80 protein-coding genes and 3 pseudogenes are annotated in these 87,052 nt (G+C 41.0%); 60 read left to right on the top strand and 23 right to left on the bottom strand.

Annotated features, from left to right (window positions below; translation table 11 throughout):
• Positions 1-77: 77 nt before the first annotated feature.
• Positions 78-1,928 (bottom strand): annotated as a pseudogene (locus HUS62_RS15220) (TonB-dependent receptor plug domain-containing protein); the annotation flags it as partial.
• A gap of 310 nt (positions 1,929-2,238) precedes the next feature.
• Here HUS62_RS15220 and HUS62_RS15215 point away from each other — a divergent pair.
• Positions 2,239-2,625, top strand: coding sequence for a cytochrome b562 (locus HUS62_RS15215; RefSeq protein ID WP_062565726.1), 387 nt, complete (start codon positions 2,239-2,241; stop codon positions 2,623-2,625).
• Between the two features lie 57 nt (positions 2,626-2,682).
• On the opposite strand, the gene ykgO is transcribed toward HUS62_RS15215, so the two are convergent.
• Complete coding sequence (ykgO, locus tag HUS62_RS15210) at positions 2,683-2,820, bottom strand: type B 50S ribosomal protein L36 (RefSeq protein WP_058584105.1); 138 nt, start codon at positions 2,818-2,820, stop codon at positions 2,683-2,685.
• 33 nt (positions 2,821-2,853) lie between these two features.
• A pseudogene (locus tag HUS62_RS15205) lies at positions 2,854-2,946 on the bottom strand (50S ribosomal protein L31); the annotation flags it as partial.
• Positions 2,947-3,195: 249 nt separating this feature from the next.
• Here HUS62_RS15205 and HUS62_RS15200 point away from each other — a divergent pair.
• The gene (locus HUS62_RS15200; protein ID WP_220095044.1) at positions 3,196-3,423 is read left to right on the top strand and encodes a hypothetical protein; all 228 of its coding nucleotides are present in this window, start codon (positions 3,196-3,198) and stop codon (positions 3,421-3,423) included.
• Positions 3,424-3,492: 69 nt separating this feature from the next.
• Here the strand turns inward: HUS62_RS15200 and HUS62_RS15195 are convergent, their stop codons facing one another.
• Entirely contained in the window at positions 3,493-7,269 is a 3,777-nt protein-coding gene (locus HUS62_RS15195; RefSeq protein WP_175080193.1) for a S8 family serine peptidase, read from the bottom strand.
• Positions 7,270-7,504: 235 nt separating this feature from the next.
• Positions 7,505-8,158, bottom strand: a complete 654-nt coding sequence (locus tag HUS62_RS15190; protein WP_063527485.1) for a DUF6058 family natural product biosynthesis protein — start codon at positions 8,156-8,158, stop codon at positions 7,505-7,507.
• A 160-nt stretch (positions 8,159-8,318) separates the two neighbouring features.
• Between HUS62_RS15190 and dapA the strand changes: the two genes are divergently transcribed.
• The 24 genes and pseudogenes from dapA (at position 8,319) to HUS62_RS15070 (ending at position 30,438) form a co-directional block, all read left to right on the top strand.
• Complete coding sequence (gene dapA / locus HUS62_RS15185; RefSeq protein ID WP_175080192.1) at positions 8,319-9,233, top strand: 4-hydroxy-tetrahydrodipicolinate synthase; 915 nt, start codon at positions 8,319-8,321, stop codon at positions 9,231-9,233.
• A 106-nt stretch (positions 9,234-9,339) separates the two neighbouring features.
• Positions 9,340-10,050, top strand: coding sequence for a beta-ketoacyl synthase chain length factor (locus HUS62_RS15180; protein ID WP_175080191.1), 711 nt, complete (start codon positions 9,340-9,342; stop codon positions 10,048-10,050).
• Positions 10,040-10,825 (top strand): annotated as a pseudogene (locus HUS62_RS15175) (lysophospholipid acyltransferase family protein). The gene HUS62_RS15180 and the pseudogene HUS62_RS15175 overlap by 11 nt, the downstream one beginning before the upstream one ends.
• Positions 10,822-11,079 carry a phosphopantetheine-binding protein gene (locus HUS62_RS15170; protein WP_054554555.1) on the top strand — a complete coding sequence of 86 codons (258 nt, stop codon included), beginning with the start codon at positions 10,822-10,824 and terminating at the stop codon, positions 11,077-11,079. The pseudogene HUS62_RS15175 and the gene HUS62_RS15170 overlap by 4 nt, the downstream one beginning before the upstream one ends.
• Positions 11,080-11,104: 25 nt before the next feature.
• Positions 11,105-11,350 (top strand): acyl carrier protein, encoded by a 246-nt coding sequence (locus tag HUS62_RS15165; RefSeq protein ID WP_175080190.1) that lies wholly within the window; start codon positions 11,105-11,107, stop codon positions 11,348-11,350.
• A gap of 8 nt (positions 11,351-11,358) precedes the next feature.
• Positions 11,359-11,925 carry a hypothetical protein gene (locus HUS62_RS15160; RefSeq protein WP_175080189.1) on the top strand — a complete coding sequence of 189 codons (567 nt, stop codon included), beginning with the start codon at positions 11,359-11,361 and terminating at the stop codon, positions 11,923-11,925.
• Complete coding sequence (locus HUS62_RS15155) at positions 11,912-13,270, top strand: class I adenylate-forming enzyme family protein (RefSeq protein WP_175080188.1); 1,359 nt, start codon at positions 11,912-11,914, stop codon at positions 13,268-13,270. The genes HUS62_RS15160 and HUS62_RS15155 overlap by 14 nt, the downstream gene beginning before the upstream one ends.
• Positions 13,254-13,607, top strand: a complete 354-nt coding sequence (locus HUS62_RS15150) for a thioester dehydrase (RefSeq protein ID WP_175080187.1) — start codon at positions 13,254-13,256, stop codon at positions 13,605-13,607. The genes HUS62_RS15155 and HUS62_RS15150 overlap by 17 nt, the downstream gene beginning before the upstream one ends.
• 3 nt (positions 13,608-13,610) lie before the next feature.
• Positions 13,611-14,348 carry a glycosyltransferase family 2 protein gene (locus tag HUS62_RS15145; protein WP_175080186.1) on the top strand — a complete coding sequence of 246 codons (738 nt, stop codon included), beginning with the start codon at positions 13,611-13,613 and terminating at the stop codon, positions 14,346-14,348.
• On the top strand, positions 14,348-15,316 hold the full coding sequence (locus HUS62_RS15140; RefSeq protein ID WP_175080185.1) for an acyltransferase: 969 nt from the start codon (positions 14,348-14,350) through the stop codon (positions 15,314-15,316). Before HUS62_RS15145 ends, HUS62_RS15140 begins: the two co-directional genes overlap by 1 nt.
• Before the next feature lies 1 nt (position 15,317).
• A complete protein-coding gene (gene hutH / locus HUS62_RS15135) occupies positions 15,318-16,862 on the top strand; it encodes a histidine ammonia-lyase (protein ID WP_175080184.1) in 1,545 nt (514 codons plus the stop codon).
• On the top strand, positions 16,855-17,280 hold the full coding sequence (locus HUS62_RS15130; protein ID WP_054554548.1) for a thioesterase family protein: 426 nt from the start codon (positions 16,855-16,857) through the stop codon (positions 17,278-17,280). The genes hutH and HUS62_RS15130 overlap by 8 nt, the downstream gene beginning before the upstream one ends.
• Positions 17,280-17,798 (top strand): outer membrane lipoprotein carrier protein LolA, encoded by a 519-nt coding sequence (locus HUS62_RS15125; RefSeq protein ID WP_175080183.1) that lies wholly within the window; start codon positions 17,280-17,282, stop codon positions 17,796-17,798. The genes HUS62_RS15130 and HUS62_RS15125 overlap by 1 nt, the downstream gene beginning before the upstream one ends.
• Entirely contained in the window at positions 17,795-20,014 is a 2,220-nt protein-coding gene (locus HUS62_RS15120) for an MMPL family transporter (RefSeq protein ID WP_175080182.1), read from the top strand. The genes HUS62_RS15125 and HUS62_RS15120 overlap by 4 nt, the downstream gene beginning before the upstream one ends.
• A gap of 3 nt (positions 20,015-20,017) precedes the next feature.
• Positions 20,018-21,259, top strand: a complete 1,242-nt coding sequence (locus HUS62_RS15115) for an NAD(P)/FAD-dependent oxidoreductase (protein WP_175080181.1) — start codon at positions 20,018-20,020, stop codon at positions 21,257-21,259.
• The gene (locus HUS62_RS15110; protein WP_175080180.1) at positions 21,247-21,798 is read left to right on the top strand and encodes a DUF3261 domain-containing protein; all 552 of its coding nucleotides are present in this window, start codon (positions 21,247-21,249) and stop codon (positions 21,796-21,798) included. Before HUS62_RS15115 ends, HUS62_RS15110 begins: the two co-directional genes overlap by 13 nt.
• Positions 21,799-21,800: 2 nt before the next feature.
• Positions 21,801-22,964, top strand: coding sequence for a beta-ketoacyl-ACP synthase (locus HUS62_RS15105; RefSeq protein WP_175080179.1), 1,164 nt, complete (start codon positions 21,801-21,803; stop codon positions 22,962-22,964).
• Positions 22,951-23,406: a hotdog family protein gene (locus HUS62_RS15100; RefSeq protein ID WP_175080178.1), complete on the top strand. Its 456-nt coding sequence runs from the start codon at positions 22,951-22,953 to the stop codon at positions 23,404-23,406. Before HUS62_RS15105 ends, HUS62_RS15100 begins: the two co-directional genes overlap by 14 nt.
• Entirely contained in the window at positions 23,403-24,128 is a 726-nt protein-coding gene (gene fabG, locus HUS62_RS15095) for a 3-oxoacyl-ACP reductase FabG (protein WP_054562409.1), read from the top strand. The genes HUS62_RS15100 and fabG overlap by 4 nt, the downstream gene beginning before the upstream one ends.
• Positions 24,128-25,354 (top strand): beta-ketoacyl-ACP synthase, encoded by a 1,227-nt coding sequence (locus HUS62_RS15090; protein ID WP_175080177.1) that lies wholly within the window; start codon positions 24,128-24,130, stop codon positions 25,352-25,354. The genes fabG and HUS62_RS15090 overlap by 1 nt, the downstream gene beginning before the upstream one ends.
• Complete coding sequence (locus HUS62_RS15085; RefSeq protein ID WP_062565711.1) at positions 25,351-26,181, top strand: MipA/OmpV family protein; 831 nt, start codon at positions 25,351-25,353, stop codon at positions 26,179-26,181. The genes HUS62_RS15090 and HUS62_RS15085 overlap by 4 nt, the downstream gene beginning before the upstream one ends.
• Positions 26,182-26,613, top strand: a complete 432-nt coding sequence (locus HUS62_RS15080) for an excinuclease ABC subunit A (RefSeq protein WP_175080176.1) — start codon at positions 26,182-26,184, stop codon at positions 26,611-26,613.
• Between the two features lie 67 nt (positions 26,614-26,680).
• Positions 26,681-27,982, top strand: a complete 1,302-nt coding sequence (locus tag HUS62_RS15075) for a DEAD/DEAH box helicase (protein WP_175080175.1) — start codon at positions 26,681-26,683, stop codon at positions 27,980-27,982.
• A gap of 209 nt (positions 27,983-28,191) precedes the next feature.
• Positions 28,192-30,438, top strand: a complete 2,247-nt coding sequence (locus tag HUS62_RS15070) for a carbohydrate binding family 9 domain-containing protein (RefSeq protein ID WP_175080174.1) — start codon at positions 28,192-28,194, stop codon at positions 30,436-30,438.
• Between the two features lie 31 nt (positions 30,439-30,469).
• On the opposite strand, the gene HUS62_RS15065 is transcribed toward HUS62_RS15070, so the two are convergent.
• The 6 genes from HUS62_RS15065 to HUS62_RS15040 form a co-directional block, all read right to left on the bottom strand.
• Complete coding sequence (locus HUS62_RS15065) at positions 30,470-30,988, bottom strand: protein tyrosine phosphatase family protein (RefSeq protein ID WP_175080173.1); 519 nt, start codon at positions 30,986-30,988, stop codon at positions 30,470-30,472.
• Between the two features lie 19 nt (positions 30,989-31,007).
• Positions 31,008-32,744, bottom strand: coding sequence for an amidohydrolase (locus tag HUS62_RS15060; protein ID WP_175080172.1), 1,737 nt, complete (start codon positions 32,742-32,744; stop codon positions 31,008-31,010).
• A gap of 73 nt (positions 32,745-32,817) precedes the next feature.
• Positions 32,818-33,783, bottom strand: a complete 966-nt coding sequence (locus tag HUS62_RS15055; RefSeq protein WP_220095043.1) for a Solitary outer membrane autotransporter beta-barrel domain — start codon at positions 33,781-33,783, stop codon at positions 32,818-32,820.
• Positions 33,784-33,895: 112 nt separating this feature from the next.
• Positions 33,896-35,491, bottom strand: coding sequence for an AbgT family transporter (locus tag HUS62_RS15050; RefSeq protein ID WP_054562399.1), 1,596 nt, complete (start codon positions 35,489-35,491; stop codon positions 33,896-33,898).
• A 77-nt stretch (positions 35,492-35,568) separates the two neighbouring features.
• Complete coding sequence (locus HUS62_RS15045; RefSeq protein ID WP_175080170.1) at positions 35,569-35,868, bottom strand: hypothetical protein; 300 nt, start codon at positions 35,866-35,868, stop codon at positions 35,569-35,571.
• 7 nt (positions 35,869-35,875) lie between these two features.
• Positions 35,876-36,136 carry a DUF3081 domain-containing protein gene (locus HUS62_RS15040; RefSeq protein WP_054554528.1) on the bottom strand — a complete coding sequence of 87 codons (261 nt, stop codon included), beginning with the start codon at positions 36,134-36,136 and terminating at the stop codon, positions 35,876-35,878.
• A gap of 201 nt (positions 36,137-36,337) precedes the next feature.
• Here HUS62_RS15040 and HUS62_RS15035 point away from each other — a divergent pair, with 201 nt between their 5' ends.
• Both HUS62_RS15035 and HUS62_RS15030 read left to right on the top strand, forming a co-directional pair.
• On the top strand, positions 36,338-37,204 hold the full coding sequence (locus tag HUS62_RS15035; RefSeq protein WP_175080169.1) for a thioredoxin family protein: 867 nt from the start codon (positions 36,338-36,340) through the stop codon (positions 37,202-37,204).
• 79 nt (positions 37,205-37,283) lie between these two features.
• Positions 37,284-38,564: a flavohemoglobin expression-modulating QEGLA motif protein gene (locus tag HUS62_RS15030; protein ID WP_058584118.1), complete on the top strand. Its 1,281-nt coding sequence runs from the start codon at positions 37,284-37,286 to the stop codon at positions 38,562-38,564.
• Between the two features lie 90 nt (positions 38,565-38,654).
• Here the strand turns inward: HUS62_RS15030 and HUS62_RS15025 are convergent, their stop codons facing one another.
• The 6 genes from HUS62_RS15025 to HUS62_RS15000 form a co-directional block, all read right to left on the bottom strand.
• Positions 38,655-39,872: a type III PLP-dependent enzyme gene (locus HUS62_RS15025; protein WP_175080168.1), complete on the bottom strand. Its 1,218-nt coding sequence runs from the start codon at positions 39,870-39,872 to the stop codon at positions 38,655-38,657.
• Between the two features lie 259 nt (positions 39,873-40,131).
• Complete coding sequence (locus HUS62_RS15020) at positions 40,132-41,022, bottom strand: transporter substrate-binding domain-containing protein (protein WP_175080167.1); 891 nt, start codon at positions 41,020-41,022, stop codon at positions 40,132-40,134.
• 29 nt (positions 41,023-41,051) lie between these two features.
• A complete protein-coding gene (locus HUS62_RS15015; protein WP_055021080.1) occupies positions 41,052-41,855 on the bottom strand; it encodes a DUF1338 domain-containing protein in 804 nt (267 codons plus the stop codon).
• A 40-nt stretch (positions 41,856-41,895) separates the two neighbouring features.
• On the bottom strand, positions 41,896-43,368 hold the full coding sequence (gene astD, locus HUS62_RS15010) for a succinylglutamate-semialdehyde dehydrogenase (RefSeq protein WP_175080166.1): 1,473 nt from the start codon (positions 43,366-43,368) through the stop codon (positions 41,896-41,898).
• Between the two features lie 18 nt (positions 43,369-43,386).
• On the bottom strand, positions 43,387-44,421 hold the full coding sequence (gene astA, locus HUS62_RS15005) for an arginine N-succinyltransferase (RefSeq protein ID WP_175080165.1): 1,035 nt from the start codon (positions 44,419-44,421) through the stop codon (positions 43,387-43,389).
• 45 nt (positions 44,422-44,466) lie between these two features.
• Entirely contained in the window at positions 44,467-45,672 is a 1,206-nt protein-coding gene (locus HUS62_RS15000; RefSeq protein WP_175080164.1) for an aspartate aminotransferase family protein, read from the bottom strand.
• Between the two features lie 204 nt (positions 45,673-45,876).
• Between HUS62_RS15000 and HUS62_RS14995 the strand changes: the two genes are divergently transcribed.
• Together HUS62_RS14995 and HUS62_RS14990 are read left to right on the top strand one after the other, a co-directional pair.
• Positions 45,877-46,305 (top strand): Lrp/AsnC family transcriptional regulator, encoded by a 429-nt coding sequence (locus HUS62_RS14995; protein ID WP_054554593.1) that lies wholly within the window; start codon positions 45,877-45,879, stop codon positions 46,303-46,305.
• Between the two features lie 71 nt (positions 46,306-46,376).
• The gene (locus HUS62_RS14990) at positions 46,377-46,820 is read left to right on the top strand and encodes a hypothetical protein (protein ID WP_175080163.1); all 444 of its coding nucleotides are present in this window, start codon (positions 46,377-46,379) and stop codon (positions 46,818-46,820) included.
• On the opposite strand, the gene HUS62_RS14985 is transcribed toward HUS62_RS14990, so the two are convergent.
• Entirely contained in the window at positions 46,814-47,737 is a 924-nt protein-coding gene (locus HUS62_RS14985) for a hypothetical protein (RefSeq protein WP_175080162.1), read from the bottom strand. The two genes, HUS62_RS14990 and HUS62_RS14985, sit on opposite strands and share 7 nt — an antisense overlap.
• Before the next feature lie 39 nt (positions 47,738-47,776).
• Positions 47,777-49,579, bottom strand: coding sequence for a putative bifunctional diguanylate cyclase/phosphodiesterase (locus tag HUS62_RS14980; protein WP_404936075.1), 1,803 nt, complete (start codon positions 49,577-49,579; stop codon positions 47,777-47,779).
• 1,277 nt (positions 49,580-50,856) lie between these two features.
• Here HUS62_RS14980 and HUS62_RS14975 point away from each other — a divergent pair.
• From HUS62_RS14975 to HUS62_RS14920, 12 genes are all read left to right on the top strand, one after another.
• Positions 50,857-51,156, top strand: a complete 300-nt coding sequence (locus HUS62_RS14975) for an isoamylase early set domain-containing protein (protein WP_175080160.1) — start codon at positions 50,857-50,859, stop codon at positions 51,154-51,156.
• 8 nt (positions 51,157-51,164) lie between these two features.
• Positions 51,165-53,141 (top strand): 4-alpha-glucanotransferase, encoded by a 1,977-nt coding sequence (gene malQ, locus HUS62_RS14970; RefSeq protein WP_175080159.1) that lies wholly within the window; start codon positions 51,165-51,167, stop codon positions 53,139-53,141.
• Positions 53,141-55,378 carry a 1,4-alpha-glucan branching protein GlgB gene (gene glgB, locus HUS62_RS14965; RefSeq protein WP_175080158.1) on the top strand — a complete coding sequence of 746 codons (2,238 nt, stop codon included), beginning with the start codon at positions 53,141-53,143 and terminating at the stop codon, positions 55,376-55,378. Before malQ ends, glgB begins: the two co-directional genes overlap by 1 nt.
• Positions 55,368-57,425 carry a glycogen debranching protein GlgX gene (gene glgX / locus HUS62_RS14960; protein WP_058584128.1) on the top strand — a complete coding sequence of 686 codons (2,058 nt, stop codon included), beginning with the start codon at positions 55,368-55,370 and terminating at the stop codon, positions 57,423-57,425. The genes glgB and glgX overlap by 11 nt, the downstream gene beginning before the upstream one ends.
• Positions 57,418-59,940, top strand: a complete 2,523-nt coding sequence (locus HUS62_RS14955; RefSeq protein WP_054562382.1) for a glycogen/starch/alpha-glucan phosphorylase — start codon at positions 57,418-57,420, stop codon at positions 59,938-59,940. Before glgX ends, HUS62_RS14955 begins: the two co-directional genes overlap by 8 nt.
• Before the next feature lie 18 nt (positions 59,941-59,958).
• Positions 59,959-61,260: a glucose-1-phosphate adenylyltransferase gene (glgC, locus tag HUS62_RS14950; RefSeq protein WP_175080157.1), complete on the top strand. Its 1,302-nt coding sequence runs from the start codon at positions 59,959-59,961 to the stop codon at positions 61,258-61,260.
• A gap of 123 nt (positions 61,261-61,383) precedes the next feature.
• A complete protein-coding gene (locus tag HUS62_RS14945; RefSeq protein ID WP_175080156.1) occupies positions 61,384-62,922 on the top strand; it encodes a glycogen synthase in 1,539 nt (512 codons plus the stop codon).
• Positions 62,923-63,013: 91 nt separating this feature from the next.
• Positions 63,014-64,228 carry an EAL and HDOD domain-containing protein gene (locus tag HUS62_RS14940; RefSeq protein ID WP_054562379.1) on the top strand — a complete coding sequence of 405 codons (1,215 nt, stop codon included), beginning with the start codon at positions 63,014-63,016 and terminating at the stop codon, positions 64,226-64,228.
• 7 nt (positions 64,229-64,235) lie between these two features.
• On the top strand, positions 64,236-65,318 hold the full coding sequence (locus HUS62_RS14935) for a DUF418 domain-containing protein (RefSeq protein ID WP_175080155.1): 1,083 nt from the start codon (positions 64,236-64,238) through the stop codon (positions 65,316-65,318).
• A gap of 43 nt (positions 65,319-65,361) precedes the next feature.
• The gene (locus tag HUS62_RS14930; protein ID WP_175080154.1) at positions 65,362-66,453 is read left to right on the top strand and encodes an ABC transporter substrate-binding protein; all 1,092 of its coding nucleotides are present in this window, start codon (positions 65,362-65,364) and stop codon (positions 66,451-66,453) included.
• Positions 66,454-66,542: 89 nt separating this feature from the next.
• Positions 66,543-67,487, top strand: a complete 945-nt coding sequence (gene rluF / locus HUS62_RS14925; protein ID WP_175080153.1) for a 23S rRNA pseudouridine(2604) synthase RluF — start codon at positions 66,543-66,545, stop codon at positions 67,485-67,487.
• A gap of 73 nt (positions 67,488-67,560) precedes the next feature.
• Positions 67,561-68,196, top strand: coding sequence for an ERCC4 domain-containing protein (locus HUS62_RS14920; protein WP_175080152.1), 636 nt, complete (start codon positions 67,561-67,563; stop codon positions 68,194-68,196).
• A 19-nt stretch (positions 68,197-68,215) separates the two neighbouring features.
• Here HUS62_RS14920 and HUS62_RS14915 read toward each other — a convergent pair whose 3' ends face one another.
• A complete protein-coding gene (locus HUS62_RS14915; RefSeq protein ID WP_175080151.1) occupies positions 68,216-68,797 on the bottom strand; it encodes a hypothetical protein in 582 nt (193 codons plus the stop codon).
• 283 nt (positions 68,798-69,080) lie between these two features.
• Here HUS62_RS14915 and HUS62_RS22910 point away from each other — a divergent pair, with 283 nt between their 5' ends.
• Positions 69,081-69,299 (top strand): hypothetical protein, encoded by a 219-nt coding sequence (locus HUS62_RS22910; RefSeq protein WP_220095042.1) that lies wholly within the window; start codon positions 69,081-69,083, stop codon positions 69,297-69,299.
• 64 nt (positions 69,300-69,363) lie between these two features.
• Here HUS62_RS22910 and HUS62_RS14910 read toward each other — a convergent pair whose 3' ends face one another.
• Both HUS62_RS14910 and HUS62_RS14905 read right to left on the bottom strand, forming a co-directional pair.
• The gene (locus tag HUS62_RS14910; RefSeq protein ID WP_175080150.1) at positions 69,364-72,435 is read right to left on the bottom strand and encodes an efflux RND transporter permease subunit; all 3,072 of its coding nucleotides are present in this window, start codon (positions 72,433-72,435) and stop codon (positions 69,364-69,366) included.
• Positions 72,435-73,520: an efflux RND transporter periplasmic adaptor subunit gene (locus HUS62_RS14905; protein ID WP_175080149.1), complete on the bottom strand. Its 1,086-nt coding sequence runs from the start codon at positions 73,518-73,520 to the stop codon at positions 72,435-72,437. The genes HUS62_RS14910 and HUS62_RS14905 overlap by 1 nt, the downstream gene beginning before the upstream one ends.
• A gap of 117 nt (positions 73,521-73,637) precedes the next feature.
• Here HUS62_RS14905 and HUS62_RS14900 point away from each other — a divergent pair, with 117 nt between their 5' ends.
• The gene (locus HUS62_RS14900) at positions 73,638-74,549 is read left to right on the top strand and encodes a LysR family transcriptional regulator (RefSeq protein WP_175080148.1); all 912 of its coding nucleotides are present in this window, start codon (positions 73,638-73,640) and stop codon (positions 74,547-74,549) included.
• Positions 74,533-74,841 (top strand): MGMT family protein, encoded by a 309-nt coding sequence (locus HUS62_RS14895; protein WP_054562368.1) that lies wholly within the window; start codon positions 74,533-74,535, stop codon positions 74,839-74,841. Before HUS62_RS14900 ends, HUS62_RS14895 begins: the two co-directional genes overlap by 17 nt.
• On the opposite strand, the gene HUS62_RS14890 is transcribed toward HUS62_RS14895, so the two are convergent.
• The gene (locus HUS62_RS14890) at positions 74,838-75,467 is read right to left on the bottom strand and encodes a hemolysin III family protein (RefSeq protein ID WP_175080146.1); all 630 of its coding nucleotides are present in this window, start codon (positions 75,465-75,467) and stop codon (positions 74,838-74,840) included. The genes HUS62_RS14895 and HUS62_RS14890 overlap by 4 nt on opposite strands.
• Positions 75,468-75,725: 258 nt before the next feature.
• Between HUS62_RS14890 and HUS62_RS14885 the strand changes: the two genes are divergently transcribed.
• From HUS62_RS14885 to HUS62_RS14815, 15 genes are all read left to right on the top strand, one after another.
• Complete coding sequence (locus HUS62_RS14885; RefSeq protein WP_175080145.1) at positions 75,726-76,001, top strand: hypothetical protein; 276 nt, start codon at positions 75,726-75,728, stop codon at positions 75,999-76,001.
• A 220-nt stretch (positions 76,002-76,221) separates the two neighbouring features.
• On the top strand, positions 76,222-76,800 hold the full coding sequence (locus HUS62_RS14880; RefSeq protein WP_175080144.1) for an LON peptidase substrate-binding domain-containing protein: 579 nt from the start codon (positions 76,222-76,224) through the stop codon (positions 76,798-76,800).
• 62 nt (positions 76,801-76,862) lie between these two features.
• Positions 76,863-77,486, top strand: a complete 624-nt coding sequence (locus tag HUS62_RS14875; protein WP_063707542.1) for a sigma-70 family RNA polymerase sigma factor — start codon at positions 76,863-76,865, stop codon at positions 77,484-77,486.
• A complete protein-coding gene (locus HUS62_RS14870; RefSeq protein ID WP_175080143.1) occupies positions 77,479-78,129 on the top strand; it encodes a ChrR family anti-sigma-E factor in 651 nt (216 codons plus the stop codon). Before HUS62_RS14875 ends, HUS62_RS14870 begins: the two co-directional genes overlap by 8 nt.
• Positions 78,130-78,139: 10 nt before the next feature.
• On the top strand, positions 78,140-79,093 hold the full coding sequence (locus tag HUS62_RS14865) for a DUF523 and DUF1722 domain-containing protein (protein ID WP_058584142.1): 954 nt from the start codon (positions 78,140-78,142) through the stop codon (positions 79,091-79,093).
• Positions 79,093-80,484: a deoxyribodipyrimidine photo-lyase gene (phrB, locus tag HUS62_RS14860; RefSeq protein WP_175080142.1), complete on the top strand. Its 1,392-nt coding sequence runs from the start codon at positions 79,093-79,095 to the stop codon at positions 80,482-80,484. Before HUS62_RS14865 ends, phrB begins: the two co-directional genes overlap by 1 nt.
• Position 80,485: 1 nt before the next feature.
• Complete coding sequence (locus HUS62_RS14855) at positions 80,486-80,932, top strand: nuclear transport factor 2 family protein (RefSeq protein WP_175080141.1); 447 nt, start codon at positions 80,486-80,488, stop codon at positions 80,930-80,932.
• A complete protein-coding gene (locus tag HUS62_RS14850; protein ID WP_175080140.1) occupies positions 80,932-81,642 on the top strand; it encodes an SDR family NAD(P)-dependent oxidoreductase in 711 nt (236 codons plus the stop codon). The genes HUS62_RS14855 and HUS62_RS14850 overlap by 1 nt, the downstream gene beginning before the upstream one ends.
• Positions 81,639-82,895, top strand: a complete 1,257-nt coding sequence (locus HUS62_RS14845) for an NAD(P)/FAD-dependent oxidoreductase (protein WP_175080139.1) — start codon at positions 81,639-81,641, stop codon at positions 82,893-82,895. Before HUS62_RS14850 ends, HUS62_RS14845 begins: the two co-directional genes overlap by 4 nt.
• Complete coding sequence (locus tag HUS62_RS14840) at positions 82,888-83,637, top strand: DUF1365 domain-containing protein (protein WP_175080138.1); 750 nt, start codon at positions 82,888-82,890, stop codon at positions 83,635-83,637. The genes HUS62_RS14845 and HUS62_RS14840 overlap by 8 nt, the downstream gene beginning before the upstream one ends.
• 4 nt (positions 83,638-83,641) lie before the next feature.
• Positions 83,642-84,904, top strand: coding sequence for a cyclopropane-fatty-acyl-phospholipid synthase family protein (locus HUS62_RS14835; protein ID WP_175080137.1), 1,263 nt, complete (start codon positions 83,642-83,644; stop codon positions 84,902-84,904).
• On the top strand, positions 84,882-85,376 hold the full coding sequence (locus HUS62_RS14830; RefSeq protein ID WP_175080136.1) for a DUF2878 family protein: 495 nt from the start codon (positions 84,882-84,884) through the stop codon (positions 85,374-85,376). Before HUS62_RS14835 ends, HUS62_RS14830 begins: the two co-directional genes overlap by 23 nt.
• Positions 85,377-85,431: 55 nt before the next feature.
• Positions 85,432-85,929, top strand: coding sequence for a chalcone isomerase family protein (locus HUS62_RS14825; protein WP_175080135.1), 498 nt, complete (start codon positions 85,432-85,434; stop codon positions 85,927-85,929).
• A complete protein-coding gene (locus HUS62_RS14820; RefSeq protein WP_054562353.1) occupies positions 85,922-86,455 on the top strand; it encodes a DUF3833 domain-containing protein in 534 nt (177 codons plus the stop codon). Before HUS62_RS14825 ends, HUS62_RS14820 begins: the two co-directional genes overlap by 8 nt.
• A 204-nt stretch (positions 86,456-86,659) precedes the next feature.
• Positions 86,660-86,935 carry an HU family DNA-binding protein gene (locus tag HUS62_RS14815; protein WP_004586404.1) on the top strand — a complete coding sequence of 92 codons (276 nt, stop codon included), beginning with the start codon at positions 86,660-86,662 and terminating at the stop codon, positions 86,933-86,935.
• The last annotated feature ends 117 nt before the right edge of the window (positions 86,936-87,052 follow it).

Below are 87,052 nucleotides of genomic sequence, written 5' to 3'. Positions count from 1 at the left end.
TAGACTCTGAATACATTAGCGCAAACCATCTCCGTTATTTTTAGTTATTAACTTGCAAAACGGGGCGTACCATACATAACTGTCCAATCTAAACCAAGTTTCCAGCTTGTTGCATCACCAATTGTGCTGTAGTCAGCGTAACGTACCGCTGTATCTAGTACTAGGTCTTGAACAAGAGGTAAGTCAGCAAGAAGTGGGATTGATGCTTCGAAGTAAATTTCATTTACATCAAACTCACCTTTATCTTCACCAAGCGCGTTAAAGAAAGTACCGGCTGCGTTGTCTGGCTCTTCAGTTTCGCTTTCTTCTTTACGGTATTCAACACCTGCTGCAAAACCAATGTAACCTGCTGGTAATTCATAAATTGCTGAATTTGCAAGTGAAGCAGACACAACTGTTTGAGTAATCTTTGAAGTACCTACTGAAACAGTATTGATGTAATCAATCGCTTCTTGGCTCGGTGCACCAAAGCCCATGATATTAACAGGTACACACCCTTCAGCACGTGCTTCTTCGCTGCGACAAACAACATTGCCTGAACCATCATCAATAGCATCTAGGGCATTGTAGTAGTTTGCCATGATCATGTTAGCGCCATTAACACGCTCTAAATCAGTTTGGCCATATACAACTGACGCATCCAATTCCCAGTCATTGAATACCGTGCCTTTTAAGCCTGCAACAAAACGGGTTGTTTCACGTGTATTGTCTTCAACACGACGACCTAAGTCAGTCATCATGCGGTTAACCATGATTGAGCTAACACCTTCTTGTTCCATTAGATCTTTAACGCTTGAGTCAAGATAAGGGTTGTCAATCTTGATGCTGTTATTTGGGTTAAAGAAGAAGAATGCTGGCTGACCAATGCTTTGGCCTTCGCTGTTAACATACTTTGCTTCAAGATACGCATTCATGCCCTCTGCGATATCGTAGTTCGTTTTGAAGTTAATGTTGTAGCGTTCAAACTCAGGTTGAATTTGGTTAAACTGTGCTAGGTTAAATGAATCACAGTTAGCACATGCAAGGCCATCTACTTGGTCACCAATGTTAAGTTCACGGTAAGTACCATCTGGGTTAAATGAATTTACATAGCCATTACTTAGCGCGAATACACCTGCGTTATTAATCGCATAGTAACCTGCATTTGGCGTATAAATGTAGTCAGGAAAAGCTGGATCATCTTTGTTTTCAGCTGTTTGAGCTGTATTACGCATATTGCGGTAAGAGCCATCAGTCCATGGGTGGTCTAACGCATTTAAAGTATCTTGACCCGAATACTCAACAGAGAATGCAACATTACCGCGATCATTATCGAAGTTTGTGCCGTAAGAGAATGTTGCTTTTTCGTTGCTGTAATCGCTTAGGTCTGATTCGCCTCGAGTTACACTTGCGCTAAAGCCTTCAATATTCTTTTTAAGAATGAAGTTAACTACACCCGTTACAGCATCGGCACCGTATACAGCTGACGCCCCACCGGTGATAATTTCAACACGCTCAACCCATGTGCTTGGAATTGTATTTGTATCAACTGATTGAGAGCCTGCAGAGCTAGAAACGTGACGCTTACCATTAACAAGTACTAGCGTACGGTCAGTACCCATATTACGTAAGTCAAGAATACTTAAACCCGCAGTACCGATGTAACGGCCAGAGTTTGAAAGTGAAAAAGTATTACCAAGAGCTGGTAATTTATTAAGTGCCTCACCGATATTAACCGCGCCTGTGTTAACTAAGTCATCACCAGTGATAACTGTCACTGGCGCAGGGGCAATAGCACCTTCACGTAAAATACGAGAACCTGTTACTTCGATACGGTCGATTGTTTGTACACCTTCTTCATCAGCAGCAAATGACTGACCTGAAATTGCAAGTGCAGATGTGCACAGGGCAAGCTTAATACTTGCACCTAAGATGTTATGTTTTTTCATTGTTTCACCTGTTAGTTTTTATTTTATCCCTTAAAGGGTTGTTAACAGTTGTTCTTAAAATGTTAACGAGGTGCACTTTGTCATTGTCCCTATTATTTGCAAACAAAAACTACGTATCAATTTGTACACATCTAATTTCAATTTAAACAGTATGTTAGATTTTTTGTGGGATTCAGGTGTTTTTTGTTTGTTGTGAAAAGGTGATTACAGAATATTTACTTTGTTTCTGTATTTGGTATTTTAATGGCATTAGGTTTACGTAGCGTTTCGCTTTATAATGGGTGCATAATTTGTATTTGGTTGAGAGTGTATGAAAGCCATTTTTATTAGTTTTTTAATCGTTTTTTCCAGTCTGAGTGCGGCCAACAATATTGACCTTGAGGCCAATATGAAAAACATGGGGCTTGCTTATAAAAACTCAGTGCGAGCAACTGATTTAGCCACCTTTAATACCGCTATCGATGAATTTATTGAGTTGTTAGAGACTGCCAAAACAGCTGATTTTAAACAGCATAAAACAGCGTCTTTAGAAGGGCTTGATAAAGTCATAAATCAAGCAAAGCAAGCTAAGCAACTTGCAACGACCCGTGGCCTTGAAGCTGCAAAAGCGCCGCTTAAATCTATTGATGAGCTACGTAAGAAATACCATGAGCTACATGAGCCGCCAGGTTTTTGGGAGTTGTTATTTGGCAAATAAAAATAAACTAACGAGTTAGATTTACTTTAATTTAAAAAAGGTGCCTCGGCACCTTTTTTAACGCTTTTTCTTTTTACCCTGAACTGCCTTCAAGCGCGGATTGTCTTTATTAATAACATAGACACGACCTTTACGCTTTACGATTTGGCAGCCCGGGCGGTTCTTCGCGCTTTTTAATGAACTTAACACTTTCATGTTCTTTCCTTAATAGCAACTACTTGCTCGCTAAGTTTTAATTGTCGAACCAATAATAAAGTAGCTGTCTGCCGCTGTATCATGAAACGCGACTTGCTGGTAATCAGGGTGGATATTTGGCTTCATAATGGAGCTCTTTGTTATGTGATAATGTAGCGATTATAGGGTGGTTGACTATTTAGATCAAGATAAAAATGATTCTTATTTATATTGTTTTGTCTTAATTTTGTACAAGCTGAACAATCAATAAGCAGTTAGATTTAAAAAGCTGGATATTGTCGATAAGGCTGTTATAACTAGGTATGCGTGCTTATTTTAAAGAAGGATAAGGAAGTGAATGATAAAACTAGCCGTGAAGAACTAGATCAAAATGTAATGAACACGCTTCGCGATAAAGACCATTCTGTTTTAGCTAATCATGTAGACACCTTGTCGTGTACTCACAACGATATTATTGAGTTGTTGGCACAGTATTTAGCTCTGAGTGAACAAGATGATGATGAGCGTTTTGATACCTGGTTTGATAATCTAAGTAAAGAGCAACACACCGTTGTGAAGACTTTCGAAGTGTATCGTGGTCAGTACGAGCATTTAGATTCTTAATACTTGATCATGTTGTTTTTACATGAAAAAAGCCACCCGAAGGCGGCTTTGCTGATTAGCGCTAACTAATTAATCTAACATGTAAGCTCGCATGGTAATTTGCTCAGCTTGGCTTGAACCATAATCTGAAACAATCGTTCGAATATGGACAAAGTCACCGACGTTGCCAGTATTAGGGATCGTAGCTACCCATTCACCGTCAATGTGTTCAACCTGTGCATCTAACCAGTTTTCGCTTGAGAACTTGGTTGATACAGGGCAATAGATATAAGCAGGCACGTTAGCAATTGTGCATTCTTGGCCGTACGCATATTGGAACTGTACATCTGCCAGCGCCACTTCACCTACACCGTCCAGTAAACCCGTTAACTTAACGTGAGCCGCTTCACCCGCTTTCATGCTGTTGTTAATATCAACCGGTAAATCAACCATAGGCATTAAAATTGGCTGAACACCTTGTTGCTGCTCGTCAGCCGTAAATGTATAGAAACCTTGGTAAAGAGAACCTAGCTTATCATTTATTGGAGAGCGCTCACCGACACCGCGAGCATAAGAACGCATTTCTAAGGTAATTTGATGAGAGCCCGGTTCAAGCGTTAACGTGCCTTGATACGGAGATGCTGGCTCACCATTTACTTTTAAACCAAAGGCTGAGCTACCCATATAACCAAAAATACCATCATGGTTTGCGGCATCGCCAAACGAAGCAAGATTAAAGTAAAGGACATTGGTATCGCGGCTAATAATCGCCGAGCCACTGCTGCCTAAGCTACCAGCACGTGGACCTTTAAACCAAGTAGTGCTTTGCTCAGCACCTTCAGTCATAGCGCGTGGACCATCAAAATAAGCGCCACCACTTTGAATTTGATAGTTTGGCATAACGACATTCGTCCATGCATTTTTTGTACTTGCTGTGTAATATTCATCACGCTGATGAGGCAACATAATTAACTGTGAGCTACCTGTTGAGTAGAACTCTCCGGTACTGTTGGTCATTGCCATAACATCAGTCCATGCAGGGCGCTCATCATTTTGCGAGTGATAAGACGCACTCATTTTATGCATTTTATGTTCAGCAATATTGATTTGCCCATATTGAATTCGGCCATCAGTAATATGGTTGATTGAATAAGCATAAGGTGAGCGTTCAGCCGCAATACCAGACCAGCTAACGATATTGTTGCCAGCCTCTATTTCTGCCATTAAGGCTTCACCTTGTTCGGTACTAATACCAATCACGGGGACTTTTGGTGTGCCTGTGATTGCCCCTTTATATCGGCCGCCACGACCAGGACGATAAAAAATCACACCGCTGGCGCCATTTTTCATCGCATTACCGACCATGTAAGACGTGAGGTAATTAGGGTTAGCAATAAGCGCAATTTTTCCGTCTAACTCAAATTGGCTCCAGTCAGTGCTGTAACCAGCATCACCTACTGGCACTACTTCTGCAGAGCCTTCACCATGAAAAGACAGTGCTAAACCTTGTTTGATGTAATCAAGTTCAACCCCATTTTGCATCGTGACGGTTGTTTCTGGAGCTACCGCGCGGGTGGTGATAAATGAGCGAAAACGATCGTCATGACCTTGTGACCATGCATACATATCATTTACGTAATCAGGTGCCATTTCGATAGCTGCAAGTTTGGCTGCTTTTTGGTCATCAAGTGCATAAGTAAAACCGAATGAATAACCTTGAGGATCAAGAGGTTGATCTGCTTTGAACGTGACTTTTTGTGCACTACGTGCATCAAAGTTAATTTCTGTTGCTTTGTCAATCTTACGATTTAATACAGCCATTTGTGCCGCTGATTCAACTAAACCAGAGCTGGTTTGCTGATTATCGTAAGTCATAATGTTAGCAATCAACGTATAGTAACCAGCAGGTACATCGATATTGGCTTTACCGCCAGTGAGCCTAACAAGACTGCCCCAATCATCTTCTTCATTAATTAAGTAAAGCTTTGATGGCGAGCCTGCTTGATTACCCCAGCGATCTGTCAGGTTTACCGTTAAATTAACGTGAGGTTGGTCAATCCAAAATGACACTGGCACTGTCACTTGCTGATCAGTATTGCCAACAGTTGTTCCTGTGATACGACCTGTAATTGCACCATAAGCACTGTTATTAAGTGCCGCACTTGGGTCAATCCACATAGGGACTTGAGCAACACCTTTGGCTGGGATTGTCACAGATTTAATATCTAATCCTGCCAAGGTCGCTGGTAATTGAGTTTTGCCATCTTCACCGATTAAATCTAATTTCAATTTTAATTTAATACTTTCATCAGACGTGTTTGTTAGCGTGATCTGTGTTTCTGTAAATGCACTATTGGCATTATCAAAGTAGCCAAGTTCACGGTTTGCAGGGGCCACAATAGCTTGGTCAATGGCACGGTCGATATTCATGGCACCGGCACCTTGCTCAAGGACGTGAGAATCACTACTAAATACAGATGATGTAAGCACGTCTTTAATTTCTTTTGGCGTAAGGTCTTGGCGAGCTTGCATTACAATTGCAGCACCACCGGCAACATGAGGAGCAGCCATTGATGTACCTGAATACACGCGGTAGGCCGTATCACCTAAGCCACCAGAAGCCGCGGCAACCACAGAGACACCTTGCGAGGCAATATCTGGTTTTGCTGAGTGGCCATCTGGCGATGGACCGCGTGAAGAGAACGACGCCGTATTGCCATCACGATCAATAGCACCCACGGTTAATGCACTTGGCGCGCAGCCCGGTGAACCAATCGTTTCGCGGGTAAAGCTATTGCCTGCAGAGATAACAAATAAAGCCTTATCACTCAGCGCTTCAACCATCTCAACCAATGGGCCACTACAGGTTGTTGCTGTGCCACCCAATGACATATTTACAATGTCAGCTTGTTCTGAAAGCACCGCCCATTGCATGCCATTTAAAATACCGTAGGTTGATCCTCCTCCTGTATTACCAAGTACTTTACCGATAATTAAATCGGCGGCTGGTGCCACACCGGCCCATTTGCCTGCTGACTCATGACCATTGCCTGCAACGGTTGAGGCTGTATGAGTTCCATGACCATTTAAGTCATCTACACCGTTGCTCGAATACGTAAAATCACGGGATGCAATGACACGACCTAGTAAGTCTGGGTGCTCGGTATCGTAGCCTGTATCAAGTACGGCAACTTTAATACCTGCGCCATTATAGTTAATCGCTGACTCACCATATGCGCCGGTTAGTGGGACTGTTGGAGTCAGTGTTTCTGACTGGATAACCTTGTGAGCATGAACGACAGCATCAAGCCAAATACCTTCAACGTCAGCTTGTGCAACCAGGGTTTGCCAAGTTTGCGCTGCTTTGTCTTTGTTGATTGCAAATGCGGCGCTGTCGATTAGCTCAATTTCACCGGTTAATGACATACCAGCAAGCGTTGCTGGGACTGCCGGTCCTGCAAGGCTGCCGTCGCGGTATTCAACAATGACGGGGAGCGCGTCGGTTGATGCATCATCGTAACCCGATTCATATAACTTATTAATGTTAAATAACTCTAAATCGATCGCATTTGAATCAACTAAGGCTTGAGCATGGTTTGGAACAACATAGGTGTTGTTACCACGTTTAAAGATACTGGTGAATGTATCTGAACCATCTGCATTCACTAATCGAATGCCGCCTAGCTTGCCGTCTTTATTGACAACAGCCGATACTTTGTCCCCAGTGATCAAAGTGAATGTAAGGGCATCCGCTTTACTTTGTTGTGTAACAAATGATTCTTCTGCGGTTGCTGGTTGGGCAATCGATAAGCCGAGCATGGCTAAGTAGCTCGCCTTTAAGCGACCAAGTCTTGGAAAAGGTTTCATCTTTTCATCCTGTATTTTGATTTAATTAGTTTGGAAGAAAGGAGTTATTGCTAGGTGTCAAAACAACAAATATGACAAGAGCAATAACTCAACCAGACCAATCTATCGATCAAGCAGATGAAAACCTACAAAATAAAGGTAGCAAATTGTATTAACCTATTTGTAACAAAATAAACACTGTTGTAACTTTGTACGGTCGTTCAGTTGCGCTTCATTTAAAGCGCAAAATGAGCAGTTATTTTACCGATAGGTCGTATTTTGCCACTACGTCATCAATATAACGATGGCGCAAGGTGTTTTTACCTTCGTTGCCCGTACCATGACTTAACGCGCGGTTCATTAATTTGAGCGCTTTATGTAAGCTTTGGCGCTCTTCCACGCTTAAACCTGTTTTAGTGCGTAATTCCGTAATATCATCAATTAATAATTTAGCTACGTCGAGCTGCACGGCTTCTTCAACTAAGCCATTTTGTGTTAGCACACCGTATTTACTGCATAAAAACTGCTGCCAAACTTGCTGTAAGTGCTCGTCAATTTCACTGCCAAATAATTCTTCATCGATAGCAAAGCCTTGCTCAGCAAGCTTACTGAGTTGATTTGAATATTGCTGAGCAAAATAATTAAACGCTTGGCAGGATGAGCTTATGTCATGTTTGATAATTAATTGCCCCCAACTAGCGGCACCACGAGGGTAATAGTCTTGATATTCTTCGCATTGATAAATGCCCGAATACGAACTGCATTCTAATTGACTCTGCAAACAATAACTCGGCTTTGGAAATAAACTACTTTGTTGCCATGCCGATAGCGTTTCCTCATCAATTGAGAGGGTATGGCACAGCTCTTCGGTGGTATAAAAGTAGGTTGCCAAAAATTTTGAAAGTTGCATTATCAAATACTCACAATAAACACTGTTAATTTATACAGTGTTTGATTTTGGCTTAACTTTGATTTTTTCTCAAGTATTTTTATTTATTGCAGCACACTACTCGGAAAATGCCTGTGTTTATGATACAACTAGCGCAAATTTTCCAAACATTAAAAAAGTTATGCGCAACCTAGAAACAATTAAACGAGCAAGTTTGATCACCGCTATAAAAACACCTTATTTAACCAATGGTGAAATTGATCTTGCATGTTATGACGACCTTGTTGAACAGCAAATTGCAGCTGGTGTTGATGGCATTATTGTCGGTGGTACCACAGGTGAAGGGCAATTAATGAATTGGGAAGAACACTTAATGCTAATTGCTCACAGTGTTAGCAAATTCTCTGACCGTTTATTAATTGTCGGTAATACAGGTAGCAACAATACACGCGAAGCGATTAAAGCAACCGAGTATGGTTTTGCCACCGGTATGGATGCAGCGCTACAAATTAACCCATATTATGGGCGCACGTCGCTGGCGGGTGTGAAAGAGCACTTTAACCGTTTACTAGATATTGGTCCTGCGTTTATCTACAACGTAGCAGGTCGCACAGGCCAAGACTTAACACCCGATATCATTGAGCCACTCGCTAAGCACAAAAACTTTATCGGTGTAAAAGAGTGCGGTGGCAATGAGCGTATTGCTCATTATGAACAGCAAGGTATTGCTTGTTGGTCAGGTAATGACGATGAAGCGCATGATGCAAGACACATTCATAAAGCCCACGGTGTTATCTCGGTTACATCTAATATTATTCCAGGCTTATTCCGTCAGTTAATGGATGAGCAAAATGATGCACTTAATGCAAAACTACAGCCACTTATGGGCTGGTTATTCTGCGAGCCTAATCCAATTGCAATCAATACGGCACTGATGATGACAGGCGCGGTAAATCCTGTGTTCCGTCTTCCTTATGTGCCACTAACGAGTGCGCAGCAAGAAATCGGTTTAGGTTACATTAACGAACTTGATGTTGCTGATATAGTAGGTGAAAAAGCACAACTTTTAACCGAAAAAGACGTTATTTTACGATAAAAATGAATGAGTGCTTAATTGCGGCTGTAATTAAGCACCATTGTTTTACTTTTTTGTAGCTAATAGGTAAAATTAGCAATCGTTTGGCGTTATAAGAATAATATTTGTGAAATTTGTTGTTGAGAATTTGAGTTTATGGGTGGCACCTGAGCAACAAATAGCAGAATTAAGCCATCTCAATCTTGCTGACCTTGATTTTAGCTGGGTTGCACCGATGCAGCGCCGCCGCTTAAGCCCGTTTATGAAAATGGCGCTTCATACTATGCATCAAGCGCAAGGTGAGCATCAGCAGTTAGCTGTTAATTTTTCATCGCGTCATGGCGACTTACCAAAAACAGCGCAACTTTTACATTCACTTGTTGAACAAGAACCTCTTTCTCCGACCGCATTTGGTTTGAGTGTACATAATGCTGCAACTGGATTGTTCTCTATTATTGCAAAAAATAAAGCCCCAATGAATGCTATCGCTGGTGGCCAAGACAGCATTATTTCAGCCATGATAGATGGTTTTGCTCGTGTTCATAGTGGTGTAGAGCAGCAAATTTTAATTGCCCATGCCGAAAGTGTATTACCTGATGAATACTTACCATTTAGTGACGAGCAACAAATTGCTCATAGTGTATCGTTCGTATTATCAACAGCGCAGACCGGTAAGCCGTATTTTGAATTAACAAAACTTTCTGAATCAGAACATACTCAAAGTGACTCGTGTTTACCACTGAGTCTGCAATTAGCAGCTGCTTTAACAAGCAAAGGATCACAATGGCTGCTTTCACATCAACAATCAGCTTGGATGCTACAGTACCATGGCGACTAACGTTTACATTAAGTTGAATAAAATTTGGCGGGTACTGGCAACCGGGTTTTGTTTTGCTGTATTTGGTTTTGGCGGTATTGTACTCACCTTGTTGGTTTTGCCTTTACAACGTTTATTTGAACCTTGCCAAGCGAAACGGAAGCAAAAAGCCCGTTTAACGGTTCACTATAGTTTTAAATTCTTTGTTGCCTTAATGCATTACACCGGTGCTATCCATTTCTCTGTGCAAGATAAACAGAAATTTCATGATCTTAAAGGGCAGTTAGTACTTGCCAATCATCCTTCATTAATTGATGTTGTGGTGCTGATATCTGTGATTAAAAATGCTGACTGCGTGGTCAAAGCACACCTATTTAAAAATCCATTTATGCGCGGTGTCATTAAAGGCACAGGTTATATTAGTAATGAAGACCCGCAAGAGTTACTTAATGATTGTGAAGCATCACTCGCTGCTGGAAATAACCTGATTATCTTTCCTGAAGGCACCCGCACAACCCCAGGTGAACAGTTAAAATTTAAGCGTGGAGCTGCGAATATTGCTGCGCGTTGTAAAGCCCCAATTACCTCAGTGCTGATTAGTATGAAACCCAGCACTTAGACCAAAGGCACACCATGGTATTGCGTTGCCGCAACAAAAGCGCATTTTGAGATGCGCTTTGCCACTGACCCATTTACGTTTAACGACACATTTAATAATGAACAACCCGCCATGCAAGCACGACAATTAACCCGTGATTTGCAACATTACTTTTCAGAGGAACTCAGGCACCTATGACTGAACTAAAGAACAAAATAAAACAATTAATCATTAGCAGCTTAGATCTTGAAGATATTACCGTGGATGATATTGAAAATGACCAACCTTTGTTTGTTGATGGTTTAGGCCTAGATAGCATCGATGCGCTTGAGCTTGGCTTAGCCATTAAAAAAGAGTTTAACGTTAAGATTGACGCAAACTCAGAACAAACAAAAGCCCATTTTGCATCGGTAGATGCATTGGCAGAATTTATTAACCAACACCAATCATAATACAGACTTAGAAGTAGGAATAAGCATGAAAACCGCTGCTGACATTTACAACGTTTTACAGGGCATTTTAGTAGATGAATTTGAGATCGATGCTGATGATATCAGCCTAGATGCGCACCTGTATCAAGACCTAGATCTTGATAGCATTGATGCTGTTGATTTAGTTGTAAAACTACGCGAAATCACTGGTAAGAAAATTGAGCCAGATGCATTTAAGCAAGTGCGTACTGTGCAAGATGTTGTAAACGAAGTAGGAAAACTCGTTTCATAAACATTACTATGCTCAAAGCGATAACCACAACACTGCTCTTAGTATGCTTATCTTTATACCCATTTATTGTGTATTTTGGATTACAGCATATCTCATTAAGGCAAGTGAGCTTGGTATTGATGGTATTGTTAGGTTTAAGGCTTTTACTTAGCAAGAAGTTACTGAAATCTATGCCATGGATAAAGCCAGCCTCTATTTTGGCTATTATCGCTTTAGCAACAACGCAGTTTTTTAACAGTGATCTGGGCTTAAAGCTTTACCCAGTCATTATAAATACAGTGATGGCCATAACCTTTGCTTATTCGTTGAAAAGTGGCCCAACAGTCATTGAAAGTTTTGCTCGAATTAAAGAGCCTGATCTTGATGAAAAAGGGGTTAATTACACGCGCCAAGTTACTAAAGTATGGTGCGCGTTTTTTATTATTAATGGCAGTATTGCGTTATACACTAGCCTATTTACTTCGTTACAGACATGGACTCTGTACAACGGATTAATAGCCTATATTTTGATAGCTCTCTTAGGCCTTGTGGAATGGCTTGTAAGACAAAAGGTTAAAAGTAATGGTAGCGAGTAACCTGAAATTTCACCCAGACGCTGCATTTGTTGTTGCAGGGCAGCCAATAACACAAACACAGTTTTTTGCTGATATTGCGGCTTATCAAAGTAAGCTCACAGCGCTTAAAGCTGGCAGCCATGTGGTGTTATTCCATCCTGATACCTACCAATTTGCAGTGCGCTTATTTGCTTTAGCGTGTAGTGGTTATAATGTTATTTTGCCACCTAATGGTCAGCACGAAACCTTAAGTTTATTGCTAGCACAGTCTGCTTTTTTTGCCGGCGATGCGACCAATATCAATGATGATGTGCTATTTACTAACCTTGAGCAAAGTCTTGGTCACACGCCTTTGCAAACTAACCGTTTACAATGGCCAACAAACACAGCGGTTATATTTTATACGTCAGGCTCATCAGGACAATCTAAACCGATAGTGAAACCGTGGCGGGTATTAAATCGAGAGCTTGCAGTACTTTCAATGTCATTTGACTTGCCTAGCCAATTTACGTTTTTAGCAACTGTTTCGCATCAGCATATTTACGGCTTATTATTTCGTTTACTTTGGCCGTTGGCGAAAGGCCATATAATTGATAGTGAACAAATTCAGTACCCTGAACATATTGCGCAAAGGCTAAAAAATATTCGTTATGCAGCGCTCGTCTCAAGCCCTGCGCAACTTGGCCGTTTATGTGCTGATAATGTGTTAATTCCTGAGCGCGACAAAATTAAGTGGTTATTCTCCTCTGGCGGACCTCTCAACAACGAACATGCCGAAACTTTATTTAACCAGTTAGCTCGCCCTGCTACCCAAGTATTTGGTAGTACCGAAACCGGCGGTATTGCTTATCGACAAGTTACACAGGCAGCGGTTGATGTACCATGGCAGCCGTTTAATGGTAATTTTTTATCGCTGAATCATGAAGGGCGCTTGATGCTAGATTCTGCGATTTTAGAGCAATCGAATTTCCCTTTAGATGATAGAGCACTTATTCATAAAAATGGTCAATTTAAACTGTTGGGCCGTATAGACAGAACGATAAAAATTGAAGAAAAACGTTTAAACCTTGATGAGCTTGAGAGTTATCTGCAAAGTCACGACTGGGTAAAAGAAGTTAAAGTAGTGGTTATTCCAGCTAAGCGCGTGCAAATTGGTGCGGTGGTTGTACTCAGTGATGAGGCTAATAAAGAGCTTGAACAGCAGGGTAAACTGGCAGTTAACCGCGCTTTACAAGCGCACCTCTCAAACCGCTTTGAACGTATTTGCTTACCACGTAAATGGCGCTACATCGATGCACTTCCTTTTAACAGCCAAGCTAAATTAAGTTTAAAAACATTGGAGCAGTATTTTGCCAAGCCTGAATAACGTGACCCCAGAGGTGGCCGTTTTAACACAAACAGAAACTAGTGTGAGTTTAGCGTTAACCATTGCGGCTGATTTAGATTATTTTCGCGGCCACTTTCCAGATGCGCCAATTTTAGCAGGCGTAGTACAGCTGGATTGGGCAGTAAAATATGCTCAGCAATATTTGGGTTTTGGCAAACTAGTTCAAGATTTAGAAGTGTTAAAGTTTCAGGTAGTAACAACCCCCGATATGACGGTAAACCTAACCCTTGAGCGCAATGCAAAAGGCAAATGTTTATTTAGCTATCAATCAGAAAAAGGCCAGCATGCATCTGGTCGAATTGTATTTTGTGATTAAGCCATGAACCAGTTTTGTATTGTTATTCCTAATTACAATCACACCCATGCTATCGCTGCAGTACTCGATGAGCTAAAAGAGCTACAGCTGCCGATAATCATGGTCGATGATGGCAGTGACGCTGATGCCAAGCATGTATTTACACAGCTTGACGCACAGTACGATTTTTTAACCTTGATAAGCCATGCTCAAAATCAAGGTAAGGGTGGGGCAGTTCAAACAGGCTTGATGGCTGCCTATCAGCAAGGGTTTAGCCATGCTATTCAGGTTGATGCCGACGGCCAGCATTCGTTAGCAGATATTAGTAAGTTGATTGAATTAAGTAATGCATCACCTAACAAGGTGATCAGTGGTTGCCCAATTTATGACAGCTCCGTGCCTAAGCACCGTTATTTAAGTCGTTACATCACCCATTTTTGGGTTTGGGTAGAAACGCTCAGCTTTGATATTGTTGATTCAATGTGTGGTTTTCGGGTTTATCCCTTAGCAGCCGTTGAACAATTAATGACTAAGCAAACGCTTGGCAAGCGCATGGACTTTGATATTGAAATTTTAGTCAGGCTTTATTGGCAAGGTGTTAAAGTCACGTTTTTGCCAACCCAGGTCATTTACCCTGAAAATGGCGTATCTCATTTTCGAGCCTTACACGATAACGTGGGAATTTCGTGGCTGCATACGCGTTTATTCTTTGGCATGTTGCTACGCTCACCTAAGCTACTTTGGCGTAAGGTGACTGGCTAATGGCTGTAAAACATTGGTCAAAAATGCAAGAACGTGGCAATCGCTTAGGCATGCAAATATTGCTCGTATGTTATCGCGTATTTGGTCGAAAAGGCTTGTGGTTGGTGTTGTTTCCGGTGGTATTTTATTTGTTTTTAACAGGCAAAACTGCCCGCCAAGCGTCTCATGCATTCTTAACCCAAGCGCGTAAAGTGAATGGCAATAGCAAAGGGGTTACTTGGCGCGATAGCTTTCGTCACTTTCGCTGCTTTGCTGACAGCGCTTTTGACAAAATTGATGCCTGGCTTGGACGAATTCAGCAACATAATATTCTTTACACCAACGAAGCGCTGTTTAAACAGCTTGATGAGCAACAGCAAGGGGCTATTTTTATCGGCTCACACCTTGGTAACTTAGAGGTATGTAGAGCTCTTAGCCAACACCGAAACAGTAAAACGATTAATGTGTTGGTGTTTACACATCATGCTGTTGAATTTAATAAATTACTGAAAAGTATTAATCCGGATGTTGCGGTAAACCTCATTCAAGTAACCGATCTTGGCCCTGATATGGCAATTATGCTCAAAGAAAAAGTCGAGCAGGGTGAAATTGTGGTGATTGTCGGTGATAGAACCAGTACCACCACTGCAGGAAGAGTTATCGAAGCTGACTTTTTAGGTAAGCCAGCCCCTTTTTCACAAGGGCCATTTATTTTAGCTGCGCTGTTAGATTGCCCGGTGTTTCATCTGTTTTGTTTAAAAGATAAAAAGCCCAATGGCGAAACATTTTACCGCGTGATTTTTGAAAAATACGCCGACAAACTCGTTTTACCGCGTAAAACGAGGCAACAAACATTACAACAAATTGTTAGCGATTATGCGCAAAGGCTCAGTTTTTATGCTGCGGCCTATCCGTATCAATGGTTTAATTTTTATGATTTTTGGCAAAATGACGAGCAAGTGTCTCGTAGTCAAAACAAGGAGAACTAAGGTGTCAGAGCACTCGACTACCGTTTTTGGCCAACAGCGTTTATCAATCGAAGATATTGTTCATATTGCATTAGAGCAAGGTGCTGTTGCGTTAACATCAGACCGTCAATTTGCTAATAAAATAGACAGCGCCGTGGCCTTTTTAGATAAGTTGCTTGAAGATGATGGCGTGATATATGGCGTTACCACAGGTTATGGCGACTCAGTAACCGTAAAAGTGCCACTTGATTTAGTCAATGAGTTACCACTGCATCTTACTCGTTTTCATGGTTGTGGCCTTGGCGATGTTTTTAATCAAGCCCAAGGGCGCGCTATTTTAGCAACCCGCTTAACTTCGCTTTCACAAGGTTATTCTGGCGTTAGCTGGGAGATGTTGAATTTATTACGTGACTTTTTAAATCACAATATCGTACCGGTGATCCCGCAAGAAGGATCAGTGGGAGCCAGTGGTGATTTAACGCCGCTTTCGTATGTAGCCGGTGCTATGGTTGGTGAGCGAGATGTGTATTACAAAGGCGAAATTAAAAACAGCCTAGAGGTGATGCAAGAACTTGGCTTACAGCCATTAAAGCTGCGCCCGAAAGAAGGGTTGGCAGTCATGAATGGCACTGCCGTGATGACAGCTTTGGCATGTCTTGCTTATGATAGAGCTGATTATCTAGTTAAATTGACCAGCCGTATAACAGCCCTTGCAAGCCTTGCATTAAAAGGTAACAGTCATCACTTTGATGATATTTTGTTTTCGGTGAAGCCACATCCAGGGCAACAGCAAGTAGCTGCATGGATCCGTGGAGACTTAAACCATGTAGAACACCCGCGTAATGCTGACCGCTTACAAGATAGGTATTCAATTCGCTGTGCTCCACATGTGATTGGTGTGCTGCAAGATAGTTTGCCATGGTTTAGGCAAATGATTGAAAATGAATTAAATTCGGCAAATGATAATCCAATCATCGATGGCGAAGGTGAACACGTATTGCATGGTGGTCACTTCTATGGCGGTCATATTGCAATGGTTATGGATAGCATGAAAACCGCTGTTGCTAATTTAGCCGACTTAGCCGATAGACAAATCGCATCTTTAGTTGATACGCGCTATAACAATGGTTTACCTTCTAATCTATCGGCGAGTAATGATGAGCGTCGTTATATTAACCATGGTTTTAAAGCGGTCCAAATTGGCGCCAGTGCATACACGGCCGAAGCATTAAAACTGACCATGCCAGCAAGTGTGTTTTCTCGTTCAACCGAGTGTCACAACCAAGATAAAGTGAGCATGGGAACCATCGCTGCACGAGATTGTTTACGTATATTGCAGCTAACTGAGCAAGTGGTTGCAAGTACTTTGCTTGCGAGTATTCAAGGTTTGCGTTTACGTATTAATAGCGGTGAGCTTGAATTCGCTAGTTTAACTAGTGATGTACAAAGTATGTATCAAGACATTAGCGAGTTTTTCCCGCTGCTTGATGAAGACCGTCCTCTAGAGGCTGTTCTTCGCTTTACGGTTGACGCTATTCAAACAAAACGTTGGAGTTTATATGCATAGTAGAGGCTCGTTGCTGAGCACTCATGTTGAGATTGAAATTCCTTTTCATGATTGCGATCCAATGAATGTGGTATGGCATGGTAATTACCCGCGCTATTTAGAAGTCGCGCGCTGCGAATTACTGCGTTTGTTTGATTATGATTATGTGCAAATGCAAGAGTCTGGCTATGCGTGGCCGATTATTGATATGCATATTAAGTACGTCGGCTCAGCATTGTTTACACAAAAAATCCGCGTCGATGCGTACTTAAAAGAATATGAAACACGATTACGTATCGATTACGTAATCACTGATTGCGCTACAGGTAAAAAGTTAACCAAAGCAACGACTATCCAAGTTGCGGTTGATATAGAGAAAAAAGAAATGCAGTTTGTTTCGCCGCCTGTGCTACATGAAAAACTTCAAAAGGTGATTTAATGCGATTAAGCGTGTTGTTACTGAGTGTGCTAGTTTTTTTTCCTGTGTTTGCATCGAGCGCAGTGACAGAGCAAGGCACATTTAGCCAAGAGAAGCATTTTAAAGGATTTAGTAAACCTTTTATTTCAACAGGTTCGTTTGAACTTGCTGAAGATGGCCTCACTTGGCAGGTTGAATCTCCGGTTAAAAGCACGCTATTAATCAAGCAAGGGCAAGTATATACCCTTAACGATCAAGGTGAGCCGCAGCTACAAAAAGGAGCTGAGCCTTACGTTAATTTACTGCAAGCGATTTTAAAGCATGATGAAGTGGCACTTGCTGAGCAATTTTCGATGACAGGTCATGCAGAGTCCGGTTGTCAGACTTTATTGCCTAAAGATGACTTGCTAAAGCAGCTATTTAGTCAGTTCGAATTATGTGTAGCAGCAGAGCAAGTGAGCCGTGTGCGTCTTCAAGAAGCAAATGGTAACTTTACTGTATTACGCTTTGCTTATCCTCACAATGAGCAAAAACAGTGAAAGCATGGGGCCTAACGCTTGCTTGGCTGAGCCTATTAGTTAGCGCCTTAGTGGTTGTTTTTATTCTAAAACAGCCGACGTTGAATAATGATATTTTGGCTTTGTTGCCAAAGTCAGAACCGCGTTTACAGCAAGTCGAAGAACACTTTTTTTCAGCTAATAAACAGCAGTTAAGCTTTTCTTTTCGTGGTGAAAATGCAGTAAAAGCTTATGATGATTTACATCAATGGCTGGCGACTAAACATATTGAGCCTCGTTTTAAGTTACCCGAAATATCCCAGTTGGCAGCATTTTACGGTCAGTACGCAGGGCATTTAGTTTCCGAGGAATATAAGCAAGCAATTGGCGATGCTAATCGCTTTCAACGGTATTACTTTAGTCAGTTGAGTAAAGTCGCAGATCCTTTTGTTTCAAGTACTATCAACCAAGACCCTACGCTTGCCACAGCGGGGTTCTTATCTGAAGCAATGGCGCACATGCAGCAATTTGAGCTGCAAGATGGCCGAATTAACATTAGCTATCAAGGTGATGAGTATTTAATGTTATTCGTGCAAAGTGCTGACAATGCCTTTTCAATAAATCAATCAATAGCTTTAAGCAATGAGATAGTTGCCTATATCGCTGAGCTTGAAGGCCGCTATCCAGATACACAAATTCGCTATGCTGGTGCTTTATTTCACACCGCAGCAAATGCACAGCAAGCCAAATTTGAAATGACCTTGTTTGGTTCGGTGAGCTTGCTAGCTCTTATTGTGATGGTGGTGTGGGTGTTTCGCTCGATAAATGCATTGTGGCTGGCCTCTGTAACCGTGATAAGCGCCGCTATTGGCGGCACCATTGCGCTGATCAGTATTTTTAGTCAGGTGCATGTATTAACCATGGTGTTTGCCGTGACACTGATTGGTATTGCCATTGATTATGCTTTTCATGGCATGCTTGATTTAACCGAGCAGCCGCAAGGTTTTAGTCAAGGGCTTAAGCTGGCACTGTTGTTGTCGTTACTAACCACCACACTCGGTTACGCGAGCTTGTTTTTCTCACCGGTGCAGTTACTCAGTCAAGTGGGAGTATTTGTTGTTGCAGGGCTAGTTACAGCTTGGCTCTGCACACGAATCTTATTGCCTTATTGGCAAACTGGTTTAACCATTAACACTGCTGCACATCGATTAGCTAACTGCTTAAGTGGTTATTTAAAACGATTAACGCATTATCGCGTCGCACTCAGTATGCTGATGCTAGTGTTATTGAGTGCTTTTGCTTTACTAAAACCCCCTGTGATTAATGATGATGTAAAGCTGTTAAATGCAAGTCCTGCGGATTTAATGCAAAACGAAGCGCTGCATATGTCTTTATTAGGTAAAGATAATGGCCAAATCATGATTTTATTTGCCGATAATGCGCAGCAGTTATTAGTACAACAAGAAGCATTAAAAGCAACTATTCGCGGCCTTAATGGCAGTGCAGTGATGCTTAGTGACTTAGTGCCTAGTAAACAATTACAACAGCAAAACTATGAGCAGTTGCATTCAGCCCAGCAAGCTATGAGCGTGGTTAGCCAAATGACAGGGACGCCCGTTGAGCTTTCAACATCAATGCTTGATTTAAACGCGGCACTTAATTCACCGTTAGCGCCGTTAATCGCTAACCAAGTGATCTCAAACAATACACTAACCGCAAGCTGGTTTATGGTAACCGGTGTAAATAAATCCGAGCTGATGGATTTAACCAACGCTTACCCAGATTTAATTGTTTACGATAAAGTCGCGATGATAAGTGAAGGTTTAAGTCATTACTCAAATTCGTTACTGATAACATTGGCCATTGCGATGACCTTTGCGTTACTACTATTTAGCGTCAAATTTGGTTTTAAAACGGCGTGTAAACAAACGCTAGTGCTTGTACTAACAACCGCGGCTGTACTGCTACTTTGCAGTGCACTGCAATCTCAGTTATCGATTTTTAATTTGCTAGGCTGTTTATTGATATTAGCGTTGGCAATCGATTACTTAGTGTTTTATCAGGTCAATAATTTAAGCCCGAGCAATGTACTTGCAATTAGTTTGTCAGCGGCATCATCGATGTGGGTATTTGGCATGTTGGCCGTTTCGAAAACCCCGGCCATTTTCAGTTTCGGATTAACGGTATTAGTGGGGCTAGTTTGTATCTATATCCTGGCGCCGCTCAGTATTGCATTACCTAAAAATAAGGAAAAATAATAGGTGAATAATCAAGTTCAACAGGCTGATGTTGTTATTATTGGTGCTGGCCCTTCAGGTGCTGTGGCTGCCAGTTTACTAGTAAAAAAAGGTTGGCATGTAGTGGTGTTAGAGCAGCAAACCTTTCCGCGCTTTTCGATTGGTGAAAGTTTATTACCCCAGTGCATGAGCTTTTTAGCAGAAGCAGGTCTTGAGCAAGCGGTGCAAACAAAGGCACAATCGCTTGGTTTTCAGTTTAAAAATGGTGCGGCGTTTCAGCGTCGGGGCGACCACACAGCAATCGATTTTACTGAGAAATTTAGCGAAGGCCCTGGCACGACTTTTCAGGTAAAACGCGCTGACTTTGATAAATGCTTAGCCGATGGTGCCATGCAGCAAGGGGCTGAAATACGATACCAACATAGCGTGTTAGCGTTTACCAATTGTGAGGATGGCGCTTTACTTGATGTTACGGATGAAAACCAGCAAGGCTATCAAATTAAAGGGGGTTTTGTCCTTGATGCCAGTGGTTTTGGTAGGGTATTACCTCGCTTACTTGATTTAGAGTCAGCATCAAATTTCCCTGTACGTTGGGCTTTTTTCAGCCATTTTAAAGATAATATTAGCGATACACAGTTTGACCGCGAAAAAATCTTAATTAATGTTCATCCAGAGCATAAAGATATTTGGTATTGGTTGATCCCATTTAGTGATGGTACGGCAAGCATTGGTGTTGTTGGTAAACCAGAGCAGCTTGAGGATAAACAACCACTCGCTGGTTTAAATGAATTTATTGAACAAGATAGCTATTTAAGTGAGTTATTAGCCAACCGTGAAGTAATTGGTGAAGCGCACGCTATCAAAGGCTATTCGGCTAATGTGTCGAGCTTGTATGGTGAGCATTTTGCACTACTTGGTAATGCTGGTGAGTTTTTAGATCCGGTATTTTCATCTGGGGTGACGATTGCATTAAAATCAGCCTCATTGGTCGCTCCTTTAGTTGATAGCTACTTACGTGGTGAGCAAGTTGATTTCAAAAACGATTACAGTGAGCCTTTGCAACAAGGGGTTAATTGCTTTAGAACCTACGTCAGTGCTTGGTATGATGGCTCTTTTCAAGACGTGATTTTTTACAGTGAGAAAAACCAACAAGTGCGCGAGATGATCAGTGCTATTCTTGCGGGTTATGCATGGGACTTACAAAACCCATTTGTAAAACAAAGCAACAAACGCTTAAATACGTTGGTTGAATTATGTCGCGACTAACACGCTCTTTGCTTTTAACCTTGAGCATATTAGTGGCAAGTTGTGCCAGTGAATTTGCAGTAAAAAAGGGTGTTGATTTAGCGCCAAATGCAGGGATTTATTTGCTTGATCCACCGCCGTCATTAGTTGCCGATAATTGGCAGCAAGTACTTGAAGTACACCATGGCGATGAGCAGCATACATTACTAGCGCAGCTTAGTTTAAACAGTGAAACGGGTATTAACTTGGCTGTTATGACGGCTCAAGGTATGCCGATATTTCAGTTAGAAAAAGCGCCACTAGGGCCGATTAAAAGCGAAAAAATGCTCCCTATCAACGCGGTTGATCCTCGCTATATTCTTGCTGATATCATGCTAGTACACTGGCCGGTTACTGTGCTGAACTCGCAACTTTATGGTTTGAACTTGGTTGAACAAGGCTCGACACGGCGTTTATATCAAGGTGAACAGTTAATTAGTGAAATTCGCTATTTAGACGGTGCAACAGAACTTGTAAACTTTCAGCGAGATTACAAAATTAAATTTCAAAGGGTTAATTGATTATGCCATTTTGGCTTAACGACTTAGGTATTGTTAGTGCATTGGGGGTTGGTCATCAACAAACAATGCAAAGTATCAGCTTACAACCTAAACAAACACTCACAGAGGTGACGTCGCTTGCATTTGAGCAGCGCCCAACTTTTGTGGGGTTGGTTAATGAACTGCCATTAACAGCATCAATGCGATTTTATCAGCTAATCGATTTAGCGCTGGCGCAAATTGCTGACACTTTAGCAAGCATAAACATTCCGAGCAGCCGTATTGCTGTGGTGATTGGTACTAGTACTGCTGCAATTCAAGAAGGTGAGAGAGGCCGAAAAGCGCATGCAGCTAAGGGAAAGTGGCCAGAGGAGTTTGATTATTACGACCAAGCGCTCGTCGCACCCGCCAATTATATTGCCAAAAAACTCGCTGCGAAGGGGCCAAGTTACAGTATTTCAACTGCGTGTAGTTCAAGTGCCAAGGCGCTTATTAGTGCGCGCGCCTTACTCAGTGCCGATTTAGCCGATGTGGTAATTTGTGGTGGGGTAGATAGCTTGTGCCAACTCACTATCAATGGCTTTGATTCGTTATCTTCTATTAGCGATGAAATTTGTAAGCCGTTTAGTGGCGACAGAGCAGGCATTAATATTGGTGAAGCCGCAGCATTATTTGTTATGAGTAAAGAGCAGCATACAAAACAAAGTATTGCCTTTTTAGGTGGTGGTGAAAGCTCCGACGCCCACCATATTTCAGCACCGATTGCAGACGGTTCTGGCGCAATTGCTGCTATGACAACGGCGTTGCAAGACGCGAATTTAACGCCTTCAGATATCGACTACATTAATGCTCATGGAACAGCCACACCGCAAAATGATGCCATGGAATCTCTGGCAATCAGTGAAGTATTTGGCAAAGATACTAAAGTGAGCTCTTCTAAACATTTGACCGGCCATACCCTAGGCGCAGCAGGGGCTTTAGAAGCGGGATTATGTTGGCTCTATTTGGCTTACCCAGATTTTAATCAATTAGTATGTAATAAGGTCGAAACAGACGACTCTTTGGCTGAGATTGGTTTAATAACACAACCAGAAACGGCAGAAATTAACACTTGTTTATCAAATTCGTTTGCCTTTGGTGGCAATAATGTCAGTGTAGTACTAGGACATCTAAATGAATCACTATAAAATTGAGCAAGTAGTCCCTCATAGCGAACCAATGATATTGCTCAATCGCCTATCCAATTACAGCGAAGAGTCAGGTTGTTGTGAAGTGGATATACGTTCACACAGCCCGTTTTATGACGAGAGCTTAAATGGCGTTGCCAGTTATATTGGCTGTGAATATATGGCGCAAACTATCGCAGCGTATGCTGGTGCGCTGGCAAAAGACAAAGGAAATGAAGTACAAATCGGTTTTTTAATTGGTACGCGCAAATATAGAACCTATGCGCCGGTATTTAAAAACGAGCAAACGCTTAAAGTATCGGTGACAAAATTATATCAAGAAGAATCAGGGTTAAGTGTATTTGAGTGTCAAATACATAGCGATGAAACATGCTTAGCTGAAGCAAAAATTAATGTTTTTCAACCACAAGACCCAATGCAGTTTATAAGAGAAAATCAATGACAAAACGTATTTTAGTCACCGGCTCAAGCCGTGGTATTGGCAAAGCAATCGCACTTAGATTAGCTAACGATGGCTTTGATATTGCTGTTCATTGTCGCAGTGGTGTGGCTGAAGCAGAGCAAACCTGTGAAGAAATCAGTGCGCTTGGTCGTCATGCTAGCTTATTGCAATTTGATGTTTGCGATAGAGAGCTTGCAAAACAACAAATTGAAGCTGATATTGCCGAGCACGGTGCGTATTATGGGGTGATCTGTAATGCAGGTATCACAAATGATATGGCGTTCCCTGCGATGCAAGGTGATGACTGGGATAAAGTGATCCGTACTGGCCTCGACGGTTTTTATAATGTGGTGCATCCAACGGTGATGCCAATGGTGCAAGGTCGTAAAGGTGGCCGTATTGTCACTATGGCGTCAGTGTCAGGGATTGCCGGTAATCGCGGACAAGTTAACTACAGTGCCGCTAAAGCGGGCATTATTGGTGCGACCAAAGCGCTTTCGCTTGAGCTTGCAAAACGTAAGATCACCGTTAACTGCGTAGCTCCAGGGTTAATCGAAACTGAAATGACAGACGATTTACCGGTTGATGAAATGCTAAAAATGATCCCATTAAAACGTATGGGTTCGGTTAGTGAAGTCGCGGGTACTGTGTCGTTCTTGTGTTCCGATGACGCCGCGTATATCACCCGCCAAGTTATTTCTGTGAATGGCGGTATGGTGTAATGAAGCGTGTTGTTGTTACAGGCATGTCTGCCATTACTGCATTAGGTGATACCTGGGGTGAATTTAAAACCGCTTTGCAAAAAGGTGAAAATGCCGTTCAGTACATGACTGACTGGGATGTGGCGCCAGAATTAAACACTCGACTAGCAGCACCTGTTACTCATTTTAGTAAACCAAGCCACTATAAGCGTAAACAAGTTCGCTCAATGGGGCGTGTTGCTATGATGTCGACCCGTACTACAGAGCTTGCTTTAGAAGAAGCTGGGCTATTAGAGCACTCAAGTCTAACCGACGGCTCTACAGGTATTGCTTTTGGCTCATCAACGGGGTCAACGCCACCATTATTGGCTTTTGCAAAAATGATGGAAACCGGCGAAATGACAGGCGTAACGGCCACCAGTTACATCCAGATGATGGCGCATACAGCGCCTGTGAATGTGGGTGTCTTTTTTGGCTTAAAAGGTCGGGTGATCACTACCAGCTCTGCGTGTACATCAGGCTCGCAAGGTATTGGTTATGCTTATGAAGCGATTAAGTATGGTCGACAAAAAGCCATGGTGGCTGGTGGCGCAGAAGAGTTATGCATTACAGAAGCTGCGGTATTTGACACCTTATACGCGACCAGCACAAAAAATGATGCTGCCAAAAGCACGCCACGACCATTTGATCAAAATCGTGATGGTCTGGTTATTGGTGAAGGTGCAGGCACACTCATTTTAGAAGAGTATGAGCATGCCCTAGCCCGCGGAGCGACCATTTATGCGGAGCTCGTCGGTTTTGGTTGTAACTCAGATGGTCAACATGTGACGCAACCTACCGCAGAAACTATGCAAGTGGCTATCGAAATGGCACTTAATGATGCACAGCTTACTGCCGACCAAATTGGCTATGTGAATGCTCATGGTACGTCAACAGATCGGGGTGATATTGCGGAGTCTCAGGCGACTTTCAATGCCCTTGGCAAGAAACCTATTAGCTCATTAAAGAGTTATTTAGGTCATACCTTAGGAGCGTGTGGCGCCATTGAGGCATGGGCAAGTATCAATATGATGAATGATGGTTGGTTTGCACCTACTATCAATTTAACGGATGTCGATCCTGAGTGTGCTGATTTAGATTATATCAAGGGCAATGGCCGTGAAATGCAAACAGATTACATTATGAGTAATAATTTTGCGTTTGGTGGCATCAATACCTCGTTAATTTTTAAAAAGTGGCAAGCATGATCAAGCGCTGCATCATAAGTATTTTATTTATTCTAACTTTTAATGCTTATGCTGCAGAAGACAGTGTAGAAAAGGGCACTGCAAAAATGGAGTTCGGTGCAGGCCTTTTTTATGCAGATATCCCGCATTATTTAGGTTCAGATGAAAGTGAGCAATACCTATTGCCTGTGCCTTATTTTCGTTATCAAAGCGATAAAATGGCCATCGACCGTAATAACTTCACTGGCTTTTTGTGGCAACAAGAAAATCTCCATTTAGATTTATCTGCCAACGTAGGTCTTGCAGTTGACAGTGAAGACAACAAAGCCCGAGAAGGTATGGATGATCTAGATTGGGTGTTTGAATTAGGGCCTTCACTTAATTACTACCTAATAGGTGAACCAAACGCTAAACAGCATTTGTATTTAAGCCTGTTTGCACGCAAAGCCATTGCGACAGATTTCTCTGGTATTGATGATATTGGCTGGCGTTATGGGCCAAGTGTGTATTATCGAGTGCCGATCATCGAAAAGGCGGATTCACAATTTTCATTAGCGTTTCGTGGCAATATCAACTTTGCTAGCGATAAATACCTTGATTATTACTATGGAGTGAGTGACTTACATAGCAATGAAACTCGCCAAGCATACTCAAGTCGTTCAGGTTTTTCTGGCGCTGATGTATCAATTGGGGTACATTTTGACACACCAAAGTATTGGTTAGGTGGTTTTGTTAAATATCATCACCTTGCTAACAGTCAACAAGATGCAAGCCCACTCGTTAAGCAAGATTATAATGTTTCGGTTGGTTTTGGTGTTGCATGGAAATTTTATAGAAGGAATTTTTAAATGAAGTTATTGACCCTTGCATGTGTTTTAGCAGCTTGTTTGTTTTCAACAAACAGTTTTGCACGTGATGATTTACAAACGCTACCTGTACAAGCATTACTTGAAACTACCAAAGCTAAACAAGCGCTGTTAGATATTCCGCTGTATTTTGCTGATCAAAGTCATAACAGCATTAAAACCAATTATGGTGAAGTGATCACCAACAAGAAAACCAACGCATTTAATAAAACTGACCGAGAAGCGTGTGAGTGGGTAATGCTTAGTGCTTTAAAAGCATTACAAGAGCGTGCTGTTCGTGAAGGCATGAATGCAGTTGTAAATATTCAGTCGTACTACAAAAAACGTGAGTTCGTTAGCCAAACAGAATATCAATGTGGTGCGGGCACATTTGTTGCTGGCGTGGCATTAAAAGGCACTTTAGTTAAGTTATAACTAACTAAAGTCATTTTTTTTCTGTATAATTTGCGACCCTTGATATGATGGCCGCAGGTTATACAGCATGAATTTTAAATCATTTAGTTTTTCTTCTGAGCTTTTACAGGCATTAGAAGAGCTTAATTTCGAAACGCTTACTCCCGTTCAACGTAGTGCAATTCCTGCGGTAAGAAAAGGCAAAGACGTACTTGTTAGTGCGCAAACAGGCACGGGTAAAACCGCTGCATTTGCTTTACCACTTATCCAAAAATTATCAGAATCAGCGGTTAGTGAAAATAATGCACCAAGTGCTTTAGTGCTTGCACCTACCCGCGAATTAGCTGAGCAAATTGCTAATAATTTTAAAGCGTTTGCAAAATACACCGAACTCAAAACAGTGTGCTTGTTTGGTGGTATTAATCTAGCGGGTCAAGCTAACGATTTGAAAGCAGGTGTCGACATCGTGGTTGCAACGCCAGGGCGCTTACTTGATCATCTACGTTTAGGTAACATCAGCCTAGCTAATGTTAAGCATTTAGTGCTTGATGAAGCTGACCGTATGCTAGACATGGGCTTTATCAACGATATGCAAACTGTTATTAATGGTTGTGATGAAGCGCGTCAAATCTTATTGTTCTCTGCCACTTTCCCGGCGGCAATTAAACAATTTGCGAGTAAAGTACTAAAGCAGCCTGAAATCATTCGTGTAGATCAAACAAACAGTACTGCAGAAACAGTGCAACATGTTGTTTATCCAGTTGAAGAGCGCCGTAAGCAAGAGCTTTTATCTGAATTGATTGGTAAGAAAAACTGGCAGCAGGTACTTGTTTTCGTAAACATGAAAGAAACCGCTGATGAGCTTGTAAAAGAGCTTAATCTTGACGGGATTCCTGCTGTTGTTTGTCATGGTGATAAAACCCAAGGTAACCGCCGCCGCGCTTTACGCGAGTTTAAAGAAGGTAAAGTTCGCGTACTAGTCGCTACCGAAGTAGCTGCTCGTGGTATTGATATTGAAGGGTTGCCACGTGTGATCAACATCGATCTACCTTGGCTTGCAGAAGACTACGTGCATCGTATCGGCCGTACAGGTCGTGCTGGTAAGCCGGGTCAAGCAATTTCGTTTGTGAGCCGTGAAGAAGAAAACACTTTATTCGATATCGAAAAGCTAATCGGACAGCGCATCAAGCGTGTTGTTTTACCAGGTTACGAAGTAAGCAGCCGTGAAGTACTGATTGATAAAATTAGTAAAAAGCCGTCGCATTTACGTCGTAGCCGTACAAATAAGGCTTCGGGTCAGGCAACGGGTGAAGCGCGTGCAAAGAACCGTTCACGAATCGCAAATGTTCGCAAATCTTTGAAGGGCAATAAATTAAGCCTTAAAAAGTAATAGATTTCGATAACAAACGTATGAAAAAGCCCCATTGCTGTTTGGCAATGGGGCTTTTTTGGCTCTTTTATTAGTACAAATGGAGTATTTTGTTAAATTTTATGACATAAAGCTGAAAATTAGATTAACAAATGTACCTTACTGAATTACAATCGCTTTGAAATCAGTCAAGTAGCGTTTCTAGCGCGTCAGTGTCTAAATGGATGTTTATGCAGTACTTAAAAAGAATAATAAATAAAATAATCGCCCCTACTTTTTTACTTAGTGTTGCTAGTGTGCCTTTTTCTGCCAATGCATTTGATAAAGCAGAGTTCTCCCTTGCCCATATTAAAGAGTCTATTAGCGTTGATGGTGTGATGGATGAGTCGCATTGGCAATACGCCACAAAAGTACCATTAAAATATCAGAATGAGCCAACCGAAAAAGGCACGCCGCTCGTACAAACCGATGCTTACATGTATGAAGATGGTAAATACTTGTATGTTGGTTTTATTGCAAAAGATAATGACCCTTCGCAAATTCGTGCCGCCCTTCGAGATCGTGATACGCTTTGGCAAGACGACAATGTTGCCTTGATGATTGATACCTTCAATGATGAACGAACCGGCTATGAGTTTTATGTAAACCCTCTTGGTGCGCAAGGCGATATGCGCATGACTGATATTGATGATTGGGTGGAAGATCCATCATGGGATGCCATTTGGGACAGTGCAGGGCAAATTACCGACGACGGTTATGTGGTTGAAATGCGTATTCCATTCACTGCACTTCGTTTTCCAAAAGGTCAAACAGAGTTAACGTGGAGTTTTGCAGTTTGGCGAAATTATCCGCGTGATGTGTATTATCAAATGTCGAATGTTGGTTTTGACCGAGATGTGAAATGTAGCTTTTGCCAGTTTGATAAACTCACAGGCTTTGCCAACATGACAGAAAGCCAAAACATTCAGCTTACGCCAACTTTAACTGCGCTTCGCCATGATACCAAAGACACAGTGCCGGGTGATTGGCAAAATGGTGATATTGATACTGAAGCGGGCATGGACTTACGTTGGGGGGTGACGCAAGATGCGGTTATTAATGCCACCATTAATCCTGACTTTTCGCAGGTCGAGGCAGATTCACTTGAACTTGATGTAAATACTACTTACTCAATTTATTATGCTGAAAAGCGTCCATTCTTTTTAGATGGCGCCTCTTATTTTGATACCAGCCAACTAGAGCTTTTATATACGCGAATGATTGCTGAACCTGATGTGGGTTTAAAGTTAACAGGTAAAACCGGCGCGCACAGCTATGGTTTTATGTACGCTGACGATCAGAATACCAGTGTCTTACTTCCGACGAATCAAGGTTCTGGCTTTGCTAATCTAGCAGATAAAACGCAAGCCGTAGCAGGGCGCTATCAGTTTGATATTGGCCAAAAAGGCACAATTGGTGTGATGAGCACTCACCGTGAAAATGATGATTATCATAATACGGTGTTATCTTTAGATGGTAGTTACTGGTTTAATCAATCAGATAGTTTGCAGTATCAAGTAGCAAGCACAGATACTACTAACTCAGAATTTTTAGTTGATTATTATGGCATTGATAAAAATCAATCAGATCAAGCTTATGCCATTGAATTTACAAGAACTAAGCGTGATTACGAAGTCTATGCTAATTACGAAAATATAGGTAAAGAATACCGCTCAGATTTGGGTTATCAAGCTAAAGTTGATTACGAGCAAGTACAACTAGGCGGTGGACAAACTTGGTATCTTGATGCTGATGATGCAATCACAGAGTACAGCTACAATGTTGAGTGGGATAAAACATGGGCGCAAAATGGCGAGCTACTCGAAGAAGAATACGATGGCTTTTTTACCTTTAAAGGTAAGATGCAGTCGCAAACAGAAATTGGCTTTATTCATCGTAATGAGTTTTATGCCGGCGAGTTTTTTAATCAAAACATAGGTTATATCTACGGCGGTTTTAGACCCATTCGTGACATTAGCTTTTTATTGTATGCTCAATATGGCAGTAAAATTGATTACAGTAATGCAGCTTTAGGTACTATGGTTCGCATTGAACCTGAGATGACATGGGATATAAACGATCATTGGCAGGTGCAACTAGAGCACAGCTACAGCTATCTAGATAACCAGCAAAATGAACGTGTTTATACTGCAAACTTAACGGATCTACGCGTATATTATAAATTTAATATGCGCTCAATGCTGAAACTCGTTTTGCAGTTTGAAGATGTCGATCGGAACAACGAAGCTTATCGATTTGATGTAAGCCGTACTAACCGCGATTATGGTAGTCAGCTAGTGTACTCGTACAAGATTAACTCACAGACACTGTTTTATTTAGGTTATTCTGATAAAGGCTACCAAGATGATTCGTTGAAGAATCTTGAGCGTGATCAGCGTACCTTCTTCACTAAGCTAAGCTATGCATGGCAGCTTTAGCTTAAGCAAAAATAATACATAGTTGGTCAGCTTATAGCTGACCAACTTCTTCGTTTACTTTACTTCTTACCACGCCTTCAAGGCTTTTTAAGCCCCATTGCTTACCAATCTCGACAGCTTCATCAATTGGCTTTTTCAAGGTTATAGCATTGTATAGCGCAACAAGAGCGCCAACACGGTTGCTGCTCGCGCAGTGAAGTAAGGTGGTTTGCTGTTGGTGCTCATTGAGCAAAGCCTGAAGTTTCGTAGCATTTTCAATGGTAATATCAGCTTTAGATTGCACAGGGATATGGTAATAGTTCATACCAAGCTCAGTGACTAACTCTTGCTCAGACCAATTTGTTTCGTTATCACCGCGAAGGTTGATGATGTTCTCAACACCAAGTTGTTTTAGCTTGGCAAAATCGGTTTGACTTGGCTGACCTGAAGTTAGCACATGCTTAGATTGGGCCTTAAGATTCAAAATATCCAGTTGCGTAGCAGCTGTTTGTGCTGCTAATGCTGAAAATGACAGCAGCGCAGCACAGGCTAATTGTATAAACTTATTCATGTTACTCCTTGAAAAGTGTTTAATTTTTGCTGTAGACGGTTTCACCACGGCTAATGGTTTCTAGCACTTGTAAGTTATGTAGCTCTGCAGGCTTGATTTTCAACGGGTTGTTATCAAGGATAATTAAATCTGCTTGCATCCCTTGTTTTAATTGCCCTTTTGAGCTTTCTTCAAAGTGTTGATACGCAGGCCATGTCGTCATTGCTTGTAATGCAGTATACACAGAAACGCGTTGATCTGGGCCTAGTACCTGATCTGTACGAGTCGTACGGTTAACCGTTGCATCTAATACACGTAGTGCGTTTGGCAAGGCCACTGGTGCATCATGATGGGTGCTAAACATTAATCCTTGTTCGAGAACCGCATGAGTGGGCGAAATAAAATCGGCACGGGGGTGACCAAGCACCGAATTTACATGCCAGTCGCCCCAATAAAAGGTATGCATTGGGAAGAGCGATGGAAATATGCCTAATTCTTTAAGACGGTTTACCTGATCTTGACGAATTGTTTGCCCATGAATAAGTACGGGACGGCGGTCTTTTTTACCAAGCTTGTTATTAGCATTTTCAACAGCATTTAAAAATTGCTCAATAGCGGCATCACCATTTGCATGAGTCATCACTTGCCAGTCATTGGCAAAGGCAGTATCAATATACTGATAGGCTTGTTCATCATTAAAAGTAGGGTAGCCTGCATAGCCTTGCTCTTGGCCTTCAGGTGCTTTTAAGTATGGGTGAGATAACCAGGCGGTTTTTCCTTGTGGTGAGCCATCAAAGTTAAGTTTTACACCACCAATACGAAAATGATTCGTGTAGTTTTTAGTGTTATAGGGTGAGTCCATAAAACTGCTGCTGGTGGCCATATCGGCATAGGCAACCACATCAATGACAAATTTATCCGCTTTGGATGCCCTTACCATTGAATCATAGGCTTCTTGAGTTGCTCGGCCTTCTTGTGCTGTGGTGTAGCCGTATTTTGTGTAGAGTTTTTGCCCTTCTTGCAGCATTAAATCTTGTAAGTCAGGATCAAACGACTGCATGAGTTTAAACAGTAAACCAAAGTGCGCGTTTTCTTCGAGCACCCCATTGGGTTCTTGTGAGTTCGCCATACGACGAATTAGCCCGCCTTTAGGGTTACCGGTGTTTTCGTCGATGCCGGCCATGGCTAAGGCTTTACTGTTAGCAACACTTAAGTGTCCTGAGGTATGAATGATGATGACTGGCTTTTCTATACTAACACGGTCTAGGTCCATTTTAGTCGGGTACCTATCAAGCTCAGCATCATCGTAACCAAAGCCTAAAATAGCACCCGTTTTTTCAATAAATGTAGTGTAGTCAGGGTTATTTTGTGCGGCTGTGAGAATATTAACGATTTGCTCAACGGTATTGGCATCACCATCTGGACTAGGTAATACATTGGCTACCATGGCTTGCAAACCAACACCATAGACATGGCTATGGCCATCAACAAAGCCTGGCATTAAGGTTTTTCCTTGCAAATTAATCAGCTTTGTTTTGCCAAACTTATGCTCCAGTGCTTGGTTTTTATCACCAACAAAAATGATTTTTTCACCTTGCGTTGCAATTGCTTGTGCATATTCTGGTTCATCGCCAGCCATCGTAAGAATATCGCCACCATAATAAATAGCATCTGCAGCACTCACTTGCAGAGGTAGGGTTTTAGCTGTTTGTTCAGGGGGATTATCACAAGCCGTTAAGGCAAATAATGAACAAGCAATTGCGAGGTGATGTTTCATATAAATCTTCCATGAATTTTAACTATGTCTAAGAATATAGTCTGTTTAAAATTTTTGTCTTTAAAAAATAGTATTAAATTTCGTTAAAGTACAAGACAATAGCAGCGCCATCGAGGCTACTACCGTTGTGAATGTTGATACCAATGCCAAAGTTGTCAAACCATGACGTCCACTTTCTACTGTCCCATAATAAGCCGATACCATATTCATAAAAGTGATCGGTCCCAAATGCTACGCGACTATCGCCGCCTAAATCGATACGCTGGCCTTTAATGTAGAAAGCTTGCTCAAAAACCCCGATTTTGAACATGTTAAATTTAGCTTTAATACCATTAAGTGTGCGCCATGTTTCAGGTGCTGCATTATTTATTCCATCAGGGTGAGAGAGTGCCCATCCATAGTAGTAATTGAAGTTAAGCTTGTACTCGTAATAGCCCCAATGCCTAGGTAAGCGATAGATCATGGTCGCATTTGGGTTTAACACCAGCGCATTACTGTTGAGGTTGGTGTAAAGATTTTCAGCTAAAGGCTTAAAGTTACGCCTAGACTCGGGAGAGTTATACTCATAGTCATTGTTGTAATGTAAGTAGTGAGTATTAAAGCCAAATTGATATGACCATTTCGAGCCAAGTGCTTTTTCGGCATTAAAGCCGATCATGCCGTTATATACAGTTTCTGAAATATAGTCGTCAGTCACATTATCAAATAGCGAAATGAAATCTGATTGATTTAAATAGCTTACCCTGCTGGCCAAACTTAGTTTGTGTTGATAAATTGGCTCATCAAGCTGCCAAGTATAAGGAATACTGTAGAGTCTGAGTTTTTTTCTAAGCGCGATACTGTCTTCATCTTTGTTGGCATGTTGCGGGTCAAACAGTGTTTGCGGATCAAAATCACCAAACCCCAAAGTAATACTGTCCCCATCCGTTAAAACTAACGACGTTGCAAATGCAGTTTCAAGTTGCTTAGTTGGATTGGCATATAAATTAAATACACTTAATGCGTGCAATAGAAACCACAGCTTAAATAGCTTTTTCATATAAAATAACAATAAAAATTAATGTCTTAATAATAGTCGTAAAGTTAGCTTTCAACAATCTCAGGTACAAAAAAGCCAAGCTAATGCTTGGCTTTTTACCTCTCTAAGAAGATTAAGGCTGATAGTAAATCGGTGATTCAGGGCCAACTGGGAAGCCCAGAACAAATACCCATAAGTAGAATAATGCAACCCAACCAACAAAGAAGATCATGCTGTATGGAAGCATGGTCGCAACCAATGTACCAATACCCATGTCTTTCTTATACTTAGTGGCAACAGCCAGTATCAAGCCAAAGTAACTCATCATTGGGGTGATAAGGTTAGTTACCGAGTCACCAATTCGGTACGCCGCTTGAATAGTCTCTGGCGCATAGCCGATGAGCATTAACATTGGCACGAAGATAGGCGCCGTTACAGCCCATTGTGCAGATGAAGAGCCCAAGCTTAAGTTTACTAAAGCACACATTAAAATGAAGAGCACAAATACTTCTGGGCCAGTAAGGTTTAATGCTTGTAACAGAGCGGCGCCGTTAATAGCTAAAATTGTGCCTAGGTTGGTCCATTTAAAGAAAGCAACGAACTGTGCTGCAAAGAAAACCAGCACAATATACATCCCCATCGAGCTCATGCTTTTACTCATGGCATCGATGACATCTTTATCGTTTTTCATGGTGCCAACAACGCGGCCGTAAACAAAACCTGGAATACCAAAAGTTACAAAGATAAAGACCACAATGCCTTTTAAAAATGGTGAATGTGCAACAAGGCCTGTTTCTGGGTTACGCAAAATGCCGTCTTCAGGAACAATTGTCCAAGCAAGTAATAATGAAACCACTAACAGAGAAACACCTGCCCACTTAAGACCTGACTTTTCTTTATCAGTAAGCCCTGCAATGTCGTTCTTTGGCAAATCATTGCTTGCTTCATCTGGGTTGTACTTGCCAAGACGAGGTTCAACGATTTTCTCTGTAACTAACGTACCTAGAGTCGCGATTAGAAATACTGAAATCATCATGAAATACCAGTTTGCTTCAGCGCCAACTTGGTAATTTGGATCAATCATTTGTGCTGCAGGTGTGGTGATACCAGCAAGTAGCGGGTCAATGGTGCCGAGCAATAAGTTTGCACTGTAACCACCTGAAACACCAGCAAATGCCGCAGCAAGACCGGCAAGAGGGTGACGACCAAGACTGTGGAATATCATTGCTGCTAATGGGATTAGTACGACGTAGCCAAGTTCTGATGCCGTATTTGATAAAATCGCAGCAAACACCACCATAAAAGTAACTAAACGCTTTGATGCGCCCATTACCATGCCGCGCATAGCAGCAGAGAGTAAACCAGAGTGCTCTGCAACACTAACACCTAATAGAGCAACCAGTACTGTACCAAGTGGTGCAAAACTGGTGAAGTTCGTAACAAGGCCAGTAACGATGCGCTGAAGGCCTTCGGCGCTAAGTAGGCTGACAACTTCAATAACCCCATCAGGGTCTCGACCTGCAGCGCCTTCAGGGCGTGGGTCAATAGCACTTAAACCATACCAATCGGCAATGCCGCTAAAAACTATAATGGCAACGCAGAACATTGCAAATAAAGTGATAGGGTGGGGGAGCATATTACCCAAAAATTCAACAGTGGCTAAAAATCGGTTAAACAACCCATTATTACCACCCTCATGGGTGTTGTGAGAGTTTATAGTTTTTGACATGTCCAGTTCTCATTATTTCAAAATGGCGCTAACCTAGCATTTTTTACCGGACAGATCATGTTTTAGCGGTGGGATATCTAATAGGTACGTTCCAATACGCCCTTATATAGCAAGGGGTAGCGGCGCAAACGTTTGCCAATGTAATCATCGGCTAAAATTTGCGCACAGATATGATCTACATCGTTACTTGCTTCAAATACCCAATCAAAACGCTCAATAGCAAGCAAAAAGCCACGCTTGAGGAACTGTTGTTCGCGATAGTAGCTAAGGTTTTCGCGAATAATATCTAACTTACCTGGGTTAGATTTTAGTTCATTAATAACTTGGTTGATAAATGCCTGCTGTTGATTTGATTCAGCTTTCACCCGTCGTTTCATTACTTCTCTACAGTTCCTGTTCTGCGATATAAAGCACTTTCTTTAAAAAGTCTTCTTTGTTCTTTTCATGTTGATAGTCAAGGTGATAGGTATTATGAAAGCCAAAGCGCAGTAACACACCACTGCCTTTTAGATATACCGTATAACCATCGATATCCGAAAAAGCGCAAATACCCTCATAAAGCTTTCCATCTTCATGATCTTCGCCGTGTTGAATGATTTTTTCATACACAGATAGAATTAATTTACCGTCTAGCTCATTTTTCATGATGACTCCTTTTTGAAGTAATACGTTTCAGATCTATAAAAAGTTTAGTGCTATTTTATGCAGGTATTAAACGTGCTGTGTGTTTTTAAAACCTTACTTTGCGATAAATCACTAAAATCACATTTAGATAGCAGATGTCGGAAATTTACAATATTTTCTCTTACCTTAAACTTAAGATAGATTTTATTTGAGGGACACACAATGAAATATAAGTTTATACCCCTGATACTACTAACAGGCTTGTTGCTTGTAAGCAAAAGCATATCAGCAAATACAGCTCCCCTGATGTTAGAAAATGAAGCGGGGCAAATAGTTAAACTTGACAGTTACTTAGGCAAGAAACCTGTTTACTTAAAGTTTTGGGCTACTTGGTGCAAGCCATGTATGGAGCAAATGCCGCATTTTCAGCATGCTTATGAGCAGTATGGCGATAAAATTCAATTTTTGGCTATTAATATTGACCTTAATGATGATGCACACGCTGTTGCTAAGGTTAAAGAGCGCTTTTCGCTCACTATGCCACTATTTACTGATCACACAGCCCAGGTTGCTAAACATTATGAATTTATGGGCACCCCGTTTCATGTGTTGATCGATAGTGATAAAAAGGTGATTTTTCAAGGCCACGAAGCTGATAAACCGCTTGATAACACATTACGTTTGTTATCACACAATGGCAAAGTTGATAAAGCGCGCTTACTAGGCGAAAAGCACGGCCAAGCGACTCCTTTGGTAATTCCGAACAAAGGTAAAAAAGCCGTGCTGTTCACCGCTACGTGGTGCGACTGGTACTTAGCCGACACGCGCCCTGCAATGGCAAAACAGTGTGTACTAGCGCAGCAACACGTTAATACGCTGGCAGAGCAAGGAGTTAATGTCGAGGTTAAAGTGAGTCAGCTGTGGACTGATCAAAGTGCAGTGCAAGAATATGTAGATAAATTCGCTGTAACCATGCCGGTTTCAATCGATTATGGTAATGATTTATTTATCGAAAATAGTATTAATTCGGTACCCAGTTTACTTCTCTACAACGATGGAAAATTAGTTTCTAAGCACGCTGAATTTTAGCTCAAAACCGCTTAATTTTACTTTGTTATTATGCAAATTTAGCCTATGCTCAAGGCTCATTTTACAGTGAGCCTAGAGCATGATAGATAAGGCATTATTAGCAAAAACACGCGAGTTATCTGACCGTTTAATCGCATTGCAAACACCCATTCGTATTCTTGATGCGATCAACTGGGATAAACAAATCAAAGAAGAGTTTTTTAAGCATAAATGCCAAAAGAACCCAACGGTTGATCAAGCCTATTACCAACAGCGTGATCTTGGTTTTGTACCAAGCGAGTTGCGCCGCGCGTTTTCTGATTTAAATCGCGATATCATCAGCCAGTTAGGGCAGCTAAATCCTATTGCGCAATACATGAGCAAGATGTGTACTGAATATAAAACCGTACTTAGTATGATTGAATATCGTGGTACCCCAGAGTTTCATGATTTGTCAGTTGAGTTGTTCGGTCATCCCAAGGATTTATTCCATGCAGGAGAGCCTTCACTTTCTGAGCTTGCAACCATGCTTGAGCAGCCGCTAAAGAGTATGCTTGATGCGGATATTTTACCGGATGATCCAAAAAACATAGATGCACAAGATGCCGTGAAAATTCTAGCATCACAAGTGGCTCAAACGATGCCGGGTATCGATGTTGAGGTTATTCTGAGCGACGGTATTGTGAGTGATGCTGCGGCAGGTGCAAATAATATTAAACTTAATCAAGATGTTAAATTCTCTCAAAGAGAGCTAGATATTCTAGAGGTGCATGAAGGCTGGATCCATGTGGGGACGACGCAAAACGGTCTTGCTCAGCCCTATTTAACCTGTTTAAGTAAAGGCACACCGAGCTCTACAGTGACCCAAGAGGGCCTTGCTGTCTTAACCGAAATTATTACTTTAAAGTCGACGCCACGACGTTTAGCAAAATTAGTGAACCGTATTCAAGGTATTACTAAGGTTATTGATGGCGCGGAGTTCGTTGATATTTATCGTGATTATGTAGCGCAAGGTTTGAGTAAAGACGACAGTTATACGCTTACTCAGCGGGTGTTTAGAGGCAGTACAGCAACAGGCTTACCTTTTACCAAAGATATCGCCTACATCAAAGGTTTCGTGTTGGTGTATAACCTTATACGAGTTGCCATTCAGTTAGGTCGAATTGATCAATTGCACTTGTTATTGGTCGGTAAAATCTCAATTGATGATTTTAGACTGATATCGCAATTACATGATTTAGGTGTGATTGAAGACCCTAAATTTATTCCACCACACTTTAAAGACTTACGAGGCCTAGCAACCTGGCTAAGCTTTGGTCGTTTTATTGGTAACTTGTCGTTTGAACAATTAGAAAACGATTACAAACCACTCTTTCTTTAAACAAAGAAATAAAAAAATGCAGCTGGAATGAGCAGCTGCATTTTAAGAGTTAAAGCATGTTGCCTTACATGCTTTTAGTCGAGGAAACGATTAACCGGTGAGTGCGTCAACCTGAACTACATCATTCAGTACGATAACTTCTGCACGTTTGAAGAAGTTAAAATCTGTTGCGGTTGCTAATGTGTAAGCACCCATCATACGGCTGATGATTAAATCACCATTGTTTAATTTTGGTAGCATGATTGACTCACTTACTACGTCGATGCTATCGCAAGTCGGGCCTGCTAACACTGACTCAACACGTTCGTTTGATTGTTTGAACGAGTCGATAGGGTACGAGGCTTCATCGAACAATAAACCACTGAATGAGCCGTAAATTCCATCATCTAAATAGTACCAAGGCTTGCCATCACGTACCACTTGACCCATTACTGATGCAACACTGGTTACAGCACTAGCTACAATAAAGCGACCTGGTTCAGCAATTACGCGAACTGTCTCTGGTAACTGTGCTAAGGCATCATTAATAGGCGCACAAAATTCATCAATTGGCAGCACATCTTTGTTGTAAGGCACTGGGAAACCACCGCCAATATCAAGCGTACTAAGCGCAGGTAATCCTAATGTGGCTACGTCGTTAATCACTTGGTTACATGCAGCAATGGCAGTGACATATTTAGCTGGGCTTGCTGTTTGCGAGCCAACATGGAACGACAACCCTTTGATACGAATACCTAATTGTTGCGCATAGCTAATGATTTCAATGGCCATTGCTGGGCTACAACCAAATTTTTTCGATAAATCAGCGAATGCTTCCGCATTACGAAAACTTAAGCGAACAAGTAACTCAACCTGGTCTTTATATGCAATGAACTTTTCTAATTCGTTGATGTTATCAACCACAAACACATTGCAACCGTATTCAAGTGCATCACGGATATCACGATCACGTTTGATTGGGTGCGTGTGAATCGTACGGTCACTTGGTACGCCTTGGCTGGCGACTAAGTCAACTTCGCCGCTGGTTGCTAAATCAAAGCTAGCACCTTCTTCTAAAAGCGTACGAACAACCGCAGGATGAGGAAGTGGCTTTAATGCAAAGTGTAAAACAACACCTGGTAACGCACGGCTTAATGCACGGTATTGATGACGAACTGATTCACAATCAAGCACCATTAATGGCGCACCATGTTGTGCAACGAGCTGTTCAATAAATTGGTTTGATGGTTGTGCTACTGGTTCGTTTGCAGCAACCGACGCTGCAGGTACTTTGATTGTTAAGTCTTGTGTAATTGTTGAAATAGCCATTTTACTCTCCGGCAATTAAGCAACTGCTCGGAAAAAATGGAAGTCCGAGTCAGTTGAGTGTTATTAAGCGCACAGTATGTTCTGTGCAATCAAATACACTCTTGGATAGTTGCTCTATCGCCTTGCTACAAACAGTGTTTGTAATGTACTCGGATTGGCTATCATCAAGAAGCGGCGAGATAATAGATCTGCTTTTTTATTTGCGCAAGTATTTTTTTATAATATTTCGAGTTATTTTTGTGCAGCAAATCGAGTTGGCTTAGTCACTGTTTTCGAAGCGTATTCCATATCTTTGCGTATAAATGTTGAGCATGGCTTTTGCGTCATCTGGGTGATTACTTTGGTTGTGTAATTGCTGAATATAGGCAGCCATTTCTGCACTTTTCATATATTCATCGATAAGTGCAATGGCACGATAACCCGCCGTGGTTTTACTGCAGGTAAAAAAGCCATTAATAAATTGAGGGTATTCTTTTATCGTTCGTGAGCTGATCAACTTTAATTGCTTCGCGTCTAGGTGCGAATATAAAGACTCTCGATACGCAACGATATAATCAATACGACGATTTAGTAGTAACTTACTTAATTGTAGAAACGGGTTTTCACCATAGATATGAGCTATTTTCGTATTATGCTTTTCAAAAATAGGGTCCAGTTGTTGGTAGCTTGTAGAGCCTATAACACCAAAAATTTGTTTATTTGCTAAAAGGCTTTCAACGGATGCAGAAGATGGAATGTTGTCGATATTCGGCTTTAAAGCGAACAGTTGTCTTTGCATGTGCATATAAGTAGGCACGTTTGAAAACAACATGTTTTTAGCTCGTTCGGGTGTCTTAATCGCATTGTAAGTACAACTCGTTTTTTCGCTTGCTAGGCGTTTCATTACCCGAGCGTGATTAGTGAATTGGACACTTAGCTGAAATTCATCACTTAACGCAGGTTCAATCACTTTATAAAAGTGTTGATTTATGTTCTTTTCGTCATACTCATTTGCAAAATAGGAAGGAGTTAGAATAGTTAAAGCACTCTTTTCATTGGCTTTAACAGTTATACTAATAAATGTTACAACAAGTACTAAAGGAAGGTTAAATACCCAAGCCATTTGATAAAAAAAACGATTTTTTTGATAGTTAAACGCTAGTTTTTTCATAATGACCTGAGTATTAAAATATAACTTACTTATCGAGCATTGGTGCTCTCAAAAATTTTGTCAGCTGATGCTGCCACAAAACCTGTGTATAGCTCGCCATCTGGTTTTGCGTAACGCAGAGCGAACTCATAAAAACAACTCGGAACGGCAACAACACCATCGCTAAATTCAACTTCGCTGTCATCAGCAAGAGTCGAAGATTGCTCGAGTAATACTTCTGGTGAACCTTTGATCTCGCCGCCAGATGTATTTAGCGCAAAACCTGCATCTTTAAGTGCTTGGTTTACACTTTCGATATCATCGAATTTAGCCAATTCATTGATGCTCACGGTAAAGTGATTAGCACGGTAACCCCATGCTGACATCCATGCAGCATATTCGCTTTCTGCTAGCAGCTTTTTGTAAGTGTCTGAACTTACTTGCCAGTGTGTACCTGAATATAGGAAATTATCCGCTGTTACAGCGTCTTCGTCAATCTGTTCAACCATGTCGTTAACGATAGCTTGTAATTCTTCTGAGCATTGCTCAACAAGTAATTCAGAAATGAAAACTTTAGGTTGCTTAGGATCTGAATGTTCGAAGTGCTTTGCGTATAGTTTTTTCGCTTCGAAATGGTACTCGCCGCATTCTTTGTAGCCAACAGCTAAAAAGTGCGCAGCTAGTTTTTCTAAACCGATTTTTTCATGGTTAAAAGTACGCAGTGCGATGTGATCGTTAATCACGTCATCTTTTTGTGTTGAGCCAAGTAACTCATGTACTTTTACTGCCGATGGCGTAACTGATAAATAGTTGTCCCATAGGTTTTCAAATAGGGCGTTTACATCTGTGTGCATGTTTAATTCCTTCAATTAAGGCGGCGAGGCCGCCAAACAATTATTCAATAATTAAGCCCGGCGCAAGGGACTGTGGTAAGTTAACTTTATCGGCTTCAACAGAAGCAACAGGGTAAGCACAGTAGTCAGCAGCGTAATAAGCGCTCGCTCTGTGGTTACCACTGGCACCAATACCACCAAACGGTGCAGCGCTTGATGCGCCTGTAATTGGTCGGTTCCAGTTAACAATACCGGCACGAATACGTTTTAAGAAATGCTGGTAGTCATCGCTATCATCACTTAATAAACCAGCAGATAAACCAAATGAGGTGTTATTTGCTTCATTAATCGCGCTATCGAAATCTGTGTAGCGATAAACCTTGATAAGAGGACCAAAGTGCTCTTCATCAGGCATATCTTTAACGGCCGTTACATCAATAATACCAGGGCTTACAAAACCAGTACCCGGTTCAAGATGCTTAAGTTCGACAAGAGAGGTTGCTCCCATATCAAGTAACTGCTGCTGAGCTGCAACCATACCTAAAGCCGCTTTTTCGCTGATCATTGCACCCATGAACGGTTGATCTTCGCTGAAGCTGTCGGCTACTTTAATATTTTTTGTTGAAGCAATTAATTTTTCTAAAATTGCATCGCCATTTGCCGAGTTCTCAATGAATAAACGACGAGAACAGGTACAACGTTGGCCAGACGTAATGAAACCAGACTGGATAATGTCGTGAACAGCCGCACTTACATCTGCGACATCTTTTACGATCAGTGGGTTATTACCACCCATCTCCAGCGCTAAGATTTTACCTGGGTGACCTGCAAATTGCTTATGCAATAGGTGACCTGTATTTGAGCTACCCGTAAAGAATAAGCCATCAATATCTTGGTGAGATGCAAGAGCAATACCTGTGTCTACTTCACCTTGAACAAGGTTGATGACACCGGCTGGTAAGCCTGCTTTTAGCCAAAGTTTTAAGGTGAACTCAGCAACATGAGGCGTTAGTTCTGATGGCTTAAATACAACTGTATTACCCGCTAAAATAGCTGGCACAATATGGCCATTTGGTAAGTGACCCGGGAAGTTGTATGGGCCAAACACCGCAACAACACCATGTGGCTTATGACGAATAAACGCTTTAGCGCCAGGCATTGGGTTTTCTGTGGTCCCAGTACGTTCGTTATAGGCTCTGATTGAAATGGCGATTTTACCCGTCATTGCACCTACTTCAGTACGTGTTTCCCAAAGCGGTTTACCTGTTTCACGGGCGATGATCGTTGCAAACTCTTCGCTGTGCTCTTTAAGCTCTGCAGCAAAGTTTTCAAGAATAACGATACGCTCTTCAAGAGTCATATCAGCCCAGCCCAGCTGCGCACTACGAGCTGCTTTTATTGCATCAGCGACTTGTTCAGCCGTAGCTGTTTTACCTTGCCAAACAACCTCGCCATTACTTGGGTTGATTGAACTAAAATCATGACCAAGGCCAGCTTGCCATTGGTTATCGATAAGTTGAGTTGTGACACTCATTTTAAACTCCTTAAGTGGTTACAAACGGAAGAACCGTGCTGCATCCCCTTGTTTTAATTTAAGTGCATCTGCCACTTCTTGGCTGATGATTAAGGTGTGCTTGGCGTGGTTATAATGAGCATGTTTGGTAAATGTGGCTCTAAAGTCATTCACACCATGGTTGCAGATAGCTAATGTATCTGAGCTTTGCTCATTGATATGCGCAAGCTCACCAATCGTGATAGGGCACACTTGTGACTCACGAACACTACGAATATTGCCAAGCTTTGCTTCAACAGTTGGCCCTGCATCGAATAGGTCAACATAACCACGGTGCTCAAACCCTTCTTTTTCTAGAAGTTTTAGTGCAGGCTTGGTTTTTTCATGAACCTTACCAATCACAGCTTGTGCTTTTTTGCTCAGTAAGTTGGCATAGATAGGGTACTTAGGCATTAACTCGCTGATAAAAACTTTATCGCCTAAACCCACTAAGTGATCAGCTTGCGGGAACTCAATGCTAAAAAAGTGTTCTTGTAACCACTGCCAAAAAGGTGAATGACCGTCTTCATCACTTACACCGCGCATTTCTGCAATAATGGTGTCAGCAAAACGTTCGCTGTGCTGGGCCATAAATAAAAAGCGAGAACGTGATAAAAAGCGACCCGTTAAGCCTTTGCGGTTTTGCTCACGTAAGAACAAGGTACAAATTTCAGAGCAACCCGTATAGTCATTACACATACTCAGAATATCAACAGTGTTATATACGTTGAGAGTAGGTGAATGGTGAACAGTTTTACCTTGGTGGTAATGATACAAAGGAACCGACATTCCTACAGCAGCTTCGATAGCCGTTGTGCCGATAACGTCACCCGTTTCACTGTCTTCTAATACAAATAAATAGGTTTCGTCTTGTGGTTTATTAATATCTTTTGCAAAACTGCGTTCAGCGCGTTCAATTTTTTCTTGTAGTAAATTGTCGTCAACCGGTAAAGAGGTAAAACCATGACCAGATTCAATAGCAATTTGTTTTAACGCAGCAAAATCATTTGCTGTTATAGGACGTAATACTTGCATTAAGTGCACTCCAATGGCGCATGCTAAAGCATGCGCCAACTAGGATTAACCGTTTACAACGTCTGCAACCGCTTTTTCAAAGCGAGCTAAACCTTCTTTGATATCCTCTAATGGAATCACTAAAGATGGCGTAAAGCGCACAACGTTTGTACCAGCAACAAGGCTCATTAACCCGTGTTTAGTGCTTGCTACTAGGAAGTCACGTGCACGGCCTTCGAATTTGCTGTTAAGAACCGCACCTAATAATAGACCTTTACCACGTACTTCACTAAATACGTCGTATTTTTCGTTGATTGCTGCAAAGCCATCGCGTAAAAGTTGTTCACGCTCTTTAACACCAGCAAGTACTTCTTCGCTATTCACAGTATCAAAAGCCGCTTCTGCTACAGCACATGCAAGTGGGTTACCACCGTAAGTTGAACCATGTGTGCCTACTTTTAAATGCTCTGCAATGCTAGTTGTTGTGATCATCGCACCAATTGGGAAACCACCGCCTAACGCTTTTGCTGTAGTTAGGATGTCTGGCGTTACATCTAAACCTTGGTATGCGTATAAATCACCTGTACGGCCAACGCCTGTTTGTACTTCATCAAAAATAAGTAAAGCATTGTGTTTATCACATAATGCGCGAACACCTTTGATAAAATCGCTCGTTGGCGAAATGATGCCGCCTTCACCTTGTAGTGGCTCCATCATCACGGCACATGTGTTGTCGCTGATAAGCGCTTCAAACGCAGCTAAATCGTTATAATCACAGTGATCTACAGCAGCAGGCTTAGGGCCGAAACCATCTGAGTAAGCAGCTTGACCACCTACGGTAACAGTGAAGAATGTACGACCGTGGAAACCTTTGTTAAACGCGATGATTTGGTTCTTTTGCTCGCCGTGTACATCTAATGCCCAACGACGCGCTAATTTTAATGCCGCTTCGTTAGCTTCTGCACCTGAGTTTGCAAAATACACTTTATCTGCAAATGTAGCGTCAGTTAACTTTTTAGCTAAGCGAAGTGCAGGCTCGTTAGTCATTACGTTTGATAAGTGCCAAATTTTTTCGCCTTGCTCTTTTAGGGCATTGACAAGAGCTGGGTGACAATGGCCTAAACAATTAACGGCAATACCACCTGCAAAATCGATAAATTCTTTACCGTTTTGATCCCACACACGTGAGCCTTCACCGCGAACAGGAATCACCTCTGATGGGTTGTAGTTTGGTACCATTACGTCGTTAAAAAGTTCTCTTGTTACTTGCATTTGTTGCACCTAAATCTGGCTTAGTATGAAAAAAGTTAAATTGCAAAAAATAGGTCAGTTAAGCCGTTCCTGCCTAATTAAGCACGATTAGATTATTTTTCTTATCTATTTTTCTTATTATCTGGGTTAGGGACTTAAATTTGCAGTGCTATTTTGTGAAAAATGACTAAAATAAAAAGCAAATTAACGAAAAGAGTAGTCAAAGTGATAACTTCACAAGATGAAAAACTATTAGCTATCTTAAGAACCAACGCGCGTGCGAGTATTTCTGACCTAGCGAGAGCGCTTAATTTATCGCGCTCAACTGTTCAAAGCAGAATGTTGAAATTAGAAGAAACAGGGGTGATCAAAGGCTACAGCGTAGACTATGGTGACGCCTATTTGAGCCAAATGGTATCGGCCCACGTTTCGATTAAAGTGAAACAAAAACTGACCACCAAAACGAACCTTGAACTAAAGCAGATTGATGCTATTTCACAGCTCTACGCAATTAGTGGTGAATTTGATTTGATTGCTGTTGTGCAAGCACAAAACCTTGAAAAGCTGAGCCACTTATTAGATGACATTGGTAATTTAGATGGCGTAGAGCGAACAACGTCGTCGGTGATTTTAGAAACGAAGTTTAAGCGTTAACCCTTAATCAGGTAAAACCGCTTCTTTTGTCTATAATAACTGTTACTCGTTAGTTATTTAGGCTTGTATTGATGCTTGCTTCATTATTGCTGTCACTCACTGTAGCTCAGCCTTTTCAGTTAGGTACTAACTTACCAATTAACGCACCACACAACGCAATTACGCATGTTGAATGTATTTTCAAGCAAATTAATGTGTCATTTCACTTGCAGAATTTACCTTGGTTAAGGGCTAAAAGGGAAGTGCAGCTAAATCGGCTCGATGGTTACTTTACCGCAAACCTGTTATCACAAATGCAAGAGTATGGTGAGCTTTCTGCCCCGATGTTTTTAGAAAACTGGTACTGGTTTACCCATGTAGATTCGGCTTCAATAGCCGAACACGAGCTTCGTTATGGCGTCGTAAGAGGGAGTCATCAGGCTGATTGGTATCAATTAACAAATCGGAAAATTGAAGTCGAAGTTAACACCACACAAGAGCTTAAAAAAGTGTTTAAAAATGCGCTGGCTTATTGATTGGTTTTGGGCGCTTTGCGGATGACCTTCTTTTCGACTTCATCGAGCTTTATAACATAGGCATTACCGCCAATGCCTTTAAATTCCTCATCCGTAAAGACAATCGTATTGTCATCGTAAAAAGTGATTGCTTCTTTTTGCGTAACAATGCCTAAGTCAATACGTGATACATCACCAGAAAAAAACTTATCACCTTGATAGTTTTCAAATAACCAAATGCTAGTGGAATCAAGTAAAACTAATTTGGTTCTATCAGGGCTAAGAGCCGCAGATGTGATCCAACAAAGTTTTTCCATTGTAGTGCAAGTTTGGAACGAGTCTATTAATTGTGCATCAAAGTTAGCTGCATGATCGCCAACTTTATACACTTTTGTGATTCCATCAAATGGTTCAGTACGATTTTTGGTAAATAAATAAAGGTGTCGGCCAAGGGCAACAAAGGCTTCTAAATCAAAATTACGTTGATCGGGTTGAATTGGGCTGCCGTCCATTTCAGGATAAGTAAACTTGATTATCTCTGCTTCTGTGGTGTCGGTTTTGATATCGATAGGGTTTTCTATTTTATAAATGGTTAACCATTTTCTATCGTTTTTATTATTGCCAAAGTCCCCTAAGAAGAAGTGACCAAATTTGTTTTGTGTCATGTCTTCCCAGTCAATGTTTTTAGCATTGGTTACCAAAATTTCTTTTGCTATAGAGCCATCTTCATTAAGACGGTATAGTTTTGGCTGGTCACCGCTGTCATTAATAGCCCAAAGCCGATTAAATTTATCAAATTCAATACCGGAGATTTCTCTCAGTTTTGGGTCTACAGTTAAACGTTTTTTGCTGTAAAGGGTATAAATAGAAGAGCCAACCAGTACTCCAATAATGGTGACTGACAAGATAAAAACCGTAAGTAAGCTTTTTTTTAACATTAACAAGGAAGTGGCTTTGAATAATGTGATTATTATAACTTACTTAAGCGGCTGCTGTATATTCCAAACCCCTGTTCCGGTAACAGACATAAAGTTAATGTTATCTTGCAATACTTTATGGCCAACATTAACTGAAGACTCTGGATGGCTGACTAAATAGCCTTGGATACAATTTATACCCATTGATTTTACTAATTCAAATTGGGCTATCTCTTCAACTCCTTCGGCCACTACTTTCAGACCAAGTTTACTGCCAAGTTCGCTGATTGAATGCATGATTTCATTGTATTTAAGGTTGTCGTTTGCCTGTGAGACAAACAGTTTATCAAGTTTAATGACATCAATAGGTAAGTCTGCAAGAGTACTTAATGAGCTGAAGCCTGTGCCAAAATCATCAATCGCAATGGTTATACCTTCTCCCCTAAGTTTTTCTAATGATTGAATAATTTTATTGCTGGCCTTAATTAAGGTTGATTCTGTTATTTCCAGCATTAATGCTTTTGCAGGCAGCCCTGTTTTGGCAAGTTTCTCCATGACCCATTCATAAATATCGTAATGCTTTAATTGCACGCCAGATATATTCACGGAAATAGCGACTTTTTTCATTCCGGCATTGTACCAAGCCGACATCTGTCTACATGACTCAAGCATAATCCAATCACCGAGCTCTAGTATTAAGTTTGATTCTTCGGCAATGGGTATAAATTCGTCAGGCGTAATTGAGCCTTCAACTGGGTGATCCCAGCGAACTAACGCTTCAAAATAATCAATGGCACAATCGTCGACGTGTACAATCGGTTGAAAAGACATGTGAAAATTACTGCTAGCAATGGCAAGACGCATTTCCTCTAGCAAGTAATGATAGCGTCGAATCTTTTTGCCCATTTCAGGAGAATAGACTTTAAAAATGCCACGACCATCTGTTTTGGCGCGGTACATGGCAACGTCAGCCATTTGCAGTAATGCTTGCGGGGTGGAAGCGCTATCTGGGTACACAGCGATACCAATGCTGGCACTAATTTTTATTAATTTATTTCCTAATACAAAATCACGTTCAATTTCTTGTAACACATTTTGCGCAACTTCTAATCCTTTGTTTCTATCACCTTTTAAGTTAATGAAAATTGAAAATTCATCACCTCCAAGACGTGCTAAGTTTTGCTCTAACTGGCTTATTGGAGATAAATTACTAATTTTATGATGGCGTAAAACATTGCTTAAACGCGTCGCTACTTGGATTAATACGTCATCACCAAAACTGTGCCCAAATGAATCATTAACCTGTTTAAATCCATCTAAGTCAATGAATAGTAATGCGCAACTAAACTGATCCATTTCAGCAAGCCGCAGCTGTTTAGCGAGATGCTCGATATACGCATGGCGGTCAATTAAATGAGTTAACTTATCCTGATAAATACTGACTTCAGATTCACGAGTGTAATTAGTAATGTATGTATTCAGGGATTGAAAATTTGTCTGTAGTTGATCAAGTTGGCTATGTTTTGTATGAGTTGTGCTGGTTGCTACATTTAGACTAGTGAGTAACTCTTTAGCTTGACTATTGAGTACTTTAAGAGTGTATTTTTCCTGACTATTTTGAAATCTTAAATTTACTAGCCAACTGACAGCTAATACAAGTAATAGCAGCATGATAATGTTAACAGGCGCTAGTAATGTGAGTAATACAAGATCTGAAGCGCTGGCTGTTATCACAGAGTCGGCAGTGGTTTGAATTACAATATAAGCGGTTTCGTTACTGTAAATTAAGTGCTGACCACTTAAAACAATATTATACCAAGGAGCAGCAACAACATTTACTTGCTCTTGTGCAAAGATAAACATTTCAATGCCTTTAGGGGCGTATACCAAATCATTGACCTGTTTGGTCAAAAAGATATTTAAGCCATATATAAAAGCTATTAAAGTTATAATACTTATAGATAAAATTCGAAGAGCATTGGCCATAAATTACTACCGTTATGGTGTTATTGTTTTACCATAAAACCTCACCAGTGAATGAAGTTAGTATATTGCGTGTGACTGAGATAGACAAAGCCTTTCTCATACTTTGGGGTTTGGATGATAACGGAATGTGAAAATTCATAGTGTTTAGCGTTAGCTTTATAGGTAAATGTATTTATATTGAAAAAACTGATTGCTACTTTTATGTTGTTTTATTGCTTTTTCCTAAGTAATAATTTAGGAAGTTAATCCAAACAAACGATAGCTAGCTTTAGTTGATTTAATAAGTTAAATCCAAAGTTTGATTTCTGGTTAGAAAGCTAACCCTTTGTTTTTTCTTTATTAATTAGATGTTTGTAATTATATTTTATCTTTTTCGCTATTATTCTTTGAGAGTAGTAGAGCTGCGGCTTTTTAAAGAGAAAAGCTCTTTTTTCATGAATATTACTGTAAGAACAATTTGCTATCACACAGCTAAAAAGTAGCGCTTTCCCTTCTTTTGTAGGCTGGGGTTTTTATTTATATTTACGCTATTATGCTTATTGTTTTTATATTTGTATTGGGATAGTTTTTAAAAGCGTTAATTGGAGTTTTAATTGACGGTTGGTTTTAAAGGTTAAATTGTTTTTAGTTTGTATGTGAGAGTTAATAATCACTAAGAATTGAAAAGGTGTTTTATCTGGCTCTTAGTTCTATACAAAAAGAATAAAGGTATTATTTTTGTAGATTATTGGCAATGTGTTTTTGGAAAATAAAGTAGTGTCTCTTTTAGTGTGTTTACTCTAATTTATCACTTCAATTTTATTCACTTTACCCAACCTAAATTGTTATCTACTTTTTATAAGTTGCGATGATAGCTGATAAAAAAGGTACTGAAAATAAAGTATATTTTATTATCAACTTGGTTCAGTTATTGCTCGTAATAACACAGCAATATGATTGTTGTAGGTTTTGTGTGTTTTTTGCACTCCCTTGGTGCGAAAAATAAACAGTTGCACTGTCATAATGCGTAAATATAGGTTTGATTTACTAGATACGAAATTGATGTTTAGTAAACAAGTTTTGATACCTGAAACGCACAGCTTCCGCTTAATAAGTCGTTGAATGCGGTACTGTGGCAAGGATTAATTTACCAATTGGTTGAATTGGAGCCCACTATGTTAAGTAAACGTTTTTTTAAGACTAAAGACGAAACCGAAGTTACCTTTGAATTCCAACACCCTGACGCTGATGAAGTGCAATTAGTTGCTGAGTTTACAGATTGGCAGCCAGTGCCTATGAAGTTTAATAAAAAAGAACAAGTATTCAAATGCAAGCAGCGCTTACCGCTTGATCAAGAATTCCACTTCCGTTACTTAATCAATGGCGAAACATGGGACAATGACCACCAAGCTGATGGTTATATTCCTAACGGTTTTGGTACTGACAACAGCATTGTTAATACCCAACGCGCTTAGGTGTTTTGATGCAGTCACTTTCGCAGTTATATTACCTGCATGGCATAGGCTATGAATATACTAAATACACTGGTGAGCATGTTATTTTCGATGAAAGTACACGCATGCAGGCGCTTAGTTGTTGTGGTGTAGACACTCAAGATACTGATGCAATTAACCAACTTAATTTTGCATTAGATGCAGGTACATGGCTGAATTTGTTGCCTCATACAAGCATTATTGAGGCACACCACCCAATTTTGAAAGTACGCGTTGATGAGCGTTTATTATCACGTTCATGTACTCTAAGCGTGCCTTCGCTTGATATTCATTTTACTTGTGAAAACTTACAAGGTTTAGCTGTTCTTGGTGATTATGGCCTAAACGGCATTCGTTATCTTGAGCTTGCATTGCCAGTTCCTGAAATGCCAATTGGTTATCATGATGCCCTCATTACTGTGGCAGATCAGCAATCTCACAGTCAGCTATGGATCACACCTAAAGAAAGCTTCTCTATTGATGACAAAAAGCGTTTGGGCTTATCCATTCAGCTTTATAGCTTATGTAATGAAGAGGGGTTAGGAGTTGGTGACTTCGCTGACTTAACAAAGCTTATTAAAGCAGCAGCGACGAAAAACATGGATTATGTGTTGCTTAATCCGCTGCATTTACTGTTTGAACACAGCCCAGAGAGGGCGAGTCCTTATAGTCCAAATAGCCGAGCGTTATTGAACCCGCTGTATATTGCAGTGTCATTATGCGAAGACGCCAAAAATAATAATGCACTTATTAAATTGTTAGCGGATAAACCGCAAACCGATGCAACTTACATTGATTATACATCGGTTAGTGACTTTAAATATCAAGTGTTTAGCTGTTTATATCAACACTTTTGTGAATTTGGCTCAGCAGAGCGAAAACAGCAGTTCACTCGTTTTTGTGAAACCCATAAACACAGCCTGTCGACCATGTTGGTTGGGGACCGTGATTATGCTAGCTATTTACAATGGCAAGCTCACCTTCAATTAAATATCTGCCAGCAAGCTGCACGTGACAGTGGTATGGCAATTGGCCTTATTAATGACTTAGCCGTTGGCTGTGCAGGTGATGGTAGTGAGTTCAAGAGCCAAAATGAATTATTTGCCGAAAATGCACATGTTGGAGCTCCGCCAGACCCTTGGGCTGAACATGGTCAGAATTGGGGCTTACCGGCACTTAATCCACAAAAGTTAAGTAAAGACAATTTTGCTGTTTATCGCTCACTTATCCGCGCCAATATGGAAGATGTTGGTGGTCTTAGAATTGACCACGTTATGGCGATACGCCGACTTTGGTGGTGTTTTGAAAATAACTCCCAGCAAGATGGTTGTTATGTCTATTATCCCTTTGAACAACTATTAGCAATTCTAAAGATTGAATCTCACCTCAATCAATGTGTGGTGATTGGCGAAGATTTAGGTGTTGTACCTAATGAAGTGCGTGAAGCACTTAAAGCAAGTGCAATCTATTCAAACGGGTTGTTCTACTTTGAAAAGGATCACCAAGGTGAGTTTTTAGCGGCTGCGCATTTTGCTCCTCATAGTCTTTTAATGATAGCTAACCATGACGTACCACCATTCAAAGGCTGGTGGATTGGCCATGATATTACGATTAAACAACAATATGGTTTGCTTGATGATGGGCAAACTCGGGCTCAATTCGATGCGAGAAACATTGAAAAGCATCGTATGCTTAATTTTATAGCACGAGAGTCAAATCAGCATTTATCGTTAGAAACAGATGCCTTTACGGTTTATGAAGCGTTGGCATCCTCATTAGCGGCAGCACCAGCAAAGCTATTTACTATTCAAATAGATGACTTAGATCAGCAAATACTGCCTGTAAATATCCCCGGTACTGATAAAGAATACCCAAATTGGCGGCGTTTATTGTCGCGTCCAGCGGCGCAGATTATCGAAGCGCAACAGTCATTCTTAGCCAATTTAATCTCGATAAGGAATCAATAATGCGAAGTCGTGTTCGTCAAGAGCAAAGTGCACAACCTGTTATTTACCAAAAACAAATCGATGCATTAGCCAGTGGTTGTTTTAGAGATCCTTTCAGCTTTCTTGGGGCGCATAAAAGTGGCCCTACAAGCTATGAAATTCGTTGCTTTTTGCCTGGCGCAAGCAGTGTTTCGATTCTGCTTGGTACAGAAAAAATCGTTGCGCAGCAACAAGGTGATAGTAATTTATTTATCGCAAATATCAAATCAAAAACTAAGCCTGACTACCAGCTAGATGTTAGCTATAGCAATGAATTTACTCATCAACAATACGATGAGTACAGCTTTGAAAGCAGCTTAGATGAACAGGCAATGTATCTGTTTAATGAAGGCAGTTTAGAGCATGCGTATCAACATTTTGGTGCACATTTTGTGACTCAACAAGGCGTTGATGGTGTTCGCTTTACAGTGTGGGCGCCGAATGCCAGTAGTGTATCGGTTATTGGTGAATTTAACTATTGGCAGCGTAATCGCCATTTTATGCGTTTTCATCCTGCCAGTGGGGTATGGGAGTTATTTATTCCTGGGCTTAAAGAGCATCAATGCTATAAATTTGCTATCACCACTCTAACCGGAGAAGTGCTTGATAAAGCCGATCCCTTTGCGTTTAAGATGCAACAAGCACCGGGTACGGCGTCAGTACTACAAAAGCTAAAAACAGGTATTCAGCTTTCTGAAAAGGCGTTAGCAAATCGTGCAAAACGAAACAGTATTGATGCGCCTGTTAGTATTTATGAAGTGCATGCGGGTTCTTGGCAAAGACGAGATGATGGTGAGCGCTATCTCACATGGCGTGAACTTGCTGATAATCTTATTCCTTACACAAAAGAGCTCGGTTTTACGCATCTACAATTAATGCCAATCAGCGAGTACCCATTTGATGGTTCTTGGGGTTATCAACCTGTTGGATTGTTTGCCCCGACCAGTCGCTATGGCAGCTTTGAAGATTTTGTTTACTTCGTCGAGCAATGTCACGAAGCCGATATTGGCCTTATTCTTGACTGGGTACCAGGTCATTTCCCAAGTGATCCCCATGGTTTACATCGTTTTGATGGCACCCATCTATACGAACATGCTGATGTTAGGCAAGGTTTTCACCCTGATTGGAATACCTATATCTACAATTATGATCGCGCAGAGGTTCGTAGCTTCCTAATTGCGAATGCAATGTATTGGCTGCATGAATTTGGCATTGATGGTTTACGCGTTGATGCGGTTGCCTCAATGCTTTATCTAGACTATAGCCGTGAAGAAGGGCAATGGGTTGCAAATCAATTCGGTGGCAGAGAAAACTTAGGCGCCATTGAGTGCTTAAAACAAGTCAATATGCGCTGCTATGCAAAAAATCCGGGCATTATGATGGTGGCCGAAGAGTCAACAGCATGGCCAGGTGTTACGCGCCAAGTAGACCATGATGGTTTAGGTTTTGGTTATAAGTGGAACATGGGCTGGATGAACGACAGTTTGCATTATATGCAGCGCGATTCCATTTACCGTTCGCATCACCACCATGAAATGACGTTTTCGATGGTTTACGCCTACAGTGAGAATTACATTCTACCGCTTAGCCATGATGAAGTGGTGCATGGTAAAGGCTCATTAATTGAAAAAATGCCAGGGGACGACTGGCAAAAGTTTGCAAATTTACGTGCATACTATGCCTTTATGTGGGCGCATCCAGGTAAAAAATTATTGTTTATGGGTGCAGAAATCGCCCAGCGTAAAGAGTGGAATCACGACCAATCGCTTGATTGGCATTTACTTGAACATATTAGTCACAGAGGCATGCAGCAAACGATTAAAGATTTAAATGCTGTATACACTAGCACGCCAGCTTTATACGAGCAGGATACCAGCCCTGCGGGTTTTGCGTGGCTTGATAGCAATAATGCTGAGCAAAGTATGTTTAGCTTTATTCGCTATGCAAAAAAAGTTGAAGATTTTGTGGTGGTGATCTGTAATTTAACGCCGCAGGTGTATCACGACTACGTGATTGGTATGCCAAAAGCTGGTACCTATCAAGTTATTTTGAATACCGACAAAGAGGATTATTTTGGTTCCGGCGTTGAAGCAACTAATCATGCAGAGCAAATAATTGTAAGCCAAGCGAAAGAAAGTCATGGCTTTAATCAAAGCATTAGTGTTTCTTTGCCTGGCCTTGCGACAATTTACCTTAAGAAGGTGAGCGATGAGTCATAGTGTCGAACTAGAAGTCGGTGTGAGCTCACCTTTAGGGGCGTCTGTTGTTGGTGAGGGCGTAAACTTTGCTGTGTACGCACCACAAGCACAACATATGTCTCTGTGCTTATTTGATAGCAGCGGTCATTCAGAAATTCTTACCCTTGCGATGCATATGAATGAAGGCGGTATTTGGACACTAAAAGTGAGCCCTTTGAAAAGTGGCGCCTTGTATGGCTTTCGGGCTGATGGTGAGTACGCACCCGAAAAAGGACTATTTTTTAATAATCACAAATTGCTGTTAGACCCGTATGCTCGAGATTTGTATGGTGAGTTTACCTGGAGTGAACGTCACTATGGGCAAATGCCTGTAGGAAAGTTAAGTCAGGTTAATAATGCCATTGATATGCCAAAATCACGTGTCCGTGAACTGGCACCTTACACAGGTAAAAAACCCAATCATTGCTGGGGAAAAACGGTTATTTATGAGTGTCATGTGGTTGGTGCAACATGCCGCCACCCTGAGATCCCAAAACCGTTACAAGGTAAATTTTTAGGTTTAAGCCACCCTAGCTTTATTGAACATCTACGTACTATTGGTGTGACTTGCTTAGAGTTATTACCCGTTCATGCTTTTATCAGTGAGCAGTTTTTAACAGCCAAAGGCTTACAAAACTACTGGGGCTACAACACACTTAATTTCTTTACACCGCATAAAGAGTATCTGGTTAATGATGATATTAGCGAGTTTCAAGAAATGGTGGCGGCGCTTCACAAAGCAGATATCGAAGTAATACTCGATGTGGTTTATAACCACACTGCAGAGGCGGGCACAGATGGACCTATCTTGTCGCTACGTGGCTTAGACAATCTAGGTTACTACCGCACCGTTGCTGATAAACCCCAGCATTATATTAATGATACCGGCTGTGGTAACACCGTAAATATTGATTCGCCTCGCTCTTTACAGCTGGTACTTGATAGCTTGCGTTATTGGGTTGAAGTGATGGGAGTCGATGGCTTTCGTTTTGACTTAGCGACCATTTTAGCGCGTAACCCAAATGGTTTTAATCAGGCGCATGCGTTTTTCCAAGCGATTAATCAAGACCCAGTACTAAGCCAAGTTAAACTGATTGCAGAGCCGTGGGATATTGGCCCCGGTGGATACCAATTAGGGGCTTTTCCTGCGCCTTGGCGTGAATGGAATGATAAGTATCGCGATACGATAAGACGCTTTTGGAAACAAGAGCAGGGCGTAATTGGCGAGCTTGCAAAACGTTTACATGGTTCGTTTGACTTGTTTGAGCACAACCTACGTGGGCCACTTAACAGTATTAATTTCATCACCAGTCATGATGGCTTCACGCTTGCTGATTTAGTCAGCTACGAGCATAAACACAACGAAGCCAATGGTGAGCAAAATCGTGATGGCCACAGTGGCAATCACTCATTCAATTGTGGTGTCGAAGGGTTTACCAACGATCCACAAGTGAGCAAATTACGCTTACAACAACAAAAAAATATGCTGTTAACTTTGTTACTTTCTAAAGGCGTGCCTATGCTTTCATTAGGAAGCGAAATGGCACACTCACAAGGTGGTAACAACAACGCCTATTGTCAAAACAATCGTACAAGCTGGCTTGCATGGAAGGACTCTCAATTCAGTCATCCTCTAACTCGATTTATTGACGATGTACTGCGCATTCGTAAGCAGTTCAGCATTTTTAAACACCGCTTTTTTGTTCACGATAATGACCCACGTTATGAAGTCGCGTGGTTCACCGAATCAGGCTCCAATATGCAACAAGACGATTGGCATCAAGGTGATCGCCAAGTGTTGATATACAGCCTGACCGACAAGCATACAAATCAAGCTTTATTGATCATATTAAATGCAGGATCAGAGCCGGTAACGTGCCAACTTCCTAGTTTAGATAAAGGAAAGTGGCAGTTAGCACTGACCAGCATTCATCCTATGTCAGCACAATTTGTTGATAAGGAACACCAGATTGCTGCAATGAGCAGCTGGGTTTTTACCGCCAATTCAGAGGATCTAAATCATGGCTAAAAATGCCGATCAAGTATGTATTGTAAAGGGCTGGCAGGATGCGCCTACAGTTGATGAAAGTACACTAGATGATGACTTATCACGCCATTTTTATTACACCCTTGGGCGTGACAAAGTGGGTAAATCACAGCTGTATTTATACCATGCATTAGCATTAACTATTCGTGACCGATTAGTTGCTCGTTGCCGTGTGACCAAACAGCAAATCCATGAACAAAAACGCCGTAAAACAGCTTACTTATCACTTGAGTTTTTAATGGGCCGTGCCCTTGGTAATGCGATTTTAAACTTAGACTTAGATGAGCAAGTCGCTAAAGCGTTACAAGAATACTGCACAGAGCTCGAGCAAGTTGCTGAGGCTGAGCATGATGCAGGCCTTGGTAATGGTGGTTTAGGGCGCTTAGCTGCATGCTTCTTAGATAGCTGTGCAAGCCTTGCACTACCTGTGGTTGGTTATGGTATTCGCTATGAATACGGCATGTTTAATCAAGCTATTGAAAATGGTCATCAAATTGAACAACCAGATAACTGGCTACGTGAGGGACACCCGTGGGAACTAAGTGCACCTGAGCAATCAAAGCGCGTAAAATTCTTTGGTCATGTTGAAAGTTATACTGATAAATATGGTCGTGAGCACCGTCAATGGCTAGATTCTCATGATGTTTTAGCTGTGCCTTATGATGTGCCAATTCCGGGTTACAAGAATGATATTGTAAATACCTTACGTTTATGGAAATCAGAAGCAACAGACGAATTTGATTTGAGCGAATTTAATGCGGGTAGTTACTCAGAAGCAGTAGCGCGTAAAAACTTAGCTGAACAAATTACCATGGTTCTTTATCCGAATGACAGCAGTGAGAACGGTAAAGAACTGCGTTTACGTCAGCAGTACTTCTTATCATCAGCGAGCTTACAAGACATTATTGACACGTGGGTTAGCAAACATGGCGAAGACTTCTCTGATTTTGCTGATTACCATGTTTTTCAATTAAACGATACACATCCAAGTATTGCTGTCGCTGAGCTTATGCGTATTTTGGTTGATGAGTATGAGCTAGATTGGCAAGAAGCTTGGTCTATCACGACTAAGACCATGGCCTATACAAACCACACTTTACTTCCTGAAGCATTAGAGAAGTGGTCAGTATCTTTATTTGCTCGATTATTGCCGCGTATTTTAGAAATTATCTACGAAATCAATGCACGTTTCCTCGCTGAAGTTGCGTTAGCATGGCCAGGTGATGTTGAAAAACAACGTGCGCTATCGCTTATCGAAGAAGGCCCTGAGCCACAAATTCGCATGGCGTATTTAGCGATTGTTGGTAGCTATTCGGTGAATGGTGTGGCTGCACTTCACACTGAGCTACTTAAAGCGGGCCTATTCAATGAGTTTTATCAGCTATGGCCTGAAAAATTCAACAACAAAACCAATGGTGTAACACCTCGTCGTTGGTTAGCACATTGTAACCCTGAGTTGGCTAAACTGCTTAATCAACATATTGGTGATGAATGGGTTGCAGATTTTAGTAAAGTTAGTCAGGTACGTCGTTTATATGACGACCCTAAATTCCATAAACAATGGCAAGCTGTAAAACACAGCAATAAGCAACGCCTTGTTGAGTTAGTGAAAAACCGCTGTGGCGTAGAGTTTGATGCCGAAATGATGTTTGACGTGCAAGTGAAACGTATTCACGAATATAAGCGTCAGCTATTAAACGTATTGCACGTTATTCACCTTTACGACCGTATTCGCCAAGGCGATACAGCAAACATTGTTCCTCGTTGTGTGCTATTGGGCGGCAAAGCTGCACCAGGTTACTACATGGCGAAGAAAATTATTAAGTTAATTAATAACGTAGCAGAAGTGATCAACAAAGATCCGCTTGCTAAACCGTATTTAAGAGTTGCTTTTTTACCTAATTACAACGTGACAGCAATGGAAACTATTTGCCCAGCGACGGATTTATCTGAGCAAATTTCTACAGCAGGTAAAGAAGCATCTGGCACAGGTAACATGAAGTTCATGATGAACGGCGCATTGACTATAGGTACGTTAGATGGCGCTAACATCGAAATTCGTGATGCTGTGGGTGCTGACAACTTCTTCTTATTTGGTGCACGTGCAGAGCAAATTGATGATATCAAAGCGCACTATAATCCTGAGCAGATTATTCACCAAACTGACAGCCTCTATAAAGTAATGCAATTACTTGAGAGCGGTCACTTCAATTTGTTTGAGCCTAATTTATTTGACGACATTATTGCGGCGATTAAGAGCCCGCACGATCCATGGTTAGTTGCTCATGATTTTGCCAGCTTCGTCGAAGCGCAAGAGCAAGTTGAACAAGCCTACTTAGACACTGCTCACTGGACCAAAATGAGTATTTTGAATACTGCAGCCAGTGGCATGTTTTCGAGCGATAGAACCATTAGTCAATACAGTGAAGATATCTGGCATTTGGAGCCATTACTGGACACTAGTGCACAGCAAAACACACAGAAGAAAAGCAGCTAGCTTAAGACGGAGAGAGTTATGCCAAGTTATGCAAACCGATACATAAGTAGTTTAACCAGAGAAACGTATGCCCTAATTCTTGCCGGTGGACGTGGCTCACGTTTACATGAATTAACAGACTGGCGTGCTAAACCAGCAGTCTATTTTGGTGGTAAACACCGAATAATCGACTTTCCATTGTCGAATTGTATTAATTCAGGTATTCGTCGAGTTGGTATTGCTACTCAATATAAGTCGCACTCGTTAATTCGTCACGTAAACCGTGCATGGGGTCACTTTAAGAAAGAATTGGGTGAATCTGTAGAGATTTTACCTGCATCTCAGCGATATGGTGACGAGTGGTATTGCGGTACAGCTGATGCGGTATTTCAAAATATGGATATCATCCGTCATGAACTGCCTAAGTATGTCATGATCCTCTCTGGTGACCATGTATATTGTATGGACTACGGCGGTTTGTTGGCAAAACATGTTGAGACAGGTGCTGATATGACGGTTTGTTGTATTGAAGTACCTTGCGAAGAAGCTGCAGATACATTTGGTGTAATGACGGTTGATGAAAGCAATCGTGTCCGTCGTTTTGATGAAAAGCCTGCTGAGCCAACGTCTGTACCGGGTAAACAAGGAACCTGCTTAGCATCAATGGGTAACTATATTTTCAATACTGAGTTCTTATTTGAACAATTGAAAAAAGACGCAGAAACGGAAGGCTCAGGCCGTGATTTCGGTCACGATATCATCCCAGCTATCATCGAAGAGCATAACGTGTTTGCATATCCGTTTAGAGACTCTAACACAGATGGTCAACCATACTGGCGCGATGTGGGTACGCTTGATTCATTCTGGGAAGCTAACATGGAGCTGGTAATGCCAGAGCCTCAGCTTGATCTTTATGATCCAAAATGGCCAATCTGGACTTATCAGGAGCAGTTACCACCTGCTAAGTTTATTTTTGATGATGATGACAGACGTGGAATGGCTGTTGATTCAACAGTTTCGGGTGGCTGTATTATCTCTGGCTCTAAAGTTAAAAAGTCACTGCTGTTCTCGAATGTATATGTTCACTCATTCTGTGAAATTGAAGAGTCTGTGATTTTACCTGGTGCGAAAATACAGCGAAATTGCCGGATTAGGCGTGCTATTATTGACCGTAATTGTGAGATCCCAGCAGGCCTAGAAATTGGCTACGATCACAAAGCTGACAAAGAAAATGGCTTTAGAGTCTCGAAAAAAGGGATTGTGTTGGTAACTCGTGATATGTTGAATGAACTTGCAAAAAAGTTAAAACAACAAGAGCAAGATAATAAACGACTTGCTTAAGCAATCGCGTTAAATGAAAAAGGGAGGGCATGTCCCTCCCTTATTTATATTTGAATAATACCAATTCGCTTAATTAAGTATTATTGCTGATTGGTATAACAGTTTTATGGAGTACTGCAAAGCATGCATGTATTGATGGTAGCTGCAGAGAATGATGCATTACCGAATGCAAAAGTCGGTGGTGTAGCGGATGTTGTTAGAGATTGTCCTAAAGCGTTAGTAGAAAAAGGCCTTACTGTTGATGTGGTGATCCCTGATTATGGCTTTGATTATTTGGAGCGTCATCACATAGGTGTTGTGCATGTGCCATTTGCAGGTCAAATGCAAAAACTGGATGTGTGGAAGCTCGCTAAAAGTGATGAAGGTGTAACGCAACTGCTTATATCTCATTGGGAATTTAGTCGCCATAATGGTGCTGTTTATTGTAATGATGAACCAGGCCGCCCGTTTGCAACCGATGCAAGTAAGTTTGCTCTTTTCAACGCTGCAGTTTGCGAGGCTTTATTACAAGGGCTTATCCGCACGCCGGATGTTGTGCATTTACATGACTGGCACAGTGCCTGTGTTGCTCTATTACTAAAAACAGACAGCCGTTATAAAAAACTATCGCACTTATTTTTAGCTTACACAGTACATAACCTTGCATTGCAAGGGATACGTCCTTTTAAAGGCGATAGCTCAAGCCTAGAAGCCTGGTTCCCAAGTCTGGGTTATAACGGCGAACGGTTATGCGATCCGCGTTATTTTGATTGTTTTAACCCAATGCGCAGTGCAATTAATCTGGTGGATAAAGTACACCTTGTATCGCCAACTTATTGCCAAGAAGTATTGCGCCCAAGTGATGCAGAAAAAGGCTTCTTTGGTGGTGAGGGACTTGAAGCTGACCTACAAGCTGCTTATGAACAAGGCCGCGTAGTGGGCATTCTTAATGGTTGCGAATACCCTGGAATGAAGCTTGAAGACATTAGCTTAGCGAGCCTTTATCAACATGCCGAAAATGCGTTATTTCAATGGATGGCAAAAAGCCCGGTATTAGATTCAAGCTATTACATAGCGCATCAACGCTTACTTAAATTTAAAACTCAGCCTTTTTCTGGACCATTAGTAACCAGTGTGGGTCGCTTAACTGATCAAAAAGCACTGTTACTTCGCCAGCCTTATGATAAAGGACTGGTGTTAGATGAGCTGTGTCAGCGCTTAAAACAACATAACGGTTATATGATTATTTTAGGCTCAGGGAATGCTGAACTTGAGCAAATTATGACATCGGTTATGGCTCGCCAAGAAAACCTGCTATTTTTAAAAGGGTACGCACATTTTGTTGGCGAATATATGTATCACTTAGGCGATTTATTTTTAATGCCAAGTTCGTTTGAGCCATGTGGTATCAGTCAGATGTTAGCAATGCGAGCAGGTCAGCCATGTTTAGTCCACGGTGTTGGCGGTTTGCGTGATACGGTAGAGCATCATGTGAGTGGTTTTAGTTTTCAAGGTGAGAGCTTAGCATCACAAAGCTACGAACTTGTTACTAGTTTTAGCGATGCGCTTGAGCTTAAAAAATCACAACCAGAACAATGGTGTTCAATATGTGAACAGGCTAAAAGTGCCCGTTTTACGTGGCAATCCGTTGCAGAAGGCTATTTATCAGGCTTATATCAATAAAAAATGCGTGATTCATGGTAATTAAGTGACTTTTTTGTCAATTTCAGCTATTAATTACTTAGTGTGAGATAAAATATAAAAAGTAGGTAAAGTGGCTGTATTTGTTGCTAGGCAAGCGGTCTTTAATCGTCGTCAACAAGTTGTCGCCTATGAGCTACTATTTAGAGATAGTTTAAAAAATAGTTTTCCTGATGTGTCAGAGAGTACGGCAACGGCTCGGCTGATTATGGAAAACCAGCTCAATTTAGGTACCCGTCATATCACGTCGGGCAAAAAAGCATTAATTAATATAGGTCCAGAGTCTTTGAAGCTGGACCTTTGCGCGTTTTTGCCAACTCAAGATGTGGTGATTGAGTTACTCGAAACTATGGAACCTACCGACGAAAATTACGAATATTGTCGCGAGCTTTTTCACAACAACTACAAGTTGGCACTGGATGATTTTGTCTACCAACCTGAGTGGGATCGCTTTTTAAAACTTATTCGTCTTATCAAGTTTGATGTTCAGCAAACACCCTTTGAAGAAATTGCCCCTGTTGTAAATAAGCTTAAAAAACATAAAAAAATAAAGCTTTTGGCAGAAAAGCTTGAAACAGCCGATGATTACGACAAAGCTTATAAAATGGGCTTTGATTTTTTCCAAGGTTATTTCTTTGCTAAACCTAAAATGATTCAGCATCGCGATATTGATTACAACTACGCACTGGTATTATCAATTTATGCTGAAGTCATGCGCCCAGACCCAAATATAAGCGAAATTGCGGGCTTGTTCTCGTTAGATACCGCACTTGCTTATAAATTGCTGCGCTTAATTAATAGCGGCGTTTTTCCTATTAAAAGCAAAATTGGCTCTCTAAAACAAGCGCTTGTATATTTAGGCCATGAACGACTGAAAAAGTTTGTTAGCCTAATTATTACTGCCCACAGTGCCCAGTCAAAACCAGCCGAGCTTACTCGGCTTTGTGTTGTTAGAGCGCGCTTTTGCGAATTAATAGCGCAGCGTGTTGCTAAGCAACAAACTGGTGAGGCATTTTTAACGGGACTGTTTTCGTTGCTCGATGCCATATTAGATCAGCCAATGGAAAAGCTATTGGATCGATTGCCGTTTCCTGACGAAATTCATGCTGCTCTCATGCAAGAAAAAAATATCCTCTATTACATACTAGAAACCGTCAAAGCTTACGAAACTGGCAGTTGGTGGGCACTCGAACAGGCTGTTGCCTATCTAAGTATTGAAAGTGCTGACCTTCCCAAGATATACGAAAATGCGGTAAATTGGAGCGATAGCTGCAGACAAAACCTATAAGGGATTTATGCGCAATATAAATATGGATGTTTTACGGGGTATTGCAGTACTCGGCTTGATGTTTATGAATATCTACACTTTTGCCGTGTTCGAGTACGATTATACCCCAAGTGCTACACCACCATTTTCAGATTCACTAATTCACATTTTTAATACTGCTTTTATTGATGGGCGCTTTAGGAGCCTTTTTTGCTTGTTATTTGGTGCGTCTTTAGTTATTCAATGGCAGCTTTGGCAAGGCGTCGAGAAGCAACATAGGCGACTAAAAGTTTTGGCTTTTATAGGCCTTGCCCATGGTTTTTTATTGTGGGCTGGCGATATTTTGTTTATTTATTCTTGTGCAGGCTGGTTAACGCTTAAATTTAGCCAGCAAGATGACGAAAAAATACTGCGTATGGGCATGCTGTTTTTACTTCTTGGTGCCTTCATTTCATTTTTACTCTCCTTTATAGAGCCAGAGTTTAGCCCTGTAACGAGAAGCTCTGAGAGTTTTTTAATGGCATATGACGCGGCTTATTCTTCTTATTTTGCAGGGTTTGTCAGTAACTTTTTGATTTTTATAATAATGCTTATTGCTGTGCCACTCATCACAATGTGGATGGCTGCAGGGTTAATGCTGGTGGGTGTTTATTTATATAAACAAGGGGTATTTGTTCAAGGTTTAACACACTCTCAGCTTAAGTTGATTACTGCTGCAGCGATAAGTTTAACGGCTCTAAGGTTGATGATAGAGCCTGACCAAAGTGTATTCATGTACGCGGTTGCTGAACCAATTAATTGGCTGGCAGCTTTAGCTATGGCCATTTGTTATTGCCACATCATTGTGAAAATAGTTAAAAATTCCCCTAGTAACTGGTTGCTGTTACAGCAAGCCGGTCGCATGTCATTAACGCTATATCTAATGCAAACAGTGATTTTTATTCTGTTTTTTAAAGTCGCATACCCAACCGCAGCACTTAATTTTGATCGCATAGATTATTGGTTGGTCATTGCTGTTGTGCTTGTTTTTCAATTGTTTTTTTGTAAAGTGTATAGTCAGTATTTTACACATGGTCCGTGTGAATTAATTTGGCGAAAATTGTCTAGATAATTCCTCGTATACTACAATCAAAGAAAAACAAAGCGGAGTGGTAATGCGAGTTTGCTTGTTGGTTTTTACATTGCTTTGCTGTTCACCACTTTATGCTGGCGAGCAACTCTCTGTGCTGTTAGTTAACCCCTCAGTTAAAACTGATTTGTTTTGGCAAAAAGTGGCTAATGTGATGCAGGTTGCTGCCAAGCAAAATAATGTTTCTCTCACAACAATTTATGGCGGTGGAAACCGCCACATTCAATTAGCCGAACTCAAACAATACCTGCAATATAAGCCCAAACCTGATTACGCAATTTTAATCAATTACCCAGGTGGTGCAGAGCAGTCAATGAGCTTGCTTGAACAACATAAAGTGAATTTTATCACCCTTGAAGAAACGATTGTTGGCGTAGAGCGTGACGAAGTGGGTAAACCCCGTCAGCGCTTTAAGTATTGGTTAGGTGAAGTATTTCACGATAACTTCAAAGCGGGTGAGCAACTTGGCAAAGCCTTACTTGATGAGGCGGTAAATACAAAACAAACGCCTCACTTTGTTGCGATTAATGGTCATTATGGCACAGAGTCAGACACCCGTAGTGACGGCCTTGTTCATTATTTACGAAAACAAGATGTTGAGCTTGAGCAAGTTGTGTATGCCAGTTGGAATAAGCAAGAAGCCGAGAATAAAGTAAGCCGATTATTACAACGATACCCAGATACGAATGTGATTTGGTGTGCGTCTGATTTGATGGCGCAAGGTGCCCTAGAAGCAGTAAAAGTTAAAAAAGATAAAGCCTATTTCATTGGTGGCATTGATTGGCTTGATGATAATTTAGACTTAATAGAACAACAAAAACTCACAGCCAGTGTTGGCGGGCATTTTATGATGGGAGCATGGGCTTTAATTAGCGTGGTCGATCATCATAATGGCAACCCTTATTGGCAAAATCACGATGAGATTAAGTTTCAGCTTGGGGTGATCACAAAGCAAAATATTCAAAGTTACAGCTGGCTAAGAAACATCAAAGATTGGTCGGTTATCCCTTTTGAAACCTTCTTACTGCAAAACAGCAAAAGCACTGAGTACGCCTTCGATTTTGATACGCTACATAGTGTATTGAGCGAAAAGCCCAAAAACGCAGCACTACACTAAAAGTGTAGTCAAAGAGCCTAGATTCTACCTAGCTTGGTAAAGGCTTCTGGTATAAACTAGCGGCTTTAAAATCCAGACAGAAGTGTGCCATGACAGAGTTAAAGCGATTAAATAAATTTATCAGTGAAACAGGTTTTTGTTCACGCCGTGAGGCAGATAAATATATTGAAGAAGGTCGTGTTACTGTTAACGGCAGCTTGCCTGAAATGGGCGTAAAAGTTAGTGAAGCCGATGATGTACTTATAGATGGCAAACCTTTAAAAGCAAAGCCTAAGCTGGTTTATATTGCCTATAACAAACCTGTTGGTATTACATGTACGACTGAGCGAAAAATCCAAAGCAATATTGTTAAAGCCGTTAATTACCCAGAGCGTATTTTCCCAATCGGACGCTTGGATAGACCTTCAGAAGGCTTAATTTTCTTAACTAACGAAGGCGACATCGTTAATAAAATTCTTCGCGCTGGTAATAATCATGAAAAAGAATACGTAGTGACGGTTGATAAGCCACTTAATCGCCAGTTCGTGAATAAGATGGCAAACGGTATTCCTATCCTCGATACCGTTACTAAAAAGTGTAAAGTTAAACAAACCGGCCCGCAGCAATTTACCATTGTACTAACACAAGGCTTAAACCGCCAAATACGTCGTATGTGCGAATATTTAGGTTATGAAGTGGTGACACTAAAGCGCACACGAATTATGAACGTGACCCTAAAGGGTTTAAAAGTAGGGCAGTGGCGTCACTTAACCGAACAAGAAATGGCTGAGATCAATAACTCAATTGCCGACTCAGGTAAAACGGAAGAGCGTTCGATTGATGAAAACAAACAACCAACCCAAGCTCGTGCTAAACAAAAGCCACGCAATGAAGAAGAAAAAAAGCGCGACTTTTCTAAATACGTAAAAAAAGCACGCAGTGATGCCAAACAAGGTCAATCAAGAGCAAAGGCTGGCAATTCTCATTCATCAAAACCAAATCAAACGAAACGTAGCAGTACTAAGCGCACAGGTACATTAAGTCTGAAAAAGTAAAAATCGTAGACAATAATGAGTTTTTGATTATCTCTTACTATACTGTGATTATATACAGTTAGTGGGTGTAGTGATGAGTAAAATTAAAATCCTTGTCGATGATCGTGAACGACACAGTAATTTACTTGTTATTTTAGAACAAAATTGCAATGTAGAGTCACATATTACTCGTTTGAAAACAGGCGACTACTTAGTCGATGATTGGTTGTTAATAGAGAGAAAGCACATTTGTGATTTGGTCGAATCTTTAGTGTCTGGTCGCCTTTTTAGTCCGGCCTCACGCCTTCCTAAATCGGGTTATAAAACAGCTATTTTGATTGAAGGACAAGCCCATCAGATTGCAAGTTATAAAATTCATCGCCATGCTATTTTGGGTGCTCTAGTCACACTTACACTGGTTTATGGTATTTCTATTCTGCGTTCGTCAACAGCAGATGAATCTGTATCTTTGATGGTTTTTGCTGCTAATCAACATGCGAAATCTTTCAAAGAGCCTTTAGCACGTTATGGCCGTCGGCCAAAATCAAAAAAAGGAAAACAGCTCTTTATTTTACAAGGTCTACCAAATGTAGGTCCTGTACTTGCGAGGCGTTTACTTGCACATTTTGGGTCAGTTAAAAACGTTTTATGTGCTGACATAGAGCAGTTATCAGCAGTAAAAGGAATGGGTGATAGTAAAGCGAAAAAAATTGTTTCACTTATCTCTTAAACACTGGCAACTAATTACACTAGTTACATCCAAGTTTTAATTGATGCAGGGTGCAACCTTCCCCTTTTTGAGGGGCAATGGCATCATCTTCCAGAAGGTCCCCTGCTAGTTTAAATTCTTTTTTAGAGAGTTTTTTCTCGATAATATTGTTAAGTTTATGTTTGTTTACAATGAACAGCTCTTTTGTATTGTCATCTTCAAATAGTAATAGTGCTACTTCATTGTTTTTAACACTTGCTTCAATCAATTTGAGTCCATTCACAATCAAGTTAGGTCTAAAATAAAGAACAATCTGACTGTTTTGTGGAAAGTCGTAATGAGATTCAACAGTAGGGCTTGAAACAGAATCACACCCGAGCTCAAAATCGGGTGATTGTTGCCCTTCACAAATATCTGCTATTGGTATGCCTATTTCCCCAAAAATCCATCTTGAGTTAAATATCAATCCATTTTGTCCTTCAATTGCTAAAACAGCATCAGATAAACTTTCAACGGCAACGTGAAAAGCTACATTAGACTCATGCTGATAGTATGTATTTTCATTGGCGCTTAAAGTACCACTGAATATTGCAATCAATAAGTAAAAACCATTTCTAAACATCTTAATCCTTCAAGTATTAAATCAGCAGCAATAGGTTAGCACACAAGCTGATAGGTTAATCATTAAATAGACACTCACTTTATTTAAAACCACAACCAGAACATCAAAAATGGACACCCACTTTAAATAGACACCCACTTTAAAAGTAACTAAACACCCACCTGAAATAACAAAAATTTATGCTAGGCACAGGCGAGCTCGGCATTCGACTTTACCGAGAATAATAAATAAGTTAATAATCAATAGCTGACCAATTTTGCACGACTAATAAACTGGGTTATCAATGGCTACTTATCAGAATGCATTTATCTTTATTGCATCCCTATTGTTTGTTGGTTATGGGGTGTTGGGGTTATTAACGGATAAAATTCGTGTAGGTAGCCGAAGTTATACAGGGAGCATTACCACCATCTATAAGCACCAAAAACCAGTGCGTTTTTATTTTTGGTGTTGCTTATTTTTATTTGTTGGCTGTGGAGGATTTTATTACCTTTTAAAATAATAGGTAATAAAGAAAAAGCCCTAACAGTTTGCTGATAGGGCTTTTGGTTGAGAGTCAATCTGTATTAATTAGCGTGACGCTGTTTAGGTACTTTGATCTTAAACAGCATGGTATAAAGTACAGGCACAACAATCAGTGTTAGCACTGTCGCAAAACCAAGACCAAACATAATGGTTACCGCCATTGACTGGAAGAACACGTCAAAGAGCAGTGGGATCATGCCTAAGATAGTAGTAATTGCGGCCATCGCTACAGGGCGAACACGGCTTACACCAGAGTCAAACACTGCTTTGTAAGGGTCTTTGCCGCTATCGAGTTCAAGGTTAATTTGATCAACTAATACAATGCCGTTTTTGATGAGCATGCCACTTAAGCTCAGTAAGCCAAGCAGGGCCATAAAGCTAAATGCTGCATTCATTAGTAATAAACCAGCTGATACACCCACAATGGCTAGTGGCACTGTTGCCCAAATCACTAAAGGCTTTTTAACTGAATTGAACAGTAACACTGTGATTGCGAACATGGCTAAGTAACCAAGAGGTAATGAACCGAAAATAGCTTTTTGCGCATCTGTTGACGATTCATATTCGCCGCCCCATTGCAATTCATAACCACGTGGTAGTTCAATAGCTTCAATGTCTTTGCGAACACGTGCAAACAGCTTCGCTGGAGTTTCATCGCCAATGACATCGTGGTCGGCCATTACAGTGATGGTACGCTTACGATCACGTCGCATGATCAAGCTGTCTTCCCACTCAACAACAAAGTCATCAACCACTTGTGTCACCGGTACAAACACACCTAACACTGGGCTGTAAATTTGTAAGTCTCGCAGGCTTTCAACGTTTAAGCGCTCTTCAGCAGGTGAGCGAGCAATAATTGGCAGCATTTGTGTGCCGTCTTTATAAACGCCTACTTGTTTACCCGATAAGCTAGTCAACAGCAGTTGATCAAGGTCAGATTTGGCAATTCCTAAACGACGGGCTTTTTGCTCGTTAAATTGCGGACGAATTAACTTTGAGCGAGCACGCCAATCGTCACGAATATTAAATGCCCCCGCATCTTGATGCAGAATGTCTTTCGCCTCTTTTGCTAACTGGCGAAGTACCACAGGATCAGCACCAGAAAAACGCGCTTCAATTTTTGCATCTGTTGATGGGCCAATTTCCATACGTTTAACTTTAAGCTGAGCATCAAGTACATGTTCATGTTGGTAATCGCGTACTTTTTTGATCATGGTTGTAACAGCGTCGCGGTCTTTTACTCGAATAATCAATTGCCCATAAGCTGGGTATGATTTTTCAGGTGCGTAAGTCAGCATGAAACGCGGTGCACCTTGACCAACCGTTGTGGTTATTTCTTCAACTAATGGGTCGGCTTGTAAGAATTTTTCGAGCTTTGCAACACCATCCATAGTGGTATGAATATCTGCGCCTTGTGTATGCCAATAATCGACATAAAACATAGGAGTATTCGATGCAGGAAAGAACGACTGCTTGATAAATTTAAAGCCATAAACTGAGCTAACAAGCAGGATCACCATCAGCAGTAGCGTGGTTTTACGGTACCGCATTGCTGTATGTAACACGCCTTTATAAACATTAAAAATAACACCTTGATAAGGGTCTTCATCGTGATGCGGCTGTTTTTCAGTGGCTTGCTTAAACATTAAATCAGCGAAGAAAGGCGTTAAAGTAATAGCTGTGATCCAGCTTAGTAACAATGAAATAAACAACACCCAGAACAAGCTGCCAGCAAACTCACCACTGGCATCTGAACTCAAGCCAATCGGCGCAAAGGCAGTAATAGCAATAACCGTAGCCCCCAGTAATGGCCACTTGGTTTGATTAACAATATTAGTCGCCGCTTGCAGTTTTGTTTGTCCGCGCTTGAGGTTAATTAATATGCCTTCGGTTACGACAATGGCATTATCAACCAGCATCCCTAAGGCTATAATCAAGGCACCTAATGAGATCCGCTGTAAATCAATAGCAAACAACTTCATGAAAATGAAGGTACCTAGTACGGTCAGTAGGAGTATTACACCGATCAATACACCGCTCTTAAAGCCCATGAAGACTAAAAGCACGATAATAACAATAGCAACGGCTTCAAGTAGGCTGATAATAAAGCCACTTACTGACTTTTCTACTTCAGCAGGTTGGTTATAAACGCTGTTTATTTCCATACCATGTGGTCGTTGATATTCTAGTGACGCTAGGTGGGCATCAATATTTGCGCCTACATCAACAACGTTAACGCCTGTGCTAAATGACACGCCAACCAGTAATGCTTGCTGTTGGTTATAGCGAATAATATTGTTAGGGACTTCGGCGTACTCACGAAAAACGGTAGCAACATCACCTAAGTAAATAAGCTCATTTTCACCTGGCTTAGAAATAAGTAAGTTTTCGAGCTCTTTTACGTCTTTAAATTCACCGGTTGGGTGTAAGCGAATTGATTCATCGCCAACGCGGACTTTACCTGCGTTCGACACGCTATTTTGAGTTTGTAAAAGCTGATAAATACGATTAGGCGAAATACCTAATTGGGCAAGTTTGCGGGTTGAAATCTCAACCATGACTTGTGCTTGTTGCTCACCACCCACGGTTACTTTACTAACGCCATCAACTAAAACCAGTTCACGTTTTAAATAATCAACGTAATCTTTAAGCTCATCGTAAGAATAACCATCACCAGTGACTGCATACATCACTCCGTATACATCACCAAAGTCATCCATAATTTTACTAGGATAAACACCAGAGGGCATCGACGATGCTTGATCGTTAATTTTCCGACGCAACTCGTCCCATATTTGACGTAAGTCTTGTTTACGATAATTGCTTTTCATCTCGACGGTAATTTGCGATTTACCCGGTGATGAAATACTGGTTACGTAATCAACATACGGTAGCTGTTGAATTGCATTTTCAATAGGGAAGGTGACTTCTTCTTCAACCTGCTGTGGTGACGCGCCCGGATAAAGGGTGATCACCATGGCTTTTTTTAGGGTGAATTCAGGATCTTCTAGTTGTCCTAAGCCAAAGTAAGCGACGGTTCCACCAATCAGTAAAAACAGCGCGAACATCCAGCTAATGACTTTTCTTTCAATAGCAAGTGCTGCAAAGCTCATTATAAGCCTCGCTCTTTTTGCCATGGACGCACTTTCATGCCTTCTTCTAAAAAGTGCACGCCAGCAGCCACAACGATTTGGCCTTGTTTAATATCTGAAAGTACTTCAATGCCATCACGATGTAACTGGCCAACTTCAACAGCTTGCTTGTGCACTAAACCGGTGTTTTCGTCATACAGCCACACATAGCTGTTGTTGTTTTCAGACTCAGTAGGCTCAGAGAATACCGCCTCAACAGGCAGTAATGTATAAGGTGACTGTGAGCTAGTGATTTTGCTTAAATCTATATCAACGCGGCCAGTCATACCGGCAAGTAGGTTAAAGTCTTCTGGCACAGGCAATGAAAACACAACTTTATACGTTAAAGTAATTGGGTCGGCTTGGGTATCAAACTCTTTAACTGTTAATTGATATGACTTGTTTGGGTAACCATCAAATACAACTTCTGGTTGGTAATGTACGTCTTTATCGATACGTGCAATGAGCTTTTCAGGCACTTGAATAACCACATCCATTAGATCGCGAGTTTCAAGGCGAAGGATGTTTTGTTTTGCTTGAATATTTTCAAAGTTTTTCACAAATACCTTTGCCACAGTACCGGCGAACGGCGCGCGTAATTCACTATTATCAAGGTTGGTTTTGGCAATTTTTAGCGCTGACTCAGCAACCTGTTTATTGGCAAGGGCTTGGTCTAACTCAGATTGACTGGCAATAGAGCGGTTAAAAAGCTTTTGCACACGCTCAAGTTGAGACGCAGCAAGTTCAAAGCGTGCTTTACGTTCTTCGTACTGCAGTTGAAAATCTTCAGGATCCAGTTTTGCTAAAAGCTCTCCCTTTTCAACGTGTTGGCCCGCAAGTGCAGGGAACTCAAGTAACTCACCATTTACTCTAAAAGCGAGATAGGAACCTTGGTTAGCAACCACTTCAGCAGGAAAGCTGCGAATGCTTTGCTCTGAATTATTGCCAATATTAAAAAGTTTAACAGGACGTACTACCGGCTCTACTTCAACTTGCTGTGCTTGCTCTGAACATGCCGCAAGAAGCAATAACATGCTGCTCATTAACGCGGCGGTTGCCAATCTCATTGTCTTCTCCATAGATAAGAAAGCATAAATTTGCTGCAGGATACGCTGCAAAGATATAAAATAAAAATTATTAAATTTTAGAAACAGCATAAATTTTATTTATATAGTTTGCCATTAATGAATTTAAATCAATTAATCATTCTTGATGCTATTGTGCAAAGCACTAGTTTGAGCCAAGCTGCACTTAAATTGCATAAGACTCAACCAGCGCTCACGTTAGCTATTAAGAAGCTAGAATCAGAGCTAGGGTTTGAGTTACTAGACCGAAGCCAATACAGGTTACATTTAACTGAGAAGGGCCGTATTTTTTATCGTGAGGCCAAGCAATTACTTAATGCAAACAGTGAGTTAAGCTCACTTGCTAAAGAGCTGGCACTAGGTAATGAAGCCAATTATAAAATTTGTTACGAGCAACTTTGCCATCAAAACAGTTATAACCAAGTGATCAGCCAAACCTTCAAACGTTTTGCTAGTACTGAGTTTAGTATTTCTTCAGGTAAGCGCTTTGTATCTCTAGAGCAGGTTAATAGTCATCAGGCTGATTTGGGAATTGGCCCTTGGTTTGATTTGTTTCATGCAACAGGGGATCTCGAAAGTTTACCGATTGGTAAATTTGATATAGGTATAGTTAGCGCGCCTGATGTAGTGCCCATTGAAATCAGCTTTGCTGATATTCAAAACTATCCGTGTTTGGCCATGTTTGAAAGCGACTTGAGTTTTGACAGTGATAGGCTTTCTTATACGCTAGGCTCCGCATTAATGAAAATAGACGATATAACCAGTGTTAAGTCGTTCTTACTCTCTGGTGCGGGCTGGGCAATGATCAGTTTGCAACATTGCCAAGCGGAAATCGATGCTGGTTTATTACAACAAATTAAAATTATCGATCGTGAACACCAGTTTGGCGCAGAAATTCGTGTATTTAGACAGCACTCAGTTCATCATGGCCCTGTTGCAAGAGCTATTTGGCAGGATTTTAGCGAGGTCAGTAAACAGTATTTGGAGTCGAGTCGTGCAGCAGGCAACTAAAGAAGATTTAATTTATACCATTATTTGTGCCATTCCAGAGGGGAAAGTTGCCAGTTATGGGCAAGTAGCAAAGCTTGCGGGATACCCTAATAATTCAAGACTAGTGGGGCGGTTATTAAAAGTGATGCCCGAGGGCTCAAGCATTCCATGGCATCGGGTGGTTAATAGCCAAGGTAAAATATCGTTTCCAGAAGGTAGCAATAAACACCTTGAGCAACGACAAAAACTACTCAGTGAAGGTGTTACTTTTAATAAGGCTAAAATTAATATGCGCCTGCATCAATGGGACTAATACACATACAAACTAATTGATAAGTAGTGACAAACACAGCCAACTAGCACAAATACATGCCAAATTGCATGGCTGTAATGGCGGGTTTTAGCGCTGTAAAACACGGTGCCTAAACTGTAGGCAATCCCGCCAGCTAGCAGCCACCATAAAGCGCTTAAATCAAGGTTCAAATAAAGTGGATAAACAAGTGCTAATGCAAACCAGCCCATTAATAAATAGGTAGCGAGCGAGACTTTTTTATTCGTGTTTTTGACCAGTAATTTATATGCAACACCACCAAGCGCTAAAGACCAAATAAACACTAAAGCAGCAATTGCCCAAGCCCCAGATAACGAAATAACCAAATAAGGCGTGTAGGTACCTGCAATAAGCAAGTAAATCGCACAGTGGTCACATTTTTTATAAATGGCTCGTATACGCTCTCTGGTACTGGTGTGATATAAGGTCGAGGCTAAAAATAATACCAGTAGGCTTGAGCCATACACGATGGCACTTACCGTAGCTGACACAGCGTTAGATTGTGAAATTAAGTCCCACAGTACATATACCGCAAACAGTACTCCCATGCCGTGAGTAAGCACGTTAAGTTGTTCTTCTTGGCGTGAATAAGGGAGTTGCTCTGTCATATCTATCTACTAAAAATGAGTGAATAAAACAGTTTCAGTGTACAAGTGTGCGCTGAAATTGACAATGCTTATTTTTTCACTAAATGTTGGTCAAAACATTTAAATCTATTGGTTTTATTAACCAACCCTGAATAAGGTTAAAAAACCAATTAATAATTAAAATATTAAAAATCAATAATTTAAAATTTATTTTCAGGGTGGCACAACCTTTGATTAAGTAATTACGACTAATTACTTAAAGAGACAAGGAATACCACTATGAATAACTCACTTAAATTAACTACTGCTGCGTTACTTGTATTAGGGTCAACTCAAGCAAGTGCTACTGACTTTGAATTAGATATCAGCAACACAATTACACAATCTGTTAAAAGCTATGTTCAACAAGCGAGTAACGAGCTGAAGGAAAGCGTAATGAACAGCATTGAGTTTGATGCTCAAAAGTTACTAGATACTTACATGAGTGAAGATGCAATTGCTTCTAAAGAAGAGTTAAAAGTTGCTCAAGCTCCTAAAGCAACAAACAAGCAGTAAGGAAACAAGACAATGAGTAGTGAAATCAGCTTATTTTTACTTATGGTTGCACCGGTTTTGAGTTTACTCAGTGCATATGCATCAATCGAATTATTTCGTAACGTTGCACAATGGTTCAACTTCTAAGGTACAAAGTAGATATTAAGATTTCATGAAATATTGATCGGCGGATTAAAAGCGCACGTAATTAAAGGCATGTGGTTTTAGAATAGTAGACTTTATGAAGCGTGCGATTTTTCCTTTACCGGTTTTTATTTTACCTGAAGGGTTCACCAAGCTAAGAATTTTTGAGCAGCGTTACTTAACGATGGTCAAAGAAGCTGTACAAGATAACACTGGTTTTGTGCTGTGCACTTACCAACACGATACAGATCTTAACTTGCCCGAAATTGGTTGTTTAGTGCAAATAACCGACTTCAATCAAGATGATAATGGTCAATTACTAATTGATGTATATGCTGAGCATGCAGTGTCTATGCATAACGCTTTTCAGGATAAGCAGCAACTTCGACATGCTGACATCGAAATAATTACGTCACCTTCATGGTACGTAAGCACGCCAATTAATGACGAAAACACTTTATTGAGTGACACACTTCGTGCTGTATTTGCAAATCAGCCTGATTTAGCAGGTCTATATAAAACCCCACAATTCGATAACCTTGCTTGGGTTGTTGCCCGCTGGCTTGAAATTTTGCCTATTTCATTAGTTAAAAAACAACAACTTGCCTTTAAATCTAATTTTGAAAACTTGCTAAGTTTCCTCCATACTCTAATTAACAACGAATTTACTGATTAATGTGATCTCACATCAACTTTTTGGCGTATAAGTTTTTACGACAATAATTGGATGACACAAAGATGGTAAGTCAACAACTTCAAACAGGTTGTAAACCTAACACAGGTCAATACTCTGCCATGCCAGATACACCAAGCAAAGAGCTTGCTGATGCCTTATTTGCTGTTGCTGCGCACCGTGATAAACGTGCGTTTGCAGTGCTGTTCCAATATTTTTCGCCAAAAATAAAACGTTTTGGGATCAAACAATTCGGTTCTGAAGCGCAAGCGATGGAATTAGTTCAAGAAACACTAACCTCAGTTTGGCGTAAAGCTCATCTTTATCACAAAGAAAAAGGGGCGGCGACAACCTGGGTATATACAGTAATGCGCAATGCCTCTTTCGATATGCTAAGAAAAATGAAGAGCAGTAAAGAAGAGTGTATTAGTGAAGATATCTGGCCATTGATTGATGAAGCCGAGCCGGGCCAGCACGAATTTAGTGACCACTTAGAAGATAAACAGATTAAACAATACCTTGATAAATTACCGCTTGCGCAACGTGAAGTTGTCCGCGGGGTGTACTTTCAAGATATGTCGCAAGAACAGCTTGCTGAGCATTTAAATATTCCCGTAGGCACAGTGAAATCTCGTCTTCGCTTAGCCTTGCAGAAGTTACGCAATGAAATGGGAGATCACCATGATTAAGCACCATCCTAGCAACGAATTACTTGCCAAGTTCAGTGAAGGTAATCTACCTGCCACTTTGAGTGTTGCAGTCGCTATTCATGTTGAAATGTGCCCTGTGTGTCAAAAAGAACTCGCTGCGCTTGAAGCAAAAAACGCTGACAATGTATTTACTGAATCAGCTAGCGACCTGGATGATATGTTCGATAAAACTCTTTTTGATGCCATCACCGCTGATGAATCAATTGATGAAGTTTACGAGCAAGAACAGGTGTTGGTTGATGTTAAAGATAAAACCTACACTTTGCCTAGAGCACTTACGCGTATTGGCCACAGTAACTTTATGCAAATAGGTAAACTTGCCCGCTCTCGTATTGATTTAGAGGATGGCCCATTACGAGCAAGCCTGCTTCATATTGATGCGGGTGGTGAAATACCTGAGCACACACATACTGGATTTGAGCTCACATTATTATTAGATGGGGAGTTTAGTGATGAAGACGGACATTATGTACCAGGTGACTTTATGATGTTAGATGGTCGTCACAATCACACACCAAAAACGATTGAAGGGTGCTTGTGCTTTACAGTTGTTAGTAGTGCCCTACACTTCAATAAAGGTATTAGTAAATTACTGAACCCAATTGGAAATCTTATCTATTAGTAGAGTTTATATGCAGCAATCGACAATTAAAATTGGTTTAAGCGCCTGCTTAGCAGGCGACAAGGTTCGCTTTGATAGCGGGCACAAAAAATCTAATTTTTGCATGGATGAGTTGGCTAACCATGTTGAATATAAAAAGTTTTGTCCTGAAGTAGCGGTAGGGCTACCAATCCCTCGACCAACTATTCGTCAAGTGCGTGTTGGCGATACTATTAAAGTGTGCCGCCCAGATGGCACAGGCGATGTTGGCCCTAAATTAACAGAATACGGTAAGCGTGTTGCGACAGAACAAACTGCAGAATTAAGCGGCTTTGTGTTTTGCGCTAAAAGTCCTAGTTGCGGTATGGAACGTATTAAAATCTACAACGAAGCGGGTACAGGCAATACTTCAGAAGGGGTGGGTTTTTTTGCAGAGCAAATAATGGCACATAACCCATTGTTACCATGCGAAGAAAACGGTCGTTTAAATGATATGCATCTTCGCGAAAACTTTGTAATGCGTGTTTATACCTACAAGCACTGGCAAACACTAAGCGAGCAACCACTCACAGTACATAGATTGACTCAGTTTCATGCCCAATATAAGTACTTATTGATGGCACATAACTACGAAGCTTACCGTAGTTTAGGAAACCTACTTGGCACTTTTGATGGCGAAGATATCCAAACTTTGGCTGATGAATATATTTTAGGGTTAATGACAGCCCTTAAAAAACCAGCTTCACGTAAAAATAACGCTAATACATTAATGCACTTGCAAGGTTACTTTAAGAAATCACTTTCTAAGGTTGAAAAGCAAGAACTACGTGATGCCATCGATGAATATCGCCAAGGGTTAGTGCCACTTTACGTACCACTTACGCTAATTAAGCATCATTTAAAAGTGCATCCAAACGAGTATCTTGCTAAGCAAGTGTATCTTGACCCCTATCCGAACGAATTAAAACTACGCTACGGAATTTAATGAATACATTATTTTGGTTTAGGCGCGATCTGCGCCTTTTTAATAACGACGCTTTGTATCAGGCAATCGAAAATGGTTGCAGAAATGCGGTATTTTTTATTACTGAAAAGCAATGGCAAAAGCATGTTGTGGCTGCTATCCAGCTAGATTTATTAAAGCGTAGGCTTAGCTTCTTGGGGGAGCTTTTAGCTAGCAAAGGCATTGAATTACATATTATTGATGCAGCTGATTACGCCGGTTGTGTTGAAAAATTAGCGTCATTTTGCGAGCAACATCAAGTAAAAAATGTATACGCTAACAACGAATATGAGCTTAATGAAGTAAACCGAGATAAAGCCTTTTTACAGCACGCTGATAGTAAAGGGATTGCTTTTTACGCATACGATGGCGATGTAATTGCGCCACCGGGAAGCATCAAAAATCAAAGCGGCGAAATGTTTAAAGTATTCACGCCATTTAAAAATGCATGGCTAAAAGTTTATCAAGACACCCACTTTTATTTTGCTGAGCCGCCTAAGATGTTCGAACCCATTGAGTGGCAGCCAAGTGAGTTATTAGCCTCAGACGGAAGCTCAGAAAAGTGGCCTGCAGATGATGAAACGCTCAGCCACGTTTGCGCGCGCTTTATTGAAGAAAAACTCGCAACATATCAAGACCAACGAGATATCCCAAGCATTAAAGGCACCTCAGGTTTAAGCCCTTACTTAGCACTTGGCATTATTAGCGTTCATCAATTATTGGCACTGATCCAACAGCGCCACCCTGATGTACTACGCAGTAGTAAAAGTAACTTATTTTGTTGGGTTAACGAACTGATTTGGCGTGAATTTTACCGCCATCTTATCGCGATTTATCCGAACCTAAATAAATACGATAACTTTAATGAGAAATACAACGCCGTGAAGTGGCGTGATGATGACAGCGACTTTAAAGCATGGTGCGAAGGTAAAACAGGCTATCCATTAGTTGATGCTGCAATGAGGCAACTACTGCAAACTGGCTGGATGCATAACCGTTTACGCATGGTAGTCGCGAGCTTTTTAACCAAGCACTTATTAATTGATTGGCGTAAAGGCGAACGCTTTTTCATGCAGCATCTTATAGACGGCGACCTTGCCTCTAACAACGGTGGCTGGCAATGGGCTGCAAGTACGGGGTGTGATGCTCAACCGTATTTTCGAATTTTTAATCCTATCACCCAAAGCGAGCGATTTGATCCAGATGGTGAATTTATCCGTAAATATTTACCAGAGCTGGAAAAAATACCTGCCAAACAAATCCATTTTCCGCATGATTATTTAGCGAAACAGGGTAAGTCGAGCAGTTATTGGCCAGCAATTGTTGATCATAAAGCCGCGCGAGAGCGAGCGCTAAACGCATTTAAGGTGTGACATGGACAAGGCGATCCTTGATAGGTTTATTAGTGTTTATCAATCACTCAATAAAGACAATTTACAGTTACTGGATGAAATTTATCACCCAGATATCCAGTTTGCAGATCCTTTGCATGCGGTAAATGGTCTTGGGGAGCTGCGTGACTATTTCAAAAACCTCTATGCCAATGTGCTTTCTTGTGAATTTGCTATCGAAGACAGCTATGTGACTGAAAATATTCAGAGCAAAGATGACATCGCGTTTATTTATTGGACCATGCATTATCGCCATCCAAAGCTCAATAAAGGCCAAGCAATCTCGGTTGCGGGTCATAGCCGTTTAAAATTTGCTGGCGATAAAATAATCAATCATCGCGATTATTTTGACGTAGGTGCTATGCTCTACAGGCATATTCCAGTGCTTGGCTCGGCTGTGAAATACATCGATAAAAGAGCGAGTGCATAATGACGACATTAATTACAGGTGCAACCTCAGGTATTGGCGAGTCATTAGCAAAGCTTTATGCAGACAATAATGAACAGGTCATTGCATGCGGTAGAAATACAGAAAAGCTTGCTAAATTGAGCCAGCATCAAAATATAGAGTCTTGCCAGTTTGACGCAACCGACCTTCAAGATATTCGTTCGAGCACAGTGACTTATACACAATTTGACCGGGTTATTCTAAATGCTGGCAATTGTGAATACATTGATGATGCTCGCAATTTTGACAGCAGTTTGTTTGAGCGGGTGATCACGACCAACTTGCTCAGTATGGGCTATTGCCTGGAGGCGTTATTACCAAAAATAAAGCCCGGTGGTCAGCTGGTGATCGTAAGCTCTAGTGTGACTTATTTACCCTTACCACGCAGCCAAGCATATGGTGCGTCTAAAGCCGGTGTAAGTTATTTAGCTAATAGCTTAGCGGTTGATTTAAAAGATATCGATGTCACTTTAGTTCACCCAGGTTTTGTTAAAACGCCGCTTACAGACAAAAATGACTTTCCAATGCCTATGGCTGTGAGTGCAGAAAAAGCGGCAAATTATATTTATAAAGGGGTCGCGAAAAGGCGCAAAGAAGTGCACTTTCCGCACCGTTTTACCTTCATTTTAAAATTTTTAAGAATGCTTCCTACGCCACTTTGGCTGAAGCTTGCAAAAGGATTATCACGTTGAAAAAAGTGGCTGTTATTGGATCTGGCATAGCGGGTTTAAGCTGTGCGCACCTATTGCATAAGCACTACGATGTAACCGTATTTGAGAAAAACGACTACATAGGTGGCCATACTGCAACCATAGACGTAAAAGTTGATGGCGTTGAGTACGCTGTTGATACAGGCTTTATTGTCTTTAACGACCGAACTTACCCATATTTTGAAAAACTACTTAAGCGCTTGGGCGTTGAGCGTCAGAAAACCCAAATGAGCTTTAGTGTGCATAACGAACAAACCGGCTTTGAATATAACGGCCATACTTTTTGGAGTTTGTTCGCACAAAAGCGCAATATCTTTCGCCCTAAATTCTGGAAACTTTTAAAAGACATTGTTCGCTTTAATGATGTCTGTAAATCATTGCATGCTGAACAAAATTACAAGGAAAATCAAACCCTAGGTGAGTTTTTAGACGAGCATGATTTTAACGAGTTCTTCCGTTTTCATTATATCTTGCCGATGGGCGCTGCTATTTGGTCAACAAGCATTAAAGAAATGGCGCAGGTTGGCGTAGAGTTTTTTGTTAAGTTCTTTTATAACCACGGTTTGTTGGATATCACTAATCGCCCGCAGTGGTATGTTATTCCGGGTGGCTCTCGCGAATACATTAAACCTATGATCCAAGGTTTTGCTGATAAAATTCGTTTAAATAGTAATATCAGCTCGGTATCTCGAAAAGATGACAATGTGCATGTTCATTTTGATGATGGCCACAGTGAATCATTCGATAAAGTTGTGTTTGCTTGCCACTCAGATCAAGCATTAAAACTGTTATTAGATCCGACTGAAGACGAAAAAAGTGTTCTATCAGCGATACCTTATACGGCTAACTCAGTGGTACTACACACTGATACTACACTGCTACCAAAACGCAAAGCCGCATGGGCGAGCTGGAATTATCTGTTAAATAACAACACAGACAAAGCTGCTGTTGTGACTTATCAGATGAATATTTTGCAAGGCATTAAGAGCGACACGCAATTTTGTGTCACGCTTAATCACCTTGAAGGCATTAAAAAAGACAGAATTCTGCGTGAGTTTACTTATCATCATCCGGTATTTAATAAACAGTCGATTGCCGCTCAGCAGCAAAAGTCTCTTATTGACGGTAAAAATAATAGCTATTTTTGCGGTGCGTACTGGTACAACGGCTTCCACGAAGACGGTGTAAGAAGTGCTGTAAATGTGGCAAAGCAACTCGGAGTCGAGTTTGAATAGCGCCATATATGTAGGTGATGTTCGCCACAGGCGCTTTGCCGTCAAAGAGCATCACTTTAAGTACCCGCTTTATATGATGTGGGTTGATTTAGCTAAGCCTGATGAACTTAATGGTGTTCATCCTTGGCTTGGCTTAAGTGGCTTTAAGGCGCTCAAATTTAATCAGAGCGACTATTTTAATTATCAAACCGATATGCAGCTGCCACTCAAACAGCGTGCACTTAATAAAATTAAAGAGCTTGGCATTGACGATGAATTTGCCCATGTTTTTATGCTCGGACAGGTGCGCTGCTTAGGAATTTATTTTAGCCCGGTTAATTTTTTCTTCTTTCAAACTAGTTATGGCGAGTTCACTCACATGCTTGCTGAAGTCAGCAATACGCCTTGGAATGAGCGTCATTATTATGTCGTACCCCTTGAAAAAAAAGTGAACTTTAAAAAGGTTTTCTCCGTATCACCTTTCATGAACTTAGATATGAACTATCATTGGCATATTAGAATGAATTCTGATAACACCATGATTCATATTGAAAATAAAAAAGACGACACTCTTTTGTTTGATGCAACCCTGCGTTTGCAAAAGCACCCTCTCACGAAAGAGCAGGTTAGTGCCGTGCTTAAACAGTTTCCGGCTATGACGTTAAGTATTTTTAAAGGTATTTACCTTCATGCTTTGAAGTTGTTTTGCAAACGTGTGCCATTTATTGGCCACTCGGGCAAACAAGAGAATTCAACTAGGTGATGTGATGGAAAAAGTATCAAATTTAACGCAAGCCCAAACGACCGGCTGGATGACAAAGCTTTATAAAAAACTGGTAATAGGTGCATTCAATAGTATCAATGTCGGTTGCATTACCCTAAAAGAGGGTAATCAAAAGGAGCAATTCGGTGACATTACAAGTGATTTACACGCAACAGTCACGGTAAATGATGCTGCTATGTATAAGTCATTTGCTTTGTCTGGCAGTGTGGGGGCCGGCGAGGCGTATATTCTCGGCTATTGGGATTGTGACAACCTCACTAAACTTATTGAAATATTTGCCCTTAATCAAGAACAGCTAGATGCATTCGAGAAAAAATTCGCCTTCTTAAGCGGCATTGCGCACCGAGTTAATCACATTAAAAATAAAAACTCAGCAAGCGGTTCAAAAAAGAACATTGCGGCGCACTATGATTTAGGCAACGATTTATACAGTGCATTTTTAAGTGACGAAATGTTGTATTCATGCGCTGTTTACCCGTCAAAACAAGCTAGCCTTGAACAGGCCCAAGAGCACAAACTAGCATTGATTTGTGAGCAGGTTGATTTACAACCAGGTGATTCGGTGATTGAGATTGGCACAGGGTGGGGCGCCTTTGCGATTTATGCCGCAACGCATTTTGATTGCCATGTAACGACGACCACCATTTCTGACGAGCAACATGCTTATGTGGAACAAAAGGTCAAAGAGCTTAACCTTGAGCATAAAATCACGTTATTAAAGCAGGATTATCGTCTTTTAGAAGGCAAGTACGATAAGCTTGTATCAATCGAAATGATTGAAGCTGTTGGGCATGAGTATTTGCCTGGCTTTTTTGCAAAATGTCAGTCTTTACTAAAAGACAGTGGTGCAATGCTTATTCAAGCAATCACCATAGCTGATCAGCGTTACAGCCACTACCTTAAAAATTCCGATTTCATCCAGCAGTACATTTTCCCGGGTGGCTGTTTGCCTTGTTTAGACGAAATGAATAAGCAAATAAAGCAGCAAACAGACATGGTTGTGCATAGTGTAAAAGATATTGGTGTTCACTATGCAAGAACACTGGCTGATTGGCGCGAGCGCTTTGTCGCTAGCTGGCCTGAAATAGATAAAGTCAAATTTGACCAGCGATTCTATCGTTTATGGTTATTTTATTTAGCTTACTGTGAAGGTGCGTTTAGAACCCGTGCTATCAGTACTGTGCATTTAGTTGCCCGTAAACCTCGTTTTGGTCATTCAGGCGATGATATCGCGCTCGATTATTAATTTTGCTTTGTTTCAAGGAGTCTGGTTTATGGCCTTACTCCTTGAGCATAACTCTCTGATACCCGCTTTAGCTGTTGTCGCTTTGATGATTTATCTATCAAAGCAACGCCAGCAAGATAGTTGGCTACTCTTATGTGGCTTGCCTCTCGCACTGGGCTATGAATGGCTTGCCAGCAGCTTAAATTTACTTGCCTTTAAAGTAAGCCCTTTTCCTTTATGGCTTGCTGTACTTTGGGCTGCACTGCTTTTAACCATTAATACTTCGATGCAATTCCTACAAAAGCTGCCTTGGTATATTGCATGGGGTGTTTGTGTGTTATTTGCTCCTGCTAGTTACTACGCTGGAATGCGCTTTGAAGTACTTAATACTGAGCTTGTTCTTTGGCAGTTTTGGCTTGTGTATGGCTTAGGTTGGGCAAGTATGTTTATGGCTATTATCGCTATTAATAAGCGATTTTTAACGGCTAAATGATCAGTTTTAGGTGGTTTTTCGTAGTGTTTGATAACACAACTTTAAGGATTATTTGATGAAACAGTCACTTAATTTAAGTTTATTTGCTGCGTTATTGTTCTCTGCGGGCGTGTATGCAAATGGCTTTAAAACGGTTGGCCAAGCGAAAATGGAGTATTTGTTTTGGGATGTTTATAACGCTAAATTAGAGACCCCATCGGGTTCGTATCAGTTTGGCCAACACCCCAGCAAACTTACACTTACTTATTTGCGGGATTTCGATGCGAAAGACATCGTCAAAGCAACCAACGAGCAATGGCAACATTTAAAGCTCAATGACATGGTAGGTACTTACGATAACCAATTATTAGCCCTTTGGCCTGATATCAAAAAAAACGATTCGTTGTCGTTTCAAACCAACGAGCAAGGGATCGGCACTTTCTACTTTAATGATAAAAAACTAGGTCAGATCGATGATAATAGATTCGCTGACAACTTCTTAGCAATTTGGCTAAGCGCCGACACGTCTGAACCATCACTTCGTAAACAGCTTATTGGAGGGAAACATGATTAAGCTCAAAGCACTCTTTATTTTTGCTATGGTACTGTTAATTACCAGCTGCTCTGCGCCAGATGTTGATTATTATCAAGGCACAGAGCCTAAGTTTGACTTTAAGCAGTTTTTTAGTGGTGAGCTCAAAGCCTACGGCGTTGTGCAAGACCACAAGGGCGAGTTAACTCGTAAGCTGGTAGTTGACATGCAAGCATCTTGGAACGGCAATCAGGGAGTGATTGACGAGCAATTTGTTTATGATGATGGCGAAACGCAAACCCGTGTTTGGTACATAACCATTAATGATGATGGCAGTATCACAGGGACAGCATCAGATGTGATTGGCGAAGCAAAGGGGGAGAGCAATGGAAGCGTGTTCCATTGGACATATTCTGTCGAGCTTCCATATGATGGTAGTACTTTAGTGGTAAACTTCGATGATTGGATGTACTTGGTAACACAATCACGCTTGATAAACCGTACCGCTATTGATAAGTTTGGCTTTGAGGTCGGGGAAGTTACCTTGGTTATCGAGAAAATTGAATGATGATTTAGCTATCATAAAATTTTGTGATGGAAGTTAAATTAAGTCTTTATTAATACTGATGTCACTAACCTTGTGACTGATAGTTAAATAGTAGTCATTTTTGAATAAATTACGTAAAAATAGCAATTTGCTGTTGCTAACTTCTCAAAAATGCATAAAGATAGGTTTTGCGAAGGCAAAATAATAACGAATAGGAATCTAACAATGAATAAAGCTCAATTAGTTGAAAAAATTGCTACTGATGCAGAAATCTCAAAAGCGGCAGCAACTCGTGCACTAGATGCATTCACTGGAGCAGTTACTAGCTCTCTTAAAGAAGGTAACTCAGTAGCATTAGTTGGTTTCGGTACTTTCTCAGTAAAAGAGCGCGCAGCGCGTACTGGCCGTAACCCACAAACTGGTGCAGAAATCCAAATCGCAGCAGCAACTATCCCAAGCTTTAAAGCGGGTAAAGGTCTTAAAGACCAAGTTAATCCTTAATAGGGTAACTTACTAATTATTGAAAAAAGGGCTTATAGCCTAATGCTGATCAGTTAAGAAGTTGATCAGTTGACCGATCAGAATGATCATGCACAATCCGTAGTTAGGCAACTAACT

This window comes from Pseudoalteromonas sp. 0303, assembly GCF_013349995.1.
In the GTDB taxonomy this organism is placed as follows: Bacteria; Pseudomonadota; Gammaproteobacteria; order Enterobacterales; family Alteromonadaceae; genus Pseudoalteromonas.
This window is presented reverse-complemented; position numbering and strand designations above follow the sequence as displayed.

Coding starts and splice junctions, on each gene's coding strand:
- HUS62_RS14955 (WP_054562382.1), top strand. CDS start 57,418: ATGGCTAAAAATGCCGATCAAGTATGTATTGTAAAGGGCTGGCAGGAT.
- HUS62_RS15200 (WP_220095044.1), top strand. CDS start 3,196: ATGAACACGCTTCGCGATAAAGACCATTCTGTTTTAGCTAATCATGTA.
- HUS62_RS14885 (WP_175080145.1), top strand. CDS start 75,726: ATGAATAACTCACTTAAATTAACTACTGCTGCGTTACTTGTATTAGGG.
- HUS62_RS14920 (WP_175080152.1), top strand. CDS start 67,561: ATGAGTAAAATTAAAATCCTTGTCGATGATCGTGAACGACACAGTAAT.
- HUS62_RS14910 (WP_175080150.1), bottom strand. CDS start 72,435: ATGAGCTTTGCAGCACTTGCTATTGAAAGAAAAGTCATTAGCTGGATG.
- HUS62_RS14915 (WP_175080151.1), bottom strand. CDS start 68,797: ATGTTTAGAAATGGTTTTTACTTATTGATTGCAATATTCAGTGGTACT.
- HUS62_RS14990 (WP_175080163.1), top strand. CDS start 46,377: ATGCTTGCTTCATTATTGCTGTCACTCACTGTAGCTCAGCCTTTTCAG.
- HUS62_RS15025 (WP_175080168.1), bottom strand. CDS start 39,872: ATGGCTATTTCAACAATTACACAAGACTTAACAATCAAAGTACCTGCA.
- HUS62_RS15090 (WP_175080177.1), top strand. CDS start 24,128: ATGAAGCGTGTTGTTGTTACAGGCATGTCTGCCATTACTGCATTAGGT.
- HUS62_RS14865 (WP_058584142.1), top strand. CDS start 78,140: ATGCAGCAATCGACAATTAAAATTGGTTTAAGCGCCTGCTTAGCAGGC.
- HUS62_RS14985 (WP_175080162.1), bottom strand. CDS start 47,737: ATGTTAAAAAAAAGCTTACTTACGGTTTTTATCTTGTCAGTCACCATT.
- HUS62_RS15160 (WP_175080189.1), top strand. CDS start 11,359: ATGCTCAAAGCGATAACCACAACACTGCTCTTAGTATGCTTATCTTTA.
- HUS62_RS14835 (WP_175080137.1), top strand. CDS start 83,642: ATGGAAAAAGTATCAAATTTAACGCAAGCCCAAACGACCGGCTGGATG.
- HUS62_RS14850 (WP_175080140.1), top strand. CDS start 80,932: ATGACGACATTAATTACAGGTGCAACCTCAGGTATTGGCGAGTCATTA.
- HUS62_RS14870 (WP_175080143.1), top strand. CDS start 77,479: ATGATTAAGCACCATCCTAGCAACGAATTACTTGCCAAGTTCAGTGAA.
- rluF (WP_175080153.1), top strand. CDS start 66,543: ATGACAGAGTTAAAGCGATTAAATAAATTTATCAGTGAAACAGGTTTT.
- HUS62_RS15215 (WP_062565726.1), top strand. CDS start 2,239: ATGAAAGCCATTTTTATTAGTTTTTTAATCGTTTTTTCCAGTCTGAGT.
- HUS62_RS15080 (WP_175080176.1), top strand. CDS start 26,182: ATGAAGTTATTGACCCTTGCATGTGTTTTAGCAGCTTGTTTGTTTTCA.
- HUS62_RS14980 (WP_404936075.1), bottom strand. CDS start 49,579: ATGTTTATCTTTGCACAAGAGCAAGTAAATGTTGTTGCTGCTCCTTGG.
- HUS62_RS15055 (WP_220095043.1), bottom strand. CDS start 33,783: ATGAAAAAGCTATTTAAGCTGTGGTTTCTATTGCACGCATTAAGTGTA.
- HUS62_RS15195 (WP_175080193.1), bottom strand. CDS start 7,269: ATGAAACCTTTTCCAAGACTTGGTCGCTTAAAGGCGAGCTACTTAGCC.
- HUS62_RS14880 (WP_175080144.1), top strand. CDS start 76,222: ATGAAGCGTGCGATTTTTCCTTTACCGGTTTTTATTTTACCTGAAGGG.
- HUS62_RS15035 (WP_175080169.1), top strand. CDS start 36,338: ATGAAATATAAGTTTATACCCCTGATACTACTAACAGGCTTGTTGCTT.
- HUS62_RS15110 (WP_175080180.1), top strand. CDS start 21,247: ATGTCGCGACTAACACGCTCTTTGCTTTTAACCTTGAGCATATTAGTG.
- HUS62_RS15165 (WP_175080190.1), top strand. CDS start 11,105: ATGAAAACCGCTGCTGACATTTACAACGTTTTACAGGGCATTTTAGTA.
- HUS62_RS14900 (WP_175080148.1), top strand. CDS start 73,638: ATGAATTTAAATCAATTAATCATTCTTGATGCTATTGTGCAAAGCACT.
- HUS62_RS14945 (WP_175080156.1), top strand. CDS start 61,384: ATGCATGTATTGATGGTAGCTGCAGAGAATGATGCATTACCGAATGCA.
- HUS62_RS15000 (WP_175080164.1), bottom strand. CDS start 45,672: ATGCAAGTAACAAGAGAACTTTTTAACGACGTAATGGTACCAAACTAC.
- HUS62_RS14890 (WP_175080146.1), bottom strand. CDS start 75,467: ATGACAGAGCAACTCCCTTATTCACGCCAAGAAGAACAACTTAACGTG.
- HUS62_RS14930 (WP_175080154.1), top strand. CDS start 65,362: ATGCGAGTTTGCTTGTTGGTTTTTACATTGCTTTGCTGTTCACCACTT.
- glgB (WP_175080158.1), top strand. CDS start 53,141: ATGCGAAGTCGTGTTCGTCAAGAGCAAAGTGCACAACCTGTTATTTAC.
- dapA (WP_175080192.1), top strand. CDS start 8,319: ATGCGCAACCTAGAAACAATTAAACGAGCAAGTTTGATCACCGCTATA.
- HUS62_RS14825 (WP_175080135.1), top strand. CDS start 85,432: ATGAAACAGTCACTTAATTTAAGTTTATTTGCTGCGTTATTGTTCTCT.
- HUS62_RS14855 (WP_175080141.1), top strand. CDS start 80,486: ATGGACAAGGCGATCCTTGATAGGTTTATTAGTGTTTATCAATCACTC.
- HUS62_RS15015 (WP_055021080.1), bottom strand. CDS start 41,855: ATGCACACAGATGTAAACGCCCTATTTGAAAACCTATGGGACAACTAT.
- HUS62_RS15020 (WP_175080167.1), bottom strand. CDS start 41,022: ATGAAAAAACTAGCGTTTAACTATCAAAAAAATCGTTTTTTTTATCAA.
- HUS62_RS15045 (WP_175080170.1), bottom strand. CDS start 35,868: ATGAAACGACGGGTGAAAGCTGAATCAAATCAACAGCAGGCATTTATC.
- HUS62_RS15105 (WP_175080179.1), top strand. CDS start 21,801: ATGCCATTTTGGCTTAACGACTTAGGTATTGTTAGTGCATTGGGGGTT.
- HUS62_RS22910 (WP_220095042.1), top strand. CDS start 69,081: ATGGCTACTTATCAGAATGCATTTATCTTTATTGCATCCCTATTGTTT.
- HUS62_RS14975 (WP_175080160.1), top strand. CDS start 50,857: ATGTTAAGTAAACGTTTTTTTAAGACTAAAGACGAAACCGAAGTTACC.
- fabG (WP_054562409.1), top strand. CDS start 23,403: ATGACAAAACGTATTTTAGTCACCGGCTCAAGCCGTGGTATTGGCAAA.
- HUS62_RS15030 (WP_058584118.1), top strand. CDS start 37,284: ATGATAGATAAGGCATTATTAGCAAAAACACGCGAGTTATCTGACCGT.
- glgC (WP_175080157.1), top strand. CDS start 59,959: ATGCCAAGTTATGCAAACCGATACATAAGTAGTTTAACCAGAGAAACG.
- glgX (WP_058584128.1), top strand. CDS start 55,368: ATGAGTCATAGTGTCGAACTAGAAGTCGGTGTGAGCTCACCTTTAGGG.
- HUS62_RS15130 (WP_054554548.1), top strand. CDS start 16,855: ATGCATAGTAGAGGCTCGTTGCTGAGCACTCATGTTGAGATTGAAATT.
- HUS62_RS15065 (WP_175080173.1), bottom strand. CDS start 30,988: ATGAATAAGTTTATACAATTAGCCTGTGCTGCGCTGCTGTCATTTTCA.
- HUS62_RS15060 (WP_175080172.1), bottom strand. CDS start 32,744: ATGAAACATCACCTCGCAATTGCTTGTTCATTATTTGCCTTAACGGCT.
- HUS62_RS15140 (WP_175080185.1), top strand. CDS start 14,348: ATGGCTGTAAAACATTGGTCAAAAATGCAAGAACGTGGCAATCGCTTA.
- phrB (WP_175080142.1), top strand. CDS start 79,093: ATGAATACATTATTTTGGTTTAGGCGCGATCTGCGCCTTTTTAATAAC.
- HUS62_RS14875 (WP_063707542.1), top strand. CDS start 76,863: ATGGTAAGTCAACAACTTCAAACAGGTTGTAAACCTAACACAGGTCAA.
- HUS62_RS15070 (WP_175080174.1), top strand. CDS start 28,192: ATGCAGTACTTAAAAAGAATAATAAATAAAATAATCGCCCCTACTTTT.
- HUS62_RS15040 (WP_054554528.1), bottom strand. CDS start 36,136: ATGAAAAATGAGCTAGACGGTAAATTAATTCTATCTGTGTATGAAAAA.
- ykgO (WP_058584105.1), bottom strand. CDS start 2,820: ATGAAAGTGTTAAGTTCATTAAAAAGCGCGAAGAACCGCCCGGGCTGC.
- HUS62_RS15125 (WP_175080183.1), top strand. CDS start 17,280: ATGCGATTAAGCGTGTTGTTACTGAGTGTGCTAGTTTTTTTTCCTGTG.
- astA (WP_175080165.1), bottom strand. CDS start 44,421: ATGCAAGTATTACGTCCTATAACAGCAAATGATTTTGCTGCGTTAAAA.
- HUS62_RS15075 (WP_175080175.1), top strand. CDS start 26,681: ATGAATTTTAAATCATTTAGTTTTTCTTCTGAGCTTTTACAGGCATTA.
- HUS62_RS14935 (WP_175080155.1), top strand. CDS start 64,236: ATGCGCAATATAAATATGGATGTTTTACGGGGTATTGCAGTACTCGGC.
- HUS62_RS14815 (WP_004586404.1), top strand. CDS start 86,660: ATGAATAAAGCTCAATTAGTTGAAAAAATTGCTACTGATGCAGAAATC.
- HUS62_RS15050 (WP_054562399.1), bottom strand. CDS start 35,491: ATGTCAAAAACTATAAACTCTCACAACACCCATGAGGGTGGTAATAAT.
- HUS62_RS15170 (WP_054554555.1), top strand. CDS start 10,822: ATGACTGAACTAAAGAACAAAATAAAACAATTAATCATTAGCAGCTTA.
- HUS62_RS15190 (WP_063527485.1), bottom strand. CDS start 8,158: ATGCAACTTTCAAAATTTTTGGCAACCTACTTTTATACCACCGAAGAG.
- HUS62_RS14820 (WP_054562353.1), top strand. CDS start 85,922: ATGATTAAGCTCAAAGCACTCTTTATTTTTGCTATGGTACTGTTAATT.
- HUS62_RS15145 (WP_175080186.1), top strand. CDS start 13,611: ATGAACCAGTTTTGTATTGTTATTCCTAATTACAATCACACCCATGCT.
- malQ (WP_175080159.1), top strand. CDS start 51,165: ATGCAGTCACTTTCGCAGTTATATTACCTGCATGGCATAGGCTATGAA.
- HUS62_RS15085 (WP_062565711.1), top strand. CDS start 25,351: ATGATCAAGCGCTGCATCATAAGTATTTTATTTATTCTAACTTTTAAT.
- HUS62_RS14905 (WP_175080149.1), bottom strand. CDS start 73,520: ATGAGATTGGCAACCGCCGCGTTAATGAGCAGCATGTTATTGCTTCTT.
- HUS62_RS15155 (WP_175080188.1), top strand. CDS start 11,912: ATGGTAGCGAGTAACCTGAAATTTCACCCAGACGCTGCATTTGTTGTT.
- astD (WP_175080166.1), bottom strand. CDS start 43,368: ATGAGTGTCACAACTCAACTTATCGATAACCAATGGCAAGCTGGCCTT.
- HUS62_RS14830 (WP_175080136.1), top strand. CDS start 84,882: ATGATATCGCGCTCGATTATTAATTTTGCTTTGTTTCAAGGAGTCTGG.
- HUS62_RS15100 (WP_175080178.1), top strand. CDS start 22,951: ATGAATCACTATAAAATTGAGCAAGTAGTCCCTCATAGCGAACCAATG.